The organism is Micromonospora sp. WMMD1120 (assembly GCF_029626235.1).
GTDB lineage: Bacteria > Actinomycetota > Actinomycetes > Mycobacteriales > Micromonosporaceae > Micromonospora.
The window spans coordinates 6,332,670-6,448,012 of the sequence record NZ_JARUBO010000005.1; the positions used below are offsets into that span (position 1 = coordinate 6,332,670).

The 115,343-nt window shown below is 72.4% G+C and carries 46 protein-coding genes and 2 pseudogenes (2 of these 48 cut by a window edge); 18 read left to right on the forward strand and 30 right to left on the reverse strand.

Annotated elements, in window-relative coordinates; translation table 11 throughout:
- From O7634_RS28910 to O7634_RS28920, 3 genes are all read right to left on the reverse strand, one after another.
- Nucleotides 1-4,720 carry the start of a type I polyketide synthase gene (locus tag O7634_RS28910; protein WP_278153294.1) on the reverse strand. The gene continues 16,439 nt to the left of window position 1, outside the view, so 4,720 of the gene's 21,159 nt are visible here — the first part of the coding sequence; it begins with the start codon at nucleotides 4,718-4,720; its stop codon lies beyond the left edge, outside the window.
- Nucleotides 4,721-4,929: 209 nt separating this feature from the next.
- On the reverse strand, nucleotides 4,930-6,183 hold the full coding sequence (locus O7634_RS28915) for a glycosyltransferase (protein WP_278153295.1): 1,254 nt from the start codon (nucleotides 6,181-6,183) through the stop codon (nucleotides 4,930-4,932).
- Nucleotides 6,184-6,350: 167 nt separating this feature from the next.
- On the reverse strand, nucleotides 6,351-7,403 hold the full coding sequence (locus tag O7634_RS28920; RefSeq protein WP_278153296.1) for a hypothetical protein: 1,053 nt from the start codon (nucleotides 7,401-7,403) through the stop codon (nucleotides 6,351-6,353).
- 358 nt (nucleotides 7,404-7,761) lie between these two features.
- On the opposite strand from O7634_RS28920, the gene O7634_RS28925 reads away from it, so the two are divergent.
- Both O7634_RS28925 and O7634_RS28930 read left to right on the forward strand, forming a co-directional pair.
- Entirely contained in the window at nucleotides 7,762-8,763 is a 1,002-nt protein-coding gene (locus O7634_RS28925) for a methyltransferase (RefSeq protein WP_278153297.1), read from the forward strand.
- Nucleotides 8,764-8,867: 104 nt separating this feature from the next.
- Entirely contained in the window at nucleotides 8,868-10,007 is a 1,140-nt protein-coding gene (locus O7634_RS28930; RefSeq protein WP_278153298.1) for a tryptophan 2,3-dioxygenase family protein, read from the forward strand.
- 85 nt (nucleotides 10,008-10,092) lie between these two features.
- Here the strand turns inward: O7634_RS28930 and O7634_RS28935 are convergent, their stop codons facing one another.
- Nucleotides 10,093-10,308, reverse strand: coding sequence for an MbtH family protein (locus tag O7634_RS28935; protein WP_278153299.1), 216 nt, complete (start codon nucleotides 10,306-10,308; stop codon nucleotides 10,093-10,095).
- Between the two features lie 65 nt (nucleotides 10,309-10,373).
- Here O7634_RS28935 and O7634_RS28940 point away from each other — a divergent pair, with 65 nt between their 5' ends.
- Nucleotides 10,374-11,258, forward strand: coding sequence for an alpha/beta fold hydrolase (locus tag O7634_RS28940; protein WP_278153300.1), 885 nt, complete (start codon nucleotides 10,374-10,376; stop codon nucleotides 11,256-11,258).
- A 24-nt stretch (nucleotides 11,259-11,282) separates the two neighbouring features.
- Here O7634_RS28940 and O7634_RS28945 read toward each other — a convergent pair whose 3' ends face one another.
- The 10 genes from O7634_RS28945 to O7634_RS28990 all read right to left on the reverse strand — a co-directional run bounded on the left by O7634_RS28945 (nucleotide 11,283) and on the right by O7634_RS28990 (nucleotide 20,248).
- On the reverse strand, nucleotides 11,283-12,956 hold the full coding sequence (locus O7634_RS28945) for an NAD(P)/FAD-dependent oxidoreductase (RefSeq protein WP_278153301.1): 1,674 nt from the start codon (nucleotides 12,954-12,956) through the stop codon (nucleotides 11,283-11,285).
- Between the two features lie 30 nt (nucleotides 12,957-12,986).
- Complete coding sequence (locus O7634_RS28950) at nucleotides 12,987-13,700, reverse strand: DsbA family protein (protein WP_278153302.1); 714 nt, start codon at nucleotides 13,698-13,700, stop codon at nucleotides 12,987-12,989.
- Between the two features lie 40 nt (nucleotides 13,701-13,740).
- Nucleotides 13,741-14,487 carry a 3-oxoacyl-[acyl-carrier-protein] reductase gene (gene fabG / locus O7634_RS28955; RefSeq protein ID WP_278153303.1) on the reverse strand — a complete coding sequence of 249 codons (747 nt, stop codon included), beginning with the start codon at nucleotides 14,485-14,487 and terminating at the stop codon, nucleotides 13,741-13,743.
- Between the two features lie 47 nt (nucleotides 14,488-14,534).
- Nucleotides 14,535-15,023: a beta-hydroxyacyl-ACP dehydratase gene (locus tag O7634_RS28960; RefSeq protein ID WP_278153304.1), complete on the reverse strand. Its 489-nt coding sequence runs from the start codon at nucleotides 15,021-15,023 to the stop codon at nucleotides 14,535-14,537.
- Nucleotides 15,017-16,135, reverse strand: coding sequence for a beta-ketoacyl synthase N-terminal-like domain-containing protein (locus tag O7634_RS28965; RefSeq protein ID WP_278153305.1), 1,119 nt, complete (start codon nucleotides 16,133-16,135; stop codon nucleotides 15,017-15,019). Before O7634_RS28965 ends, O7634_RS28960 begins: the two co-directional genes overlap by 7 nt.
- A gap of 1 nt (nucleotide 16,136) precedes the next feature.
- A complete protein-coding gene (locus tag O7634_RS28970) occupies nucleotides 16,137-17,177 on the reverse strand; it encodes a thioesterase (RefSeq protein WP_278153306.1) in 1,041 nt (346 codons plus the stop codon).
- Nucleotides 17,174-17,956 carry an alpha/beta hydrolase gene (locus O7634_RS28975; protein ID WP_278153307.1) on the reverse strand — a complete coding sequence of 261 codons (783 nt, stop codon included), beginning with the start codon at nucleotides 17,954-17,956 and terminating at the stop codon, nucleotides 17,174-17,176. Before O7634_RS28975 ends, O7634_RS28970 begins: the two co-directional genes overlap by 4 nt.
- Before the next feature lie 75 nt (nucleotides 17,957-18,031).
- The gene (locus O7634_RS28980; RefSeq protein ID WP_278153308.1) at nucleotides 18,032-19,264 is read right to left on the reverse strand and encodes a beta-ketoacyl-[acyl-carrier-protein] synthase family protein; all 1,233 of its coding nucleotides are present in this window, start codon (nucleotides 19,262-19,264) and stop codon (nucleotides 18,032-18,034) included.
- Nucleotides 19,265-19,338: 74 nt separating this feature from the next.
- A complete protein-coding gene (locus O7634_RS28985) occupies nucleotides 19,339-19,563 on the reverse strand; it encodes an acyl carrier protein (RefSeq protein WP_278154105.1) in 225 nt (74 codons plus the stop codon).
- Nucleotides 19,564-19,783: 220 nt separating this feature from the next.
- Nucleotides 19,784-20,248 (reverse strand): hypothetical protein, encoded by a 465-nt coding sequence (locus O7634_RS28990; protein ID WP_278153309.1) that lies wholly within the window; start codon nucleotides 20,246-20,248, stop codon nucleotides 19,784-19,786.
- Nucleotides 20,249-20,510: 262 nt separating this feature from the next.
- Here O7634_RS28990 and O7634_RS28995 point away from each other — a divergent pair, with 262 nt between their 5' ends.
- A complete protein-coding gene (locus O7634_RS28995; RefSeq protein WP_278153310.1) occupies nucleotides 20,511-22,466 on the forward strand; it encodes an AarF/UbiB family protein in 1,956 nt (651 codons plus the stop codon).
- A gap of 121 nt (nucleotides 22,467-22,587) precedes the next feature.
- Nucleotides 22,588-23,667: a beta-ketoacyl synthase N-terminal-like domain-containing protein gene (locus O7634_RS29000; protein WP_278153311.1), complete on the forward strand. Its 1,080-nt coding sequence runs from the start codon at nucleotides 22,588-22,590 to the stop codon at nucleotides 23,665-23,667.
- A gap of 145 nt (nucleotides 23,668-23,812) precedes the next feature.
- On the opposite strand, the gene O7634_RS29005 is transcribed toward O7634_RS29000, so the two are convergent.
- Entirely contained in the window at nucleotides 23,813-26,341 is a 2,529-nt protein-coding gene (locus O7634_RS29005) for an ABC transporter permease (RefSeq protein ID WP_278153312.1), read from the reverse strand.
- On the reverse strand, nucleotides 26,341-27,132 hold the full coding sequence (locus O7634_RS29010; protein ID WP_278154106.1) for an ABC transporter ATP-binding protein: 792 nt from the start codon (nucleotides 27,130-27,132) through the stop codon (nucleotides 26,341-26,343). Before O7634_RS29010 ends, O7634_RS29005 begins: the two co-directional genes overlap by 1 nt.
- A 264-nt stretch (nucleotides 27,133-27,396) precedes the next feature.
- On the opposite strand from O7634_RS29010, the gene O7634_RS29015 reads away from it, so the two are divergent.
- Complete coding sequence (locus O7634_RS29015; protein ID WP_278153313.1) at nucleotides 27,397-28,464, forward strand: AarF/UbiB family protein; 1,068 nt, start codon at nucleotides 27,397-27,399, stop codon at nucleotides 28,462-28,464.
- A 154-nt stretch (nucleotides 28,465-28,618) separates the two neighbouring features.
- On the opposite strand, the pseudogene O7634_RS29020 reads toward O7634_RS29015, so the two are convergent.
- The 3 genes and pseudogenes from O7634_RS29020 to hppD all read right to left on the reverse strand — a co-directional run bounded on the left by O7634_RS29020 (nucleotide 28,619) and on the right by hppD (nucleotide 32,267).
- Nucleotides 28,619-30,021: pseudogene (locus tag O7634_RS29020) on the reverse strand (PLP-dependent aminotransferase family protein).
- Between the two features lie 51 nt (nucleotides 30,022-30,072).
- Nucleotides 30,073-31,020: pseudogene (locus O7634_RS29025) on the reverse strand (alpha-hydroxy acid oxidase); the annotation flags it as partial.
- 161 nt (nucleotides 31,021-31,181) lie between these two features.
- Nucleotides 31,182-32,267: a 4-hydroxyphenylpyruvate dioxygenase gene (gene hppD / locus O7634_RS29030; RefSeq protein ID WP_278153316.1), complete on the reverse strand. Its 1,086-nt coding sequence runs from the start codon at nucleotides 32,265-32,267 to the stop codon at nucleotides 31,182-31,184.
- Nucleotides 32,268-32,589: 322 nt separating this feature from the next.
- Here hppD and O7634_RS29035 point away from each other — a divergent pair, with 322 nt between their 5' ends.
- The 3 genes from O7634_RS29035 to O7634_RS29045 are packed head-to-tail and all read left to right on the forward strand — an operon-like array spanning nucleotide 32,590 to nucleotide 35,599.
- Nucleotides 32,590-33,777, forward strand: coding sequence for a hypothetical protein (locus O7634_RS29035; RefSeq protein WP_278153317.1), 1,188 nt, complete (start codon nucleotides 32,590-32,592; stop codon nucleotides 33,775-33,777).
- Between the two features lie 20 nt (nucleotides 33,778-33,797).
- Nucleotides 33,798-34,787 (forward strand): ATP-binding cassette domain-containing protein, encoded by a 990-nt coding sequence (locus tag O7634_RS29040; protein ID WP_278153318.1) that lies wholly within the window; start codon nucleotides 33,798-33,800, stop codon nucleotides 34,785-34,787.
- Complete coding sequence (locus tag O7634_RS29045) at nucleotides 34,784-35,599, forward strand: ABC transporter permease (protein WP_278153319.1); 816 nt, start codon at nucleotides 34,784-34,786, stop codon at nucleotides 35,597-35,599. Before O7634_RS29040 ends, O7634_RS29045 begins: the two co-directional genes overlap by 4 nt.
- 67 nt (nucleotides 35,600-35,666) lie before the next feature.
- Here O7634_RS29045 and O7634_RS29050 read toward each other — a convergent pair whose 3' ends face one another.
- From O7634_RS29050 to O7634_RS29065, 4 genes are all read right to left on the reverse strand, one after another.
- A complete protein-coding gene (locus O7634_RS29050; RefSeq protein WP_278153320.1) occupies nucleotides 35,667-36,962 on the reverse strand; it encodes a cytochrome P450 in 1,296 nt (431 codons plus the stop codon).
- A 19-nt stretch (nucleotides 36,963-36,981) separates the two neighbouring features.
- Nucleotides 36,982-58,062 (reverse strand): non-ribosomal peptide synthase/polyketide synthase, encoded by a 21,081-nt coding sequence (locus O7634_RS29055; RefSeq protein ID WP_278153321.1) that lies wholly within the window; start codon nucleotides 58,060-58,062, stop codon nucleotides 36,982-36,984.
- Nucleotides 58,063-58,275: 213 nt separating this feature from the next.
- Complete coding sequence (locus O7634_RS29060) at nucleotides 58,276-73,851, reverse strand: non-ribosomal peptide synthetase (RefSeq protein WP_278153322.1); 15,576 nt, start codon at nucleotides 73,849-73,851, stop codon at nucleotides 58,276-58,278.
- 249 nt (nucleotides 73,852-74,100) lie between these two features.
- Nucleotides 74,101-75,336, reverse strand: coding sequence for a cytochrome P450 (locus O7634_RS29065; RefSeq protein WP_278153323.1), 1,236 nt, complete (start codon nucleotides 75,334-75,336; stop codon nucleotides 74,101-74,103).
- A 322-nt stretch (nucleotides 75,337-75,658) separates the two neighbouring features.
- Here O7634_RS29065 and O7634_RS29070 point away from each other — a divergent pair, with 322 nt between their 5' ends.
- From O7634_RS29070 to O7634_RS29105, 8 genes are read left to right on the forward strand one after another with little or no spacing between them, the layout of a single operon-like run.
- Complete coding sequence (locus O7634_RS29070) at nucleotides 75,659-76,771, forward strand: beta-ketoacyl synthase N-terminal-like domain-containing protein (protein ID WP_278154107.1); 1,113 nt, start codon at nucleotides 75,659-75,661, stop codon at nucleotides 76,769-76,771.
- Nucleotides 76,768-77,748: a beta-ketoacyl synthase N-terminal-like domain-containing protein gene (locus O7634_RS29075; protein ID WP_278153324.1), complete on the forward strand. Its 981-nt coding sequence runs from the start codon at nucleotides 76,768-76,770 to the stop codon at nucleotides 77,746-77,748. Before O7634_RS29070 ends, O7634_RS29075 begins: the two co-directional genes overlap by 4 nt.
- 48 nt (nucleotides 77,749-77,796) lie before the next feature.
- Nucleotides 77,797-78,048, forward strand: coding sequence for an acyl carrier protein (locus O7634_RS29080; protein WP_278153325.1), 252 nt, complete (start codon nucleotides 77,797-77,799; stop codon nucleotides 78,046-78,048).
- Nucleotides 78,045-78,389: a hypothetical protein gene (locus tag O7634_RS29085; RefSeq protein WP_278153326.1), complete on the forward strand. Its 345-nt coding sequence runs from the start codon at nucleotides 78,045-78,047 to the stop codon at nucleotides 78,387-78,389. Before O7634_RS29080 ends, O7634_RS29085 begins: the two co-directional genes overlap by 4 nt.
- A complete protein-coding gene (locus tag O7634_RS29090; RefSeq protein WP_278153327.1) occupies nucleotides 78,389-78,802 on the forward strand; it encodes a hypothetical protein in 414 nt (137 codons plus the stop codon). The genes O7634_RS29085 and O7634_RS29090 overlap by 1 nt, the downstream gene beginning before the upstream one ends.
- A gap of 1 nt (nucleotide 78,803) precedes the next feature.
- On the forward strand, nucleotides 78,804-79,187 hold the full coding sequence (locus O7634_RS29095; RefSeq protein WP_278153328.1) for a hypothetical protein: 384 nt from the start codon (nucleotides 78,804-78,806) through the stop codon (nucleotides 79,185-79,187).
- Nucleotides 79,184-79,591 (forward strand): hypothetical protein, encoded by a 408-nt coding sequence (locus O7634_RS29100; RefSeq protein ID WP_278153329.1) that lies wholly within the window; start codon nucleotides 79,184-79,186, stop codon nucleotides 79,589-79,591. The genes O7634_RS29095 and O7634_RS29100 overlap by 4 nt, the downstream gene beginning before the upstream one ends.
- Complete coding sequence (locus O7634_RS29105; protein WP_278153330.1) at nucleotides 79,588-80,094, forward strand: beta-hydroxyacyl-ACP dehydratase; 507 nt, start codon at nucleotides 79,588-79,590, stop codon at nucleotides 80,092-80,094. Before O7634_RS29100 ends, O7634_RS29105 begins: the two co-directional genes overlap by 4 nt.
- On the opposite strand, the gene O7634_RS29110 is transcribed toward O7634_RS29105, so the two are convergent.
- The 3 genes from O7634_RS29110 to O7634_RS29120 all read right to left on the reverse strand — a co-directional run bounded on the left by O7634_RS29110 (nucleotide 80,078) and on the right by O7634_RS29120 (nucleotide 84,515).
- Entirely contained in the window at nucleotides 80,078-81,295 is a 1,218-nt protein-coding gene (locus O7634_RS29110) for a cytochrome P450 (RefSeq protein WP_278153331.1), read from the reverse strand. The genes O7634_RS29105 and O7634_RS29110 overlap by 17 nt on opposite strands.
- Nucleotides 81,296-81,360: 65 nt before the next feature.
- On the reverse strand, nucleotides 81,361-82,767 hold the full coding sequence (locus O7634_RS29115; protein ID WP_278154108.1) for a 3-deoxy-7-phosphoheptulonate synthase class II: 1,407 nt from the start codon (nucleotides 82,765-82,767) through the stop codon (nucleotides 81,361-81,363).
- A 368-nt stretch (nucleotides 82,768-83,135) separates the two neighbouring features.
- The gene (locus O7634_RS29120) at nucleotides 83,136-84,515 is read right to left on the reverse strand and encodes a phenylacetate--CoA ligase family protein (RefSeq protein ID WP_278153332.1); all 1,380 of its coding nucleotides are present in this window, start codon (nucleotides 84,513-84,515) and stop codon (nucleotides 83,136-83,138) included.
- 61 nt (nucleotides 84,516-84,576) lie between these two features.
- Between O7634_RS29120 and O7634_RS29125 the strand changes: the two genes are divergently transcribed.
- A complete protein-coding gene (locus O7634_RS29125; protein ID WP_278154109.1) occupies nucleotides 84,577-85,365 on the forward strand; it encodes an alpha/beta fold hydrolase in 789 nt (262 codons plus the stop codon).
- Here O7634_RS29125 and O7634_RS29130 read toward each other — a convergent pair.
- The 4 genes in view from O7634_RS29130 to O7634_RS29145 are tightly spaced (each overlapping or abutting the next) and all read right to left on the reverse strand, a layout consistent with a single transcriptional unit that may run on beyond the window.
- Nucleotides 85,334-89,032, reverse strand: coding sequence for a beta-ketoacyl synthase N-terminal-like domain-containing protein (locus tag O7634_RS29130; protein WP_278153333.1), 3,699 nt, complete (start codon nucleotides 89,030-89,032; stop codon nucleotides 85,334-85,336). The genes O7634_RS29125 and O7634_RS29130 overlap by 32 nt on opposite strands.
- A complete protein-coding gene (locus tag O7634_RS29135; RefSeq protein WP_278153334.1) occupies nucleotides 89,022-100,745 on the reverse strand; it encodes an SDR family NAD(P)-dependent oxidoreductase in 11,724 nt (3,907 codons plus the stop codon). The genes O7634_RS29130 and O7634_RS29135 overlap by 11 nt, the downstream gene beginning before the upstream one ends.
- On the reverse strand, nucleotides 100,742-112,084 hold the full coding sequence (locus O7634_RS29140) for an SDR family NAD(P)-dependent oxidoreductase (RefSeq protein WP_278153335.1): 11,343 nt from the start codon (nucleotides 112,082-112,084) through the stop codon (nucleotides 100,742-100,744). The genes O7634_RS29135 and O7634_RS29140 overlap by 4 nt, the downstream gene beginning before the upstream one ends.
- Nucleotides 112,081-115,343: the 3' end of an SDR family NAD(P)-dependent oxidoreductase gene (locus O7634_RS29145; RefSeq protein ID WP_278153336.1), read on the reverse strand. Its footprint extends 9,484 nt past the window's final position; 3,263 of the gene's 12,747 nt are visible here — the last part of the coding sequence; its start codon lies off the right edge, out of view — the gene reads right to left on this strand; it ends in the stop codon at nucleotides 112,081-112,083. The genes O7634_RS29140 and O7634_RS29145 overlap by 4 nt, the downstream gene beginning before the upstream one ends.

Sequence of the window (115,343 nt, forward strand, 5' to 3'; positions counted from 1 at the left end):
CCAACGACAACGCGCCCGCCACGTACGCCGCGGCGATCTCCCCCTGCGAATGCCCCACCACCGCCGACGGCTCGACGCCATAGGACCGCCACAACGCGGCCAGCGACACCATCACCGCGAACAACGCGGGCTGCACCACGTCCACCCGATCCAGCGGCCCCGCCAACACCTCCCGCAACGACCAACCCGTGTACGGCTTCAGCGCCTCCGCACACGCCTCCATCGACGCGGCGAACACCGGCGCGGTATCCCACAACTGAAGGCCCATCCCGGTCCACTGCGAACCCTGACCCGGGAACACGAACACCACCCGGCCGTCACCGGCGCGCTGGATCACGTCCTGGCCGACGACGGCGCGGTAGTCCAGCGCGGTACGGCCGACCGCCAGGGCGTGCGCGACGTCCACCCGCCGTAGTCCGGCGGGCACCGCGCCCAGGTCGTCGATCCGCGCGGCCACCGCCTGCGGGCTCGCGCCGGAGACGATCCACGGCGCGTCGAGATCCGTGGCCGAAGCGGCGTCGTTCGGATCGGTGTCGCCCGGCACGGCGTCGCCCGGCACGGCGTCGCCCGGCACGGTCGGGGCGGCTTCGATGATGACGTGGGCGTTGGTGCCGCTGATGCCGAACGACGACACCCCGGCGCGCCTCGGCCCCTCCCACGGCACCTCGCGGGTCAGCAGCGACACCGCGCCGGCGGTCCAGTCGACGTGCGGGGTGGGAGCGTCGACGTGCAAGGTGCGCGGCAGCACGCCGTGCCGCATCGCGAGCACCATCTTGATCACCCCGGCGACGCCGGCTGCCGCCTGCGTGTGCCCGATGTTCGACTTGAGCGACCCCAGCCACAGCGGCCGGTCCCGCCCCTGCCCGTACGCGGCGATCAGCGCCCGCGCCTCGATCGGGTCGCCCAGGGTGGTGCCGGTGCCGTGCGCCTCCACCGCGTCCACGTCCGACGCGGACAACCCGGCCGCGTCCAGCGCCGCCCGGATCACCCGCTGCTGGGCCGCGCCGTTGGGGGCGCTGAGCCCGTTGGACGCGCCGTCGGAGTTCACCGCCGAGCCCCGCAGCACCGCCAGCACCGGGTGCCCCCGCCGCCGCGCGTCGCTCAACCGCTCCAGCAGCAGCACACCGGCGCCCTCGGACCAGCCGGTCCCGTCGGCCGCCGCCGCGAACGGCTTACACCGACCGTCACCGGCCAGCCCACCCTGGCGGGCGAACTCCACGAACATCCCGGGCGTCGCCATCACCGCCGCGCCACCGGCCAGCGCGCTCGCGCACTCGCCGCGCCGCAGCGACTCGGCCGCCAGGTGCAGCGCCACCAGCGACGACGAGCAGGCGGTGTCCACCGTCAGCGCGGGCCCGTGCAGGCCGAGCGCGTACGCCACCCGGCCGGACGCCACACTGGGCGTGGTGCCGGTCAGCCGGTGCCCCTCGGTGCCCTCGGCCGGCTCGTCGAGCGCCGGCCCGTAACCGAGCGGGCTCAGGCCGAAGAACACCCCGGCGTCGCGGTCCGGGCGTGTCCCGGCGCGTTCGAACACCTCCCAGGACAGTTCGAGGAGCAGGCGTTGCTGCGGGTCCATCGCGACGGCCTCGCGGGGGCTGATGCCGAACAGCTCGGCGTCGAACCCGGCCGCGTCGACGAAGCCGCCCCGGCCCTCCCCCGGCCAGCCCCGGTCGGTGGGAAAGTCCCCGATGGCGTCGACACCGTCGGCGACCAGTCGCCACAGCTCGTCCGGCGCGGTCACCCCGCCCGGATAGCGGCAGGCCATGGCGACGATCGCGATCGGCTCCCCGTGCGCGGCGACCGGAGGCTCGCTCGCGACGGGTGTCGCGGCGGTCCGGGTCGCGTCCTCCGTCGGCGTGGACGGCTGCCCGTTCGCCGTCGACAGGGCGGCCCGCAGATGGTGGGCCAGGCGCTCCGGCGTGCTGTGGTCGAACAGGTCGGCGCTGGTGAGGGTGACTCCGGTCGCACCGGTCAGCCGGGCCGCCAGGTCGACCAGCAGGAGTGAGCCGAGCCCCAGGTCGTGGAAGGAGTCGCGGGCGCCCGGTTCCGGTACGCCCAGGGCGGCGATCTCGGCGCGGACCAGGTCCAGCGGGTCGCCGTCGAATCGCGCCTCGGGCGTCGGCGTGCCCGTGGTGGTGGGCTTCTCCCCGAGCCAGTACCGCTGCCGCTGGAAGGCGTAGGTGGGCAGGGAGACCCGCCGGGGTCGGTACGGCCGGAAGTAGGTGACCCAGTCGACGTCCTGTCCGGCGCAGTGCAGCGTGGCGAGCGCGGTGGTGACCGCCGTGCTGTCGTCGGTGTCGCGGCGCAGCAGCGGTACGACGGTGGCGTCCCGCCCGGCGAGGCACTCCCGGGCCATCGCGCTGAGGACGCCGTCCGGGCCGAGTTCGAGCAGGCGCGTGACGCCCGCGTCGTGCAGGGCGGCGACGCCGTCGGCGAAGCGCACGGTGTGCCGGGCCTGCCGCACCCAGTGGTCGGCGGTGAACGCGGTCACCACGGTGCCGGTGACGTTGGAGACGATCGGGATGACCGGCGGCGTGTAGGACAGCCTCCGCGCCACGTCGGCGAACCGCTCCAGCATCGACTCCAGCAGCGCGGAGTGGAACGCGTGGCTGACCGACAGGTCGCGGGTGCGGCGTCCGCGCTCGCGCAGCCGCGCCGCGACGCGGCCCACAGCAGCCCGGTCACCGGAGATGACGACGGCGCTGGGCCCGTTGACAGCGGCGAGCGCCACCCGACCGTCCTCCGCGCCGAGGAGGGCGGTGACCTCCTCCTCGGTGGCCTGTACGGCGGTCATGACGCCGCCGGTGGGCAGCTCCCCCATCAGCCGGCCGCGCGCCTCGACGAGCGTGGCGGCGTCGTCGAGGGTGAGCACGCCGGCGACGTGAGCGGCGGCGATCTCGCCGACCGAGTGGCCGAGCAGCAGGTCCGGGCGCAGCCCCCAGGACTCGGCGAGGTGGTACAGGGCCACCTCGACGGCGAACAGGGCCGGCTGGGTGACCTCGGTGCGGTCCAGCCGGGACGCCTCAGGCGCGGCGAAGATCTCGTCGCGCAGCGACCCGCCGGTGCGCGCGTCGAAGCGGGCGCAGACGTCGTCGAGGGCTGCGGCGTACACCGGGAACTCGTCGTACAGGCCGGCGGTCATGCCCGGTCGTTGCGCACCCTGCCCGGTGAAGAGGAAGGCCAGGTCTCCGCCGGAGGCGGTGCCGCGCCACACGCCGGGCGCCGTCGTACCGTCGGCCAGCGCGGTGAGCCCGGCGGTCATGGTGGGCCGGTCGGACCCGACGACGGCGGCCCGCTCCGGGAATGCCGTCCGGGTCACGGCGAGGCCGTGCCCCACGTCGGCGAGCCTCGCCTCCGGGTCCCGCTCCAGCCGGGACAGCAGGGACCGCGCCTGGTCCCGCAACGCCCCCGGGGTACGCGCGGAGAGCAGCCACGGCGCGATGCTCATGGACGGCAGGGCGTCGTCCGGCTCGGCGGTCGTCGACGGACCGGGCCCGACGAGCACGTGGCAGTTCGTGCCGCCGATGCCGAACGAGCTGACGCCGGCCAGGAACGGCCGCTGCCAGCCGGTGCGCTCGGTGACCACCCGCAGGTTGCGTGCGGCCAGCGGGGCGTCCGGCCTTTCGGCGGTGAAGTGGAGGCTGGGTGGCAGCTCGTCGTGCCGTATCGACAGCACCACCTTGAGCAGGCCGGCGATGCCGGCGGCGGCCTCCAGGTGACCGACGTTCGTCTTGACCGAGCCGACCAGCAGCGGCGACCCGGTGGACCGGCCGGCGGCGACGGCGGCCAACGCGGCCGCCTCGACCGGATCGCCCCGGCGGGTGCCGGTGCCGTGCAGCTCGACGTAGCCCAGCTCGGTCGGCTCGACTCCCGCCTGGGCGCAGGCGAGGCGGATGACCTCCTCCTGGGCCCGCGCCTCGGGGACGGTGAGCCCCGGCCCGCCGCCGTCGTTGTTGACAGCGCTGCCCCGGATGACGGCGCTCACCACGTCGCCGTCGGCGAGGGCGGCGGCGAGCGGCTTGAGCACCACCATCGCCCCGCCCTCGGCCCGGACGAAGCCGTTGGCGTCGGCGTCGAAGGCGCGGGAACGGCCGTCCGGCGACAGCGCGCCGGTGCGGGCCACGATGAGCGCGTTCTCGACGGTCACTGTCAGGTTGACACCGCCGGCCACCGCGACTGTCGACTCGCCCCGGCGCAGGCTCTCGCAGGCGAGGTGGACGGCGACGAGCGACGACGACTGTCCGGTGTCGACGACCATGCTGGGCCCGCGCAGTCCCAGGGCGTACGAGAGGCGATTGGCGATCATCGCGCGCTGCTGGCCGGTGAACGAGTGCGCGGTGATCGCGCCCCGGCCCTGGCGGTCGAGCAGCAGGGCGTAGTCGTTGCCGGTCGCGCCGAGGAAGACGCCGGTGTGCCCGGCTTCCAGGCGGGTGGGCACCAGGCCGGCGTCCTCCAGCGCCTCCCAGCCCAGCTCCAGGGCCAGCCGCTGCTGCGGGTCCATCGCCGTGGCCTCGTGCGCCGAGATGCCGAAGAACGCCGGGTCGAAGTGGTCGACCCGGTCCAGGAAGCCGCCGAAGCCGACCCCCCAGCCGTGCTCCGTCCAGCGGTCGGCCGGGGTGCGGTCGACAGCGCTGCGCCCGGCGGTGAGCAGACGCCACAGGGAATCGGGATCGGGCGCCTGCGGCAATCGGCAGGACGCCCCGATCACGGCGATTTCCATTGCGGAATTCATAGCGCGCGCTCAACTCTCCCGGCTCCGGGGTCGCGTCGATGTCACGCACCGTCGACCGACCTGGAGACGCATTGTCGCGAGTCTTTCGCGACCGGGAGAACCGAGTTCGAAAAATTACTCGCCTGGAGCGCCGCTGGTCAATTCATTTGTGTCCCTACCAATCCTGCGGGCCGCCCGCAAGCGCGCATCGAGAACCTCTATGCGCCATCCTGCGTTCCGGTGAGCCGTTCCAGCACCCGCAGCACACCGAGCGCGCCGTCCTCCCGCGCCAGGTGTCCGGCCACGTCGGCCGCGCGGCGGCGGTAGTCCGGCTTCGCGGTCGCCTCGGTGAGCGCCGCGGCCAGCCGGCCCGCGTCGAGCTTGCGGAACGGGATCGCCGTCGGCGCGACGCCCAGCCGTTCGAGCCGCTGCGCCCAGAACGGCTGGTCCACCATGAACGGCACCGGGACCGTGGGCACCCCGGCGCGCAGCCCGGCGCCGGCGGTCCCCGCTCCGGCGTGGTGCACCACCGCGGCCATCCGCGGGAACAGCCAGTCGTGCGGCACCTCGGAGACGGTGAAGATGTCGTCGCCGGCCGCCCGCAGACCGGCCCAACCGCTGTTCACCACCGCCCGCAGCCGGCTGGTCCGCAGCGCCTCGACGATCATCGCGGAGAGCGCGTCGGAGTCCTCGGCGGGCATGCTGCCGAATCCGATGTAGACCGGTGCGGGGCCGGCCGCGATGAAGTCGACAAGCTCGGCGTCGGGCTTGGCGTCCGGGTCGGGCGCCGGCCACCAGTAGCCCACGGTGTGGTTCCACTCCGGCCAGTCGGCGGGCTGTGGGACGACCACCGGGCTGTAGCCGTAACAGATCGGCCAGCGGTTCGCGTCGAGCTGGGCGAGCCAGGCGTCCGGCTTGAGCACCGGCAGGTCCAGTTCGGTGCGCAACCTGTCGACGACCGCGCGGAACGGCTTCTGCCCCACGCTGCGCAGCGACGCCGCCGCCTTGCGGTTGCCCCAACCGCCGAGCGAACGGGTGGTGACCGTCGGCGGCGGGAACTCCCGGGTCGGGGTCATCGGTTGCAGGTAGACCCCCATGCTCGGCAGACGGAGCCCCTCGGCGACGTGACCGCCGATCCACCCGGCCGGCGAGAGGAGCACGACGTCGGCCTGCCGCGCCGCCGCGAGCATCGCGTCCGCCATCGGGCGGGCATGCTCGGCCACCACCTTGTTGATCGCGAGCGTCACCTGGAGCGGACTGCTGGTGCCGCTCGCCACCAGCCGGGACGTCATCTCCTCCTGGGTGTCCAGCGGCAGCGCGTGGAATCCGAGCCCACGGCTGCGCACCAGCTTCTCGAAGAGCACGTGGGTCGCGATGGTGACCTCGTGGCCGGCCTCCCGCAGTCGCACGGCCAGGCCGGTGTACGGCGCGACGTCGCCGCGACTGCCGACTGCCATGATCACTATGCGCATCGGTCACTCCCAACGTTCTTCCCGCCGAAACAGGAACAGGAATTGCCTGAAACGTGCGAGACGGACCTTACCGCTTGCGAAAGGCATCGACCGCCCGGGCAAGCCCGGATCGCATTAGCGTCAGTTCCAACAAATTGCAGTCGACTTGCCGGACGACATCGGCCGCGCTAGACCCTCTCCTTTGGTGCGACCGGGCAGGGCGCAAAGACAGCCGGAACCGGCCGGGTACGCAACTGGTAGGAGATCGCGGCGATCACCAACGCCACACCGTAACCCGCGAACGAGATGGGCTGCGCAAACCCGACCAGCCCCAGGTCACCGTCGCCGTCCCCCCAGGACACCAGGCCGGACGCGAGCAGCAGCACGAAGACGGCGCTGCCCAGCCCGTACAGCACGAAGGTCGGGGCGATCAGCCACACGGGCACGATCGGCAGGAAGCGCGGCACGCGTCTGCCGGCCAAGGGCGGCGCCCACCAGGGAAAGACCTGACCCCATGGACTGACCAGGCCGAGCAGGAGGAAGATCGCCAGACCGATGGCGGCCCAGAAGGCTACCGCCGCGATGAGCTGCGGCTCGTACCCACCGGGCTCGATGCCCTGCACACCGAGCGCCCCGAGGGTGTGCAGACCCCCGTAGGGCAGCCAGGCGAGGCACCCCAGGTACGCGATCAGTTGCACCCGCCGCGACGCCGGGCGCGGATCCGGTGGCTCGGTGGCCACCGTCACCACCGCGTGCACGTGCCCGCAGCGGGCGCACAGCGTGGTCCGCCGCCAGGCGAGCGCCGTCGCCACGAAGAGCGCCCCGACGGCCGTCAGCGCGAGTCGCTCCCCGAACTGCAACCAGCCGGAATTGCCGTCGCGGTCGGTGATGGTGCCCTCCACGACGAGCTGGCTGAGGTCGAGAAGCAACCAACAACTGCCGGCCAGGCACAGCCCGGCGACGGTCCACACCACGACGGAGACGAGGCGGTGCGGTAGCCGCAGGCCCCACGGGCGGACGGTCGCGACAGCGAAGACGGCACCCACCAGCAGCACGACCGCGCCGGGGATCGCGACGCCGGGCAACCCGGCGAGAGCGTGCTGCCCGGCGAGGGCGCCGATCGCGACGGCGCCAGCGAGCGTTCCGGACACCGCTGTCGCGGCGAACGGGGCCCACCGGGGCCATTGCTGACGCGGGCTGAGCGGCGTCGCATCGCTCCGGGGCAACACATCTTCCACCATAGATCCGATCCTGCCGACGCGGGCTGTGAGCGAGCTGAGAAGCGGCATGGATGAGAGTTTTCTCATCAGGACGGTGTCGTACGCGACAAGAAGCGCGCCCTCGTCCAGAATGCCGCCCGCTTGTGGTCGGTCGCGACGCGCGTGAGCCGCACGATCGAAAGATTTGATCTCGGAGGCCCGGACAACTCGCCCAATGCGAGGCTCCTGCTGCCAGCGACCAGCACGCAATGGCGACACACGCGTTGCCCGCGGGCGACCGCAATGAACCCAGCGAATTCCGAGCAGGCCGGTGATGGTGCTCGTTCTACGCGGAATTCGCCGCCGTCGCCGACCCGGCACGAATTGACGGAGGTTGTCGATGAGCGATTCGGTACTCGATTCCGCGGTCTACGGACTCTTCGCGACGCAGGTCCTGCACCTCGCCGACAAGCACGGCGTCCTCGACGCGCTCTCGGCCGAGCAACCCCGCTCCGCGGCGGCCGTGGCCACGGCCGCGGGCGTGGACGCCGAGACCGTCGACCGGTTGCTCACCGTTCTCGCCGCGGTCGGCGTGCTCACCCGCGAGTCGGCCGGCTACCGGATGGTCGCGGCGTACACGCCGTATCTGCAGAGCGGCAGCCCGCAGCACCTGGGAACCTTCCTGAGCTATTTGGTGACGAGCACCGCCGAGAAGATCGGCAAGCTCGACGGGTACCTCGCGAAGGGCAAGGCGGCAGTGGACGCCGACGCCCCCGCGCCGTTCGAGACGATCTACCGGGACGAGGCGTCGACGGCGCACTTCCTGAGCGCGATGTGGCAGCTGACCTACAGCGTCTCGGAGGAGCTGGTGCGGCTCGCCGACCTCTCCGACACGCGACACCTGGTGGACGTCGGCGGCGCGAGCGGCGCCTTCGCCGTACAGGCCCTGGGTGCCAACCCCGGCCTCGCGGTGACCGTGTTCGACCTGCCCGAGGTCGGACCACACCTGCTCCGCACCCGGGACCGACACGGCCTGGGAGATCGGTTGCGGTTCGCCGCCGGTGACTTCTTCCGCGACCCCCTGCCGACGGGCGACTGCCTGCACTTCGGCTACATCCTCTCGGACTGGGACGACGACACCTGCGTGGCGCTGCTGCGCAAGGCGTACGAGGCGTGCGGCGACGGCGGACGGGTGTTGATCTCGGATCGGCTCTTCGACGCCGAGCGCGTCGGACCACTGTCCACGGCCGTGATGAACCTGTCCATGCACATCGAGACCGAGGGACGTCACCGCAGCGCTGACGAGTTCGGCGCACTGCTCACGGCGGCTGGGTTCACGCCCCGTGGCATCCGCCGCACCCGGCAGGACAAGCACCTGATCGTGGGCGAGCGCACGAGCTGAGGCCCGTCCTCGGCGTCGCCAGATCCGCACTCCGACGTTCCGCCTCGCCCCTGGCCCTGCGGCGGCCCGCTGCCGCCCGGCTCTGACCTGCCCGGGAGAAGACGATGGTCCTCAACGATCGCGTACGGCTGTCCGACAGGTGCGCCGAACTGGTGGCAGCACAGCACAAGGCCGGCCGTCTGGCGCTGACCGCCAGCCAGCGCCGCGAATTCGCGGCGCTGCACCGGACCGCGCTGGCCGACCCCGGTGGGTCGGAGGGCGAGGTGCTGTGGCTGCTCACCCGCTCGTTCGACGCCGACGACGAAATTCCCGAGTACTACCGTTACACCGATCTGCACGTCTACGGCTGGTTCCTGGAGGCGTACCCGAAGGACCGGCTGCACGGGGTTCTGCTGTCGCTGCACGCGACAGTGACCCGGTTGCTCGACATCGAGAGGGCCGGCGGTGTCGCGGGCGAGGAGCGTGAGGCGCGCCTGCTCGCCCTCATCGACACGATCGGTGACCTGCCCGTCGACGAGAACGGCCTGGTGCGCGGGGCCGAGGTCGTGGCGACGGCCACACAGGACCCGGAGGCGCGCCGGCGGATGTTCCTCCTCGTGGAGTGCTCCGGTTTCCCGATGTCCGACGATCACCACGAGCACATCTTCCTGCGGGCCGTGCACGCCTGCGAGGTCGCCTTCTTCGCCGTCCGGTGGATCGCCTGTCAGGCGATGACCGCTGTCGAACGCGAACCTCTGGGCGCCGTGCGCTGGGTCGAACTACTCGGTCGCTACGCGCAACTGATCAACCAGATCTTCCACGCCCTGCGCACGCTCACACCCGAGATGTTCCTGACGTTCCGTGACGCGACCGGGGCGGCCAGCGCCGTACAGTCGCTGAACTACCACCTGATGGAACTCGTGCTCTACGGCTACGACTCCCGCAAGGCCGAGGTCTACGAGCGTTTTCCGCACCTGGCCCGACTGCTCAGCACCGAGTCCCGTGAGCAGCGGTGCCTACGGGAGGCGGTACGCGACTCCGGTCTACGCCGGCTACAGGAGACCTACGCGCGCACCGACGCCACCCTGCTCACCTGGCGGGGACGGCACTACGGCTTCGGACGTCGCCACCTCGCGGACATCAAGGGGTCCGGTGGCACCGAGGGAGCGGGCTACCTGAAGCGTTTCGTCCACAAGGATGGTCCCGGCGTCGCGGGCGGGCCGACACCGCCGGCCGGGACCATGTTGGACTTCGTCTACCGCTGAGTGCCGCGGGAGCCGGTCCGGACACGAAGCGACCCCCTCCGGTGCACCTGGAGGGGGTCGCCGCACGATCGGTCGCCCACCGACGTCAGGACGCGGCCTCCATCGCGGCGACGAGGCTCTTGGGGCGCATGTCCGTCCAGTTCTGCTCGACGTACTCGAGACTCACCTGGCGCTTCGCGGGGCCGAACACCTGGTTCCAGCCCGCCGGCACCTCGGCGAACACCGGCCACAGCGAGTGCTGACCCTCATCGTTGACGAGAACAAGGTAGTCGGCCTCGTCGTCCTCGAACGGATTACTCACGCTTACCCTCCTCGGCCGTTCACCGCAGCCGCGGCGAACAGTTATGGCTGACCACGACTCGCCTGATGCTAAGCGGGCCGCACATCCGTCCGCCGCACCGTTTAGAAGAACCGAATAGGTCTCCCCGGCGCGCCGGCGGATGCGGCAGATTCGAACACTCCAGCGATCTTCCCGCGCAATACGAAGGGGTCGAGGTGTACGAAGGAAAACCGGCGTTGGTCTATCCGCGGCGGCGCCCGGAAGCGTCCCGGGTGTTCGTTTGTCTGAGCTTCTGCGGGGGCGGCACCTCGCCCATGCACGCGTGGAGCCGGGCCGTGCCCGACGACGTCGAGGTGGTGCTGGTGTGCTACCCCGGGCGGGAGTCCCGCTACGGGGAGCCGTACGCCGCGGACTGGGAGGAGCTCGCCAGCGAGGTGACCGAGGCGCTGGTGTCCTTCGTGCGCCGCCCGTACGTGCTCGTCGGTCACAGCATGGGCGGTTGGCTCGCCTTCGACGTGGCCGCACGGTTGCAGCGGTCCACCCGCCCGGGGCCGTACGGGCTCGTGGTGTCGGCGTCCGAGCCGCCGTCGGGCTGGGCCGACCAGCAGACCCGCCCCCCGTTCGTCACCGACACCGACGAGCAGCTGTTGGCCTGGATGCGCGACAGCGGTCAACTCTCCCCGGTGGTGCTCGCCGAACCGGACCTGCGCGACATGGCGGTGAGTCTGCTGCGGGCGGACCTGCGGGTGTCCGACAGCTACCGCTACGCGCCCGGCACCGTCCTCGACCTCGACATCAACGTACTCTTCGGGGCGGAGGACCCGGTGGCCGACCGGACGGCCGCGCACGGGTGGCGCGACCTGACACGCGGCCGGTGCCGGGTCACCGAACTGCCGGGCGGCCACTTCTACACGCCGGATGTCTGGGCCACGCTGCCCCGGTACATGACCGTCCCGTCGAGCCCCCGGTGACCCGGGCGGAGGCCGCCGCGACGGTCAGCCGATACCGGCGAGCCCTCGGGCGCTGTGCCGACCCCTGCCGCGCGAGACCAGCAGCGGATCCCACACCGCCGGCCGGTCCGGCAGCCGTGCGGGGTCGCCGAGCACGGTGCCGGCATGCACCTCGGGCAGCAGACGCCGCTCGAGGATCTGGCCCGCGCAGCTGATCCCACTGACCGCCACCCCGGTGATCCCGCTGCCGTAGCGGGTGTTGGCACCCACGACGAAGAGCCCGTCGACTGTCGTCCGGGTGTCGGGGCGCCCCGAGCCACCACCCCACTGCGCCATGCCGAACGGCGTGCCGGCGGTGGACAGCGTGTACCGCTCGTGCGTCAGCGGGGTGCCGAGTTCGACGTGTGCCAGGTCGTCCCGGAACGGTCCCAGGACGCGTTCGGCACTGTCGAGCATCTGCTCGGTCATCCGCTTCTTGCTCTCGAGGTAGGTGGGGTTGCGACGGTAGCGCGTGCCATGCGTCGGCCCCTCCTCGACACCCCAGGGGGCGTAGTCCGAGGGGCAGAGCGTCATCGCCTGGAAGTTGGTGTGGCCGGGTGGGCAGACCGCTGTGGAGTCCGGGTCCTTGTGCGACGCGAAGGACAGGAAGAGGAACGGGACGTCGTCCGGGCCCTCGGCCGCGAGCTGCTTGTAGTAGTCGTCGACGTCGACGTCGTACCACCAGACGTTGGCGTTGCGCCGCTGCGGCAGAGGGCGCTTGAGCCCCAGGTAGAGCGTCACGAACGGCATGCCCATGGTGGCCGCGCGGGTGCGCTTGACCACACCGGCGGGAAAGTGCTCCGGACCGACCAGTTCCAGCACGGTGCGACGGTAGTCCGCGTTGGATACCACGAGCGGGGCGCTGATGTGCTCCCGCTCGCCACGGATCCGGACGCCGGTGACCCTGCCACCCTCCACGACGATCTGCTCCACCCGGCACCGGGTACGCAGCTCGCCGCCGTTCGCCTCGATGACCTCCACCAGCGAAGCGGCGAGAACCTGACCGCCACCCTCCGGGTAGTAGGCGCCACGCAGGTAGTGGTCGGTCACCATGGCGTGGGTGCCGACGGTGGCCTGGGCCGGGCCCATTCCGTAATTCGGGGACTGAGCCGCGAGGATCGACCGGGCCGCCGCGGAGAGCGCGCAGTGGTCGAACAGCTCCGCCAACGAGCGGCGGGACCAGGCCACCGTGGCCGGGGTGGCGGCGATCAGCTCCTGGATGGCCATCTCGACCGGGGAGAGCAGGGTCTCGCGCATCTCGGCGCCCACGGCGGAGCAGATGTCCACGAAGGTGTTCAGTCCCGCGGCCTCCTCCGGCAGCGTGGCCACCAACCGCTCGCGGTACGCCTGCCACCCCGCTGGCATGTCCATCGTCAGGCCCGGCAGCTCGATCCGGTCGAAGCCGTCCTGGTCCATCTCCAGGAACCGCACCCGACCGCCGAGGCCGACCCCGGCGAGGATGGCTGGCAGCACCCCATCCGGCCCACAGTCGCCCAGGTAGTGCACACCCACGTCGAACTCGTAGGCGCGTCGACGCCGGAAGACGTGGCTGTTGCCACCCGCCACGTCGTGCTGCTCGGTGACGAGCACACGGCGGCCGTCGGCGGCCAGGTACGCGGCGCACACCAGGCCGCCGAGCCCCGCGCCGACGACGACGGCGTCCCACTGCTGTGCCGACATGTCACCCTCCTCCGGCGCCACGGACGCCACTCAGGCACACCCGCCGGCCGGGCCACCGTCGGCGCCGGGGGCGGAGAACGACGGCGCCGCCTCGTAGTCCCACCAGGGCGCGCCGACCTCGGTCAGCTCGACACCCCGTACGGCGGCCACCCAGGTGCGGAGACGGTCCAGGCCGAAGAACTTGTCCCGGCCGTACGCGAAGAAGGGCACCCCGAAGAGCCCGTCCTTCCAGGAGGCGCGCAGGCACTCCACGCCACGCTCGCGCAGCTGCGGATCGTCGCAGGCGGCAGCGAGCCGGTCACCGTCGAGACCCAACTCGTCGCCGATCTCGGCCACCGTCGTCCGCAGCGAGACGTCGCGACCCTCCTGCCAGCGCGCCCGGTACACCAGGTCGACGAAGTCGCGTCCCCTGCCGGCGTCGTCGGCGAGCAGATAGGCGAGGTGGGGAATCTCCCAGACCGGGTCCTTGTCGATCGGCCACGTGACGTCCCAACCCCGGGCCCTGGTCAACCGGCGTACGTCCTGCAGGATGTAGAAGTTCTTCGCCCTCGACATCGCCACGATCGGCAGTTCGATCTTCGCCGCGGTCAGCAGCGCGGTCGTCGTCTCGTCGGGCTCCCAGAACGGGACCCACTCGGCCGCGTCGGCCACGTCCGGGAAGTGTTCGGTCAGGTCCCGGTACGCCAGCCACGAGTACGGGCTGCGCAGCGAGAAGAAGAACCTCGGCCGCTTCTGGGTCTTCATTGTCGTCCTCTTCTGGTCGCGGGCTCTGCGGGGTGGCGCGTCACAGGGCGATACCGCCGTCGACGTGCAGGACGGCGCCGGTGACGTAGGAGGCACGGTCGGAGGCGAGGTAGGACACCAGGCCGGCGACGTCCTCGGCGGAGCCCATCCGGCCCAACGCGATGGACTGGCGGGCGCGTTCCTTGACCTTCTCGGCCAGGTCGGCGGTCATGTCGGTCTCGATGTATCCGGGCGCGACGGCGTTGACCCGGATGTTGTAGCGGCCGACCTCCTTGGCCAGCGCCTTGCTGAAGCCGATGATCCCCGCCTTGGCGGCGGCGTAGTTCGTCTGTGAGGCGTTGCCGTACACGCCCGCGACCGAGGACATCGTGACGATGCAGCCCGAGCGACGCTTCATCATGTCGAACGCCACGGCCCGGCAGACGTTGAAGACGCCGTTGAGGTTGACGTCGATCACCTCGCGCCACTGCTCGTCGCTCATCAGCGCCAACGCCCGGTCGCGGGTGATGCCCGCCGAGGTCACCGCCGCGGAGATGGGTCCCAGTTCGTCGTCGGTCTCGGCCACGAACGCCTTCACCGCCGCGGCGTCGGACACGTCGACCCGCCGGGACAACGTCCGGTGGCCCCGCTCCGACAGGAGCTTCTCCAACTCGCGCGCCGCCTCGTCGTCGCTGCGGTAGCAGAAGGCGACGGCGAAGCCGTCGGCGGCGAGAGCCTCCACCACCGCCCGGCCGATTCCCCGGGTGCCGCCGGTGACCAGGGCCACCCGGGACGCGTTCTCTGACATTGCGCTCCTCCGTTGTCGTTGCGGCGCGTCTCACCACGCTCCGTGGTTCACTCCGGCACGCGTAGTTGGTCCGCCGACCGGTAGGCCAGGACGCAGCGGCCGACGGTGACGACGACGTCGTCCCCCACCGAACTGCTGCCCTCGAAGAGCAGGGTCTCGCCGACGGCGCGGGACAGCACCACCTCGTGCCGGACCAGGTCACCCGGGTAGACCCGACTGTGGAACTCGACGCCGCTGAGCGAGCCGGCCAGCATCACCTGGTCGTCGCCGGCGCGCACCGCCTCGGCGCCGGAACCCGCCAGCAACCCCGCGGACTGCATCCAGGACTCGACGAGCAACGTCGCGGGGTACGCCAGTTCCGCCTCGCCGGCCCCGGCGTCGAGCCCCGCGTAGCAGGGCTCGTTACAGGTGACCGCCTTCGTCGCCACCAACCGACGTCCGGGCTCCACCTCCAGCACCCGGTCGACCAGCAGGATCGGGTACCGGTGCGGAAGCAGACGGCGGATCGCGACAGCGTCCAGCCCGGAACTCAGCACAGCTGCACCACCGCGCAACCGGCCGACCCGTCACTGTCCAGCGCGGTGATCACCGCGTGCCGTCCCTGTACGCCGGAGGTCCAGGTCGCCTCGGCCAGCACGGCCGCGAGCTGGAATCCGGCGCACGCGGCCCCGGTGTCGCCGACCGCTGCCAGGCAGTCGACACGGTACGGCTGGTGGCCGGCGAAGAGCTTGTCCAGGACCTCCCACTCGGTGGTGTCCGGACCCTGGGTCGAGGTGCCCGCCGCGATGGCCCACACGTCTTCCCCGAGGATTCCCGCGCGGTCCAGCGCCCGCCGTACACACAGCTCGACGGCCTGCGCGGGGGACCTGCCGTCGTGCGTGGCGAACTCGACGGCAACGAGCCGGGCCAGCTCGGCGCGGACCGGCGCGGCCGGATCGCCGCTGGCGCCGTCCGCGACCGCCCCGCCGGACCCCGCGTCCAACCGGAGCAACACGCAGCCCTCCCCCAGCGGCGGCGCGCCGTTGGTCAACGAACCCGCGCGCCACTCCCACCAGGCGCGGGCGGACGAGAACTCCTCGGCCGCGCCGCAGAGCACCGTGCGCGCGCGGTCCGCGGCGAGCAGTCGCCGCGCGTACATGAGCGCGGACAACGTCGACGTACGGCCGGCAGCCACCGTCGCGTTCGGGCCCCGCAGGCCGTAGCGCATCGCGCACTGGCCGGCCGAGGAGTTCATGATGGCGTTGGGAATGTGCGCGGTCTCGATGTAGAAGGGCTTCTCGTGGATCAGCGTGTCCCGCGTGATGTCCGACATGCTCTGCTGGCTGCCCGTGGTCGTGCCGAGCACCACCGCCACGCGCTCCCCCGGTGGGAGATCGCCGGCTCCGACCAGATGACCGGCCGCGACCACGGCCAGTCCGGTCAGCCGGTCCATTCCCCGGGTGCCGCGGCGGCCGAGCACGTCACGCTGGACGAAGTCCGGCACCATCCCCACGCTCTGCCCCGGCGGCACACCGTCGACGTCCCCCGGCGCGCTCAGCACCGGGCGGCCGGAGCGCAGCCCCGCCGCGAAGTCGCCGACGCCGATCCCGAAGGGCGACACGGCCGCCCACGCCGAGATGACCGGAGCGGGCACGGAAACTCTGCTCATCTCACTCCGTGCCCGTCCGGCTGCCTTCGAGCGCGCGCAGGACCCGGTCGTCGAAGTTCACCAACCGGCCCTCACGGCCGTTCTCGACCACGCCGTACGCGTGGGTGATCGTCCCGGTGGCGGTGTGCAGGAGGCGACCCTCGCGCAGCACGTAGCAGTCCATGGTGGAGGTGTAGAGAAGGTCCTTGAAGATCGATTCGACGGTGTAGACGGTGTAGAGCTCCTCCTCCATGACCGTCTCGTCGAGAATCCGCACGTGCGAGCGGGTCACGGCGGGAATCCAGTTCCGCTCGTCGAGCATCGGCTTGATCGACAGGCCGCGCGCCGCGAGGAAGCGGTCCACGACCTCCTCCATCTGCCGCAGGTAGCCCGACATCTGCACACGCTCGAAGAAGTGGCAGTAGAAGTAGGGCATCCGCCACTTCCAGCCGAACGCGTTGCGGCCCTCGGTCAGTCGGGCGATCACCGGGTCGTCGCTCACGCCCCGGTCCGTGCTGAGCTCCTGAGCCGTGGCGTGACCGACCGCCGGAGCGGCGTCGAACGACTCGGCCACCTGGTTGCCGATGTGGTCGGTGACGAACCGGCCGAGCTCCTCGGGGATCGGGTCCGGGTCGGTGACCCGGTCGTCGCGGCGCAGCACGGCGCGCGCCGTGGAGGTGACCGCCTTCTTCTCGGCGTCGTCCCGGACGACCCGGATCTGCACCTTGAACACGAACTCGGTGCTGTCGGACGGCGTGTGCGGCACGACCTCGACCGCCGCGATGTCGTCGACCAGCAGTGCGGTCTGCAGGCGGGTGTCCAGCTCCAGCAGGTCGAAGCCCAGGCCGTGCTCGTCGTAGAGCCGCCCGACCGGCGCGCCCGCCGCCCGAAAGTGCTCGATGATGCCCTGCTCGATGAGGTAGTTGACGTGCTTGAACCCGATGATCGTGCCGATGTTGGCACCCTCGTAACCAGGTCGGAGTTCGCTTGTGGTCGACGTTTCCAGCAGGTTCTTGACGACGCTGTCGGGCAGTTCCGCCACGGGTGGGGCCTCTCTCGTCATGCCGCGCCGGTCGGGCACGGGCTGGCTAGTACGACTGACATCAGGTGGCTGCGCAGAACGCCCGCGAACCAGTCCACGTCTTCGAGCATCGGGAAGTGACCGCAGCGCGCGCTGACGGCGAGCGAGCCCGAAGGCAGCGCGCCGGCGAGCCGCTCGGATTCCGGGGCTGAGTGATCCCGACCGCCCGCCACCACCAGCACGGGCATCCCCAACCCGTCGAGTCGCAACCAGGGGGTACGCAGGTAGGTGTCGGACACCCGCAGCCAGCCGTACGGTCCGACCTGGTCGCAGACCCGCTCCGCCATGGCGTGCACCATGTCGGGCGCGGTGCCGGGACGGGCCTGAACGGCGATGCCCTCGCGCATGACCCGCACGAAGTCGTCGTAGAGCGCCGGCACCGTGTCGCCACGGAACTCGGCGGGCGCTCCCCGGTAGAAGGGGGCGACCAGCACCAGTCCGCGGATCTGCTCCCGCAGGTCGCGACCGGCGTCCTCGGTCAACAACCGGAGCACCACGTTCGAGGTGAAGGAATGCGCCACCACGACGTCGAAGCCGCCGGGCACCGCGGTGAGGGCCTCTCGAACCGGCGACAGCAGATCGAGACTGTGCCCCCAGTCCGGTGGTCCGTCCGATCGCCACGGCAGGTCGGCGGTCCAGATCTCGCCGAGCAGTCCACGGTCCTGCGCCACCAGCCGGGACCAGACGCCGGAGTTGTTGGCCAGACCGTGCAGCAGCAGCATCCGGCCGTCGCGCCCCTCGTCGACACGGCCGTGCCGCACCACGACGGAGGGACGTCCCGGACCCGCGTGGGGCTTGTTCCCGACGACCATGGCTCCTCGCTCAGTCGGTGGGTCTCAGGAGCCCGGCTGGTGCTTGCCGAGCACCACCACGGCGTTGTTACCGCCGAACGCGAGACCGTTGTTCTGTACGACCCGCAGGTCCGCCCGCACCGCCTCGTTCGGCACGCAGTCGATCGGGCACTGCGGGTCCGTCTCGACGTGGTTGATGGTGGGCGGGATGAACCCCTGGTCGATGGCGAGGGCACAGCCGATCGCGCTCAGCGCGCTGGCGGCGCCCATGGTGTGGCCCAGCATCGACTTCATCGAGATCGTCCGCGGGGCCTCGGCACCGAAGACCCGACGGATCGCCTGGGATTCCGTGACGTCGTTGGCCTTGGTGCCGGTGCCGTGCGCGGAGATCAGGTCGACCTGCCCCGGCTTGACGCCGGCGTTCTCCAGTGCCAGCGCCATGCACCGCGCGACGCTCTCCTCGTTGGGCGCCACCTGGTGGTACGCGTCGCAGTTGAGCCCGTACCCCAGCACCTCGGCATAGATCCGGGCGCCGCGCGCCCGCGCCGACGAGAGACGCTCCAGCATGAGCATGCCGGAGCCCTCGCCGGTGAGGATGCCCTTGCGTCCCTTGTCGAAGGGCTGGCACATCTCCGGCGCGATGGTGCCGAGTCGGTAGAACCCCGCGAAGGTCTTCCGGCTCATCGCGTCCGCACCCCCGCAGAGGGCGAAATCCACCTCTCCGGTCCGAACCGCGTCATAGCCGTACCCGATGGCGTAGTTACCGGCCGCGCACGCCGTCGACAACGTCACTGCCTCGACGTCGACAAGCCGCAACTCCTGAGCCACCGACGCCGACAGCCGTCCCGCCCGGATGCGCCGGGCGTGCCGCGGGTCGATGCCGGCGTCCCCACCGTCGAGCTGGTTCTGCACCAGTCGCTCCAGGTCGAACGACTCGCCGTCGGTGGTGCCCACCGAGATCAGGCCGCGGGCGTCGCGCAGCTCGTCCAGCGGGAGACCGGCGTCCTGCACGGCCATGCGCGCCGCGGCGGTGGAGAACTGGCTCGCCCGGCCGAGCTGCTCGACCGGCAGGTTGTGCACCCATTCGGCGGGGTCGAAACCGACGACCTCGCAGCCGATGGAGTGCGCGAAGCCCGTCGTGTCGAACGCCGAGATCGGACGGGCGCCGGAGCGGCCCTGACGCAGGCCGTCGGCGAAGTCGACAGCGCCGACACCGATGCTGGAGATGACCCCGAAGCCGGTCAGCACCACCCGATGCGACTCGTTCTGCGTTTCCATGCCGCGCGACCCGGCGAAGGACATGATGGGCTCCCCGTCGAAATGGTGTTGGTATCCCGATCAGCGGATCCGGATTACCAGCCGGCGGCCTCACCCACGACTTCGCGAACACCCTTGAGATTGACCATCCGCGCCATTTCCGACTGGTCGATCACCACGCCGAATTCCTTCTCCAGCGAGGCCAGGATCTCGATCGCCCGAAGCGAGTCGGCACCGTGGTCCTCGTTGAACAGGCTGGTCTCGGTCACCTCGTCCTCGTCGAGCTCAAGAATCTCACAAACGATTTCCTTGAGCTTCATGTCGCGCTGCTCGTCGATCGTGGACACGTTGAACTCCTCTCGCCGCACCACCTTGGCGCCGGCTAGCTCACGGGGGACGGCACGCGCGGCATTCTGCGCCACCTTCGACGGCGCGGAAAGCTTGTGCCCACTCCTGGTGTTTCCTCGACAATTGACCGGCCAGGACCCAGCCGATCTATTGTCAGCGAGCCTAGGAGGTATTCAGATACCAGCCAGGCCCCTATCGAACACTTCTATCCGCACGTGCCGCGCCGGACGTTTCCGAATGGGCGCGATAGCGGAGACGTACCTGCGCGACGGTCGCGCGTGGGCCCCGCACCTGGCTCGCACAGGTCCAGAAACCGTCGGACCGGCGCCAGCGCATGGTGATCTCAAGATCGTCGCCGGGATGCACCGCTCCGGAGAACCGGACCGACTCCATGGCCATCAGTTCGAGTCGCCAGCCCTGCGGGGCGGTCGCGGCGGCACCGCGGTGCACACACTCCACCACGCAGACGCCGGGAAAGATCGGAAAATTCGGGTAGTGGCCCGCGAAGACGGGCTCACTCGGGTCGATGGTCACGGCCACAACCGAAGTGAGGCCCTCCTCGGGCGCCGCATCCTCCGCCCCGGCGGCTCGCACCACCCGCACCGCCCCGACCACAGGTCCGGCCTGGACCGGGTGGACGTGCTGGCCTGTCGCCATGGCGGAACTCCTCGAAGGGCGGCGTGGAAGATTCCGGTCCATCCGCGACAGTCCGGAACAGACGGTGAGCGTACGGAGCCCGCCGGGGGCGAACCACCGCAGCTCAGAAAGTTCGATGCGAGGGCGCTCGGGGGGCCGCCCGGCTCCTCAACAGCAGCACGGGGGCTCATGATGGAGCCATGGGAGTGCACACAGCGGGCCGACGTCCATCGCGCTCCGAGCAGTGGTCGGGTGACGGGATCGGCCACGGCGTGGGGGAACGATGACACTCGTCGGCCAGATCGGCCTGTTCGTGCTCGGCGACATCGCCTTCGTGTTGCTCTACACCGCGCTGGCTGTCGGCGCGCGCCGACTGCTCGGGTTGCGGGTGCGGACCCTGCGCACCGTGGTGGCCGCTACCGTCGGTTGGCTGAGCAGCGTCATGTTCGTCCAACTGGTCAGCCCTTCGGGGCTGCGCGGCGCAATGATCACCATCGTGCTCGGGCTGTCCCTGTTCACCACCATGATCTTTCTGGTGATCGCCGAAGTCCTGTTGCCCAACGGTCTGCGACCTCTGACCTGGAGCCGTGACCTGCGGGGCCGCCTCGCCCGGATCCGCCGCTACCAGCAGGTCGGCGCGATCATCATGCGTCACCGCCTGAGCCGGCTCTTCATGTCGATGCGCACCGGGGATCAGTTGACCACCGCCCAGCGGCAGGAGCGGGCCGCGTCGCTACGCGCGGCGCTGGAGGAGTGCGGCGTCACGTCGGTGAAGCTGGGTCAGACGCTGTCCGCCCGTCATGACCTGCTTCCGAACGAGTACATCGTGGAACTGAGCAAACTGCACGACAACGTTCCACCAAGCGACTGGGAGGACGTACGCGCGATCCTCACCGAGGACCTCGGCGCCCCGCCGGAGGACATCTTCGCCGAGTTCGACACCACACCCATCGCGGCAGCCTCCATCGCCCAGGTGCACCGGGCCACGCTCCAGTGCGGGACCAGGGTCGCTGTCAAGGTTCGTCGTCCCGGGATCGAGATCGCGGCCGAGAACGACCTGAGCATCGTCCGCCGTCTCGCGAAGACACTCGAGGCCCGTACCGACTGGGGCCGGCGGGTGGGCGCGATGGCACTGGCCGAGGGGTTCAGCACGGCGCTCCGGGAGGAGCTGGACTTCCGCACCGAGGCCCGCAACATCACCACCATCGCGGCGGCGATCCGGGCTCGACACCGACGCCCTCGGGTCCGGCCGCCATCGGTCGTGGAGCCGTACTGCACCACCCGCGTGCTCGTGATGGAGTACCTCGACGGGGTGCCCGTCGGCTCGGCCACCGGCATCCTGTCCGACCCCACCGTCGACCGGCGGGCGCTCGCCACCGATCTGATGACCTCGGTGCTGGAGCAGATCCTGCTGGACGGCACATTCCACTGCGACCCGCACCCCGGCAACGTTCTCGTGTTACCGGACGGCGGGCTCGGGCTGCTCGACTACGGCGTCGTGGGTCGACTCGACCCGATGATGCAGGACTCGGTGCAGCAACTGCTCCTCGCCATCGACCGCAACGACCGTGCCGGCGCCACCGACGCGCTACTGGAAATCCTCACCCAGACCGGCGACATCGACAAACAGCGCCTGGAGCGGGCCGTCGGCCAGTTCATCACCCGCCACGTCGCCCTCGGCAACGCCGGGCTCGACATGATCACCGAGCTGATGCGCCTGGTCACCGGCTACGGGTTGAGCGTGCCGCCGGAGGCCGCCGCGATGTTCCGCACGCTCGCCACGCTCCAGGGGACGCTGAACCGTCTCGACCCGTCGTTCGACCTCTTCGAGGAGTCCCGAGCCTTCGCCAGCCGCCAGCACATCCGGTTCCGGGCGGTCGCGGACGCCGCGCAGGGCGTCGGTGAGGACATGATGGCGATCCTGCCACTGCTGCGCCGGCTCCCCCGGCGGTTGGACCGGATCACCACCGCCCTGGAGCAGGGTCAGTTCCGCATGTCGGTCAGTCTCTTCGCGCACGAACGCGACCGTCGGCACATCACCAGTCTGGTGCACCAGACACTGCTCGCCTTTCTCGCCGCGGCGACCGGCGTCATCGCCGCGATGCTGTTGGGCAACAGCGGTGGCCCGCAGGTCACGACGGACATCAGTCTGTTCTCGGTCTTCGGCTACAACCTGCTGATCGTGAGCGTGGTGCTGATGCTGCGCACGCTCGTCAAGATCTTCCGCCGGGAGTCCTGAGTTTCACGGATTCGATCGGTCCTTGGTACAACCCACCGGACCACCGAAACTCGCGGGTGACGCGGGTCTTCTCGGCATGGCCTGTGATCCCATCGCATCCCCTTCGGGAGGACGTTCAGCCATGGTCGCAGCGCCAGCCGCTCCCCGCGCCACCATCCGGTCCTGGTCGGCGGTGTCACCCTTCGGGTACGGACGGGACACCTTCGTCGACGGGCTGCGGACCGCCCGGGACACGGCAGTCGCTCCCGACCCGCTGCACTGGGACGTCCCGGACACCAGGGCCCATCTGGTGCCCGACTTCGACGCCCGCACGGTCCTGGGAAAGAAGGGCACCCGTTCGATGGACCGGGCCACCGCCCTCGCCGTCACCGCCGTCCGTCAACTGATCGATTCCGACGCTGGCGCCGAACAGCCCGACGCCGACGAGACCGCGCTCGTTCTCGGCACCACGGGCGGCAGTTCGCACAGCATCGCCACGTTCGCTCGCGACGGGCTGACGGCGGCGAAGCCATACCTGGTCGACCCGGCCCGGTTTCCCAACGCGGTGATGAACTGCGCTGCCGGCACCACGGCGATCTGGCACGCGTTGCGCGGGCCGAACACGACGATCGCCGCCGGCCGGGTGTCCGGCCTGCACGCGCTCTCCTACTCGCTGCGCCTTCTCGGCGTCAGCCGGGCCGCCGCCGTGTTGTGCGGGGCGGTCGAGGAGTACTCACCGACGCGGTCCTGGATCGAGGGCGCCGACCCGGACGACGGCACTGTCCTCGGCGAGGGTTGCGCCATGCTAAGCATCCACCCGGCCAGCGCCGACGGTGACGGCGCGGCGGGTCTGGCCGACGTGCTGACCGTCGACTTCGGCGTCTTCGACGACGATCCGGCAACCGTCCTGGCCGCGTGCCTGCGCCGGGCGGTGACGCGTGCGGGTGTCAGCGCGGCGGACATCTGGGCCCTGTCCCCCGGTGCGCCGGGGGGCGACCTCGCCGGGGCGGAGGACCGCGCCCTCGCGGCGGTCTTCGGCGATGCCACTGCCGTACGCGTTCCGGCCCTGTTCGGTGACACCGGCGCCGCCGCGGTGCCGTTCCAGATCGTCACCGCCCTCGCCCTCGCCCAGGACCGGCCGGAGGCGTCCGGCAGAGTCGCCGTCGTCACCGCCCTCGACGTGGACGGTCAGGCCGGCTGCGCGCTACTGCGGCTTCGCTGAACACGCCCTGCGCCCGTACACCGCAGAGAAGCCGGCCGTGGCAGACGGCCGGCTTCTTTCGGCGCGCGGACCCGCCGGAGGCTCCCGCCGACGGCCGCGGGTGATCCCGGCGCCCGCACGGCGCGGGACCACCCGCGGTGATCGCCTACTCGTAGCTGATCGCGTCGAGCACCTTGAGCTTGGCGGCACGGCCGCCCGGACCGAGGGCGGCCAGCCAACCCACCACCAGGGCAGCCACCAGGTACACCACCAGCAGGGTCCACGGCACCGACAGCGCGGTGATGCCCTGGCCCCGCAGCCCCTTCACCACCGCGATGCCCAGAAGCGTGCCGAGCAGCACACCGGTGAGTGCGCCGAACAGCGAGATCAGGATCGACTCGGTGGTCACCATCCTGCGGACCTGGCCGCGGAACATCCCGATGGCGCGCAGCATGCCGAGCTCGCGGGTGCGCTCCAGCACGGAGAGCACGAGGATGTTCACCACACCGAGGATGGCGATGATCATCGCCACCGCGAGTAGTAGCTGAACCACCAGGATGATCGTCCCGATGCCGTTACCGACGGTCTCGACCAGCTCCTTCTTCGTCTGGATCTCCACCTCGGGGCTGTCCGCCAGCAGCGACTCCACGGCCGGCTTCGCCCGATCGGCGGAGACGCCGTCACGCAGGTCGATGTACGCCTGGCTCGGCTGGTCGGTGCGGAAGCCGGCCTGGGCCGTCGACCACGGCACCGTCAGCATGTCGGCGACCGTGGTGTTCTCGTAGACACCGGCCACCGGCAAGGTCACCGCGTCACCACGGGCCAGCTGGACCGTGATCTGGTCGCCCACCTTCAGCTTGAGCCGTTCGGCGGTCGACTCGTTCATCATGGCGCCGGTCGCGCTGGGCGAACCCTCGATGAATCTCATGCCGACGATCGCCGCGGCGGCCGCCTGGTCGTCCCAGGAGAGCAGATACTGCCTCTTGCCGTCGACCTCACCGTACTCGGCAGCGTAGCCGGCCACCGAGGCCACGTCGGGCAACGCGCGGATCTGCCGCAACGCCTCCGGACTGACAGTGGGCGGGACGCTACCGCTGCTCAGGCTGACGACCGAGAGATCCGCGCTGATCTTGTCGTTCACGGCGGTGGTGGCGCTGTCCTGCAGCGACCTCATGACGGTGCTCATCCCGGCGACCAACGCGACGCCGATCATGAGAGAAGCCGCCGTGGCGGCCGTGCGCCGCGGGTGACGTACGGCGTTCAGCCAGCCGAGGCGGGCCGTCGTGGACCGGGCCACCGGTTTCGCGAGCAGGTCGACCACCGGCCGGGTGAAGGCAGGGATGAGGATCGCGATCGCCACGAACGCGAACAGGACACCGGCGAAGAGCGCCGGAAGCGCCTCGCCCGCGATGCCCAGCGCCAGCAGGGCCACGCCGATGACCAGCAGCACCAGCCCGGCGATGGTCTGCTTACGGCCGGGGCGCTCGTCCGCCACGGCCGCCGCCTCCCGCATGGCGGCGACGGGCGGAACCCGGGAGGCGCGCACGGCGGGCAGCATGGCGGCCAACGTGGTCACACCGACGCCGAGAAGGAACGAGACCACCAGGGCCAGCACCGGAACGGAGAAGCCGTCGACCGACAGGCCGCTGTCCTCGCCGGCCACGGCACCCGCGACCACCCGCCCGAGCAGCAGCCCCAGCGCCGCACCCAGAATCCAGGCCACCAGGCCCAGCAGGCTCGCCTCCAGCAGGACCGAGCGGCGGACCTGCCTGCGCGAGGCGCCGATGGCCCGCAGCAGAGCGAGCTCGCGGGTTCGCTGCGCCACGACGACGGAGAACGCGTTGACGATCAGGAAGACACCGACGAGCACGGCCACCGCGGCGAAGCCGATCAGGAGTGAGGTGATCGTGGTCAGCAGGCCCTTGCTCGAACCTGCCTGGTCCTCGGCGAGCTCCTTGCCGGTACGCACCTCGAAGCCGTCACCGAGAGCAGCGCTCACGTCCTTCTTGAGCGCTGCGGCGTCCGTACCCGGGGCGGGGCTCACGTTCACGGCGCTGTAACCGCCCGCCGTGCCGAGCATCAACTCCTGGGCGACCGGCTCGGTGAAGGACACGGTCTGTTCGCCGGCGACGAAGTCGCGACGGCCGTCGTACGTGGCGACGCCGACGACTGTGAACTCCCGACGCGGCTGGAGGGTCAGGACACCGGCCCTGTCGCCGGGTCGCAGGCCGGTCTTGTCGGCCAGCGCCGCGTTGATGACGATCTCGTCGGGATTCTGTGGCGCGTGGCCCGACTGGAGTTCGGGCGCTCCCCACGCGTCGTTCCAGGCCTGGCCGAAGCGCTGCGACGAACCGCTGGGGACCTTGCCGTCCTTGCCGATCAGCCGGGCGCCCGGCACGCGTACCACGCCCGTGGCGTCGCCGACACCCGCGATGCCCTTCACCCGGGCGACAGTGGCCGCGTCGAGAGGCTTCGGAGCGGCCGTGTCGACCGTGTCGGCGAGCGGCGCCTTCGCGGTCACCTGTAGGCCGACGTCGCCGTAGGCGGTGTCGTAGGCCGACGAGAACGCCTTGCTCAGGGTGGAGTTGAGCGTCAACGCCCCGGAGACGAAGGCCACGCCGAGCACGATGGCCAGCGCGGACAGCACCAGCCGTAGCTTCCTGGCGAGCAGGCTCTTGAGGGTCGCACGGAACATCAGAGCCTCGCCGACGTCGCGGAGTCGGGACGGTCGAGGTCCTTGAGCGTGTCGAGGACCGTGTCGGCGGTGGGCTTCTCCAGCTCGCTGACGATGCGACCGTCGGCGAGAAAGACGACGCGGTGCGCGTAGGTGGCGGCCACCGGGTCGTGGGTGACCATCACGATGGACTGACCGAGGTCGTCCACCGACGTGCGCAGGAACTGGAGGACCTCGGCCCCCGCGCGGGAGTCCAGGTTACCGGTGGGCTCGTCCGCGAAGACGATCTCCGGCTTGGAGAGGAGCGCGCGAGCGCACGCCACGCGCTGCTGCTGGCCGCCGGAGAGCTGGGACGGACGGTGGTTCAGGCGCTCGTTCAGACCGACCGCGTCGACCACCCGATCGAACCAGGCCGGATCGGGCTGACGGCCGGCGATGGCCAGCGGCAGTTCGATGTTGTCCTTCGCGCTCAACGTCGGAAGGAGGTTGAACTGCTGGAAGATAAAACCGATCTTGTCACGGCGCAGGGCGGTCAACTGCTTGTCGTTCATGCCGGTGATCGACGTGTCACCGATGAAGACGTCGCCATCGGTGACCGAGTCGAGGCCGGCAAGACAGTGCATGAGGGTGCTCTTGCCGGAACCGGACGGGCCCATGATGGCGGTGAACTTCCCGGCCGCGATCTCGAGGTCCACACCACGAAGCGCGGCTACCTCCGTCTCCCCGCCGCCATATGTCTTGCGCACTCCTACGGCACGGGCAGCCGTAGCCGCCGGTGACACCGCCTCTGAGACCACAGTAGATCCTTCCATCGTTGCCATCGACATCAGGCATACCGGACGCTGCTCCACAGAAGCCCTGGTGATTCGAAATCCTTTATCCGGTCTCGGTCCCGGCGGCCGGTCGGTCGGACGCGACCGGCGCGTACCGACATTTTCGATTCTTCGTTGCGCGCTGTTCCCGCGGCGGCGGCACGGCTTACCTGGAGCGCAGACCCGGCCAGGTCCGTGCCCGAGCGGCACGTCGCGTCGCGGAGAGGGACGGTCCGATTGCGCCAGCGCACGCCAACTCCGCGGGTGACCCCTGGACGGGCGCTGCCCACGCCCGCTCTCCACCGCCTGCTGGTCGCCGAGACCGAGCATCCCGCCTGGGCTGGCCCCGCCTGGTCCACGCCCGGATCCGTCTCGGAACCACCGGTCGCCGTCGGGCCCCAGGCACAGGTCCACCGTGCCGTCTGGTCGGACGGGCGGGACGTCGCGGTCAAGATCCAACATCCCGGCGCCCGGGCCCGGGTCGGTGAGAACCGCGCCCGGATGAGCCGGATGGCCGTCCTGCTGCGGATGATGAGCCCGCACACGAGCGCCGAGGCACTGATGGACGAGCTCCAGCAGGCGGCGCTCGCCGAACTCGACTTCCGGCAGGAGGCGGCGAACCAGCAGGCGTTCTCCGTGGCGTACCGCGACGACCCGGAGATCTTCGTACCCGAGGTGGTCTACGCGAGCGATCGGCTGCTGGTCACCTCCTGGGTCGCCGGTGTTCCGCTCGCCGAGGTCATCGACCACGGACCGCGGTCGCTGCGCGACCGCACCGGCAGGATTCTGACCAGCCTGCAGCTCGACGCGCCCGCGCGGGTCGGTCTGCTGCACGCCGACCCGGCGCGGGACAACCTACGGCTGCTGAACGACGGGCGGCTGGCGGTCCTCGACTTCGGCGCGGTCGCGCGGTTACCAGCGGGCCTGCCGCCCGAGTTCGGGGAGCTGCTGCGGGCGGCCGTCGACCGCGACGGTCACCGGCTTCGAACGATCCTGGGACGCCTCGGCGTCGTCGCGGACGGACCAGGCCCCGATCCGCAGACCCTGCTCACCCTCGCCGAGGCGACGGTGCTGCCCGCCCTGCAACCCGGTTTCCGGTTCGACAGCGGGTGGCTGCGCCGGCGCGTCGTCGCGCTGATGTTCAACAGACGCAACGTGTCCGTCGTTCGCCACCTACGCATGCCTCCCGGTCATCTCCTGCTGTCGAGAGCGATCGTGGGGACGGTGGACACCCTCTGCGCGTTGGAGGCGAGCACCGACTACCGCGCGGCCCTGACCCGGTGGCTTCCCGGCTTCGCGCCCACCGATCCCCGGACCGAGAGGACCGGCTGAGCCGGGCCGCCGGGACGGCGCACCCCGCCCCGGAGGGCCGGCTGGTCGCGGCACGCCGAATTGGGCAGGACGCGAAGAGGGTCGCATCGAACGTTTCGATGCGACCCGAGGGCACGCCGGACGCGGTCCGTGGGCCCCGCCCGGCGTGGCCGGCTCAGCGGGCGTTGACCGCTGTGGCCTCCGCAGCCCGGGTGGGGGACGCCCCACCGACCTGCTCGGCGATCATCGCGACGAGGCGGTCCAGACCGGTCTCGATCGACTCGGGAGTCAGCGCACTGATCGACAACCGCAGCTCGTTCGTCGGTTCGGGCGACTCGTAGAAGTGCGCCATCGGCGTCCAGATCACCTGGTGCCTCCGCGCCGAGTGCTCCAGCAACTCGTTACCCACCGGCACCGGCAGGCTCACCACCAGGAAGAAGCCGCCGGACGGGGCGTTGACCCGCACCAGGCCGTCGAGGCCGGCCCGCGCCAGACGGTCGGTCAGGCCCGAGCGCACGCCGGCAAGGTTGCGGCGGTAGAGGTCACGCTCACGCCGGTTCGCCTCGGCGAGACTGAATCCGCTCTCCAACAGGGCGCCGGCGATCAACGCCTGGGTGAAGGGCGCGGTGTTCACAGTCACCATGCTCTTCACCTTCGCCAACTCGTCGGCGAGCAGACCGGACGAGCCGTCCTCGGCGGCGACCCGTTGGTCGGCGACCACGTAACCCACCCGGGCGCCCGGGAAGACCGTCTTGGCGAACGAGCCGAGGTAGATGACCTGCCGGTCGTGGTCGAGGGCCTTGAGGGTCGGCGGCCGCGGGCCGCCGTCGTTGAACAGGCCGTACGGGTTGTCCTCGAGCAACAGGATGTCCTCGGACGCCGCGAGGTCGAGGAGCCGCCGGCGGGCCGGCACGTCGATGGTGAGTCCGGACGGGTTGGCGAAATCCGGCATGACGTAGCAGAGCCTCGGCCGCATTCCCTGCTGCCGTGCCCGCCGGATCGCGGTGGCAAGCGCGTCCAGCTCGATGCCCTCCGGGCCGCCGGCCACCGGGACCACCGGCATGTCGACCAGTCGGGCCGCGCCGGTGAAGCCGACGTAGGTCGGACTCACGGCGAGGGCGACGTCGCGCTCGTCACGCCGGAACGCGCGCAGCACCAGCAGCATCGCCTCCTGGCACCCGACGGTGACGACCACCGACTCCGGGTCGACGGCGATGCCCTCGTCGGCGCTCAGATGGGCGGCGATCAGCGGGTTGATCAGACCCTTCGTGTTGCCGTACTGGAACAGCGCCCGCGCCACCTGCGCGGGCGTCATCGAGCGCTCCTCCCGCAGGTAGGTGTGGTAGCGCTGCAGGTACCGGGAGACCGACCCGACGTCGAAGTAGGACTCGGTGGGCCGCCCGGCGGCGAAGGAGACCGCCTCCGGGTAGCGACCGGCGATCTCGTTGAGGAAGTTCATCGACTCCAGGACCGGGTCGGCGAGTCCCGCGAAGAGATCCGCGACCCGCAGGTCCGCCTCGACCGTCACCGCCCACCTCCCGGTCTCGCCGCGGCCGCCAGCGTCCGCAGCTGTCGAATCGACGACGGGTCGGCACAACCGGCCAGCGCCATCGCGTTGTCGAACTCGTCGCGCAGCAGGCTCAGCACGTGCGTGACACCGGACTCCCCACCCAGGGCCAGGCCCCAGCACACCGGACGGCCGAGCAGCACGCCGTGCGCGCCCAGCGCCAGAGCCTTGAGGACGTCGTTGCCCGATCGGATGCCGCCGTCGATCAGCACCTGGGCGCTGTCGTCGAGCGCGTCCACGATAGCGGGTAACACCTCGATACTGGCGGGAGCGCCATCGAGCTGACGCCCGCCGTGGTTGGACACCACGATCGCGGCGGCGCCCACGTGCGCGGCCTGCCGGGCGTCCTGCACGTCGAGCACGCCCTTCACCACCAGTGGCAGGCGGGTGCTCCCCGCCAGCCGGGCGAGGTCGGCCCAGGAGAATGACGGGTCGAACGCGGCGGCGGTGTGCGCGGAGATCGACGACGCGCCGGCGGTCAGGTTGGTGGGCGCCTGCTGATCGAAGTGCGCGGCGCGGACGCCGGCCGGCAGGGTGAACCCCCGACGCAGGTCCCGCACGCGTCGACCCATCGCCGGCATGTCCACGCTGACCACCAGGGCTTCACAACCCACGGCCTCGGCCCGGCGCAGCAGGTCCGTCATCCGGTCGCGGTCCTTGAGCCAGTACAGCTGCAACCAGAGGGAGCCTCCGCAGGCCGCCAGGTCCTCCAGCGGCGTGCTGCTGAGCAGGCTGACCACGTAGGGCACGCCGGCGACCGCCGCCGCGCGGGCCACGGCCAGCTCGCCGTGCGGATGGAAGAGCTTCTGGTACGCGATCGGCGCCACGGCCACCGGCATCCGGGCGTCCGCGTCCACCAGCCGGCAGTCCAACGAGCGCTCGCGCACGCCGGCAAGCACGCGTGGCACGACGGCGAGCGCGTCGAGGGCCGTCCGATTGGCCCTCAGGGTCACCTCCTGGCCGCTGCCACCGGCCAGGTAGTCCCAGACGTCGGCCGGCGTCCGGAGCATCGCCTCCGCCTCGGCCTGCGCCACCGACACGATCGAGCTGAGATCCGCCGGCCCGGCAGTGCGACCCCCGCGGTCCGTCGGCTCGTCCGGTTGACCCACCGAGCGGGGACCGGCACCGCCGGATGCGGCGGTGCCGGGCTCCGGGATCGGGTAGAGCTTCGTCACTGGTGCTCCTGCTTGCTCCGCTGCAACTCGACAGCCTCGTAGAGCGCCTTGATGTTGCCACTGCCGAAGGTGCGCGCCCCGGCCCGCTCGATGATCTCCATGAAGAAGGTGTTCTTCGGGTGGGTCGAACGGGCGAAGATCTGGTAGAGCTGGCCGTCGTGGTCCTCGTCGACCAACAGGTTCAGCTCGCGCAACTCCCCCACCTCGTGACGGGTCAGCTCGAGGCGCTGCGCCAGCAGGTCGTAGTACGTGCCCGGAGTCACGAGGAACTCGACCCCCCGCTCCGCGAGGGTCCCCACCGATCGCACGATGTCGTCGGTGGTGAGCGCGACATGCTGCACCCCGGCGCCACCGTGGTTCTTGATGAACTGGTCGATCTGACCGGGGTCGCAGGTGACGTCGGGCTCGATCAGGGTCAGGGTGACCGCGCCGGAGCGGCTCTGCACGACCTTGGAGAGCATCGCCTGGCTCCCCACCACGATGCGCTCCTCGAAGATGTTCGCGAAGTCCAGCACCGAGACGTAGAAGTCCACGGTCGGTTCGAGCTGGCCCGACTCCAGGCAGACCGCGAAGTGGTCGATCTCGCGCAACCCGACGCTGGCCTGTTCGGTCACCCGTGCGGACGCCTCGAAGCCCGGCGGAAGACTCGCGGAGCCGTCACGGTACTCGACGAAGGTGTGCACCACGTCACCGAAGCCGGCGATCGCCGCCGTCACCCGGCCGTCGTGTTCGGTCGGACCGCTGATCGGGCGGGCGCCGCGACGCACCGCCTCGGCGAACGCGGCGGCGGCGTCACCGGTGCGCAGCGCGATGTCGGCCACGCCGTCCCCGTGCTGTTCCAGGTAGGCCGCGCCAGGGTGGTCACGGATCAGCGGCTCGGTGAAGACCATCCGGATCCCGTTGGAGATCAGCGCGATCGACGTCGCGTCACCCGTGCCGCCGGGCTGCTCCCCCGTGCGCACGAGATCCAACCCGTACCGCTGCCCGAAGTCGGCGGCCGTAGCCGCCACGTCACGCACGTAGAACCGGATGTGGTCCACGCTCAGCTGGTCGAACGTCGATTCCTGTCGTCCGGCAGTCACATTCCTTGCCTTTCTCCTGTCGATACGTCGTACGCCAGAACTGGGGCCGCCGACGCTGGGAAAAGAACTGGCAATTGCGGAGACGGTGGCTGATTGGTCCGGCGAGGAGGACGGACTCGAATCGCTGGAAGGCGAGTGCTGAGGCGAACGGGCGGTCACCTTCACCTCCGCCAGCGGCAGCCTAGGGAGATGCGGGTACGGGCAGCTCACCAGATCGAAAATTTCGAGCCGACACACCCCTGGTTGGGACCGGCGACGAGCATTACGGCGAAATGACATCCGCGATCCGGCGCGACCGGGTGGCGCACGATCGAGGAGCGATATGCGCAGGCGAAAAACGCCGACGCGCGGCGCCGGAATCATCCCCGGCCCGTTGGACTGGCGGCGACGGTGGCCCGACTGGGCCGGCTACGCGGCGAGCGGTTGGGCCGTGGCACACGGCGGTGCCGTGCTGGCCGGGATCGGCCGGGGTAACCGTTACCGGGGCGTCCCCGGCGGTAGGTGGGTGGCGGGCGGCGTGTTGGCGGCCTCGGCGGTCGCGGCCGCCGCGTCGGTGCGACCGTGGGGTCGCAGGATGCCGTCCCCGGCGGTCTCGACCGGCATGTGGGGCTCCACCGCCGTCACCGGGGCGGGCAGCGCCTTCCTGCTGCTCTACCTGCTCGAACTGGCGGTCAAGGGCACCGTGACCGACCGCGACCGCAACACCGACTGGCCGGGATTCGCCGACCGGCTCAGCTGGACGGCCGGGGCCGCGCTCTTCACCGGGGCGTCGATCGCGTGGCGCCGGCGCACCCGGGACGTGTGTGTCTACTGCGGCAAGGACCACCCCGACGGCGACGTCGCCGGGGTGGAGTATCCGACACCCGAGCCGCCCAAGCCCTGGGTGCGCTACCTCGCCTACGCCGGCTGCGCCGGACTGACGCCGTACGCCGTGATGCACCTGCTGGTGGCGAACGGCCGACAGCCGTTCGGCCTGAAACGCGAGGACATCATCGAGGGTGGGGCGGGCGGGGCCTGGTTGGAGATGCACGGCATCCCGTGGGTGGACATCGCGGCGGGACTGGGCGGATTCCTCCTGCTCGGGCTCACCCACCCCTGGGGCGAGCGCTTCCCGGGCTGGACGATGCCGCTGGCCGGGCACCGCGTGCCGCGCTTCCTCCCACTGATCCCCGCCTGGGTGACCGGACCGACGTTGGCCATCTACGGCATCGTCGGCGGCAGCTTCACCGCGCTGGCGGCGGCCGGCCTGGCCCGCGGTGACTGGGAGGCCGACCGGCTCCGCCTGGCCGGTGTGGCGATGACGGCGTTCGGCACGTTCGGAACGGCGCTGACCGTCGCCGCCTGGTCGTACCAGCAGCGCACCCGCCCGCACTGCGTCCTGGCCCCGGCCGTGGTCGATCAGGTCACGGCGCCACCGGTCAGGGTCGAACGCTTTCGATTCTTGAACGTAGGAGTCAGGACCCTCCGGGCCCTGCTCAAAATGGCCGCGACGAGACATCGGGCCAGGTGACGACAACAGAGGTGGTGGGCGTGGATTACGCGTTGGAGGTGAACAGCCTGCGGCGGGACTTCGGTACCACACAGGCCCTCACCGGAATCGATTTCTCGGCCCGACGCGGTAGCGTCCTGGGTCTGCTCGGCCCGAACGGATCGGGCAAGACAACCACCGTCCGCATTCTGTCCACGCTGCTCCGGCCGACCGCGGGGAGCGCCCGGGTCTGCGGCTTCGACGCGGTCAAGGACGCCGCCCGGGTCCGGGAGGTCATCGGGCTCACCGGTCAGTACGCCGCCGTTGACGAGGACCTCAGCGGACGCCTGAACCTGGAGCTGATCGCCCGCCTGCTGGGCTTTCCGGCACGGCAGGCCCGGGTCCGCGCCGACGAGTTGCTGGAGTCGTTCGATCTGGTCGACGCCGCGAAGCGGCCGGCCAAGACGTACTCCGGGGGTATGCGCCGCCGGCTCGACCTGGCGGCCAGCCTGATCGGCACGCCCCAGGTGCTGTTCCTCGACGAGCCGACGACCGGACTCGACCCACGCAGCCGCGCCTCGGTGTGGGACGTCATCCGGCGCCTGCGGGGCGACGGCACGACAGTGCTGCTCACCACCCAGTACCTGGAGGAGGCCGACCGGCTCGCCGACGAGCTGGTCGTCCTCAACCACGGCGCGGTGATCGCCGCGGGCAGCCCGACCAAGCTGAAGCACCAGGTCGGTGGGCAGACCCTGGAGGCCCGCCCGGACGACCCCGCGCACCTCGACGAGGTCGCCGAGGTGCTGGGCGCCATCACCGGCGGCAAGGCGAGTGTGGACGCGGACGCGGGAGTTGTCGCCGCGCCCGCCGCCGACCCGGCGATCCTCGCCGCCGCCGTCGACCGGCTCGGTGCCGCGGGCATCACCATCGCCGCACTCGGGTTGCGTCAGCCGAGCCTGGACGAGGTCTTCTTCAGCCTCACCGACGGCACGACGCAGCAGCCCGCGGTGGAGCACGTTCCCGCGTACGCGAAGAAGGAGACCCTGGTATGACCGCGACCGCGACCGCAGCCGAACGACGTCCGGCGCCGACGCGCTCGACGTCGCTGCTGCCGGCCGTCCAGCACAGTTGGACGATGGCCTGGCGGCACCTGGTCAAGCTGCGGCTGTCGCCGCAGATCATCGCGCTGTCCGCCATCCAGCAGGTGGTCATGCTGCTGGTGTTCATGCTGATCTTCGGCGGCGCGGTGTCCGGCAACCGCGGCGAGTATCTGGAGTTCCTCCTGCCCGGCATCCTCGCGCAGAACCTCGCGTTCGCGATCTCGGCGTCGGCGTCGGCGATCCAGAACGACATCCGCAAGGGCATCTTCGACCGCTTCCGGAGCCTGCCGATCGCCCGGTCCGCCCCGCTGGTCGGCCACATCGTCGGTGACCTGCCGCGTCTGGCGCTCGCCACAATGGTCGTGGTGCTGGTCGCGATCGCCTGCGGCTTCCGGATCCGGACCGGTCCGCTGGAGTTGCTGCTCGCCCTGGCCCTGATCCTGCTGATGGCGATCGCCTTCAGCTGGGTGGCGGCGACCGTCGGCCTGCTCGCCAAGCGTCCGGAGAGCGTGAGCATGATGAGCCTGCTGATCATGCTGCCACTCGCCTTCGGCAGCAACGCCCTGGTGCCGACCACGAGCCTCCCGGGCTGGTTCCAGAGCTGGGTCCGGATCAACCCGCTGACCCACCTCTCCGACGCGCTGCGGTCGCTGCTGACCGGGCCGGTCGAGACGCGGCCGATGGTGCTCACGGTGATCTCGGCGGCCGTGGTCATCCTCGTCTTCGCGCCGTTGGCCATCCGCGCGTACGCCCGACGCCTCTAGCGGGCACCAGCACGAATCGAGGGGCCGCCGGTCATCCGACCGGCGGCCCCTCGGGTCTCTGCGACGCTCAGCTCGTTGCCGAACGCTCCCGCACCAGTACGGCGGGCAGCTCGATCAGTGTGCGCGACAGCGGGCCGGGCACGTGCCGCAACTCCCGCACCGGCACCGCGAGGTGCGCCTGCGGGAAGCGCTCGAGGAAGCGTCCGATGCAGACCTCACCGACCATGCGGGCCAGCGCGGCGCCGAGGCAGTGGTGGATGCCGTGCCCGAACGCCAGGTGGCCGCTGGTGTTGCGGTGGATGTCGAACTGGTCGCCGTTGTCGAACTTCTCCGGGTCGTGGTTGCCGACCCCGAGCGGGAGCACGACGACAGTTCCCTTCCGCACCTCGGCCACACCGATCTTCGTGTCCGCCACCGCGAAGCGCGGGTTCGTGACGAACTGGGCGCCGTCGAACCGCAACGCCTCCTCGATGGCCGGACCGAGCAACGACGGGTCGTCGCGCACCTCGTCCCGCTGCTCCGGGTGGCTCAACAACGCCGCCAGGCCGTTGCCGATCAGGTCGACGGTCGGCTCGTGACCACTGACCAGCAGGCTGAGGCTGATCGAGATCAGCTCGTGCTCGCTGAGCCGGCCATCCTCGGCGTCCTGCACCTGGATCAGTTCGCTGAGCAGGTCGTCCTTGGGGTCGGCCCGCTTCTCGTCGATCAGCTGCTGGAGGTTGACGACGATCTGCTCGGCCAGGTCGTCGAACCCCATCTGACCGCCCTTGTGTACCCGGGTGCGCTCCTCCCAGGCATCGAACGGGCCGAGGTGCTCGTCCGGCACGCCGAGCAGCTCACAGATCAGCCTGATCGGCAGACTCCAGGCGTACGCCATCAGGTCGACCGTCGAGCCGTCGGCGCCCTTGGTCTCCAGCAGCCCCAGTTGCGTCTCGGTCAGCGCCTCCAGGGTCGGCCGCAACTTCTCGATCCGGCGCATCGTGAACGCCTTGGCGAACAGCTTGCGCCGGCGGGTGTGCACCGGCGGATCGGCCGTCTGCATCTGGGCGTCGTACCGGCGCCAGACGCTCTTGTCGTTCGGGTTGCGGGTCTCGTGCTCCGCAGCCGGGCTGGCGTGCAGGTCCGGGTTCAGATGGGCGTCCCGGATGTCCTGGTAGCGCATCGGCACCAGCCAGTGCTTCGGCACGTCCAGCTGCGGCCCGGACGGCAGCTCCACCCACCAGAACGGCGACTGGCTCTGCAGCGAACGGAAGAAGGCCGGCTTGTCCCGGATCATCTCCGGGTCCATCATCTGGAACACCGGCCAGTCCTGGCCGGGCACCGCGCCTTCCGGCTTCGCTGCGGATGGGTCGTTCGCGGACATGCCGCCTCCTCGATCGATCTCAGGGGTTCAACTTGCCGGACAGGATCGCGCCGACCTCGGCCAACGGCCCGGGACGCATCAGTTCGTCGTGCGCGCACGCGAGGGTGTGGGTCACCACCCGCCCGGTCACGTAGGGGGCCCACGACTCGGGACCGGGGGCGTCGCCGCCCTTGTCGGCGGTGGCCCGGCAGAGCAGCACGTCCCCCTGGAACGGCCGGAGGGTGAACTCCCTGCTGATCCGGCCCATGTTGGTGCCGACCGCCGCCATCGCGGCGACCTGCCTCCGGTCGAGTCCGGCCGCGGCACTCCCGCCCGAGCCGAGCACCGCCATGGCGGTGTCGTAGTCCAGCGTCGCGCCCGGCGGCAGCGGGTGCTCGGTGCCGAGGAACATCAGCAACTGCTCGAGGATCATCTCCTCGGTCACCTCGGTGGCCTCGCCGGCGGCCCGGATCGGGTACGCGTCCAGCAGGGCCAGCAGCTCGACCTGCTCCCCCATCTCCTGGAGCAGGCTCGCCATCCGGTGGGCGATCAGCCCACCGAGCGACCAACCGGCCAAGCGGTACGGGCCGGATGGTCGCACCGTCCGGATCTGCCGCACGTAGTCCCGGGCCATGTCGTCCAGGTCGGCCGGAAGCTGCTCGAACCGTCCGTCCGCCGACTCCGTCAGCCCGCGCGCCTGTAGCGCGTAGACCGGCTGGTCGCCGTCGAGGTGGCGGAGCAGACCGGCGTACGCCCAGCCGACACCTCCGAAGGGGTGCACGCAGAACAGCGGGTTGCGGCCGCCGTGCTCACGCAGGGGAAGCAACGTCGCGAGGGGGTCGCCGCCCGCCGCTCCACCCAGCCGGTCGGCGAGCGCGGCCACCGTCGACGCCTCGTACAGATCGCGCACGCCGACCCGGGTGCCGGATAGTTCGGTGACCCGGGCGGCGAGCGTGGCCGCCGCGAGCGAATCACCGCCCAGCTCGAAGAAGTTGTCCTCGACGCCCACCAGACCCAGGCCGAGCACGTCGCCGAACACCTCGCAGAGCAGTTCCTCCCACGGCGTCCGCGGCCCCCGGCCGCGCGACTCACCAGGGCCCGCGGGATGGGGTAGCGCTGCTCGATCGACCTTGCCGTTCGGCGTGAGCGGTACGGCGTCCAACCGCACGACGGCGGACGGGACCAGGTGCTCGGGCAGGGCTTCGGCGACGTACGCCCGCAGCATCCGTTCGTCGATGCTCGCGCCGTCGGCGGGTACGACGTACGCCACCAGCCGCCGTGTGCCGCCGTTGGGACCGGACCGGGCGAGGACCAGAGCCGACGCGACGTCCGGGTGGGCGGTGAGCCGGGCCTCGATCTCGCGGGGCTCGATCCGGAAGCCGCGCAGCTTGATCTGGTCGTCGGTGCGGCCGAGATACTCCAGCTCGCCGTCCGCCGTCCACCGCACCAGGTCGCCGGTGCGGTACATGACCTCGCCGGTGACGCCGAACGGGTTGGCCACGAAGCGCTCGGCGGTGGTGGCCGGCCGGTTCAGGTAGCCGCGGGCGAGGCCGACGCCCGCCACGTACGCCTCGCCGGCAACACCGGGTGGCACCGGCCGCAGCCGCGCGTCGAGCACGTACACCCGGGTGTTCCAGATCGGCGCGCCGATCGGTGGCGCGCTGTCGCCGGCGAGCGGCTGGCTCATCGACGCGCAGACGGTGGTCTCCGTCGGCCCGTACGCGTTGATCATGCGGCGGCCGGGACTGAACCGGGCGACCAGGTCGCCCGAGGTCGCCTCGCCCGCCACCACGAGCGTCATGCCGGCGGGCAGGTCGTCCGCCGCCAGCACCGCGAGCGCCGCCGGCGGGATCGTGGCGTGGGTGATCCGCTGGTCGGCGAGCAGGTCGACGAGCGGCCGGCCGGCCTGGAGCCGGTCGGCGGGCGCGAGCACCAGGCACGCTCCACTCAGCAGCGCCATGCACAGCTCGGAGACCGCGGCGTCGAAGCTCGTCGAGGCGAACTGCAGGACCCGGCTGTCCGGTCGCACACCGAACCGCTCGATCTGCGCGCCGGCCAGGTTGGCCAGACCCCGGTGCGAGACGACGACCCCCTTGGGCCGACCGGTGGACCCCGACGTGTAGATCAGGTAGGCGGCGTTCGCCACCGCCGGCGTGGGTAGCGGGCCGGTCGTCGTCACCGGTGCGCTCTCCGCCTCCTCGAGCACCGTCACCGGCACGGCCGTCGCGGGCAGGCCCGCCGCCGTCGCCCGGTCGCTGAGCACGAGCGCGGGGGACGAGTCCGCCAGCAGGAAGCTGATCCGGTCGACCGGGTACGCCGGGTCCACGGGCACGAATGCCGCGCCGGCCTTCGCCACCGCGAGCATCGCCACGACCAGCTCGATGCCGCGCGGCAGGGCGAGCGCGACGAATCGCTCCGGGGCGGCGCCCCGCGAGGCGAGCACCCGCGCCAGCCGCTCGGCGCGCTCGTCGAGCTGCGCGTACGTCAGCGACTCGCGTCCGAAGGCGACGGCTGTGGCATCCGGGGTGCGCGCCGCCTGGCGCTCGAACAGTCCGGACAGGGTGCCGGGCGTCAGCTCCCGCGCGGTGTCGTTCCACCGCGTCAGCACCAGCTCCCGGTCGCGGGCGCCGAGCAGGTCGAACCGGCCGTGCGGCACGTCCGGGTCGGTGACGAGCGTCCGCAGCCAGGTCTCCAGTTGGTCGGCCAGCCGCCGTACGGTCTCCCCGTCGAAGAGACCGGGACGGTAGTCGAGACGGAAGCGCAGCGAGCCCGCCCGCGCCGACGCGATCATCGCCAGCGCGAAGTGGCTACCGTCCTTGACCTGCCGGTCCACGACGGTGGCGTCGGCCCGCCCAGCGGGCTCGGACAGGTCCTCCGGCGGGGTCGGGTAGTTCTCGAACACCATGCCGGTGTCGAAGAGCGTTCCCAGGCCGGCCGCGCGGATCACCTCGCTGAGTCGGACGTGGTGCACCGACATCAGGGAACTCTGTTCCTGCTGCAGGTCGCGCAGCAGTTCCCGGGCCGACCGGGTCGGGTCGAGCCGGACCCGCACGGGCACGGTGTTGATGAACAGACCGATCATGTTCTCCGAGTTGGGCACCTCCGGTGGGCGGCCGGAGACCGTCGCACCCAGTACGACGTCGTCGCGGCCGGTGAGGCGGCCCAGCAGCGCGCCCCAGGCGCCCTGCATCACGGTGTTGACGGTGAGTCCTTCGCTGCGCGCCCACGTCGCCACCGCGGCACTGAGGTCCTCGTCGAGGACGCGCTCGACCCGCTCCGGGATGAACGGCCGCCCGGGGTCGGCGGGCGCGACGAGGGTCGGCTCGTCGAGCCCGGCCAGGGCCGAGCGCCAGGTGCGCAGCGCCTCCTCGGGGTCCTGCTCGGTCAGCCAGCGCAGGTAGTCCCGGTAGTCGGGCGCGGGTGGCAGGCCGGAGTCGTCGCCGCCTCGGCGGTAGAGCTCGACCAACTCGCCCATCAGCAACGGGTCGGACCAACCGTCGAGCAGGACGTGGTGGCTGGTGAGCACCAGCACGTACCGGTCGCCGCCGAGGACGAGCAGGGTGAAGCGCAGCATCGGCGGGCGCAGCATGTCGAAGCGCTCCGCCCGGTCGTCGTCGAGGATGCGGGCGCGCCGCACCTCCTGCTCCTGCTGCGACAAACCGGTCAGATCGTGCTCCCGCCAGGGCAGCGTCACCTCGGCCGGAATCACCTGGACCGGCTGGTCCAGGTCGCCCTGCCAGAATCCGGCCCGCAGGTTCGGGTGCCGGCGCAGCACCGCGCCGACGGCGGCGCGCAACGCCGGGAGGTCCATCGCGCCGGAGAGTTCCCACGCGGTCTGCACGACGTACGGGTCGGGTCCGTCGAGGTCCAGTCCGGCGTGGTACAGGAGTCCGGCCTGCAGGGAGGCACACGGGAGCACGTCCTGCACCCGCGGCCACTGCGCCTCGATCCGGTCCACCTGCGCCTGACTGAGGGCGACCAACGGGAAGTCGGACGGCGTGTGACCAGCGGCACCGGGGCGCAGCCCCTCCTCGGCGAGCCGGTCGAGCACGCGCCCCCAGGTCTCGGCCAACTCGCGCACCTCGCCGGTGGTGAACTGCCCGGCCGGCCAGCTGAACGCGGCGCTCAACGACGGCCCCGCGGCCAGCTCGTCCACCGTCGCGTTGATCTCCAGAACGTGGGCGAAGGGTCGTCCGGCGTCGGGATCGTCGGACCGGGCGGCGTCCGCCGGGAACGTCAGGAACTCGGTCTCGGCACCGCTCGGCGTCGACGGGTCCCGGTCGTCGGTCGGCACCCGTCCGAGGTAGTTGACGGACAGTTGCGGCCTGCCCGCCTCGGCCAGGCGGGCGGTGGTCTCCTCGTTGAGATAGCGCAGCAGGCCGTAGCCCACGCCCTTGTCGGGAATCGCGCGGAGCTGCTCCTTGACCCGCTTGAGCCCGAGGGCGGCGTCGCCCGTGCCGGGATCGAGCCGTACCGGATAGTTGCTGGTGAACCAGCCGACGGTACGCGACAGGTCGAGGCCGTCGACGAGGTCCTCGCGGCCGTGGCCCTCCAGGTTCAACAGCACCGACGGGTCGTCGCCCCGGCCCAGCCCTCGCCGCCACTCGGCGACAGCCAGCGACAGCGTGGTGAGCAGCACCTCCTGGGCGCTCGCGTGGAACGCCGTGGGCAGGTCGTTGACGATCGGGGCGGTGCGCCGCACCGAGAACCGGACGCCCGCCAGCTCGGCGGTCGCCATCAGGTCCCGGGCCGGGTCGAGCGGACGGGCACCGAGTTGCCGGTCGGTGCCACGCAGCGTCGTGAGCCAGGTGTCCAGCTCGTCGGTGCGGGCGACCGCGACCTCGGTGAGCGACTCCGCCCAGCGGCGGAACGACGTGGGCACCGGATCGAGGTTCGGCTCGTTCCCCGCCCGCGTGTCGCGCAGGGCGGAGTCGAAGTCGGCGACCAGGATCCGCCAGGAGACCGCGTCCACGGCCAGGTGGTGCACCACGATCAGCAGGTGCCCCGGTTGGTCGTCGAGATCGAACCAGACCGCGCGCAGCATCGCGCCGTCCCGCGGCGACAGCTCGGCCACCGCTCGCCGTTTCTCGACGGTGAACACCTCCTGGAGGTCCGCGCCAGCGGGCGGGCGGACCCGGCGCAGGACGCCCTCCAGGTCGCCGCTGGTCGGCTCGGGCACGACCAGCTTCCCGTCGCCGTCCGCCTCGGACAGCCGGGCGCGCAGCATGTCGTGGGTTCCGGTCAGCGCCGCCAGGGCCGCACGGAGGTGGGCGCTCGTGGTCCCGTCCGGCAGCGGGAGCAGTCGGTGTTGGTGGAACCCGTCACTCGACCCGCCCAGTTCCCGCAGCCACCGCATGATCGGCGTCAGCGGGACGTCGCCCACGCCGACGTCCACGGCGACCGGCCGGGTCTGGCCACCGGCCATGGCCGCGAGGGCCGCTACGGTCCTCTGCGCGAAGACGTCCCGAGGGCTGAAGACCACGCCCGCCTTGCGGGCCCGTGCCACCAACTGGATCGACGTGATGCTGTCTCCGCCGAGGTCGAAGAAGCTGTCGTCGATGCCGACCTCGGGGCGGCCGACCAGGTCGGCGAAGATCCGGCACAGCTCGGCCTCACGCTCGTCCCGGGGCGCCCGGCTGACCGACGTGGCCAGCTGCGGCTTGGGCAGCGCCCGCCGGTCGAGTTTGCCGTTGGGCAGGAGTGGCAGCGCGTCGAGAAGAACGAACGTCGACGGCACCATGTAGCCCGGCAGCGCGCCCGCCGCGTGTTCCTTCAGCTCATCCTCACCGGGCGTCCCGGCGTTGGGGACGAGATACGCCACGAGCACCGCGGCGGCGCCGAGATCGTTGCGGACCACCACGGCGGCCTGCGCGACCGACGGATGCCGCAACAGCACCGACTCGATCTCGCCCGGTTCGATCCGGAAGCCGCGCAGCTTGATCTGACCGTCGGTGCGCCCCTGGAAGACCAGCTCGCCCTCGGCCTCCCAGCGCACCCGGTCGCCGGTGCGGTACATCCGCTCCCCCGGCGGACCGAACGGGTCCGGCACGAACCGCGCTGCCGTCTCCGCCGAACGTCCCCAGTAGCCACGGGCCACGCCCGGTCCGGCGAGGTACAGCTCACCGGGGATGCCGGCCGGCACCGGACGGAGACCGCCGTCGAGCACGTAGACACGGGTGTCGCCGAGGGCCGTACCGATCGGGGCGACGCCACGGCCGCTCAGCGGTCGGCTCATGGTGGCCGCCACCGTACCCTCGGTCGGGCCGTAAACGTTCGTCATCCGCAGGCTCGGCGCCCACCGCTCGACGATCTCGGCGGAGAGGGCTTCGCCGCCGCTGTTGATCGCCTCGAGGTCGGGCAGCGGGTCTGGTGGCAGCGTGCCGATCAGCGTGGCCGCCAACTGCACGTGGGTGATCCGCTCCGCGCGGAGGATCGCGTGCAGTTCCTCGCCGGTGGGCACCCGCTGGTCGCTGACCGGCAGCACCAGGGTCGCGCCGACCGTCAACGCGATCACCACGTCGGCGATCGACGGGTCGAAGTTGGTCGCGGTCACCTGGAGCAGCCGCTTGCCGGGTGCCAGACCCAACCGTTCGGCATGGGAGTGACCGAGGCTGGCGAGGCCGGCGTGTGTGACCACCACACCCTTGGGCGTACCCGTCGAACCGGACGTGAAGATGACGTACGCGGCGTGCCACGGGCTCAACGCGGACGACCGGTCGGCGTCGGTCGGGGTCCGGTCGGGGCGCTCCGCCAGCGCGGTCTCGTCGACGCTGAGCAGCGGGGCCGAATCCGGCAGTTGTGCCCGCAGCCGCGGCGTGGTGACCGTCAGGACCGGCCGCACGGTGTCGAAGAGCACCCGCAGCCGCGCCGGCGGCTGGCCGGTGTCGACGGGCAGGTACACGCCGCCCGCCTTCCCGATCGCCAGCAGCGTGGTCAGCCAGTCGATCGACCGTGGCAGGCCGACGGCGACCACCCGCTCCGGGCCCACCCCGTGCGCGACGAGCTGGTGGGCGAGTCGGTTGGCCCGTCGGTCCAGTTCCGCGAAGGTGAGCGCGACGGTTCCGTGGGTGACCGCGACCCCGTCGGGCGTCCGACGCACCTGGGCCTCGAAGAGCTCCGGCAGGGTCCGTGGCCGCAGGCCGGGGCCGGCGCCGAGGCCACGCCGCAGCTGGTCGTCCTGCTCCTCCCGCCCGGCGAGCGGGAGTTGCTCGATGGGCGTCTCGGGCGCCACCGCCGCGGCGGACAACAACGTCGTCAGCCGCCGGCCCAGGACCGCCGCCGTCGCCCGTTCGAAGAGGTCGACGCTGTACTCCACCCGACACAGCAGACCGTCCGACGCCCCGTCCTCGCCCTGCCGCTCGACGAAGTCGAATGTCAGGTCCACCTTGGCCGCGCCGGAGCCGGCCTGCTCGCCGGTCATGGCCAGATCCGCCAGTTGGGCGGTCTGCGACGGCAGGTTCGGCAGATTGACAGCGACCTGGAAGAGCGGGTGCCGCGACAGCGAACGCTCCGGGTTGACGGCCTCGACGACCCGCTCGAACGGCACGTCCTGGTGGGCGTGGGCGGCCAGACCGGTCTCCCGGGAGCGGGCGACCAGCTCGGCGAAGGACGGGTTGCCAGAGGTGTCGGTGCGCAGCACCAGCGTGTTGACGAAGAAGCCGATCAGGTCGTCGAGCGCGTCGTCCGTGCGGCCCGCCACCGCACAGCCGATCGGGATGTCGGTGCCGGCGCCGGTCCGGGTCAGTAGCACGGCGACCGCCGCCTGCAACACCATGTAGAGGCTCGCCCGGCTCTCCCGGGCCAGGGAGACCAACGCCCGGTGCGTCTCGGCCGGCACCTCGACCTGTACCGCGTCACCGCGATACGTGGGCTCGGCCGGTCGCGGACGATCCCGGGGCAGCGACAGCTCGTCGGGGATGTCGGCCAACTGCGCGCGCCAGTAGCCGAGCTGCCGGGCCAACTCGCTGTCCGGGTCGGCCTCGTCGCCGAGGGTCTCGCGCTGCCAGAGGGCGTAGTCGGCGTACTGGACGGCCAGGGGCGACCAGTCGGGGGCCGCACCGGCACGCCGCGCCTCGTACGCGGCGGCGAGATCGCGCGACAACGGACCCATCGACCAGCCGTCGGAGGCGATGTGGTGCAGCACGACCAGGAGTACGTGCTCGGTGGGACCGAGCACGAACAGGCAGCCGCGGAGCGGCGGATCCACGGCGAGGTCCCAGGATCGGGTGCTCGCCTCGGCGATGAGTCCGGACAGGTTGTCCTCGGTCGCCTCGATCAGCGGCAGACCGGGGTCGACCGCCACGGGGTCGAGCACCTCCTGGCGGGGAAGACCATCGGCGTCGGGGTAGATGGTCCGCAGGATCTCGTGACGGGCGACAACGTCGCGCAGCGCGGCACGCAGCGCGGTGCGGTCCAGCTCGCCGGTGAGACGTACCGCGATGGGGATGTTGTAGGTCGAGCTGAGGTCACGCTCGAAACGGTTGACGAACCAGAGACGCCGCTGCGCGAAGGACAGTGGCAGTGTGTCGGGCCGCGCCATCCGACGGACCCCGGCCCGCGCTCCCCGGGCGGTGTTCAGCCGCCCGGCCAGCTCGGCGACCGTCGGCGCCTCGAAGACCGTGCGGATCGGCACCTCCAGCTCCAGCGCCGTCCGTACCCGGCTGACCAGGCGGGTGGCGAGCAGGGAGTGGCCGCCGAGTTCGAAGAAGTTGTCGAGGACGCCCACCGACGGCAGACCCAGCACATCGGCGAAGAGACCACACAGGATCTCCTCGACCGGCGTGCGCGCGGCCCGCTGGGCCCTGTTCGCCGCGAACACCGGCGCGGGCAGGGCCGCCCGGTCCAGCTTGCCGTTCGCGGTGAGCGGCAGGGTGTCGAGCGCCATGAACGCCGCCGGCACCAGGTAGTCGGGCAGTTCGGCGGCGAGCCGCGCCCGTACCCGCTCGGTCGTCACACCGGGCGCGAGGACGAGGTACGCGACCAGCCGCTTGTCGCCACCGTCGGTGGCCAGCGCGACGACCGCGGCCTGGAGCACACCGTCGATGCGACCGAGGGCATGCTCGATCTCACCGGGCTCGACCCGGTAACCGCGGATCTTGAGCTGGTCGTCGGTGCGGCCGGTGAAGACCAGTGCGCCGTCCGTCGTCCACCGCACCACGTCACCGGTGCGGTACATCCGGGCGCCGGGCGGACCGAACGGGTCGGCCACGAAGCGCTCCGAGGTCAGGGCGCGCCGGTCGACGTAACCGGCGGCCAGGCCGGCCCCGGCCAGGTACAGCTCGCCGAGCACTCCGGGCGGGACCGGCTGGAGTCGGGAGTCCAGCACGTAGGCCCGGGTGCCGGCCAGCGGACGGCCGATCGGCAGCAGCCCCGGAACCTGGTCGGCCGCGGTGACCAGCTCCCCGGTGGCGAACGTGGTCAGCTCGGTCGGGCCGTAGGTGTGTCGGAACCGCAGGTTCGGAAAGCGCTCCAGCAGGGCGCGCACCGGTGCGGCGGGGACCACGTCACCGCCGGCCAACAGCTCCTCGACACCCGTCAGACAGTCGGGGTCCTCCTCCGCGATGACCCGGAACAGGCCGGCGGTCAGGTGCAGGCCGGTGATCTGGTGACGACGGACCAGATCCCGCAGGGCGCTCGCGTTGACCTCGACGGGCGGCGCGACGACGATCCGGCCGCCGAGCGCGAGTGGCACCCAGATCTCGTAGTTCGAGGCGTCGAAGGCGTGCGGCGCGTGGAACAGCACCCGACGGTGGGCGGCGGTGGCACGGAACATCGGGTCGGCGGCGAACGCCGCGAGGCCCGCGTGCGTGACAGCCACCCCCTTCGGGCGGCCGGTCGAGCCGGAGGTGTACATGACGTAGGCGATCTGCTCCGGGTGCAGCGGCACATCCGGCGTGGTGTCCGGACCAGCGAGGTCCGCGACGTCGACGAGGATCTCGGTGCCGGACGACGGACCGGTCCACAGGTCGTGGCCGGACGCGTCGGTGAGCAGCACCCGCGCGCCGGTCTCGGCGACGATCAGCTCCCACCGCGACCGCGGGGCGCGCGGGTCCAACGGGATGTAGGCCGCGCCGCTCTTGAGCACCGCGAGCATCGACACGAGCAGGTCGAGCGAACGGGCCTGGAGCAACGCCACAGCGTCTCCGGGACGGACGCCGGCGGTGACCAGTCGGGCCGCCAGGCGGTTGGCGAGGCTGTCGAACTCCGCGTAACTGACCTCGCGGTCGCCCACCACGACGGCGGTGCGCCCGGGGTCCGTGGCGACCCGCTCACGCAACTGGTCGAGCACCGATCGGGGCATCGGCTCGCCGGCGGCGCCCAGCCACTCACCGAACAGACGCTCCCGCTCGGCGGGCAGCACGACGTCGAGCGCGCCGACGCGGCGATGCGGGTCGGCGGACGCCTGGTCGAGCAGCGCGACGAGTCGGTCCACCAGGGAGTCGGCCGTCGACTCGTCGAAGAGGTCGGCGCGGTAGCTGAGCACGCAGATCGCACCGGCCGGCGTCGCGTCGTCGCCGAACGTCTCGGCGACCGTGACGGTGAGGTCGAACTTCTCCGGCTCCGGCCCGAGGTCGACGTTGTCCACCTCCACGCCGGGCAGCGCGGGTCGCCAGTTGGTCTGTGCGGTGTTCTGCAGATTCAGCGCCACCTGGAAGAGCGGGTGGCGGGCCAGCGAACGCTCGGGGTTGAGCAGTTCGACGAGCCGTTCGAAGGGCAGGTCCTGGTGGGCGTACGCGGCCAGGTCGACGGCGCGGGCCCGCTCCACCAGCTCGGCGAATGTCGGGTCGCCGGACGTGTCGGTCCGCAGCACCAGCGAGTTGACGAAGAAGCCGACGACGTCGTCCAGCGCCTCGTCGGTGCGGCCCGCGACCGGGCTGCCGATCGGCACGTCGGTCCCGGCGCCGAGGCGGGTCAGCAGCGCGGCCAGGGCGGCCTGCACCACCATGTACATGCTGGCGTGGTTGCCCCGGGCGAGAGCGGTCAGCGCGCCGTGCACACGGGCGTCGATCCACCGCCGGACCTGGCCACCACGACTGTCCGCGACCGGCGGGCGGGGACGGTCGGTGGGCAGGTCCAACTCCGCCGGCAGGCCGTGCAGGGCGCTCGTCCAGAAGCGGATCTGCTGGGCGATCGGGCTGTCCGGGTCGGTGTCGGAGCCAAGCACCTCCTGCTGCCACAGCGCCACGTCGGCCGGCTGGACCGGCAGTGGCTGCCATCGCGGCGACGTCCCGCCCACCCGACTGGTGTACGCCGCGGCGATGTCGGTGAGCAGCGGCCGCATCGACCAGCCGTCGGCGGCGATGTGGTGCAGGACCATGAGCAGCGCGTACTCCCCCGGCGCGAGGGTGACCAGGCTGGCGCGCAGGGGCAGTTCGGTGGCGAGGTCGAAGTCGCGGGCCGACTCGGTCTCCAACACCTCCAGCAGGTCCTCCGCGTTGGCGGAGAGCTCCGCGAGGTAGGGCTTGGCCTCGTCCACCGGCACGATGACCTGTCGCGGCACACCGTCGATCTCGGGGAAGATCGTGCGAAGGCTCTCGTGCCGCTCGGTCACGTCGGTCAGAGCGAGCAGCAGGGCGTTCTGGTCGAGGTCGCCGGAGAGACGCAGGGCGAAACGCATGTTGTAGGCGGCCGGCTCCCCCTCGGCGAACCGGTTCAGGAACCACAGGCGGCGCTGGGCGAACGACAGCGGAATGATCTCCGGCCGCTCCATCCGGACCAGCGCGCGGCGGGCCCGACCGGCGGCCGCGATCTGTTCCACGAGCTGACGGACCGTCGGAGCCTCGAAGACCGCGCGGATCGGCAGCTCGACCTGGAACACCGAGCGGACCCGGCTGATCAGGCGGGTGGCCAGCAGCGAGTGACCGCCCAGGTGGAAGAAGCCGTCGTCCACGCCGACCCGGGCCAGGCCGAGGGTGTCGGCGAAGAGGTCGGCCAGGATCCGCTGCTCGGGCGTACGTGGCTCGCCCGCGAGGGCGTCCACGGCGACCTCCGGCGCCGGCAGGAGTCGGCGGTCCAGTTTGCCGTTGCTGGTCAGCGGCAGCTCGGGCAGCACCACCACGGCAGCGGGCACCATGTACTCCGGCAGCTCGCGGGCCAGCAGCGCCCGCAGCTTCTCGGGTGTGGTCGACGCGCCGTCGGTCACGACATATCCGGTCAGGCGTTGGTCACCCGGTCGGTCCTCGCGCACCAGCACCGCGGCCTCGGCCACACCGGGGCAGCGCCGCAGGGCGGTCTCGATCTCGGCCAGCTCGATCCGGAAGCCGCGCACCTTCACCTGGTTGTCGCTGCGCCCCAGATAGACAAGGTTGCCGTCGGCGGTCCAGCGGGCGATGTCGCCGGAGCGGTACATGACCTCGCCCGGAGCCCCGAAGGGACACGGCACGAAACGTTCCGCGGTCAGACCGGGACGCCGCCAGTAGCCGCGGGCCAGACCGGCGCCGGCCAGATAGAGTTCGCCCGGCACGCCCGGTGGCAGCGGACGCAGATGCGGGTCGAGGACGTACAGGCGGGCGTTGGCCTGCGGCCGGCCGATCGGGACCGGCCCGTCGGGCAGCGCGGCGCCCGGGTCGATCCGATACTCGGCGCAGTTCACCGTCGCCTCGGTCGGGCCGTAGACGTTGTAGACCGGGACGCCCGGGTGAGCCTCGCGCCAACGGGTCAGGGCGCTGCCGAACAGCGCCTCACCGCCGAGCAGCAAGGCGCCGGACGGCGAGTACTCCGCCGCGGCGGCCTCCAGCAGCGGCAGGTGACTCGGCGTGGCCTTGAGGAAGGTGCACGGGTTGGCGCGCAGTCGCGCCAGGCCCGCCGGGTCCTCGTCGCCGATCGGCGACAGGTGGACGCAGCCACCGGTCACCAGCGGGGTGAGCAGGGCGGTGACGGTCAGGTCGAAGGCGATCGGCGAGTGCAGCACCGCGGTGCCGCTCGCCGCCGGGTAGGCCCGGCTGGTGAAGGCCAGGTAGTCCGCGACGGATCGGTGCTCGACCACGACGCCCTTCGGCCGCCCCGTCGAGCCCGAGGTGTAGATCATGTATGCCGGATGACGTAGGTTCAGCGGCGCACGACGGTCCTCGTCGCGCGGCGGATGGGCCGGTCGCCGGCGCACCCGCGCGCGGGTCTCCTCGGCGTCCACCACCAGCGGACGGACCCGGCTGGGCACGAGCGTGCCGGCGAGTGTCGACTCGTCCACCAGCACCAGGTCGATCCCCGCGTCGTCGAGGACGTACTCGATGCGCTCCGCCGGGTGCGCCGGGTCGAGCGGCACGTACGCGGCGCCGGACTTGCTGACCGCCAGCAGCGCCACCACCGCCTCGGGCGACGGCTCCATCAGCAGACCGACGAAGGTCTCCGGCCCGACACCCTCTCCGATCAGGTGGTGGGCCAGCCGGTTCGACCGCTCGTCCAACTCCCGGTAGGAGAGCAGACCGCCGCTCCAGCTCAACGCCGCGGCGTCCGGTGTACGCGATGCCTGCGCCCGCACCAGTTCGGGCAGCGCGACCGCCGGCTGTGTGGCGGCGGTGTCGTTCCACGTGTCCAGGATCAGCGCCCGCTCGTCCCGGCCGAGCAGGTCGAAGTCCCACACCCGGGTCTCCGCGTCGCCGGCCGCCTGCTCGAGCACCCGGATCAGTCGCGCGATCATGACGTCGACCGTGCCCCTGTCGAACAGGTCGAAGCTGAACCGGAGGTCGGCCGGCATGCCCGCCGGTTGGCCGTCGCCGTCGAACTCCTCGGCGAAGCCGAAGGCGAGGTCGAACCGGGCCGATCCGAGGTCGAACGGATAGGGGGTGACCTCGGTACCGGGGATCACCGAGACGTAGTCGGGCAGGTTCGCCACGTTCAGCAGGACCTGGAACAGCGGGTGCCGGGCGAGTGAGCGGGTCGGGTTGACCGCCTCGACCAACCGCTCGAACGAGACGTCCTGGTTGGCGTAGGCGTCCAGGTCGGTCGCCCGGACCCGGCGCACCAGCTCGGAGAAGGTGGGATTGCCGGAGATGTCGGTACGGAAGACGACGGTGTTGGTGAAGAAGCCCACCACCTCGTCCATCGCCTCGTCCTTGCGGTTGGCGATCAGGCTGCCGACCGAGATGTCGTCGCCGCCGCCGAGCCGGCTCAGCAACGTGACGAGCGCGGCCTGCAACACCATGTAGACGCTCGCCTGCTCGCGGACCGACAGCTCGCGTAGTTTCGCGTGCAGGGCGGCGTCCAGGCGGTAGGTGAGCGTGCCTCCGCGCCCGCTGCCCGCCGCCGGACGTGGACGGTCGGTGGGCAGGGCCAGCTCGTCCGGGATGCCGGCCAGCTGCGCGCGCCAGTACGCCAGTTGCCGGGAGATCGGGCTCTCCGGGTCGTCCTCGCTGCCGAGGACCTCGCGCTGCCAGAGGGCGACGTCGGCGCACTGCACCGGCAACGGCTCGAACGTCGGCGCCCGACCGGCGGCGCGGGCCGCGTAGGCGGCGGCCATGTCGCGGGCCATCGGACCCATCGACCAGCCGTCGGCCGCGATGTGGTGCAGAACGACCAGCTGTACGTGGTCGTCCGGACCCAGCTCGTAGAGGTGGATCCGCAACGGCAGCTCGGTCGTGAGGTCGATGCCCGTGCGGACCGCCACCTGGAGCGCCTCGTCGACGTCCGCCGGGTCGATCCGCTCGACGGTGAACGGGACGCGGGCCGTCTCGGCCGGCAGGATGTTCTGCCACGGGACGCCGTCCACGTCGGGATAGACGGTACGCAGGCCCTCGTGCCGGGCGACCACGTCGTTCATCGCCGCCTCGAGCGCGGCGACGTTGAGCGGCCCGGCCACCCGCAGCGCGAACGGCATGTTGTAGGTGGCCCGCTGACCGTCGTCGAGCTGGTTGATGAACCACATGCGGTGCTGGGCGTACGACAGGGGGATGCGACCGTGCCGGGGCATCGGGCGCAGACCGGCCCGCGCGCCGTCGGCCGCGTCGACCACCGCGCAGAGCGCGGCGACGGTCGGCGCGTCGAACACGGCGGGGATCGGGATCTCCACCCGGAACGTGCTGCGGATCCGGCTCACCAACCGGGTGGCCAGGATGGAATGGCCGCCGAGCTGGAAGAAGTCGTCGTCGATCGTCACCTCGGGCACGCCGAGCAGATCACGGAAGAGGGCACACATCTGCTCCTCGACCCTGTTCCGCGGTGCCCGGCCGACGGCGACGGCGGTGAAGCTCGGCGCCGGCAGTGCCCTGCGGTCCACCTTGGCGTTGTCGGTCAGCGGAAGCCGGTCGAGCACCACGAAGGCCGACGGCACCATGTACTCGGGCAGGGACTGGGACAGTCGGACGCGGAGCGCGTCCACCTGGAGGTCCTCGTCCCCGACCAGGTACGCCACGAGCCGCTTGTCGCCGGGCTGGTCCTCGCGGGCGAGGACGGCCACGTCGGCGACGCCGGACTGGCGGGCCACCGCGGCCTCGACCTCGCCCAGCTCGACCCGGAAACCGCGGATCTTGACCTGGTCGTCGGCGCGACCGACGAACAGGAGCGCGCCGTCGCCGGTCCAGCGGGCCAGGTCGCCCACCCGGTACATCCGGGACCCGGGCGGGCCGAACGGGTCCGCCACGAACCGGTCGGCGGTGAGGCCCGGCCGCAGGAAGTATCCCCGGGCCAGTCCGGTGCCGGCGATGTACAGCTCGCCCACCACGCCCGGCGGCACCGGGTGCAACCCGTCGTCGAGCACGTACGCGCGCATGTCGTCCATCGGCCGACCGATGGGCACGATGTCCGGGACGTCGCCCGCCTCGGCCATCCGGTGGAAGGTGGCGAACGTGGTCGCCTCGGTGGGCCCGTAGGTGTCCTTGACGACCAGGCCGGGGAAACGTTCCAGCACGGCCCGTACCGCCGACGCGGGCACCACGTCACCGCCGGCGAGCAGTTCGCGGACCCCGACCAGACAGTCCGGGTCCTCCTCGACCACCACCCGGAACAGGCCAGCCGTCAGGTGCAGACCGGTGATTCCGTGGTCGGCCACCAGACGACGCAGCGCGGCGACGTCCAGGTCCCCGGGCGGAGCGATCACGACCTCGCCGCCGGTGAGCAGGGGCATCCAGAGTTCGTAGTTGGAGGCGTCGAAGGCGTACGGCGCGTGCGCCAGGACCCGCCGGTGGGCGGCCGGACGGAAGCAGTCGTCCAGGCAGTAGCCGACCAGGTCACGATGGGTGATCGCGACACCCTTGGGGCGGCCGGTCGAGCCCGAGGTGTACATCACGTAGGCCAGTTGCTCGGGGTGCGGACGGACACCCGGGTCGCTCGCCGCCTCCTCGGCCAGCAGAGGGTCGGCGTCGACGACGATCTCGACCGAGCCGCGGCGGAACTCCGGGTCGCGCGACGCGCTGTCGGTCAGCAGGACCGCGACGCCGGTCTCCTCGCAGAGGGTGGTCCACCGTGCACGTGGCGCCCGGACGTCCAGCGGCACGTACGCGCCACCGGACTTGAGGACGCCGAGCAACGAGACGAGCAGGTCGACGCCGCGGCGCTGGAGCACGGCGACCCGCGACTCCGGCCCGACGCCCAGGGCGGTCAGCCGGTGCGCCAGCCGGTTGGCCCGCTCGTCCAGCTCGCGATAGCTGAGAACAGTGCCGCCGGAGCGCACGGCGACGGCGTCCGGGCTCCGGCGCACGACAGTGGCGAACGCCTCCGGCACCGACATGTCCACCGCGGCGGCCTCGCGCGTGGGCCCGATGCCGGGCGCCAGGAGCAGGCGGGTCTGCTGCGCGTCGTCGACGGTGAGCCGCACGAGCGAGCGGTCGGGTTCGGCGAGCGCCGCGGACAGCAGGCGGTGCCACCTGATGGCCAGCGCCGCGGCGGTGTCCTCGTCGAAGAGGTGGGTGCTGTAGGCGAGTTCGCCGACGAGCCCGTCACCGTCGGGGGCCTCGGCCAGTTCCAGGCCGAGGTCCAGCCGGTCGAGCCTGCTGTCGAACGGCTCGGCGCGGACGGTCAGGCCAGCCGCCTCGACCCCGGCGACAGTCTGTGGACGCAGATACACAGCCACCTGGTAGATCGGGTGTCGGACGGTGGTCAACTCGGGCGCCAGCAGTTCGACCAGCCGCTCGAACGGCAGGCCCCGGTGGGCCTCGGCGTCGCGGGCGGCAGCGGCGACCCGACGCACCAGGTCCCGCAGGCTCGGTCCGCCGGCGGTGTCCACCCGCACCACCAGGGAGCCGCTACTCGGCACGGCGCCGTCGCGCAGGCCGTGGACGGTGGCGCCGATCGGCAGATCGGTGCCGGCGCCCATACCGCTGAGCGTCGCGGCGAAGGCGGCGCGCAGGACGTCCTCCGGTGTCGCGTCCGCGACCTCGGCCACCTCGCGCACCGCCGCGACCGTCCCCGCGTCCACCCGCACGGGTATCCGTGCGCTGGAGTAGGTCAGCACCGAGGGTCGGGGACGGTCCACGGGCAGGGCGATCTCGTCCGCGATCCCGGCCAGCGTCCGCACCCAGAACTCGCGATCGGCCGCGTCGTCGTCGTACGGCGTCGCCTCCGCGTCCCACAGCGGCTCGCGACCCTGACGGCGACTCTCGTACGCGGTGAGCAGGTCACCCGTCAGCGCACCCTGCGCCCATCCCGCCCCGGCGACCGGATGGACGACGACGAACAGCACGTGCTCGTCGGTCGACATCCGTCGCAGGCTGAAGCGCACCGGCAGCGCCGTGGTGAGGTCGAAGCCGTCCGGGTCCGCGGCTGTCAGCCCGTGGGCGCCCACGTCGCTCACCGCGATCTCGGCGGTGACCGCCCCGGCGGGACGGACCAGCCCGTACGGTTCCCCGTCCCGGTCTGGAAAGATCGTGCGCAGCGTCTCGTGGCGCGTCAGGACGTCGGTCGCCGCGGCGCGCAGCGCCGCGAGGTCGAGAGCGCCGGAGAGACGTACCGCGAAGGTGACGTTGTGCGTCGGGCTGGCGCCCTTCTCGAAGCGGGAGATGAACCAGAGCCGCCGCCGGTACTCGTCGACGGTCCGCTCCTCACCCTCCGGCGCCGCCACCGGATGGTGCTCGCCGACCTCCTGCTCCACCCGCTCGGCGAGCGCCGCGACGGTGCGGGCGGTGAAGGCGACCTGCATGGGCAGGTCCACGCCGAACGCGGTCCGGATCCGGTTCATCAGACGGATGACCTTGAGCGAGTCCCCGCCGAGGACGAAGAAGTCGTCGTCGATCGTCACGGCGCCCCCGCCGAGCAGGTCGGCGAAGAACCCGCAGAGCTGCTCCTCGACCCCGGTACGGGGGGCCCGGCCCGTCCCGGACTCGACGCGCGGAGCGGGCAACGCCTTGCGGTCGAGCTTGCCGTTGGGCGTCCGTGGCAGCTCGGTCAGCTCCACCATCACCTGGGGCACCATGTAGTCGGGCAGGAGCGCCGCCACGTGTGCGCGCAGTGCGCTCTCGTCGACCGGGCCGCCGGCCGGCACGACGTAACCGACCAGACGCTGGTCACCGGGCTGGTCCTCGCGCACGATCACGGCGGTGGCGGCGACGTCGGCGTGACGGGCCAGCACCGCCTCGATCTCGCCCAGCTCGATCCGGTAACCGTGGAGCTTGACCTGGTGGTCCACCCGGCCCAGGAAGTCGATGGTGCCGTCGTCGGACCACCGGACCAGGTCGCCGGTGCGATACATCCGGGCGCCGGCCGGTCCGAACGGGCTCGCGGTGAAGCGTTCGGCGGTCAGACCGGAGCGGTTGAGATAGCCGCGGGCCAGGCCCGCTCCCCCGAGATACAGCTCACCGGCCACGCCGGCCGGCACCGGGCGCAGCGCGCCGTCCAGCACGTACGCCTGCGTGTTGTCGATCGGCGCGCCGATGCCGGGCAGCGCCCCGTTGCCGTGCTGGCGGGCGGTGGTGGACCAGATCGTGGTCTCGGTGGGGCCGTACATGTTCGTCACCTCGGCGGCGGCCCCGACCAGGCCGTCGGCGACCGGCACCGGCAGCGCCTCGCCGCCGACCAGCACCCTCAGGCCGCTGAGCACCTCGGGTTGGTGGTCCAGCAGCAGGCGGTAGAGAGATGGCGTCGCCTGCATCAACGACACACGCTCGGTCCTGATCAACTCGGCCAGCGCGTCCGGCTCGGTCACCTGGTGGCGGTACGCCAGCACGACCGCGGCACCGGAGACGAGGGGCAGGTACAGCTCGAGACCCGCGATGTCGAAGGCGATCGTGGTGACCGCCAGCACCCGGTCCTGCGCGTCGAGCGGAAACGACAGCGCCATCGAGGCGATGAAGTTCGCCAGCCCCTCGGTGGTGACGACGACGCCCTTGGGGCGACCGGTCGAGCCCGAGGTGTAGATGACGTAGCACGGTGTGCAGGCTCCGACGGGGCCCAGCCGGTCCGCGGCGGTCGGGTTCCGGTCGGGCCGGGCGGCGAGTTCCGCGCGCGTCGCGACGTCGTCGAGAACCAGCCGCGCCGGATCGTGGTCCGGGAAGAGCCCACCGGTGGCAGTGTCGGTCAGCACCAGCGACGGACGGGCGTCCTCGATCATGAAGGCGATCCGGTCGGCCGGGTACGCGGGATCCACCGGCAGGTAGGCGCCGCCGCTCTTGAGAACCGCGAGCAACGCCACCAGCAGCTGCGGCGAGCGCTGGATGCCGACGGCCACGAACGCCTCGGGGCCGATTCCCCGCGCGATCAGGTGATGGGCCAGACGGTTCGCCTCGGCGTTGAGGGCGCCGTAGGTCAGGGAGTCGCCGCCGCACCGCAGCGCGACGGCGGTCGGTTCCGCCGCGGCACGAGCCTCGAACTGCTCCGCGATGGTGCGGCCGGACAGCGGACGGGCGGTGTCGTTCCAGGTCTCCAGGACGCGTCGGCGCTCCTCGGCGGCGATCAGGTCGAGCCGCCCCAGAACCGCCCTCGGCGTCGTAGCGACGGTCTCCAGCAGCCGCACCAGCCTCGCCAGCAGAGCGTCCACCGTGGACTGGTCGAACAGCCCCGCCTGGTAGGCGATCCGCAGGTGCAGACGCCGGCCGGGCACCGCGACCAGCTCCATCGGATAGTGGCTGTAGTCGGTGCTGTCCACGGCTCGGGCCTCGAGACCGGCCTCGTCCAGGGCCGACGCGCGCCCGTCCATAGGGACGTTCTCGAACACGCTGATCACGTCGAACAGCTCGCCCTCGCCGGCCAGCCGCTGAATGGTGCTGAGGCCGAGGTGCTGATGCGGACGGAGCTGGTTCTGCTCACGCTGCACCCGCTTGACCACGTCGATCAGGCGCTCCGCGGGGTTGGTGCGGACCCGCATCGGCAGCGTGTTGAGGAAGAGACCGACCATCGTCTCCACACCGGGCAGTTCGGCCGGCCGACCGGACACGGTGACCCCGAAGATCACATCCTGGCTGCCGGTGAGGCCACCGAGGGCGATGCCCCACATGGTCTGCACGACGGTGCCGACCGTCACCCGCTCGTCGGCGGCGAGCCGGGCGAGTCGCTCGGTGAGCGCCTCGGGCAGGTCGACCATGCGGCGGCTGGGCAGCGCCGGCTCGGCTACCCTCCCGGCCGGGACCAGCCGGGTCGGGCCCTCGATGCCGTCCAGCGCCGTGCGCCACGCCGCCTGGGCCGCCGCGGTGTCCTGAGCCGCGAGCCAGGCGAGATAGTTACGGTACGGAGTGACGGGCCGGAGCCCGCTCGTCTCGCCGTCGCGCGCGTAGAGGGTGAAGATCTCGTCGAGCACCAGCGGCATCGACCAGCCGTCGAGCAGCATGTGGTGGTTGGTGAACATGAACCGGTGCAGATCCGGCGCGACACGGACGAGTGTGCAGCGGATCAGGGGCGCGGTGCCGAGGTCGAAGCGGGCGTAGCGGTCCTGCTCGACCAGCCGATCCAGTTCCGCGCCGGTCTCCTCGGCGCTCAGGCCGTCGAGATCCAGCTCGGTCCACGGAACGTCGACCTCGGACAGGATCGCCTGCACCGGCTGCGCGGTGTCGAGGTGGCGGATGCAGGCGCGCAGGTTGGCGTGTCGCCGCAGCAGCGTGCGTACCGCCGCGCGCAGCCGCGCGGGCTCCAGTGGACCGGCGAGATCGACGCTGAACTGCTGGGTGTACAGGTCCGGGCCGTCGTCGGAGTAGCGCGCCTGGAACAGCATCCCCTCCTGCAGAGGGGAGAGCGGCAGCACAGCCTCAAGCGTGGATTCGATCATCCTGACTTCCCACTCGCCCTTCGGTACGGAGTCGCCGCGCCGGACGGAACCCGTGTGACGGTCGCCGTTCGCCGGCACGCCGCGTCAGCGAATCGAGCCGCTCCCGCGGCGATGGCGCTGATCGACATCTGACCTCACGGTAGGTATGGGGCCGGTGCTGGGCACGCGCAGATAGAAGATCTGCAAGGCTGCCCAGCACCGGCCCCGGTGGGCCTACCGCAACCCCAGGCTGCCCTTCAGCGACGCGAGATCGGAGTCCGACAGGGACAGCAGCGAGGTGTCGATGCCGCCCTCCGGCACCGGCGGGGCCGACGGCACGGTCTCCTCGTCGGTGACCGGTCGCGCCACCGCGGCCAACGCCTCCACCGTCTGCAACTCGAAGATCTCCTGCGGGGTGACCACCAGCCCGGCCCTGCGGGCACGCGCGACCAACTGCACCGACACGATGCTGTCGCCACCGAGCTGGAAGAAGTTGCCCTCCACACCCACCTCGGGCACCGCGAGAAGCTCGCTGAAGAGACCCACGAAGAGCCGCTCGGCGTCGGTGGCCGGCTCCCGGCCGGTGTCCTCCGCCGTGAGGACCGGCGCCGGCAGCGACCTGCGGTCCAGCTTGCCGTTGTCGGTGTACGGCAGCGCGTCCAGCGTGACGAACACCGACGGGACCATGTAGTCCGGCAGGGTCTCGGCCAGGTGCCGGCGCAGGGACGCCACGTCCGGCGCGTCGTCGCCAGCGCCCACCACGTACCCGACGAGCAGTTTGTCGCCCGCGGCTTCGCGGTCGTGGACGGCCACCGCGGCCGCAGCCACCTCCGGGTGCCGCACCAGCGCCGTCTCGATCTCGCCCAACTCGATCCGGAAGCCGCGCAGCTTGACCTGCTGGTCGGAGCGGCCGTGGAAGTCGAGGCGACCGTCGCGGAGCCACCGGACCACGTCACCCGTCCGGTACATCCGCTCCCCCGCGTCGAACGGGGACGCGACGAACCGTTCCGCCGTCAGGCCGGGCCGGTTGAGGTAGCCCCGGGCCAGACCCTCGCCGGCGATGTACAGCTCACCGCGGGCGCCCGGCGGTACCGGGCGTAGCTTCTCGTCGAGCACGTACACCCGGGTGTTCCAGATCGGACGCCCGATGCCGTTGTGCTCTCCGGTCACCGTCGCGGCCGTCGACCAAACCGTCGTCTCGGTGGGGCCGTAGAGGTTGGTCACCTCGCTGCCCACCGCGCACATCGCCGTGGCCAACGCCGGGGGCAGCGCCTCGCCGCCGACGAGCAGACGCAGGCCGCGGGCCGCCTCGGCGTCGCCGCCGAGCAACACCTGGTAGAAGGAGGGCGTGCCCTGCATGACGGTGGCGCCGCTGCTGCGGATCAGCTCCGCCAGCGCCTCCGGGTCCAGGAGGTGTTCCCGGGTGGAGAGCACCGTCGCCGCACCCCGGACGAGGGGGAGGTACAACTCCAGCCCGGCGATGTCGAAGGCGATGGTGGTGAGGGCCAGGACCCGGTCGCCGGCACTCATCGGGAAACGGTCGGCCATCGCCTGGACGAAGTTCGTCAGGGCACCGTGCGGCACCACGACGCCCTTGGGTTGCCCGGTGGAACCGGACGTGTAGATCACGTACGCCGGGTTCGCGGGCGACGGACGGACCGCCACCTGCCCGGAGTCGCCGGCCGGCGGCGCGTCGGGCTTGTCGATCACCAGCCGGACCAGGTCCGCCCGCTCGGGCAGGTTCCGCTCCACCTCGGTGTTGGTGATCATCAGCTCGGGGCGGGCGTCACCCAGCACGAAGGCCACGCGCTCCGGCGGGTAGGTCAGGTCGATCGGCAGGTACGCCGCACCCGCCCGAGCCACCGCCAGCAGCCCGACGAGCAGGTCCGCCGAACGCGGCAACGCCACCGCCACCAGCTTCTCCGGGCCGGCGCCGAGGGCGACCAGGTGGCTGGCCGTCTCGGCGACCCGGGAGTTCAGCTCCGCGTACGTGAGCCGGATACCGTCGGACTCCACCGCCACCGCGTCCGGCGTGCGCAGCGCCTGCGCCTGGAAGAGGTCGATGACCGTCGTCGGCACGAACGGATGGTCGGTGTCGTTCCAGTCCTCGACGACCTGCTCCCGCTCGCCCGGGGAGAAGATGTCCACCTCGTCCAGGCGTGTGTCGGGATCGGCGACCATGGCCCGCATGATCAGGAACAACCGCTCCAGCATGGCCTGCGCGGTGGCCCGGTCGTAGAGGTCGGTGGCGAACGCGAAGGCGGCGTCCATGCCGGCAGGAGTTCCGTCCGCGGCGTACAGCTCGTTGAAGCCCAACTCCAGGTCGAACTGGGCGACCGCTGTGGGGTTGTACCTGTGGTGCACAGTGAGCCCGGGAGCCCGCAGCACCGGCGTGGCGCCGTTCTGCAGGTTGAGCATGACCTGGAAAAGCGGATGCCGGGCGGTCGACCGCTCCGGCTTGAGCTCGTCCACCAACCGCTCGAACGGCACCTCCTGGTGGGCGTACGCGCCCAGGTCCGTCGTACGGACCCGGTCCAGCAGGTCCCGGAAGGTGGGTTCGCCGGAGACGTCCGTTCGCAGCACCAGGGTGTTGACGAACATGCCGACCAGGTCGTTGAGCGCCTCGTCGGAGCGACCCGCCACCGGGCTGCCGATCGGGATGTCGTGGCCCGCGCCGAGTCGCGCCAGCAGCCCTGCCAGCGCCGCCTGCAACACCATGAACAGGGTCGTGCCGGTGCCCCGCGCCAGTTCGAGCAGGCCCCGGTGCAGGTCCGCGTCCACGTGGAACGAGATGTCGTCGCCGTCGTAGCTGGCCCGCGCCGGCCGTGGCCGGTCGGTCGGCAACGCCAACTCGGTCGGCAGCCCGGCCAGCGTCTCCTTCCAGTACGCCATCTCCCGGTGGGCCGACCCGGCCGGGTCGGCCTCGTCGAGGTGCTCGAGAAGCCACAGGGTGTAGTCCGCGTACTGCACCGGCAGTGGTTTCCACTGCGGCGCCTGGCCCTGCAGCCGGGCCCGGTAGGCGTCGGTGAGGTCGCCGACCAGCGGACCCAGCGACCAGCCGTCGCTCGCCACGTGGTGCATGACGAGCAGCAGCACGTGCTCGTCCGCGGCGACCCGGAACAGGTGCGTGCGCAGCGGTGGCTCCACCGACAGGTCGAAGCCCTCGCGGTTGGCGGCGAGCAGGGCGGCCGGCAGGTCGTCCCGCTCGACCTCACGGGTCAGCAGCTCCCCGACACCGTCGCCCGGCTCCAACACCTGCTGCCAGGCGACACCGTCGTCCTCAGGGAAGATCGTCCGCAGCGGTTCGTGCCGGGCCACGACGTCCTGCAGCGCCGCGCGCAGAGCGGTGTGCTCCAACGCGCCCTGGATCTGCAGGGCCAGCGGCATGTTGTAGGTCGCCGACCGACCCTCGAACCGGTTGATGAACCACAACCGGCGTTGGGCCGGGGACAGCGGGATGCGGTCGGGTCGCGGTACGGGAACGAGGGCGGAGCGCCCCTGCCCCTGCTGGCTCAACCGCTCCACCACGCCGAGGACGGTCGGCCCCTCGAAGAGCGCACGAACCGGGAAGTCGACGCCGAAGGTCGTCCGGATCCGGCCGATCAACCGGGTGGCCAGCAGGGAGTGGCCCCCGAGTTCGAGGAAGCTCTGGTCGATGCCGACCCGGGTGAGGCCGAGAACGTCGGCGAAGAGACCCGCGACGATCTCCTCGGTGGGCGTCCGCGGGGCGAGGAAGCTCTGCGCCGCCAACGCGCCGCGCTCGGCCTCGGCGAGCGCCTTCGCGTCCAGCTTGCCGTTGGCCGTGACCGGCAGGCCGTCGAGGAGGACGAAGAGCGAGGGGACCATGTACTCGGGCAGGATGCCGCTGAGCGCGTCCCGCAGCGAGGCCGGGTCGACGGTGGCGCCCGACGCCGCCACCACGAAGGCGACCAGGCGGGGGTCGCCCCCGTCCTCGGCGCTCAGGCGTACGGCGGCCTGACCGATGCCGGGCGAGCGCAGGATGGCGGTCTGGACCTCGCCCAGCTCCACCCGGAACCCGCGCACCTTGACCTGGTCGTCGACGCGGCGGCGGAACTGCAACTCGCCGTCAGCGGTCCACTGCACCTCGTCGCCCGTGCGGTACATCCGTTCGCCCGGTTCACCGAACGGGCAGGCGACGAAGCGCTCCGCGGACAGTCCGAAGCGGTTGTTGTAGCCGCGTGCCAGACCGGAACCCGCGATGTACAACTCGCCGGGCACGCCGACCGGGACGGGACGCAGCGCGCCGTCCAGGACGTACAGCCGCGCCCCGGCGATGGGCCGCCCGATGGGAGGCGTTCCCCCGCCGACCGCGAGCGCTCCGCTCATCGTCGCGCACACTGTCGTCTCGGTCGGGCCGTACGCGTTGACCATCAGCCGGTCCCCCGCCCAGCGGTCCACGATCTCCGCCGGGCACGCCTCGCTCGCCACGACCAGCGTCCGGACGCCGGTGAGCGAGCCGGGCGGCATGGCCGACAGTGGCGTGGGTGGGATCGTCAGGTGCGTCACGCCGTGCTCGTCGGCGAGGGCCGCAAGCGCCGGGCCCGGGAGCAGGCTGTCCGAGTCGGCGACCACCAGGCAGGCACCGGAGAGCACCGACATGCACAGGTCCCAGAACGCGGCGTCGAAGCTCGGCGAGGCGAACTGGAGCACCCTGCTGCCCGGCCCTGTCGCCAGCCGCCCGACATGGGTCGTGACCAGGTTGAGGATGCCCTGGTGGGTGACGATGACGCCCTTCGGACGGCCCGTCGACCCGGACGTGTAGATCATGTACGCCGGGTTGGCGAGCGCCGGCCGCACCCCGTCGAGGTCCTCCCCGGACAGTTCGGCCAGCTGGTCGTGGAAGCCCGGCTCGTCGAGGAGCAGGACCGGCGCTCCGCCGAGCCGGACCCGACCGGCGGTGACAGTGTCCGAGATGGTCAGCACCGGCGCCGCGTCGCCGAGCATGTACGCGATCCGCTCCGCCGGATAGTCCGGGTCCACCGGCACGTACGCCGCGCCCGCCTTGGCGATGGCCAGTACCGAGGTGATCAGGTCGGCGGAGCGGCGTTGCAGAACCGCCACGAACCGCTCCGGTCCGACCCCGCGTTCGACCAGGTGCCGCGCGAGCCGGTTGGCGCGGGCGTTGAGGTCGGCGAACGAGATCTCGCCGTCCGCGGTCCGCAGCGCCGGAGCCTGCGGTGCGCGCGCGACCTGCGCCTCGAACTGCTCGGCGAAGGTCAGCGGAGCGACGTCGGGTTGGGCCGCCGCGCCGTAGCGGAGGATCCGCGCCCGTTCGTCGTCGAGCAGGACGGCGACCTCGGCCACCGGTCGGGAGACGCTGTCGGCGAACTGCCGCAGCACCTGTTCCAGCCGGCCGAGCAGAATCTCCCCGCCCTCGGGCGTCAGCAGATCGGTGTGGTAGGTCAGGCGCAGCTCCATGCGCTCGCCAGGGAACGCGTGGAAGACGAATGGAAAGTGGCCGGAGTCGACACTGTCGCCGCCGAGGATCGTGAGGCCGAAACGGCCCAGGTCCGGCAAGGCGCGCTGGAGCGGGAAGTTCTGGAACGACACCACGGTGTCGAACAGGTTGCGGTGACCCGACACCCGTTGGATCTCCCCGAGCCCCACGTGGTGGGCGTCGGTGAGGGTGGCCTGCCGGCGCTGAAGCTCGGTGAGCAGCTGCGCCACCGGTTGATCGGGGCCCACGGCCACCCGGACCGGCACCGTGTTGATGAACATGCCGATCATCTGTTCGATGCCCGGCACCTCGGACGGGCGACCGGAAACGGTGGCGCCGAACACCACCTCGTCCCGGCCGGTGAGCGCGCCCAGCAGCAGGCCGAGCGCACCCTGCACCACAGTGTTGAGGGTCAGTCCGTGCGCCCGCGCCACCCGCCGCAGGCCCGCCGTGGTCTCCTCGGGCAGGAAGGAGATGAGGCGGCGCTCCTCGGCCACGGCGTGCGCCCGGTAGCTGCCCGCGAGCAGACTGGGCTCGTCGAACCCCGCGAGCGCCCGCCGCCAACTCTCCTCGGCCACGGCCGTGTCCTGCCGGCCCAACCAGCCGAGGTAGTCGCGGTAGGACGGGCGGGCCGGCAGACCGGCATCGTCGCCCCCGCGACCGTAGAGCTCGAACAACTCCTCGACCAGGGCCGGCGTGGACCAACCGTCCATCAGCAGATGGTGGTAGGTGAAGAGGATGCTCCAGCGCTGCTCCTCGGTGCGGACCACGGTGAACCGCAGCAGCGGCGCCTCGGCCGGGTCGAAGCGCCAGCTCCGCTCCCCGTGGACGATCCGCTCCAGTTCCGGAGCGCGTTGCTCGGGCGGCAACTCGGTGAGGTCGACGACCGTCCAGGGCACGTCGAGGTCGTCCCGGATCACCTGGACCGGCTGACGGACCTCCTCCTCGTGGAACTCGGCGCGCAGGTTGGGATACCGGACGAGCAGGGTACGGGCCGCGGCGTGCAGCGCGTCCAGGTCCAGGGAGCCCTGCACGTCGAGTCGCAGCGGGCGGGTGTAGACGTCCTGGGTGTCCTCGTCGAAGAGGGTGTCGAAGAGCAGACCCTGCTGCAGCGGGTTGAGCGGCCAGACGTCGCTCAGGTCGGGCGCCATGCCCTCCAGCCGCTCCACCTCGGCCTGCGACAGGTCGACCAGCGGCAGGTCCGACGGGGTCCGACCGCCGACACCCGGGTCGGCGGCGTGCACGCACAGGGTTTCGAGCAGCGCGAGCCAGGATTCGCCGAGCCGCCGTACCCGCTCCTCGGAGAGGTGACGGGAAGCCCAGGTCCAGGTGGTGACCAACTGCGCCCCACCGGCGCCCTCCTCGATCAGCACGTCCACCTCGGCCAGGTGGGTCAGCGGCAGACCGGGGTCGGCGAGACCCGCCGGACCGTCGGCGTCCGCCGCGGCCCAGGCCGACCCGTCCCGCACCGGGCTGAACCGGCCGAGGTAGTTGAAGCCGATCTGCGCGCGGCGACCGTCCGCCAGCTGGGCGGCCGTGTCGGGGTTCAGGTACCGCAGCAGCCCGTAGCCGATGCCGTGGTCCGGCACCGCGCGCAGTTGTTCCTTGACGAGCTTGACCGCACGGCCGAGCGCCAGGGCGTCGGCCCGGTCGCCCGCGCCCACGTCGAGACGTACGGGGTAGACGCTGGTGAACCAGCCGACCGTACGCGACAGGTCGGCATCCTCGACCAGGTGCTGTTCCCGGCCGTGTCCCTCGACGTCGACGAGCAGCGCGGACCGTCCGACGGAGCCCTGCTCCCGGCGCCACTGGCGGGCGGCCACGGCGAGCATGGCCAGCAACACGTGGTCCATCCCGCTGTGCAGCGCGGTGGCCGCGGCGGTGCGCAGGGCCTCGGTGGCCGGCGCGGGCAGCCGCAGCTCCAGACGACCGGCGGTGGCCGCGAGGTCGAGGGTCGGGTCGAGCACCACACCGTCGACCAACGGCGCGGGCTCGCTCGTGGCGCGTTGCCAGAACGCGGCCTCGGCGACCCGTGCCGGCTCGGAGGCGATGGTTTCGAGCCGACCCGCCCAGGTGCGGAAGGCGGTGGGCACGCCGGGCAGTCGGGCCCCGTCGCTGACGCCCGCCCAGGCCGAGGCCACGTCGTCGGCGAGGATGCCCCAGGAGACGCCGTCGACGACCAGGTGGTGAGCCACCAGCAGCAGGCGTCCGGCCAGCTCGGGGCCGGCGTCGAACCACACCGGCACGAGTACGACACCCGCCCGCGGGTCCAGCTCACGATGCGCGTTCGCCCGCTCGCTGGCGACCAGGGCGCGCAGCGCCTCCGGCTCCGCGAGCGTGTCGGCGGCGACCACGACGCGCCGTACGGCGACACCCGGACGGTCACCGTCCGGCTCCGCCACCGTCGCCTTCCAACCGTCGGCGGTGTCGAGACGCAGACGCAGCATGTCGTGTCGGGTGATGAGCGCCCCGACGACCTCGGCGACCTGGCCGTGACTGGCGCCGGCGGGGACGGGCAGCAGCATCGACTGTCCGAAGGTGTCCATCGTGCCGCCGCGTTCCCGCAGCCAGTGCATGATCGGGGTGAGCGGCACCTGGCCGCTGCCGGCCTCGTCCGCGTCCTCTCCGGTCAGCGACTCGGCGGCATTGGCGAGTGCCGCCACGGTACGCAGCTCGAACACCTGCCGCGGCGAGATCGCCAGGCCGGCGGCACGGGCCCGCGCGCTGAGCTGGATCGAGATGATGCTGTCGCCGCCCAGCTCGAAGAAGCTGTCGTGTACGCCGACCCGGGACGCGCCGAGCACCTCCGCGAAGAGCGCCTGGAGCAGTTCCTCCCGCGAGTTCCGTGGCGCCTGGTCCCCGGCGCCGGTCCCGAAGTCGGGTGCCGGCAGCGCCCGACGGTCGAGTTTGCCGTTCGGGCTCAGCGGCAGCTCGGCCACCGTCGTGAAGACGGCCGGCACCATGTACTCCGGCAGCTCGGTGGCGGCGAAGGCCCGCAGGCTCGCGGAGTCCACCTCGCCGTCGGGCGCCGGGACGACGTACCCGACGAGCCGGACGTCACCGGTCCGGACCTGCCACGGCACCACCGCCACCTGGGCGACCGCCGGATGGCGGGCGATTACCGACTCCACCTCCCCGCGTTCCACGCGGTGACCACGGATCTTGATCTGCTCGTCGACCCGGCCCAGGTACTCCAGCTGCGCGTCGATGCCCCACCGCACCAGGTCGCCCGTGCGGTACATGCGGTCGCCGGGGTCACCGAACGGGTTGGCCACGAACCGCTCGGCGGTCAGCCCCGCCCGCCGGAAGTAGCCCCGGGCCAGTCCCGCGCCGGCCACGTAGAGCTCACCCGCCGTGCCGTCGGGAACCAGGCGCAACGCGGAGTCCAACACGTAGACCTGGGTGTTCCAGGTGGGGCGGCCGATCGGCACGTCACCGTCCGCGACGACGTCACCCGGACGTACCCGGTACTCGACGCAGCCGACCGTGGCTTCGGTGGGTCCGTACTCGTTGCTCACCGTCGCGCCCGGGTGGCGGTCACGCCACTGCCGCAGGGTGGCGCCGGAGAGCGCCTCACCGCCGATGATCAGATCCCCGCTGGGGGAGAACTCGTCGCCGAGCAGGTCCAGCAGGGCCAGGTGGCTGGGCGTGGCCTTGAGCATGGAGTTGTCGCGTCCGGCCTCCCGCAGCGCGATTCCGGCCGCCTGGTCGAGGTCGGCGATCTGCACGCAACCGCCCGAGATCAGCGGCAGGTAGAGCGTGGTGACGGTGAGGTCGAAGGCGGTCGGCGAGTGCAGCAGCGCCGTACCCGCGGCGCTGGGGAAGGCGTCGGCGGCCCAGCACAGGTAGTCGATGAGCGAGCGGTGCTCGACCACCACACCCTTGGGACGGCCGGTGGAGCCCGAGGTGTAGATCAGGTACGCCGGTGACGACGGCCGCAGCGCCGACACCCGGTCGGCATCCGCGACGTCGACGTCGGACCCGTCCACGTCACCCGGGACGAGGGTGGGGGCGAGCGCGTCGAGGCTCAGCCGCGGCGCCACCGTCTCACTGGTGAGGACCAGTTCCGGCTCGGCGTCGGCGACCATGAAACGGATCCGCTCCGCCGGATAGTCGACGTCCACCGGCACGTACGCGGCGCCCGCCTTGAGCGTGCCGAGCAGCGCGACCATCAGTTCGGCAGAGCGCGGCAACGCGACGACGACCCGTTGCTCGGGGCCGATCCCCCGGCCGATCAACTCCCGCGCCAGCCCGTTGGCACGCCGGTTCAGCTCGGCGTACGACAGGACGACCGGGCCGTCCACCACGGCGGGGGCGTCCGGGGTACGGGCCACCTGGGCCTGGAACGCCTCGACGACGTCGCGTGCCGGAATGTCGTGACCGGTGGCGTTGCGGACCCCGACGAGGGTCTCGCGTTCGGCGGGCGTCACCAGCTCGATCCGGCCGATCGGCGCCTCGGGTACCCGCACGACGGTGGCCAGCAGCGCCTGGAAACGCGTCAGGATCTGCTGGGCGCGCTCCCGGTCGATCACCGAGGGCTGGTGCGCGAGCCGCAGCCGCAGCCGGTCGCCGGGGATCGCGGTGAGCACCAGCGGATAGTTGGTGGTGTCCCGGCCGTCGGCCGACGCCACCCGGACCTCGCCGTCAGGCGTGTGCATCGTCGCGAGGTCGCGGGGATAGTTCTCGAACACCATGAGCGTGTCGAACAGCTCACCGCCGACCGCACGCTGCACCTGCCGAAGGCTGACGTGCTGCTGGTCCAGCAGACCGCTCTGGAAGCCGTTGATCTCGCCGAGCAGCGCGGCGAAGGTGGTGGCCGGGTGCAGCCGCGCCCGTACCGGCATGGTGTTGATGAAGAGGCCGACCAGGCCGTCGGCATCCGGCAGCTCGGCGGGACGACCCGAGACCGTACTGCCGAAGACCACGTCGTCGCGACCGGTGAGCGCGCCCAGCACCACAGCCCAGGCGCCCTGGAGCACCGTGTTCAAAGTCAGGCCGTTGGCCCGGGCCACCGCGGCGAGCGATGCCGTCAGCGCCGCGTCGAGCGACACGCTCAGCTGCGCGGGCACCTCGGCGGAACGGGTCGCTCCGGCCGGGGCCACGAGCGTGGGGCCGGGAACGTCGGCGAGCGCGGCGCGCCACGCCTGTGCCGCCACCTCCCGGTCCCGGCCGGCGATCCAGCGCTGGTAGCCCTGGTAGTCGGCGGCCGGGGCCAGGTCGTCGGCGGGACCGTACAGGTCGAGCAGATCCTTGACGAGTACGGCGGTCGACCAGCCGTCGAGGAGCAGGTGGTGATTCGTCAGCACCAGGCGGTGATCGTCGTCCGCGTAGCGGACCACCGTGAACCGCAACAGCGGTGCCGCCGTGACGTCGAAGCGGCGCTGTCGGTCCGCGCCGAGCACCTCCTCGAGTGCGGCGGGACGCTCGTCCGGCGGGACGTGGGAGAGGTCGGTCTCGGTCCACGGCAGGGTGACCTCGCTCGGGATCACCTGGACCGGCGCGGCGATGCCCTCGTGCAGGAACGCCGCCCTGAGCTGCGGGTGACGGACGAGTAGGTGATCGGCGGCCGTACGCAGACGTGCCGCGTCGAGCCGTCCCCGCAGCTCCAGGACGAACTGGACCGTGTAGACATCCGGGGCCTGCTGGTCGTAGAGGGCGTGGAAGAGCAGGCCCTCCTGCAGCGGAGTCAACGGCAACACGTCGGTCAGGTTCGGGACGCGTCGCTCCACCAGCTCGATGTCGTCCTGGCCGAGCCCGGCCAGGGGCAGGTCGGACGGCGTCCGTCCACCGTCGGTCGCCAACGCCGCGACGAGCTCGGACAGGTTCCTGGACCACGAATCGGCGAGGTTCCGGACGTCCTCGTCGCCGAGCAGGCCGGACGCCCAGGACCACCGGGCGACCAGCCGGGGTCCGTCGGGGCCGTCCGCGGCGAAGGCATCGAGCGCGAGGGCGTGGGCCAGCGGCAGGTCGTCCGCGTCTCCACCGCCGAAGGCCGCCGGACCGCCGACGGGCTGCCAGAGACCTCCGTCCAGCGGCAACCGGCCGAGGTAGTTGAACGCCACCTCCGGCCGGGGCAGCGCCGCGAGGGCCGCCGCGGTGTCCTGGTTGAGCTGGCGAAGCACACCGAAACCGTTCCCGCGGCCGGGCACGGCCCGCAACTGTTCCTTGACCCGCTTCGCCGCCGCGACGAGCCCGTCGGACCCGGGATCGAGGCGGACCGGGAAGATGCTGGTGAACCAGCCGACGGTACGGGACAGGTCGGTGTGGTCCCCGGAGTCGCGCCCGTGGCCCTCGAGGTCCAGCAGGACGCTGTCGTGGCCACCGCCGCGCCCGTGCCGCCACTGGGCCACGGCCACGGCGAAAGCCGCGAGGAGTACGTCCTCCACGGTGCCGTGGATGGCGGCCGGGGCCCGCGACAGCAGCGCCTCGGTGACGTCCGGGCCGATCTCGGTCTCGATGCCGCGGGCGGTGGCCACGGTGTCGGCCGCCGACAGCGCCCGGCCGAGCATGGCGCCCGGCGCGCCGTCGAGCGTGGACGTCCACGCCGGAAGCTGGGCGACCAGTTCCCGGTCGGCGGCGCGGGCGTGAAGGTCGAGAGCCCACCCGCGGTACGACGCGGACACCGGTGGCAACTGCGGCGACCGCCCGTCGCGCACGGCGTCCGCCGCCTGCGCCAGATCCGTCATCAGCACACGCCAGGAGACACCGTCGACCACGAGGTGGTGGAGCACCAGCAGCAGGTGACCGTCGGCGTCCGCCCCGCCGTCGAGCCAGCACGCCGCGCCAAGGAAGTCACCGGTGGCGGAGAGATGACGCAGCGCCACGGCCTTCGCGTCGGCGATCGCGGCGGTCAACCCCGCCGCGCTCAGCCCGGTGGCGTCGACGCGCCGCAGGTGGTCGCGCATCCGCACGGCGCCGGGATCGGACACGTGCAGCAGTGGCGCGTTCCCGGCCGGTCGGACGAGGCGCGCCCGCAGCATGTCGTGGTGATCGACCACGTGCTGCAGCACGTCGGCCAGCTGGTCCTCGCTCAGTCCGCGCGGCGTCCGCAGCACCACCGACTGGTGCGAACCGTCGATGGCGTCACCCCGTTCCAGCAGCCAGGAGGCGATCGGTGGCAACGGCACCTCGCCGATGCCGTCCGCGACCCTCGCGGCGACGGCCGGCGCCTGCTCCCTGGCGACGTCGGCGAGCGCGGTCACGCTGCGGCACTGGAAGACGTTCTGGGTGGTGATGACCAGCCCGTGCTGACGTGCGCGGGCGACCAACTGCAACGCGAGGATGCTGTCGCCGCCGAGGTGGAAGAAGTTGTCGTCGGCGCCGACGGCGGGCACGTGCAGGATCTCGCCGAAGAGGCCGGCCAGGGTGCGCTCGGCGGCGGTCGTCGGCTCACGTCGGGAGACCGTCGCGCCGAGGTCGGGCTCGGGCAGCGCCCGCCGCTCCAGCTTGCCGTTGGCGGTCAACGGCAGCGCGTCGAGGACGACGAACGCGGACGGGACCATGTAGTCGGCGAGCAGACCCTCGACATGCTTGCGCAGCATCATGACGTCCAGCTCGACGTCGGTGGAGGCCGGCACCACGTACGCGACCATCCGCCGATCGCCGGTGCCGCGGGTGGCCGCGGTCTCCCGCATGACCACGGCGACCTGGTCCACATCCGGGTGGTTGGCCAGGACCGACTCCACCTCACCCAGCTCGATGCGGAACCCGCGGATCTTGACCTGCTGGTCGCTGCGGCCCAGGTACTCCAGCGCGCCGGGCTCACCCGGCAGCCACCGGGCGAGGTCGCCGGTGCGGTACATACGCGCCCCGGGGGGACCGAACGGGTCCGCCGGGAAGCGCTCGGAGGTCAGTCCGGGACGGCGCAGGTAGCCCTGGGTCACACCGGCGCCGCCGACGTACAGCTCGCCCACGACACCGGCCGGAACCGGGCGCATGGCCGGGTCGAGGAGGTAGAGGCGCAGGTCGTCGAGCCCGCTGCCGATCCGGCTGCCGGGTACGGCCACGTCCGCGTCGGTGAGGTCGAGCCGGGTGACGTGGACGGTGGTCTCGGTGATGCCGTACATGTTGACCAGCACCGGACTGTCGGCTCGGTGCCTCGTGTACCAATCGGCGAGGCGACTGGGCTCCAGCGCCTCACCGCCGAAGACGACGTAGCGCAGCGCGAGGCGCTGACCGAGATCCGGATGGTCGCGCTCGGCCGCCATCAGCTGGTAGAACGCCGACGGCGTCTGGTTGAGCACGGTGACCTCGTGCGTGACGAGCCACCGCAGGAACTCCTCGGGGGTACGACTCACCTCGAACGGCACCACGACAAGCTTGCCGCCGAACAACAGCGCGCCCCAGATCTCCCAGACGGAGAAGTCGAAGGCGTACGAGTGGAACAGGGTCCACACGTCCTCCGGCCCGAATCCGAAGCCAGTGGCGGTCGCCGTGAAGAGGCGCGCCACGTTGGCGTGGTCCACCACGACACCCTTGGGACGCCCGGTGGATCCGGAGGTGTAGATGACGTACGCCGGGTGGTGCGGACGCAGCGGCGACGTGCGGTCGAGGTCGGTGACGGGCGCGTCCGACAGGCTGCGGATCCGCTCGTCCACCCGAGCGTCGTCGAGCGCGATCACCGGCACCCCACCGACCGCCGGAAGGTCCACGTCGCCGCTGGTCAGGACCATGGCCGGTTGGGCGTCGCCGACCATGTACGCGAGCCGGTCCGCCGGGTACGCCGAGTCGAGCGGCACGTAGGCGAGGCCCGCCTTGAGGACGGCGAGCAGTGCGACGACGAGCTGCGGCGAGCGCGGCAGCGCGAGCGCGACGAACTGGCCGGTCCGCGCGCCGTTGGCCAGCAACAGTCGGGCCAACTGGTTGGTGCGCCGATCCAGGTCGTCATAGGTCAGCGACACGTTCGCGCCCACCAGCGCCACCCGCCGCGCGTGTTGACGCGCCTGCTCGCCGAACAGGTCCGGGATGACCGGGTGTGTCTCGCCGGTGGCGCCCCGGCCGGTCTGCCCGGCGAGCAGGGCCGCCCGCTCCTCGACCGGCACCACGTCGATGCGGCCGACCGGCAGGTCGGCGTCCCGGGTCAGCTCGGTGATCAGCGCGACCAGCCGGTCGTGGTGGCGGTTTGCCTCCTCGGCGTCGTAGAGCAGGGTGCTGGCGGTCAGGTCGATCCGGTAGCCACCGTCGGCCTCGGCGTAGACGACCAGGGAGAGGTCGTCGTCGTGACCGCTGGTGAGCGGACGCAGCGTTGTGGCGCACCCGCCGAAGGCGAGGTCACCGGGGAAGAGCGAGAGGTTGACCCGCGGGCCGAGCAGACGCCGCTCGTCGGCTACCAGCCGCAGGTCACGGCGTAGCTCCTCGTAGCGGTACCGCTGGTGCCGGGTGGCCTGGCGCAGCTCGGCGGCGACCTGCCCGAGCAACTCCCGGACGGACTGGTCGGGGCGGGCGTCGAGCCGCAGGCCGACCATGTTCGACGTCATGCCGGGTACGTCACGACCGGGCCCGTTGCCCCGGGCCCCGACCGACAGCGACAGCACCACCTCGGGGGTGGCGGCGAGCCGCTGGTTGTAGACCGCGAGGGCGGCGAGCACCACTGTGGGCCACGAGGTGCCGGCGTCGGCGGCGACGTCACGCAGCGCGGCACCGCCCGCCGGGTCCAGCCGCCGGGTGCTGCGGATCAAGCGATCGGGCAGGCCGGTGGGCAGGCCGCCGATGCCACGGACGTCGGGCAGGTCGGCGAAGCGCTCGGTCCAGTACGCCCGATCGTTCTCGTGGTCGGTGGAGGCGCGGTACGCGACGTCGTCCTCGACGAGCAGCGACAACGGCGCGAGCGCGTCCCCGGTGGGATCGCTGCCGCTCACCAGCGCGCTGTAGACCTCGGCCAGCCGGCTCGCCACCAACTGGGCGCCCTTACCGTCCATCACGAGGTGGTGGTACCGGTAGTAGTGCAGGAAGCGGTCGGGGGCCAGCCGCAGGAGCGCGAGCCGGAAGAGGGGCCCGGTCATCGGGTCGACGGCGCGGTCCATGTCGTCCCACATCCACGCGTCGGCAGCGCTCGCGGGATCGTCGGCGGCGCTCAGGTCGACGACGTCGATGGGCCAGTCGTCACGCTCCGCGAAGGGCACGACGACCTGGCGCGGGCCGGAAGGGCTGTCGATCAGGCGTACCCGCAACGCCTCGGCCTCGTCGACCACCTGCCGCATGGCACTGAGGAACAGGTCTGCCTCCACCTCGCCCGTGATCTCCAGGCAGGCGCCGGCGTGAAAGGTGGCGTTCGGACCGCTCAGCTGGTGTGCGTACCAGATTCCCGCCTGTCCGGCAGTCAGCGGCAGAACGGCGAGCTGGTCTTCAACCATCGGCTTCCGCCCTCTTCTGTGGCCGGCCTGATTCCTCGCGGCCGGTAGGTTCGAATTTCCGCGCGACAAAAAGCACTGTCCGGCGACCCTATGAGGCGGCCCGGGGAGGCTGCCGCCCGGTTTCCAAGACTTGAATGACACCGCCGCAAAGGCGGAAACGCACTATTACCGCGCCTCGTGCCGACGGGCGCGGTAATAATGCGAATTCGGCTGCCGCGAGCGGCGTACGTCAGGGTTTGGACAGCTCGCTTACCAGGCGACCATGAGTTCGGTGACGCCATAGATGTCGGAATCGAATTTGAAATGCTCGGGCGCCGGTCGTGCCGCCAGGCGCAGGGTGGGCACGCGGGCGAACAACGCCAGGAACGTCTCCTCCAGCTCGATCCGGGCCACGTGCTGTCCGATGCACTGGTGGATGCCGAACCCGAAGGCCAGGTGGCGCTGGTCGCCTCGGAGGATGTCGAGGTCGGCGGGGCAGGAGTAGACCTGGTCGTCCCAGTTCGCCGCGCCGATGGAGACGATCACGCCATCGTCCTTGCGGATCAGTTGACCGCCGATCTCCATGTCCTCGGTGGCCACCCGCACCATCGCGACGTCCACGACGGCGAAGTACCGAAGCAGCTCGTCGACTGCCTTACTGGTCAGGCTCGGGTCGGTGCGGAGCAGTTCCAACTGGTCGGGGTGGTCCAGCAGACCGACGGTGCCGAGCGCGATCATGCTGGCTGTCGTCTCGTGTCCGGCCGCGAGCAGGAGCGCGACGAGACCTACGAGGCCGTCGTGGTCGAACACCGGCTCGGCCAGGTCGCGGTTGCGCTCGATGAGACGTCCGAGCAGGTCGTCGCTCGGCGACTTCTCCTTCTTGCTGATCAGGTCGCTGACATATCCGTAGAGCTCGACCAGGTTGGCGTTGCGCACCATCGGCGGTGTCCGCTTGTCGGCGTGGACCTTGGTCTTCTCCTGGAAGAACGCCCGGTCCTCCGGCGGCACGCCGAGCATCTCGCAGATGGTCAGCGCGGCGACCGGCAGGGCCAGCTTGTCCAGCAGGTCGGCCGGCGAGCCACTGGCCAGCATGTCGTCGATACCGTCATGGACGATCTTGCGGATGACCGGGCGCAACGCCTCGATCCGCCGCATGGTGAACTCACGCACCAGCATCTTGCGCTGCCGGCCGTGCACCGGTGGGTCCTCGCCGATCAGCGCCTGCTTGCGGGGCGACTGGTGCACGACCTCGTCCCGGTCCACCACCCTGACCAGCGGCATCTGGGGGTGTAGACGGTCCGAGCTGATTCGCGGGTCGGTGAGGAACTGACGGGCCAGGTCGTAGCTGGTGATCACCCAGGCTGGCCGGCCATCGGTCAGCCGGACCGACATGACCGGGCTCTCGGCGCGCATCGTCTGGTAGCCGCCGGGCATGCGCAGCGGATCCTCCCGCCGTATCGGAAAGACCGGGCACTTCGCCGCGTTCACGCGAGAAGCGGTGTCCATTGAGTCTCCTCGGTTTCTCTGCGACGGCGCGGACGGGCCGAGCCATTCTTGGCGCGCACCATATTTGTCGGGCATGCTGCCCGATGTCCGCAGTGGCCGGTAGGGACGGTTCGAACATTTCGATAAGCGTCCCGATGCGGCATAGTAGGCGGGCCGCCGGGGCCGGGCGCAGCACCACGTCCGACCGATCCGGATAACCGATCGAAAAAATCGATGAAGCCTGTGAAAGGCGCGAGACCGACCGGAGAATCGGGCCGGCACCGGCTACCGGATGCCCCACAGACGGGGGTTGAGCATGGTTGAACGATGGCCGATCGTCGGCATGGGAGCAATGTGCAGCCTCGGCTCTACGGCTCAGGAGATGTTCGACGCCCTGTGCGCCGGCCGTAGCGGCCTCGCCCCGATCCGTGGCTTCACCACTGAGTGGTACACGAGCGACGCGCTGTTCGAGGTCGACGACCGGGACGGGTCCGCGGACCGCCCCGGGCGGGCGACCGGCTTCCTTCTCCAGGCGATCGCCGAGGCGCTGGCCGACGCCGGGCTCCCCGAGGATCTGGGCGACGTCCCGGTGTTGGTGGGCACCGGCCTGCGGGAACTGCGCTCGATCGAGCTGTGGCGCGAATCCGGCGCTCCGGTGACTCCACCGGAGCTGCACTTCGGCGCGGCGGTACGTGAACGGTTCGGCGCCTGGGACACGCACACCTTCTCCAACGCCTGTTCCGCCTCGCTCTACGCGCTCTCGCTGGCGACCGACCTGCTCGCCGCCGGCGAGGCGGACACGGTAGTGGTGGCGGGCACGGACTCGGTCACCGAGAGCATGTTCGGCATGGCCGACCGGGTCCAGTCGATCCCGCCCGACGCGGTGCGGCCCTTCGACCGGGAGCGTCGGGGCACCATCCTCGGTGAGGGCGCCGCCGCCGTGGTGCTGCGCCGCGAGCCCGTCGAGGACGACAGACCGCGGGGCTGGGTGCGCGGCGTCGCGGTGAACTGCGACGCGAACCACCCCACCGCCCCCGACGCCGAGAACATCGCCAGGGCCATGCGGACGGCCCACCGACGCGCGGGCGTCACACCGGCCGACATCGACCTGGTCATGCTGCACGGAACCGGCACGATCGCCAACGATCTCGGCGAGGCGGTGGCGATGCGGGAGGTGTACGGTCCGGACCTCGGTCGGCCGCTGTGCACCGCCATGAAGTCGATGACCGGCCACACCTCTGGCGCGTCCGGTCTGCACAGCCTGATCACCGCCGTGCAGAGCATGGACGCCGGTCGGGTGGTGCCGGTGCCGACGCTGGAGAAGCCCATCGACGAGTTGAACGGCGTCCGGGTGGTCCGCTCCGATGCGATGGCCACCACGGCCCGCATCGCCCAGATCAACGCCTTCGGTTTCGGAGGAATCAACGCCGTGGCCATGGTGGAGGGCATCCGATGAACGAGCGACTGTTCGTCACCGGCATCGGCGTGGCCGTGCCGGGGGCCGCCGACCGCGACGGCGTGCTGAGTCCGGGCGTTCCAGAGCCGGTGGACCCGGCCGACCGCATCGGCCGCAAGGGGCTGCGGTACAAGGACCGGGCGACGCAACTGGCGCTCGTCGCGGCGTACGAGGCGTTGCGCGACGCCGACCTCCTGGCCGATCCGGACGACGCCAAGTCGCACGTCGCTGTCGACGCCGCCTCGGTCGCGGTGGTCGCAGCGTCCAACTACGGCAGTCTCGACTCGGTCACCGCGACCGTCGACACCATCCAGCGGGACAACAGCACCCGCCTGGTCAGCCCGATCACGACACCGAACCTGTCCAGCAACGTGATCGCGTCCGAGGTGGCGATCCGATACGGCCTGCGCGGGCCCAACCTGACCGTCTGCAACGGCGCCACCGGCGGACTCGACGCGCTGCGCTGGGCGGGCTCGCTGCTCCGCGCCGGCCGTGCCGAGCGCGTCCTGGTGGTGGCGGCCGAGCCGGACAACGAGATCGTCCGGTCCTTCGCCGGCGTCGCGCGCGTGCTCGACGGCGCGGTGGCCGTGGTGCTGGAGCCGGCCGACGAGGACGCTGACAGCCCTCGCTCACCGCACGCCGTACTGGCCGGTGCGCGCCGCGCCGCCACCGTCGACGACCTCGTGGACCGACTCGGCGTCGAGCCCGCCGCACTGGCCGGTTGGTACGAGCCCGAGGCGGCCGTACAGCAGCACCCGTTCGGCGTGGCCGAACCATTCGTCCTGGGTGGCGACTGGGGCACCTCGTCCAGCGTCCTCGGTCTGTTGCAGTGCGTGGACGCGGCCGCCCGTTTCCACGCCGGCGGCACCGGGACCGTGCTCGCGGTCTGCGGAGACCAGGCCGACGGCGCCTACTGTGGCGTCCTCGTCGAGGCGCCGCGCCCGCCACACGCCGAACACGCCAGCAGCGCGGGTTGACATCGCGCACCCACCACCTGACCGAAGACCGAACAGAAGGAGCATGACGTGGCCGTCGCACTGGATCGCCAGGAACTGGTTGCCCTGATCGCGGACGTACTCGACCTCAACCCCGACGTGATCACGGACGACGCGCACTTCATCACCGACCTGGGCGTGGACTCCCTCCTGGCCCTCGAACTGGCGGTGGCACTGGAGCGCCGGTACCAGATCAAAATCGAATCGACCGAGATCGTGGATGTCGAGTCGCTGCGCGACGTGATCGCGCTGTTGGAGCAGAAGCTGACGATCGCGGTATGAGCGTCACCGCGGCGGCCGGCCCAGCCTCGGAGTACCTCCTGCTGGAGACCCGGCAGGACGACACCGCCGAGCTGTTCGTCCGGGACGCCCTGACGCTGGTGCGCGCGGGCCACCGGGTCCGGCTACTACTCGTCGGGGACGGCGTCGGAGTGGCCGCCGGCCGCGCACGGCGGACGCTCACCGAATTCCTCGCCGACGGCGGAGAGGTGTGGGTCGACGACTTCACGCTGGTGCAGCGCGCCATCCCGCCGAGGTCGCTGGTCGCCGGTGTCTGCGTGGTGAGCATGGCGCAGGTCGCCCGCCTGCTCGGCGAGGAGCACGTGCGGGCGGTGTGGCACTGATGGCAGCCCCCGCCGACCGTCGCATGTGGGACCTGCTGCTGGTCCTCACCGCCCCGCCACACGTCGACGACTCGCTCACGACGGTGCTGCGGTTGGCTCGGGCCACGCTCGACCTGGGGCGCACCGTACGGGTCTGGGCCTGTGGCTACAACACCATGCTCACCCAGGAGACGCTCGGCCCCGCCAAGCCGGTCAACCTGCTCGACCGCGAGAACCGCTACCCCTCCGCCGCCGGGGTGATCGGTGACATGGTCGACACCCATCAGGGCAGATTCGGCTGGATCGTCTGCACCGCGTGCAGCGCCGAACGGGGCGCGGGCCGGCACATCGACCAGGTACGGCTGCGCTCGGACGCCCGACTGGCGGCCACCATCGGCGCCGCGCGCCGAACCCTCTACGTCGGAGGCGCTTGACGTGGCCTACCTGGCAATCGTCGACAGGGGTTACCGGGGCAGTGTCGAGGCCCAGTTCTTCGACGCGCTCTACGGCGTACGAATGTTCGCCTCCCAGCTCGGCGGGATCGACCTGCTGCTGCGGGGTACGTCGGTGACCGCCGCGCTCCAGCCGACCGGTGACATTCCGCGTATCGTGCTGGGCAGCGAGCCGGTCGCGGTGTCGGCCGACCCGCGGGCGGCGATCACCGGCCTCGTCGGGACGGGCACCACCGTGTACGTGGACGCGGCGAGCCTCGCGGGTCTGGGCTTGGACGACGAGCCGGTTCTCCCCGGCTGCGCCGTTCTGGACAGCACGGAGTTGGCCGTGCGGTGGGCAGCGTACGAACAGGTGTGGTTCCTGTGACGGCCGCCCGGTACGCCAGGCCGCTGGATGCCGTGGACGAGCTCTCCGCGACCCGTTCGGCGACGGGCTGGACGCTGACGATCTCCAAGACGGTCCGGCGTACCGACGCCTACATGTCAGGACATTTTCCGGGGCTCATCCTCTACCCTGCCGTGTTCCTGCTGGAGACCGTGCGGCAGTCGGTCACCAGGACCGTCGAGACCGGACCGGACGGGTGGTGGGAGATCGACACGATCCGCCGCCTACGGCTACGCCGGCCGATGCACGAGGGGCACCGCCTCGAGTTGGAGGTGACCCTCACCCCGACCGGGCAGGGCGGCAGCCTGGCGGCGTCGGTGGCCGTACGCCACGGCGCGGAGCCCGTCGCCGACCTCTCGCTCACCCTCGCGCCTGGAGAGACATGACGCCCGACTATCGCTGGATCCTCGACCTCATCCCGGTCCGTCACCCCATCGTGCTGGTGGACAGGGTCGAGCACCTGGAGCCCGACTCGCACATCGTCACCGCGAAGGCGATCAGCGGCGGCGACATGTGTTACCAGGGCCTCGCGGAGGGCCTGCCGGCCGAGCGGTACGCCTTTCCCCGTTCGCTCGTGGTGGAGTCCTTCGGCCAGTCGGCCGCCCTGCTCTGGCTGGGCAGCACCGCCCTGCGCGCCGGCGCGGGGCACCCGGTGGCGCCTGGTGAGCTGAACTGGGTTCCGCTGGCCGGAAGTCTGCGGCAGTGCGAGTTCGTCGGCAGCGCGTACCCGGGTGAGGTGATCCGCCACACGGTGCGCCTGCACGAGGTGATCGACGACGCCACCGCCTTCATGTCGGGAGAGACCACCGCGGACGGGAGGCCGCTGTTCCGGGTCGGTCAGCTGACCGCGGTACGGCGGCCGCGCGCGTCCATCACGGCTGGTGACTGACAGTCGTCCTGGTCCACCGCACCGGTAGCGACTCGAAGCCCCAGATGAGGTTGGACCGCATCCGCCGCGTCTCGCCGACGATCTCGATTTCGGCGGTGTGCCGCAGGATCTCCTCGAAGAGCACCGACAGCTCGGTGTTGGCCAGGGCCGCGCCCAGGCAGAAGTGGGTGCCGGCGGCGAAGGTCAGGTGACGGTTCGGCTTCCGCCCGACGTCGAACCGGTCACCGTCGGCGAACACGCTCTCGTCCCGGTTGGCCGACGGCAGCCAGACCGCGACCGCGTCGCCGGTGGCGATGCGGTCGTCACCGAGCTCGACGTCGGCCACGGCGGTACGCAGCACGTGCAGAGCCGGGCTGGTCCAGCGCAGGATCTCGGCGACGGCGGTGGGCAGCAGGTCCGGGTCCTCGCGCAACCGCCGGAGCTCGCCGGGGTTGCCGACCAGGGCGAGCAGACCACCGACCGAGGCGTGCCGGGTGGTCTCGTTCCCGCCCGAGATGAGGCCGTCGCAGTTGAGGAAGATCTCCTCGTCGCTGAGACGCGCTCCGTCCACCTCGGCGTGCACCAGCGCGCTGACGATGTCGTCCTGCGGATCACGGCGACGACGGCGCATCAGGTCGTCGTAGTAGAGAAGGATCTCCGTGTGCGCCTCGGCCGGACCCGACGTGTCCCCGTCCGGCGGCACGGCGCCGAACGCCGTCATGGTCAGCCGCAGCATGTAATCCCAGTCCGCCTGCGGGACGCCCAGCATGTCGCAGATGACCGAGACCGGGAGGCGCGCCGCCACCTCGGTGAAGTCGAACGGCTCACCGTCGGGCGAGTCGGCCAGCAACCGGGTGACGGTGGTCCGCATGTTGTCCTGCAACCGACGCACCATGCGCGGGGTGAACGCGGAATTCATGACGCCACGGATCTTCCCGTGCCGCGGTGGGTCGGTCACGATGAGCATCTTCCCGGCGGAACTCGCGGTGGCGGCCGGGTCGTCGTCCAGGCGCATCCCCTTCGTGGAGGTGAAGTCCCGGTTGTTCCGCAGCACCTGCTCGGCGTGGCCGTGCCGCAGCACCGACCAGAAGCCTCGCGCGCCAGCGCGCTCGGTGTAGAAGACCGGGGAGTCGGCCCGTAGCCGCGCCCACAGATGCTCTGTCTCCCCGGTCCGATAGAGATCCGGATCGGACAGGTCCGGGACCGTCCGGAGGTCAGTCATGCGTCTCCACCCTCTTCACAGCGCGACAGAAACTTCCCAATGCGGTCCGGCAGGCGCGGCGCGGATCAGCCGCGCAGCATCTCCGCGACGAGGAACGCGAGTTCGAGGCTCTGCTGCGTGTTCAGTCGCGGGTCGCACGCCGTCTCGTACCGGTCGGGCAGGTGCAGGTCCTCGATGCCCTGCGCACCGCCCACGCACTCGGTGACGTCCTCGCCGGTCAGCTCGATGTGGATCCCGCCCGGGTGGGTGCCCAGCGACCGGTGCACCTCGAAGTACCCGAGGACCTCGTCGACGATCCGGTCGAAGTGCCGGGTCTTGTAGCCGTTCGACGACTCGTGCGTGTTGCCGTGCATCGGGTCGCACTGCCAGACGACCTTCGCGCCGGTGGCGTGCACCTTCTCCACGATCGGCGGCAGCGCCTCGCGCACCCGGCCGTTGCCCATCCGGCTGATCAGGGTCAGCCGGCCCGGGACGTTGTCCGGGTTGAGCTTCTCGCAGAGCTGGATCGCGGTCTCCGGCGACGCGTCGGGCCCCAGCTTCACCCCGATCGGGTTGGCGATGCGGCTCAGGTAGTCGATGTGCGCGTGGTCCAGTTGCCGGGTCCGCTCACCGGCCCAGAGGAAGTGGGCGCTCAGACCGTACGCACGCCCGCCGGAGACCCGGGTCTGCGCCCGGTCGTACTCGAGCGCGAGCGCCTCGTGCGAGCAGTACAGGTTGACGGTGCGGAACTCGTCGCCGTCGGTCATGCCGCAGGCGCGGATGAATTCCAACGTGCGGTCGATCTCGCGGGCGATCGCCTCGTAGCGCTTCCCGGCCTTGGACGCCTTCACGAAGTCCTGGTTCCAGCTGTGCAGCCCGTGCAGGTCGGCGAGTCCACCGCCCAGGTGGGCGCGGAGCATGTTCATCGAGGCCGCCGAGTTCGCGTGCGCCCGGATCATGCGCTGCGGATCCGCGGCCCGCGCGACCTCGGTCGGCTCCAACGAATTGATCATGTCGCCGCGGTAGGCCGGCAGACCCAGCGAGTCGGTCAGCGAGGACCGGGGCTTGGTGTACTGACCCGCCACCCGCGCGATCTTCACCACCGGCATGGACGCGCCGTACGTCAGCACCACGGCCATCTGCAGCAACGTGCGGACGTTCGCGAGCAGGTGACTCTCGGTGTTGCCGGCGAACGTCTCGGCGCAGTCACCGCCCTGGAGCAGGAACGCGCGACCGTCACAAACCTCGGCGAGCCGGGCGCTCAGTTGGTCGACCTCGTAGGGGACGACGATCGACGGCGCGTTGTCGAGGACGGCGCACGCCGCGGCGACCTCGTCCGGATCCGGCCACGGCGGCGTCTGTGCCCGTGGCAACGACCGCCACACGTCGAGGCCGAGGGCCTCGTCCTCGGCCGAGTCGGTGGACGGGCGGGATGTCTGCAGGATCGGGTCGCCCAGTCCGGGATGGCTGAGCTGGTGCCATCCGCGGCGGATGTCGGCTCGGGTCTGGACGGTCATGGCTTCCCTTCGGATGTCGCTGCTGCCGGAGATGTGGGTGCCGCGAGATGCCCGCCAGCCCGGCCAACCGATGCGCCGAGGCGAACCGCGGGCCCCCGGCCGTTCGAGACACCGCCGACGATCGTGCCGCCGTCTGCCTCCAGGTTCGCGGTCTGAGCGCCGCCCACCGCGACCACGTCGGTCGCGACGAACACTGCCTCCGACCTCCCCAGCGGATGCCGCACACCGGACGCGGAGGAGTGTCTCCGCGTCCGGTTCAGCGTCCGGGACGGGTGCGTGACGACAAATACCGGATCAAATTGTCGAATGATCGGGACGCGACGCTGCCCGCCACCCCGCGGGAGTCAGCGGGACACCGTGGAGAACACGGTGCGCAGCTTGCCACCCGCGGTGCGCTGCGGCGCCTCGGCGTCGCGCTCGACCCGCACGTCGGTGAGCCCGTGACTGTCGAGCAGGCCGCGCAACGCCCGCTGGACCTGCTCCCAGACCTGGCCGGCGTCGGCGGCGTCCTCGATGACCAGCCGCACCGCGAGGCGACGCGGGTCGGTCTGCACGATCTGGAACATGCGGACCCCGGCGGTGGTGTCGACGAGGGTGCCGAGCGCGAGCGGCGGCAGCTCGACCGTCCGGCCGTCCGGCGCCGGGAAGGCGATCACCTCGGAGGCGCGACCCTGCACCCGCACCGCCGGCAGCGGATTGCCGCACGGGCACGGGTCCGGCCGCATGGTGACGCTGTCGCCGAGGTCGTACCGGATGATGGGCTGCACCCGGTTGGCCAGGTTGGTGAGCAGCACCGTGTGCGACGGCTGACCGGGCGGCACCGGGCGGAACTCCTCGTCGACCGGCTCCAGGATCGCCCAGTCGGCGTTGACGTGCAGCCAGTCGTGCTCGCAGCCGTGCGCCAGACCCATGAACTCGGAGCAGGCGTACTGGTCGCGGACCTTGGCCTGGAAGGTTTCCCGGATGCGGGCGCGCTCCTCCGGCGGCAGGCTCTCCGCCGAGGTGATCACCAGGACCGGGCGGAGGTCGAGGCGGCCGGCGCGCTGCTCGCGGGCCAGCAGCGAGATGGCGCTGGCGTACCCGTTGAGGATCGTCGGGTTGAAGTCGCCGACGCCGCGCACCAGCTCGTCCAGCGGGGAGTGCACGGAGAAGATCCGGATGCTGCGCTTGCGGATCGGGCGTTCCCGGATCAGGCGCTGGGCGGTGGAGTAGCCGGCGAAGTGGCCGCCGACCGCCCAGATGGCGGCCACCTTGTTACCCCTGAGCAGCATCGTCAGGTAGTCGCGCCCGCCGAGCCACGAGCCGCTGGCCCGCGCCACGGTGATCCCGGACAGCACGGCGTACGTCCGGTCGTCCTGCACGAAGACGCCCCGTAGGCCGCTGGTGCCCGAGGTGGTGACGACCTGGTAGCGGTCCCGGTAGAGGGTGCCGATCCGGTCGGTGTCGGCGACGAACGCGCGCACCTCGTCCAACGAGACGGCGCGGTCGGTGGCCCAGTCGTCGTACCGGCCCATCAGCTCGGCCTTGGTGGTCACCGGCAGCGACGTCAGGTCGTCGACCCGGTCGGGCAGGTCGCGGTACAGCTCCCGGTAGTACGGCGAGCCGGCGCGGGTCCGTGTGAGCAGGTCGGCGAGGCGGGTGCGCTGCCGTTCGGCGACGAGTTCCGGCCCGCCGCGCCGGACCCGGCGGAGATCCCAGACGACGGACATCAGGCTCTCGGCCATGATCGCTCCTCACTTCGTTTCATGCACGGTCGTGGATGCTACGCTCCGGCGGGTGACCCCGATGCGGCCGAGTCGATGGTTCCTGCGATTGAACCCCCAACCGGACCCGCTGTTCCGGCTGGTCATGTTCCCCAACGCCGGCGCCGGCGCGGGGGTGTTCCGGTCGTGGTCGACGGCGTTCGATCCGCGCGCCGAGGTGTGCGTGGTGCGGCCACCCGGGCGTGACAACCGCAGCGACGAGCCGCTCTGCGCCGACCTGGAGGAGTTCGCGGCCGGCGCGGTGGACGCGCTGGCCCCGCTCGGGCCTGCGCCACTGGCCCTGTTCGGGCACAGCATGGGTGGTCTGGCCGCGTACGTGGCCGCCGTCGAGTGGCGACGGCGCACCGGCGCGCCACCCGTCTGGCTCGGTGTCGCGGCCCGGCGCGCGCCGCAGTTCCGCCGCCGTCCGGACGCGTTGCTGGAGCTGCCCGACTTCGAACTCGCGATGGTCCTCAACGGCCGGTACGGCGGCATTCCCGCCGAGGTGGCCGCCGACCCGGACCTGCTGGCGCACTACGCGCGGATCCTGCGCGCCGACATCGCGGCGATGGACGGCTACACGCACCGGCCCGGCGACCCGCTGGACTGCCCGGTCGAGGTCTTCGGCGGGCGACGCGACCCGGACGCGACCGAGCCGGAGCTGACCGGGTGGCAGGAGGTGACCAGCCGTCCGCTGCGGCGACACATGTTCGACGGCGGGCACTTCTTCCTGCACGATCACCGCGAGGCGGTGGCGACCGCCGCCAACCGGGGCATCCTGGCCGCGCTGGACACCGGCCTCACCGGCCCAGCTCCCGCGCGATGGTCGTGACGACCTGGTCCTCGGCCTGGTCGCCGTGCAGGAAGAAGTGGTCGCCCGGCACCACCTCCAGGGTGAACGGGCCGGTGGTCAGCTTGCCCCAGGCCCGCATCTCCTCCTCGGTGACGAAGGTGTCCCGGTCACCGTGGAAGGCGGTCACCGGAATCGTCAGCGGCGGCTCGTCCGGGTCGTGCCGGTAGGTGTGCACGAGCCGGAAGTCGGCCAGCCCCACCGGCTTCACCGCGGCGCGCACCTCGGCGTCGACGTCGATGCCGAACTCCGTGCGGATGAACGCCTCGTAGCGCTCGTGGTCCCGCGCGGACGCACCGGCCAACTCCTCCAGCGCCGGCACGTCGTCGAAGCCGAACACCTTGAAGGTCTCCATCACCCGGCGGTACACCGGGTTCGGCTGCTCGCTGGGCGCGGTGTACGCGCCGACGAAGAGGTGACTGACCCGGCCGGTGCCACTGAGCCGGCGGGCGACCCGGTAGGCGACCAGCGCGCCGACGCTGTGCCCGTACAACGCGACGGGCCGGTCGAGCCGGGTGGTGAGCACCCGTTCGAGGGCGTCCACCGCCTCGGTGAGGTCGGCGATCGGACGTTCCCGTATCCGCTGCTCCTTGCCGGGGAACTGGATCGGGCAGACGTCGACGTGCCCGGGTAACCGCTTCGCCCAGCGGGCGTAGAGCGAGGCGCCCTTGACCCCGTACGGCACGCAGAACAGCCGCACGTCCGCGTCGGCCCGGTCGCTGCCGTGCACCAGCCACGACTCGGGACGCAGGTCGTAGTCGCGGGCGTACGCGCCGCCGGGGTCGCCGCCGTCACCGGAGCCGGTCAGCAGGGCGGCGAGGTCCCGGATCGACGGACCCTGGAGCAGGTACTCGACCGGGACGTCGTGCCCCAGGTCGGCGGTGATGCGGCGGCGCAGTTCGAGCACGGCGAGGGAGTCCATCCCGTACTCGGCAAGCGGCCGGTCCACCTCCGGGTTCTCCCCGGCGAGCAGACCGCGGACCGTGTCGGTCAGGTAGCCCACGACGTCCGTGTCGGCGTCGCCGTCGTACCGGTAGGTGGTCGCCTCCCGCGCCAGCTCCTCCCGCCGCCGGTTGTCGATCCGGGTGATCTGCACGCCGGTGGCGCGCGCGACCAGCTCGCCGGAGTCGGCGAAGACCAGGAGGTCGCCGCGCAGCCCCTCCTGGACGACGGCGTGCGCCCACAGCGGCCCGGCGACCGGCCGGTCCACCACGAGCAGTTCGGCGATGCGGCGGGTGATGAACGCGTCCCCGTCCAACTGCTCCCGGCCGGCGGCGGCGAAGAGCTGCACGGCCGCGTCCAGCACGCCGGGATGCACCGCCAGCCCGCAGGTGTTCTCGTCCGACCCGGCGGGCCGGAACCGGGCCAGAGACTCGCCGTCACCCACACTGATCCGGTCGATCCAGGTCACCGCGGGGCCCATGGTGAAGCCGCGCTCGCGCAGGTCGGCGTGGAAGTCGTCGGGGGACACCGGACGTGGGCACCGGTTCGCCAGCTCGGCGCGCTCCGCCGCCGTGGTCAGCATCCGCGTGGTGGTCGGCTCCGGGAACAACGTCGCCCGCAGGTGCACGCTCCACGCGCCGCCGCCGGTCGGCCTGCTGTGCACGGCGCACTGCCGTTCCGCGCCGTCGGCGGCGGGCTCCACAGTCACCTGCACGGTCCGCTCGGTCTCGTCGGGGAGGTGCAGCGCCTCGACGAACTCCAGGCCGCGCAGCAGGTAGCTGCGGGACCCGGAGAGGTCGCGGACGGCGGCGGCGACCATCGCGTGGTAGTAGCCGATGTGCAGCACCCCGTTGTTGTCCCGCAGCTCCGGCAGCGTGCCGCGGCCGACCCGGGCCTCGTACTGCGCGGTGGGCAGCGGCGACGACACCCGGCGGCCGGGCAGCGGCGGCACGGCGGACACCGTCGGCGCGGCCGGAGGCGTGGCGGCGACCGGGCCGCCGTGCCTGATCCGCTGGAACGGGCGTACCGGAAGGGGCACCGCACGCCCCGGAGCGGTCGGCGGCAGGTCGCCGCCGGTCCGGTCGGGCGCGCCGGCCGCCACGCCGCGTAGCCACGTCAGAAGGTCGTCGTGGCTGGTCACGCTCGCGTCGGCGCGGTGCGCGAAGACCGTCCGCCGGGTGGCCAGCGTGTGGCACACGTCCGCGAGGTCGAGACCGGGCTCGCCCTCCAGGTAGGCCGCCAGGTCCGCCGCGTGCCGGCGCAACAGCTCCGGGGTACGCGCGGACAGCACAGCGGTGTGCGGCCCCGGGCGGCGCTCGGCCGCCGCTGCCGGTGCCGCCTCGGCGAGCACGACGTGGGCGTTGGTGCCGCTGAACCCGAACGAGCTGACCCCGGCCACCCGGCGCTCGCCGGAGGTGTCCCAAGGCGTCAGCGCGGTCGGGAACCGCGCCGGGATACGCTCCGGCGCCAGGCGCGGGTTGAGCCGGTCGAGGTGCAGGTTGGGCGGTATCTCGCCGTGCTGGAGCACCAGCACCGTCTTGATCAGCCCGGCGATGCCGGCCGCCGCCTCCAGGTGCCCGATGGCCGGCTTCACCGCGCCGATCCACAACGGCCTCTCGGGCGTACGGCCGGGGCCGAGCGCCTCGGTGAGCGCGTGCATCTCGATCGGGTCGCCGAGCGGCGTGCCGGTGCCGTGCGCCTCCAGGTAGCCGACCTCGCCCGGGGCCACCCCGGCCTGCCGTACCGCCTGCCGTACCACCGCCTGCTGGGCCGAGCCGTTGGGAACGGTGAGGCCGCTGCTGCGCCCGTCCTGGTTGACGGCGCTGCCGTGGATCACCGCCAGCACCGGATCACCGTCCCGCCGCGCGTCGGCCAGCCGGCGCAGCACCACCATCCCGCAGCCCTCACCGCGCACGTAGCCGTCGGCCGCCGCGTCGAACGTCTTGCACCGGCCGTCGCGGGCCAGCGCCCGCATCTTGCTCAGCACGATGAAGTTGCCCGGCGACATCAGCGCGTTGACCCCACCGGCGAGCGCGCTGTCGCACTCGCCCCGGCGCAGGCTCTCCACCGCCAGGTGCACGGCCACCAGCGACGACGAGCACGCGGTGTCCACCGCCAGGGCGGGACCGCGCAGGCTCAGCGCGTGCGCGATGCGCCCGGCGGCGATGCTGACCGTCGCGCCGGTGGCCGTGTACGGGCCGATCCCGGCGGCCGGGCGCGGCAGCATGGCGTACTCCGAGCCGGAGATCCCGACGAACACGCCGGTGCGCTCGCCGTCCGGGCCGCCCGGCACGACTCCCGCCGACTCCAGCGCCGCCCAGCTCACCTCCAGCAGCAGGCGGTGCTGCGGGTCCATCTCGGCCGCCTCGCCGGCCGGTACGCCGAACAGGTCCGCGTCGAACTCCAGGATGTCCTCGCGCAGGAAGCCGCCCCGGTCGGTGTAGGTGGCGCCGGGCGCGTCGGGGTCCGGGTCGAGGTGGTCGCCGGCCCACCGGCCGGGCGGCACCGGCACCACCGCGTCGTGCCCGTCGGCCAGCAGCCGCCAGAACGCCGCCGGGCTGTCCGCGCCGCCCGGGAATCGGCAGCCCATCCCGGTGACGGCGATCGGCCCGCCGGCCCGGTCGTCGGCGGCTGCGCGCTGGTCCAGTTCGCGGCGCAGCTCCCGGATGGCGTGCAGGGAGCGTCGCAGCAGCAGCTCATGAGACATCGATGGGGTCCCCTCCGGTCAGCTCGCCGAGCAACCGCTCCAACTCCTCGGCCACGTCGGTCAGCGGCATCGCCGCGATGTCGGCGGCCAGCTCGTCGTCGCCGACGTCGGCCGGCAGCACCGGGAGCAGCCGCTCGAATTTGCTCCGTTCGACCTGGACCACGCCGGCCTCGGCGTACCCGCTGGTCAGCGCCGCGTCGAAGGCGGCGAGGCCGGTCGCGGTGTCGAGCTGGGCGAGGCCGAGGCGGCGGCGGACGAGCCGGGCGGTCTCCTCGTCCACCCCCATGCCGCCGGCCCGCCAGAACGGCCACACCACCGCCACCGAACGTCCACGTCGGCGGCCGGCCCGGCGCTCGTGCTCCCGGGCGTCGGCGAAGGCGTTGAGGAACCGGTTGGCTATCGCGTAGTCGGCCTGCCCGGCGTTGCCCGCCAGCGCGGCCAGCGACGAGAACACCACGAAGAAGTCGAGGTCGTCGCCGGCGGTGGCCCGGTCCAGGTGCAGCGCGCCGGACACCTTCGGCGCGAGCACCTCGCGGACCTCCTCGTCGGTCTTGTTGACCAGCAGGCTGTCGCGCAGCGTGCCGGCCGCGTGCAGCACGCCGTCGAGGCGGCCGAAGCGGCGGCGCACCTCGGTCACCACCCGCTCGACGTCACCGGCGTCGGTGACGTCGCCGCGCAGGTGACACACCCGCTCGCCCAGGTCGGCCAGCTCCGCACGGCGGGACGCGTCGAGCGGCGACCGGGACACCAGCACGACGGTGGCCCGGTACGCGGCGCAGAGGTGCCGGGCGAAGATCAGGCCCAGGCCGCCAGCGCCGCCGCTGATCAGGTAGACGCCGTCGGGGCGTACCGGTGGGGCGTCGGTGGGCACGGGCGACAGTTCGCGGAGCCGGCGGAGCCAGCGCCGGCCGTCGGCGTACCGGGCCTCCCGCTCGTCGTGGTCGGTGACGGTGAACTCCGCGGCGCAGCGCGCGAGCACGCCGGCGGGATCGTCCACCGGCATGCCGACCGAGGCGCACCGCAGCCGTGGGCTCTCGTGCCCGACGCTGCGGACCAGGCCGCCGGTGGACTCGGCCGCCGGGTCGGGCCGGTCCCCGTGGTACGGGTAGACGTGCAGCAACCGCAGCTCCGCGTCGGGCGCGGCGCGCAGCACCGCGCGGACGGCGGTCAGCACCGCCAGTGGACCGTCGCGCAGCGCGGTGTCGGCCCGCGCGCCCCGGGACCACAGGTGCACCACCCGCTCCGGCAGGCCGGCCGGCGACCGGCGCAGCTCGGTCACCAGCCGCTCGTGGTCGGCGGCGGAGTCCGGGCGTACCGCGAACCGGTCGTCGGCCAGCCGCGTGAAGCCGTCGCCGGGGAGGACCAGCACCGATCCGGCCGGCGCGGCGGCGTGCACCGTCGCGTCGACGTCGAAGAGCAGCAGCCGGTCGGTGGCAGCCGTCGCGGGCAGCGGGTCGACCGGCTCCCAGCCGACGCGGTAGCGCACCGTCTCGACGCCCTCCCCGGTCGTCCCGGTCGTCTGGTCGGGCAGCACGCTGGACAGGTACGCGGCCAGCTCGGTCACCGTGGGGTGGTCGAACAGGACGCTCGGGTACAGCTCGACGCCCAGCTCCTCCTCCAGGTGGTTGGTCAGCCGGGTGGCCAGCACCGAGTCCAGGCCGAGGTCGAAGAAGCCGGTACGGACGTCGGGCGGCGCGTCGGGGGCGAACCCGAGCAGCGCGCCCACCAGGTTCCGCACCCGATCCTCCAGCCCTCCCGAGGCGGGAGCGACAGCCGGCGCGGCCGGCGCGGCCGATGCGACAGCAGGCGCGGCCGGGACAGCCGGCGCGGGCGGCGCGGTTCGCTGGCGATCGACGATCCAGTACCGCTCCCGGGCGAACCGGTAGGTGGGCAGCGGAATCCGGCGCGCGGCGGGCCGGGTCCACTCCACCGCGCCGCCGGCCACCCACGCCTGCGCCTCGGGCGCCCCGGGAAGGGGCCCGTCACCACCCACCTGACCACGGACGAGCCCGGGAGCGGGGGTGCCGGCGCTCAGCGCGTCGAGCATCCGTGCGGCGCTGTCCGGGTCCGCCGCCACGAACGCGGCCCGCTCGGTCAGCTCCTCCCGCCCGGTCCGCAGGGTGTACGCGACGTCGGACAGCCGGGGCCTGGTCTCCCGGAGGTACGCGGCGAGCACGGCGGCGTACTCGCGCAGGCTGGCCTCGGTCCGCGCGGACAGGCACAGCAGCTCCGGCCCCGGCTCGTCGGCGGGCCGTTCCGGTGGCGCGGGCGGCTCCTCGACCACGAGGTGCACGTTGACCCCGCCCACCCCGAACGAGCTGATCCCGGCGCGGCGCGGCACCGTTCGCCCGCCCACCACCGGTCGTCGCCACGGGGCCAGCGTGTCCTGCAGGACGAACGGCGTCGCGGCGAAGTCGATCTCGGGGTTGACCCGGTCGGACCGGGTCGGCGCGGGCGCCAGGTGGCCGTGCCGCAACTGGAGGATCACCTTGGTCAGCGCGGCGATGCCGGCGGCGGCCTCGGCGTGCCCGATGACGGACTTCGCCGAGCCGATCGCGCAGAAGCCGGTCCGCTCGGCCCCGAACGCCTCGGTCAACCCCCGCACCTCGATCGGGTCGCCGAGGCTGGTGCCGGTGCCGTGCGCCTCGACGTAGCTGATCGTCGACGCCGGCACCCCGGCCCGGTCGAGCGCGGTTCGGACGAGGGCGGCCTGCGCTCTCGGGTTCGGCACGCTGAAGCCGAAGGTGCGTCCGTCGTGGTTGACCGCCGAGCCGCGGATGACGGCCTCGATCCGGTCACCGTCGGCGAGCGCCGCCGACAGCGGCTTGAGCAGCACCGCGCCCACCCCCTCGGCGGGCACGTAGCCGTCGCCGCCGGCCCCGAACGAGTGGCAGCGACCGTCGCCGGCGGTGAACTGTCCCTCGGTGAGGGTCACGTACTTGCTGGGGTGCAGCGACAGGTTGACGCCCCCGGCGACAGCGGCCGCGCACTCGCCCCGGCGGATGCTCTCCACCGCCAGGTGCACCGCGTACAGCGAGGAGGAGCAGGCGGTGTCCAGCACCATGCTGGGGCCGCCCAGGTCGAACAGGTACGACACCCGGTTGGCGATGCCGAACGACTGCGAGTTGACCGGTGTCCACTCCTGGCCCGACTCGGCCGCGTACAGCTGGTAGTTGTTGTAGGTCACGCCCGCGAACACGCCGATCGGCGCTCCCGTGCCGGCGCCTGCGCCACGACGGCGACGCGGGTAGCCGGCGTCCTCGAAGCACTCCCACACCGCCTGGATGAAGAGCCGCTCCTGCGGGTCCAGGTAGCGCGCCTCCAGCGGCGAGATCGCGAACAGCTGCGGGTCGAACGCGTCCACGTCGTCCAGGAAGCCGCCCCACCGGCAGTAGGGCTTGCCACCGGCGAGCGCGGCGAAGCGCGCGTGGTCCCAGCGGTCGGCGGGGATCTCGGTGACGCAGTCCCGGCCCTCGGCCAGGTTGCGCCAGTAGGCGTCCAGGTCGGGCGAGCCGGGATAGCGACCGCTGACCCCGACGATCGCGATCGGCTCCACCCCGACCGGCGACGCGGCGGCGTCCGGTGGGGCATCGCCCGGCCGGTCGGTGACGGCGGGCGCGGCGGCCGGTACGCCGACGGTGTCCCGCGCGGCGAGGTGCCGGGCCAGGCCGCGCAGGTCACGTTCGGCGAACATCGCCGTCGCCGACAGCCCGGGGAACCGCTCCCGCAGCCGGGCGGTGAGTTCGCGGGCCAGCAACGAGTCGAGACCGTACTCGTCGAAGCCGGTGTCCAGGTCGATCTCCTCCGGCCGCCAGCCGAGCGCGGCGGCGAAGACCCGCACCAGGTACGCGGTGGTGTCGTCAGCCGGGTCCGACCGCTCCGGCTCGTCAGCGGGGCGGTCGGGCCGGACGTCGACCCAGCAGCGGCGGCGCTCGAACGGATAGGTCGGCAGTGACATCCGGGTCGGCGGGGACGGATGCAGTTGCCGCCAGTCGACGCCGCCACCGGCCACCCACAGCTCGGCCAGTTTGGGCAGGCGGCCGGCTGTCGCGAGGTCCCGGACGAACCGCTCCCCCTCGGCGCCGTCGAGCATCGAGGCGAGCACCCTGCCGGTGTGCTGGGCCCCGCCGACGCGTACCCCGTCGGGGTCCTCGCCGGCCAGGTGGGCGGCGAGTTTCTCGCGCAGCTCGGGCACGCTGGAGGCGATCACGGCGAGGCGGTCGTTCATCGGCTCGCGACCGACCTGGAGGGTGTGGGCGAGCCGACCCAGGTCCACGTCGGCCGGGGCGGGTGCCGGGGTCTGCCCGGTGGTGGCGTCGAGGACGCGGTCCGCCAGGGCGGTGATGCTGCCGTCGACGGGGGCGAGCGTCGTGCCGTAGCGCTGGTTGAGCCGTCCGGTCAGCCGCGCGAGGGTGACCAGGTCGACGCCGTACTCGGACAGGTTCTCGTCGACGCCGAGGTCGGCGGCGGACACGCCGGTGACCTCGGCGGTGAGCGTGCGTACCTCCTCGACGACGGGTGTCGCGGACGGTCGGTCGGCACGGTCGGGCTCGCCGCCGAGGAAGGCCAGCAACCGCTCGGCCTGTGCGGTGAGGCGGTCGGGGGTCTTCGCGGACAGGGTGATCACCTGCGGCCCGCTGGGCGTCGTCGCCTCGACGGGTGCCACGTGCTCCTCCAACACGAGGTGGGCGTTGACCCCGCCGTAGCCGAACCCGGAAATGCCCGCCCGACGCGGAACCCCACCGCTGTCCCAGTCCCGGGTGTGGTCCAACACCGCGAACGGAGTCTCGTCCAACCGGATGTACGGATTCAGCGAGTTCACGTGCAGATTCCCCGGCAACCGCCGGTGCCGCATCCCCAACAGCACCTTCGTCAACCCCGCCATCCCGGCGGCCGTCTCCAGATGCCCCACATTGCTCTTCACCGACCCCAACGCACAGTGCGGACTCGTCGCCGGCGCGTGACCCCACCGCTCATACAGCGTCGCGAACGCCCGCGTCAGCGCGGTCGTCTCGATCGGATCACCCAACGCCGTACCCGTGCCGTGCGTCTCCACGAACGAACACGACGCCGGATCCAGACCCGAGCGCTCCCACGCCCGCACGACCAACCGCGCCTGCGCCGCCGTGTTCGGCGCCGTCAACGACGCCGCCCGACCACCATGATTCACCGCGCTACCCCGGATCACCGCATACACGTGATCCCCGTCGGCCACCGCCCGATGGAGAGGCTTGAGCAACACCGCCCCACAACCCTCACCCCGCACGTAACCATCAGCCGCGGCGTCGAACACCTTGCACCGACCGTCCGACGCCAACATCCCGGCGCGACCGAACGACAGTGTGGTCAGCGGACTGAGGATCACGTTGACGCCACCGGCGATGGCCGCGTCACACTCGCCGCGCTGGATGCTGGCCACCGCCCGGTGCACCGCCACCAACGACGCCGAACACGCGGTGTCCACCGGCTCACTCGGCCCGTGCAGGTCCAACAGGAACGACACCCGGTTCGCGAGCATGGCGTGCGCCATCCCGGTCGAGCTGTGCGCCTGGATGTCGCCGGGCGCGCTCCGCAGCAGGTCGGCGTAGTCCATGCCGCTGACGCCGACGAACAGCCCGGTGTCGGTGCCGGCCAGGTCCGAGGCCCGGTAACCGGCGTCCTCGATCGCCCGCCACACCGTCTCCAGGAACACCCGCTGCTGCGGGTCCATCAGATTGGCTTCCGCTGCCGAGATGCCGAAGAAGCGCGGGTCGAAGCGGTCCACGTCGGACAGGAACGATCCCCAGCGCAGGCCCCTGCCGGCCGGGTCGGTCTCCCACCGTCGCCAGTCCCACCGGTCGCCGGGGACCTCGCCCACCAGATCGCGGCCGGCGACCAGGTCGGCGAAGAAGCCCTCGGCGTCGTCCGAGCCGGGGAACGCCCCGGCCAGGCCCACGATCGCGACGGCGTCCGCGAGCGTGGGCGTCCCGGCGGGCGCGGCCACCGGCGGCCGACGCGGGACGGACGCGGACGTCACGGCCGGCGCGGGCGTCACGGCCGGCGCGGCGGACTCCGGCGTCACGACGGGCGTCGGCGACCGGGACCCGGCGTCCTCCTGCGTCCTGGCCGGTGTCGGCGGCCGGCGCTCGGTCACCGTGCGAGGCGGCGCGGGCTGCGGCGGCTCGTGGCCGTAGTGGGCGGCGAGCCGATCGGTGTCACCGGCGACGATCGTCTCGGCGAGCGCGGCCAACGTCGGGTGTTCGAAGAACACCGACGGCAGCAGGCTCAGGCCGAGCATGTCGTTCAGGGCGGTGGCCAGCTCGGTGAAGGTCACCGAGTCGAAGCCGAAGTCACTGAGATCCGCCTCGATCTCCAGGTCGCCGGCGCGCATCCCGAGCACCGTGGCGGCGGCGCGGGCCACGTCCCGGCGTACCGAGGCGAGCACGTCGGCAGTGACGTCGCCGGCGGCCGGCGGCGCGACCTCCGGCGGCGGCCCGCCGGTCAGCCAGTCAGCCAGCCGATCCGGGTCGCCGCACAGCTCGATCACTCGCGGTTCGTCGCCGGCCATCGCCCGGCGCAGGATGTCCAGGCCGGTAGCTGTCGGCAGCGGGACCAGACCGGTGGCGCGTTCCATGGCACGCAGGGCGTTCTCGTCGGCGCGCATGCCGCCGTCCGCCCAGTACGGCCAGACCACCGACACGCCGCGCCCGGCCCGCCGCCGCAGGAACTCGTCGAGGAACCGGTTGGCGTACGCGTAGTCGCCCTGACCGGGGTTGCCCGCCAGCCCGGCGACCGAGGAGAACCCGACGAAGACCTTCAGGTCGTCGGCGGCGGTGGCCTCGTCCAACCACACCGCGCCGGACACCTTCGGCGCCAGCACGGCCTGGACGTCCGCCCAGGACTTGTCCCGTACCCAGCCGTCCCGCAGGACCCCGGCGGCGTGCACGACAGCGTCCACCCGGCCGAAGCGCTCCCGCACCTCGGCCACCGCGGCGAGGACGTCCGCGCGCACCGACACATCCGCCCGTACCAGCGTCACCGCGTCACCGAAGCCAGCCAGCCACTGCCGGCTCGCCGCGTCCGGGTCCGACCGGCTCAGCACGCCCACCCGCGCGCCGTGCCGCTCGACGAGGAACCGCACCACGAGCCGGCCCAGGCCGCCCAGGCCGCCGGACACCACGTACACGTCGCCCGGCGACATCGACGCGGCGCCGCCGAGCGGGGCGCCCCGCCGGTAGGTCAACACCTGGCGTACGACACCGTCCGTGCGGACCTCGACGGTCGTGTCGTCGCCACTGATCTCCGGCCACAGCGCCGCGAAGAGGTCGGACCCGCGCAGGTCCCCGACGTCCACGGTCCGCATCCGCAGCCAGCCGCACTCCATCGCGACCGAGCGGGCGAGGCCGCCGAGCGCGACGCCCTCGACGGTTCCCGGGTGCGCCACCACGATCCGTACCACGGCGTCGACCCGGGTCCGCGCCACGGCCCGCACCAGGGCGAACACCCGCTGGACCCACTCCTCGGCGCAACCCTCGGTCCGGTCTGCGGCGTAGACGACGGTGTCCGGCGTGCCCCGGGCGCAGAGCCGCTCCCAGAGCCGCGCCATGTCGTCGCCGTCGCCGACCCGGACGTCGCCGTCGGGCCGCTCGGTGCGGGCCGCGCCCACCGTCACCCGGGTGACGCGGGCCGCGTCCCAGCCGGGCAGGTCGTCCGGGACGCTCCGGTCGGAGAGGACCACCACGTGCCCGACCGGGCGGCGCCCGGCCGTCGGCGCGGGCGTCCACTCCGGCACGAACCGGACGGTCGGCGCGACGTCGGTGTCCGCCGCCACCGCCGGCTGCGCGTCAGCGGACGGCGTCAGGTTGCGCAGCGTCAGGCCGCGTACCACGACGAGCGGACGGCCCGTTCTGTCGACGACGGTGATGTCGAAGGCGGCCGTGCCGTCGTCCGGGCGGCGTCCGTCGGACCAGGTGGCCACCGCGAGGCAGTGGGTCGGCAGCGGGGCGAACACCTCGACCCGCCGAACCGCGAAGGGTACGTAGAGGGGCGCCGCACCGCCCGGCGACGCCTCGGGAAGCAGACCGACGATGCTCTGGAAGGCGGAGTCGAGCAGGCCGGGATGCAGCACCCAGCGGTCGGCGACCAGGTCGGGCGGCAGGCGCAGCTCGGCGACGGCCTCGGCATCGCCACTGTGCAGCCGCTCGACGGCCTGGTACAGCGGCCCGTACCGCAGGCCGGCCGCCGCGAACGCCCGGTACGCGGACCCGCCGTCACGCTGCCGGTCGCAGCGGGCGAGGACGGCCGCCACGTCCACCGGAGCGGGGTCCGGCAAGTCCCCGTACAGCACGCGGCCCTGGCTGAACCTCATACCGTCGCCGTCGGCCACCACGAACCCGGCGCTGTCCGCGCCGGTGGTCAACTCCACGGTGATCCGCTGCGTCGCGCCCGCGGCGGGGCGCAGCCACACCACGTCGGCGAGCCCGGTGACCGGTCCGGCGGCGGCGCCGGCCGCGCGGGCGAATTCGAGCTGCGCGGCGCCGGGCAGCACCGGCACGTCCCGCACGACATGGTCGGCCAGGACGGCGTCCTCCGGGCCCAGCCGCACGGTGAAGGGCCGGCTGTCCGACGGCGGGGTGTGCGTGTAGTCCTCCGGGACCCAGTAGCGGTCCGGGCTGAACGGGTAGGCGGGCAGCTCGGTCAGCGGCGGGTGCGCGGCGGGCCAGGCCGCCGTCCAGTCGGCGTCGGCGCCGGCCGTCCACTCCCGCGCCCACTGCTCCCAGGTCTGCCGGTCGGCGCCCGGACGCGTGGCGACCCGCGCCGGTCGCGTCCCGGTGGGCACCCGGCCGGTCCAGGGCGGCGCGCCGAGTGCCTCGATGGCCTCGTCGAGGGTGTCGGCCCAGATCGCGGCGCGGTGCTCGAACGCCTCCCGGCCGGCCTGCAACGTCCACGCCACGTCGGCCAGGTGCGGCCGGTTCGCGCGCAACGCCTCGGCCAGCCGTCCGCAGTGCGCCGTCAACCGCTCGGCGGTCCGCGCCGACACGACAAGCAACTGCCCACCCTCCGGCCGCCGCGGAACGGGCGTACGCGGCGGCTCCTCGATCACCACGTGCGTGTTGCTGCCGGACATCCCGAACGAGCTGATGCCCGCGCGGCGCACCACCCCGTCGGTGGCCGGCCACGGCACCGTCGCGCTGTTGATGACGAACGGCGAGCCGTCCAGGTCGAGGAAGGGGTTCGGCTCCTTCCAGCCGGCCATCGCCGGGATCTTCTCGTGACGCAGCGACAGGATGGCCCGCATCACCCCGGCGACACCGGCCGCCGCCTCCAGGTGCCCGAGATTCGCCTTCACCGACCCGAGCACGCAGCCACCCGGCCGACCCTCGTCACCGAACGCGGCGCGCAGCGCCCGCACCTCGATCGGGTCACCCAACAGCGTGCCGGTACCGTGCGCCTCCAGCAGACCCAGCTCGCCCGGTGACACCCCGGCATCGGCCCACGCCTCGGTCAGCACCCGCGCCTGCAACTCCGGCCGCGGCGCGGTCGGGCTGTTCGACCGACCCACATGGTTGGTCGCCGACCCGCGCACGACAGCGAGGACCCGATCACCGTCGGCAAGCGCCTGCTCCAGGGGGCGCAGCACCAGCACGGCGACGCCCTCACCCGGCACGTAACCGTCCGCGCCCGCGTCGAACGGCCGGCACCGCCCGGTGGGCGACAGCGCCTGCGCCTTCGCGGTGTAGACGTAGTGCAGGGGGCTCAGCAGCAGGTTCGAGCCGGCGACCACGGCCCTGTCGCACTCGCCCGCGCGCAGCGCGCGTACCGCCAGGTGCAACGCGGTCAGCGACGACGCGCAGGCGTTGTCCACCGGCACGCTCGGGCCCTGTAGGTCGAAGACGTAGGAGAGCCGTCCGGCCAGCGCCGACGGTACGGCGGTGACCGCCTGGTAGTCCTGGATGGGTACGCGCGCACGGACGATCTCGTCCCAGTACTCGTGGAACGACACCCCGAGGTAGACGCCGGTGCGGGTGCCCCTGATCCGCCCCGCGCACCCCGCATCCTCGAACGCCTCGTACGCCACCTCCAACAACAACCGCACCTGCGGATCAAGCCACACCGCCTCCCGCGGCGACACACCAAAAAACTCCGCATCAAACCTGTCCACCCCCGACAGGAAACTCCCCCACCGCCCATACGACCGATCCGCCACCGACCGATCCACGTCAAACCACAACCGCCAATCCCACCGACCCCCCGGCACCTCCCTCACCACATCCACACCCGACACCAAATTCCCCCACAACCCACCCACATCCGACGCACCCGCGAACCGCCCCGCCATCCCCACCACCGCCACCGCACCCGACAGACCAGACGGACGCGATGCAGCCGAAGGCCCAGACACGGCCGCACGAACCGGAGCCGGCTGCGGCACGGCCGCACGGACCGAAGCCGGCTCCAGCGGGACCGACCCGGACGAAGCCGACCCGGACGAAGCCGGCTCCGGCGGGGCCGACACCGGCAACCGCTCCCCCACCACCGACGCGTGCTCCGCGACGAAGTACGCCGACAACTCCGCCAGACACTGCTGCTCGAAGAACAACGTCGGATACAACTCCACACCGAGGTCGTCCTCAATGCGGCGGGTGAGGTCGATCAGCTCGCCGGACTGCACGCCCAGCTCCATGAAGTTCGCCGTCCGGTCCAGCGTCCCCGGATCGACGTCGAGGTGCCCGGCGACCAGCCCGGCCAGGTACGCCTCGACTCGACCGGCCAGGTCGTCCCCGCTCCCCGCCGGCACCCCGAGGGAGGCCGCCGGCACCCCGAGGAAAGCCGTCGGCACCTCCGACGCGGCGGCGGTGAACAACTGGGTGTCGCGGACGTGGCGGAAGGTGAAGCCGTCGACGGCGAGCAGCGGCCGGCCCGACTCGTCGGTCAGCACCAGGTCCATGGTGAGGGCGTGGGCGTCGGCCCGGCGTACGCGGGCGTGGCAGTGGCAGACCTCGGGTAGCGGCCCGGACCCGTGCACGGCGGAGATCGCCACCGGCACCCACATGCCCGGGGACCCCGGTGGCAGCAGGATCGCCTCGTCCACCGCGGCGGCGCCGGTCACGAACCCGCCGTCGAGCAGGACCGGGTGCACGGCGAGCCCGGACAGGGCGTCCCGCGCCTCGGCGGAGAGGCGCAGCACGCCGAGGCTCTCGCCGTCGCCGACCCACACCTGCTCGACGCAGCGCAGCGCGGGCTCCCGGGCCAGCAGGGGGTTGGCGGCGAGTTGACCGGCGTCGCGGCCGGTGCCCGCCCGCAGCCCGTCGAGGTCCAGTGTGGGCAGGTCCGCGAGCCGGTCGCCGTCGCGCAGCTCCGCCGTGACGCTCAGTCGGGACTCCGCGCCGGTCCGGTAGCGGCTCTCGACCACCCGTCGCCCCTCGCGCTCCACGACGGCGACGCTCACCTCGGTGGCGGTTCCCGCATCGAGCACCACCGGTTCGTGGAAGGTCAGACCGCGCAGGTGCCGGGGGCCGTCCTCGGCGCGGGTCAGCTCCACCGCGAGCGCGCAGTGCGTCACCCCGAGCAGCACCTGCCGCCCGAAGACCTGGTGGGCGCGGAGGTACGGCTCGTCGTGCCGGAAGTGCCGGGTGAGGGTGGTCGGTGTCGGGGCGAGGAGCGCCTTCGCCTCGTCCCGGGAGAGTCGGCCGGCCCGGAACTCGGCGAGTACGGCACGGATGTCGGTGGTCATGCCCGCTCCTTGCTCAGCCGGACGACGGTGGCCGCCGCGTGGTCCAGGTCGACGTGCCCGTCCTCGATCAGGTCGAGGAGGTCGTCGAGGGTGTCTGGCGCAGTCGTGACGGGTTCGTCGAGCCGGTAGCGGCGGCGGTCGAAGCGCGGCGGAGGCAGCGCCGACCGGTTGCCCGCCGGGCCCTGGTACTGCTCGACGACCACGTGCGCGTTGGTGCCGCCGAACCCGAACGCGGACACCCCGGCCCGGCGCGGCGACCCGTCGGCCGCCGACCAGGGCTGGGTCGACGTCACCGGGAAGAACGGCGACTCGGCGAACCGGAACCGGGGATGCGGGCGTACGCAGTGCAGCGTCGCCGGCAACACCCCCGTCTGGACGGCGAGCACCGCCTTGACGAAGCCCACCACACCGGCGGCGCGCATCAGGTGGCCCACGTTGGACTTGACCGACCCGATCCCGCACCGGCCATCGAACACCCGTGTCGCCGCCCGTACCTCGATCGGGTCGCCCAGCAACGTCCCCGTGCCGTGCGCCTCCAGGTAGCCGACGGACCCGGCGGGCACGTCCGCGTCGGCCAGGGCGGCGCGCAGCACCGCCTCCTGGCCGTCGACGCTGGGCACGGTCAGGCCCATGGTGCGGCCGTCGTTGTTCACCGCGCCGCCGCGCACCACCGCCGCGATCCGGTCGCCGTCGGCGACCGCATCCGGCAACCGGCGCAGCAGCACCAGACCGCCGCCCTCACCGAGCACCAGCCCGCTCGCGCTCTCGTCGAAGACCGCGCACACCCCGTCGGGGGCCAACGCGCCCGCCTCGCTGAACCCGACGTGCAGGTCCGACCCGATGATCAGCTCCACCCCGCCGGCGATGGCGATGTCGCACTCCCCGGACCGCAGGGCGCGGCAGGCCGCGTGGATGGCGACCAGCGCGGACGAGCACGCGGTGTCGATGGTCTGCGCCGGCCCGCGCAGGTCGAAGAAGTCGGACACCCGGGCGGCCATCATGTTCGGGATGGCGCCCACCAGGGCGTTGCGGCGACTCTGTTGCGGCAGGTCGGCGATGCGTCCGCGCAGGTACGGGCTCTCGCCGCCGCCGATGAACACGCCGGTCCGGGAACCCGCCACCTCGTCCGGCCGGTACCCGGCGTCGGCGAACAGCTCCGCTGCCAACTCCAGGACCAGCCGGTGGTGCGGGTCCATGACCAGGGCGTCCGCCTCGGCGACGCGGAAGTAGCCGGCGTCGAAGTCGAACGCGCCGTCGGTGAACCCGCCCCACTTCGAGTACGACGAGTTCGGCCGTTCCCGGGTCGGATCGAACACCGTCGCCACGTCCCACCGGTCGGCGGGCACCTCGGACACCAGACACCGCCCGGCCACCAGGTTGTCCCACAACGCCGGGACCGAGGCGGAGCCGGGGAAGCGCCCCGCCATCCCGACCACCGCCACCGCGTGCTCCGGGCCCGCGGTTGGAGACACGGCCGCGACCGGGGACGCGTCGACGGACGGCCCCGCAGTGCTCGGCCCGGTCGGGGACGCGGACGGCACGGTCCGGGCCAGGTACGCCGCCAGGGCGGCGATCGTCGGGTGCTCGCTGACGGCGCTGGGCTCGACCACTGTGTCGAAGCGCGTCTCCAGACGGTTCAGCAGCGTCATCAGCAGGATCGAGTCCAGTCCGTACGCGGACAGGTCCTCGTCCGGGTCCAACTCGGCCACGTCCACCTTCAACACGTCGGCGCAGACCCGCGTCACGTCGACGCGCAGCGCGCCGCCGTCGGCAGTCGGTGCCGCCGCGACCCGGACCGGCTCGGCGGCCCGAGCGGTGGGAGCCGACTCCGGGGCGGCGGCCAGGCCGAGACCGACGCGCAGGCGGGCCGTGTCGCCGTACAGGAAACGCACCTGGGGGTCGACGGACGCCCCGGTCAGCACGGCGTCCAGGACGGCCAGGCCGGCGGCGGGCGGCAGTGGTCGGGTGCCGGCGGTCTCCCACAGGCGCTGGCGCAGGGCCGCGTCGACGGTCATGCCGCCGCCGTCCCACAGCGGCCAGCCGACCGACACCGTCACGCCGGGACGCCGGGTCGATCGCCACGCCGCGAACTCGTCGAGGAACCGGTTCGCGTACGCGTAGTCGGCCTGCCCCACGTTGCCGAGGGCGCCCGCCAGCGACGAGAAGAGCACGAAGCGTTCCACGCCGAGATCCGCCGTGGCCTCGTCGAGCCAGCGCGCGCCGGCTACCTTCGGACCGCACACCGCGGCCAGGTCGGCGGGCGACTTGCCGGCGACCAGGCCGTCGCGCAGCACCCCGGCGGCGTGCACGACGACGTCCACCCGGCCGAAGCGCTCCCGGGCCGCCGCCACCACGGCGAACGCGTCCGCCCGCACCGACACGTCGCCGCGCACGAACGTCACCGACGGCCCCAGGCCCGCGAGCCAGTCCCGGTCCGGCGTCGACCGGCCCACGGCCACCACCCGCGCGCCGCCGGCCACCAGGTGCTCGACCACCAGCCGGCCCAGGCCACCCTGACCGCCGGTCACCAGACACACCGTCCCGGCCGGTGCCGCGTCCCCGACCGGGGCGGCCGTCTCGCGCCAGCGCCACACCGCCCGCTGTACGCCGAGGTAGCGGACCTCGACCTCAGCGCCCTCACCGCCGAGCCGGCGCGGCAGCAGCGGGTCGGTCGCCGCGTCGTCGTCGAGGCGCACAGTGGTGAACGCCAGGTGCGGCTGCTCCTGCCGGACGGTACGGGCGAACCCGGCCACCGCGGCGGCCTCCGGCGCTGCGGTGGGGTGGGCGTACACCAGTGGGATCGGTGTGCGCGACCGCGCCCACGCCCGGGTCAGCGGCAGCAGTGACCCGAGCGGGTCGTCGTCCGCCCCGGCGGTCAGGGACCACAGGTGCAGCACCGCCACGGGTTCGTCGCCCCGGGCGGACAGCGCCTCGCGCACCCGGCGGTGGTCGTCCACCGAGCGCGGGTCCACCTCGTACTCCGCTCCCGCCACCACCTCCCGGTACCGGTCACCGGGCCGGACCAGCACGGTGCCGGGCGCGACCCGGCGCCGGTCGTGGTCGAGCAGCAGGACCGGTCCGGCGGCCGGTTCGGGCGCGGACGCCGCGACCCAGTCCCCGGCGAAGAACAGCGGACCGTCGCCGACGGGTACGGCGCGCAGCGCCAGGCCGCGCAGCTCGACCCGCACGTCGCCGTGCTCGTCGGTGACGCGGACGTCGTAGCGGCGTTCGGTGCGCGTCTCGGCGCGGGCGACCACGTGGGCGTACCCGGCCCGCGGCGTGGGACCGGCCACCACCACCTCGGCGACGGCGAACGGCACGTAGACCGGCGCGGCGTCGCCCGGTGGCGCGTCCCACGCCCCGGCGACCGCCTGGAGCGCGCCGTCCAGGAACGACGGGTGCAGCTCGTACCCGGTGTCGGCGCGCCGTGGCTCGGGCAACTCCAGGCGGGCCAGCACCTCGCCCGGCCCGCACCGCAGCTCCCGCAGCGACCGGAACGACGGCCCGTAGCGCAGCCCGGCCGCGTCGAACGCCGCGTAGTAGGGAGCGCTGTCGCGGCGGTCGGCGCAGCGGGCGCGGACCTCGTCCAGGTCGACGCGTCCGGGGTCGGGCGCGGGGCCGGTCTCGGCGTGCAGGCGACCGCAGGGCCTCCCGTCGGCCTCCCACTCGACCCGCAGCCCGCCGTCGACCGCGCGCACCGTGCTCCGCACCGACACCGGCGCGCCGTCGATCTGGACCGGGCGGGCGAGGACGACGTCCCGGAGCCGCCGGACCGGCCCGTCGCCGGTGGCCTCGGCGGCCCGGCGGGCGATCTCCAGCAGCGCCACCGCGGGCAGCGTGGGCCGCCCCGCCACGACGTGGTCGGTGAGCACGAACTCGCGCCCGGTCAACTCGGTGCGTGTGCCGGTGTCCGCGCCGGCATCGATGTCGGTGTCCGCGTCGGTCTCCTCGAACCAGCACCGGGCCTCGGCGAACGGATAGGTCGGAAGGCTGATCAGGGCTCCCGTGCCGGTCGGCCAGTCGACGTCCTGCCCGGCCACCCAGGCGCGGGCCAGCCGCCCCGGCTCGTCGCCCGGCGCGGCGGGGTCGCCGCCGCCACGGATGACCCCGGAGTCGTCGCCGGCGGCGAACCCGGCCAGCGCCTCGACGAGCGCGGCCGGGTCGTCGGCGACGACGGCGAGGCGTTCGGCCATCGCCTCCCGGCCGGTGCGCAGGGTGTACGCGACGTCGGCGAGCCGGATCGCCGGCGCGCCACCGCCGGACAGGCGACCGGTCACCGCACCGACGGTGTCGGTGGGGCGCACCGCGCCCGTCCAGCCGTACCGACCGCGCAGTCGCCCGGTGATCTCCGCGACCGTCACCGGGTCGGCCCCGAGCTCGTCGAGCGGCTCGTCGTCGGGCAGCTCGTCCACCGCGAGACCCAGTACGGCCGCCGCGACGGCGCGTACCTCGTCCACGGGCACCGGCGGGGCGGCGTCGCGCAGGTGGTCGGCGAGCCGACCGGCGTACGCCCGCAGCCGCTCCTCGGTGCGCGCGGAGAGCACCACGACCTCCGGTCCGGGCGTCGGTGCCGGCGCGGTCGGCGCCGGAGCCCACTCCTCGACGACGACGTGCGCGTTGGCCCCACCCGCGCCGAACGAGGAGACGCCGGCTCGGCGGGGGACGTCCGGCGGCGTCGTCCACGGGGCGAGCGAGCGTTGCAGGGCGAACGGCGTGCCGGCCAGGTCGAAGCCCGGGTTCGGCGGGTCGCAGTGCAGCGTCGGCGCGAGACGCCGGTGTCGCATCTGGAGGATCACCTTGGTCAGTCCGGCGATCCCGGCGGCGGCCTCGAGGTGCCCGATCAGCGACTTCGCGGAGCCGAGAGCGCAGTAGCCCCGGGCGTCGGTCGTACGACGGAACGCGTTGGTCAGGCCGGCCACCTCCAGCGGGTCGCCCAGCTCGGTGCCGGTGCCGTGCGCCTCGACGAAGGTGACGGTCGCGGGGTCGACGTCGGCCTCGCGCAGCGCGGCGTGGATCACGTCGGCCTGCGCGTTCGGGTCGGGCACCGTGAAGCCCCGGGTGGCCCCGGCGTGGTTGACGGCGCTGCCGCGAATGACGGCGTGTATCCGGTCGCCGTCGCGCAGGGCGGCGGAGAGCGGTTTGAGCAGCACCGCCCCGACGCCCTCGCCGGGCACGAACCCGTCGGCGCCGGCGCCGAAGCTGCGGCACCGTTGCGTGGGCGAGAGCATCCGGGCCTGGCTGAGGGTGCTGAACCGGCTGGGATGCAGGTACAGGTTGACGCCGCCGGCCAGGGCCATCTCGCACTCGCCGCGCCGGATGCTGGCGCAGGCCAGGTGCACGGCGGTCAGCGAGGACGAGCACGCGGTGTCGACGGGCATGCTGGGGCCGTGCAGCCCGAGCACGTACGACACCCGGTTGGCGATCGACCACGGCGCTGTCTGCGGGTGCACGGCGACGCCGCTGGCCCACCGCTCCGGTCCCCACAGCAGGTACGTGTAGGTGGTGGCGCCGGCGAACACGCCGACGCGTCCACCCCGTTCGCGCAGCCGCTGCCGGGGGTAGCCGGCGTCCTCGAAGGTGGCCCAGGCGGTCTGGAGGAAGAGCCGCTCCTGCGGGTCGATGGTCTCCGCCTCGCGCGGGGAGATGCCGAAGAAGAGCGGGTCGAACCGGTCGACCCCGTCGAGGAACGCCCCGGAGCGGCAGTAGGTCTTCCCGTCGACGGCCCGCAGCGGGTCCGGGTCGTAGTACCTGTCGACGTCCCAGCGGTCGGCCGGCACCTCGGTGACGCAGTCGCGGCCCTCGGCCAGGTTGCGCCAGAACTCGTCCAGGTCGGCGGCCTGCGGGTACCGGCCACCGAGTCCGATGACGGCGATCGGCTCCGCCACCGGCGGCGGCACCGCGACCGGGGCGGTCGTCGCCGGCCCCGCGGTTCGTGCGCCGTGGGTGGTCTCCAGGTGGGCGGCCAGCGCGGCCGGCGTGCGGTGCTCGTACAGCAGGGTGGTGGGCACCGTGCCGAGCCGGCGGGTCAGCTCGTCGCTGAACCGGCGGACCAGGAGCGAGTCGATGCCCAGGTCGTTGAGGTCGGCGTCGACGGCGAGGTCGGCCGGGTCGACGCGGAGCAGCCCGGCGAGCACCTCCCGCACCACCGCCAGCATCCGGCCCACCGGTGCCGCCGGCTCGCCCGCCGGCACCGGCTCGCCCGGCGCGGCCGACCCGTTCGACGGTACGGCCGTTGCGTCGAGCCGCTGGACGGCGACGGCCGCGCCGGGGCTGTCGTACATCAGCTCGGCGTGCCAGCGCAGCGGCCGGGTGCCGTACAGCACCACCGCCTCGGGGTGCCCACCCGCCAGCACCTCGTCCCACAGGCGCAGGCCCTCGGCGGTGGGTAGCGGGTGGCTGCCGAACCGTTCCCGGGCCCGTCGGGCCGCCTCCCCCGGAGCCGACATGCCGCCGGACTCCCAGAGCGGCCAGTGCAGCGTCACCCCTCGTCCGGGGCCCTGCCGGTCCGCCACGTACGCGGCCTGGTACGCGTTCGCGTACGCGTAGTCGGTCTGCCCGGCGTTGCCGAGCACACCGGCCAGCGAGGAGAACACCGCGAAGAAGTCCAGCGGCTGGTCGGTGGTGACCCGGTCCAGCACTGCGGTGCCGTACACCTTGGCGGCCGTCACCGCGCGGATCCCGGCGTCGTCGGTGTCGCCGAGCAGGCGGTCCCGGTTGACCCCGGCGGCGTGCACGACGCCGCGTAGCGGGCCGAACCGCTCGCGGGCGGTCGCGACGGCCCCGCGCAGGTCGGCCTCGTCGGTGACGTCGGCCCGCAGGTACGCCGCGTCGGGTCGGGCGTCCAGCCACCCGCGCAGTTCCGCGCCGACGGCGGAGCGGCCGAGCAGCACCACCCGGGCGGCCTGGGACAGCAGGTGGTCGGCGATGATCCGGCCGAGTCCGCCGGCGCCGCCGGTGACGAGGTACGCGGCTGCGGCGCGCACCGGCAGGGCGGGCGCGGAGCCGGCCGTGGCGGGTACCAGCCGCCGGCGGTGCCGGACGCCGTCGGCGTACCGGACCTCCACGGTGTCCGGCGCGGCGAACTCGTCCCGGCACCTGGCGGCCAGCCGGCCGTCGACACCGGCGACGTCGAGTCGCCGGCCGGTGAACCGGCTGTCCTCCTGGGCGAGACCGCGCAGCACCGCCGCGACCGCGGTGTCGGCGGGCGCGGCGGGGCCGGCGTGCACGTACAGCAGGCGGAGCCGTTCCAGCGCGTCGCGGCCCAGCAGGGCGCGGAGCAGCCCGACCAGCGGCAGCAGCACCTCGTCGACCACCCGCTCGGGGGCCGGCCTCGCCCGGGAGAGGTGGATCACGTCGAGCCGGCCGCCCAGCTCGCTGAGGAGCCGGTCGAGGTGCGCGGGGTCGCGCGGGTCGGCGGTGACGCGCCGACCGGCGCGCCGGTACGCGGCGCCGGGCGTCACGACCACCGCGGACGGGTCGGCGGCCAGATAGTCCTCGGCCAACCGCCCGTCGTCGGCGAGCACCACTGTGGCGTGGGCGGGCTCGGTGGGGGCGGGGCGGGCGGTGGCCGGTTCCCAGACCTGGCGCAGCAACGTCGGCGCGGGCGGTTCCCTGTCGGTCGGGCCGGTCGCCCGGGGCACCGGCAGGTCGGCGCCCCAGTACCGGTCCCCGGCGAACGGGTAGGTGGGCAGCGAGATCCGCCGTCCCGGGGGCGTCCCGGCCGGGTCGTCACCGTGCGCCCAGGCGATGGCGACCGCCGCGGCGTGGTCGTCCGGCGAGTGGCCGTTCGCCGTGGCGAGGCCCGGTTCGGGCGGCACGGTGACCACGACGTGGCCGTTGACCCGGGCGTCGACGCCACGCCCGACGCCGTGGTCGGCGGCGTGGCCGTTCGCGGACGGGGGCACGGCACGGCTGCGGAAGACGCCGGGAACGGCCGGCTCGCCGTCGACGAACGCGTCCAGCGCCGCCCGCGCCTCGTCGACGTCCCGGGCCACCACCGCGAGCCGCTCGGCCATGGGCTCCCGACCGACCCGCAGGGTGTACGCCACGTCCTCCAGCGCCGGGCGCGCGTTGTCGAGGTGCGCGGCGAGCCGCTGCGCGACGGCGGTGAGGCGGTCGGGGGTCCTGGCGGACAGGGTGATCACCTGCGGCCCGCTGGGCGTCGTCGCCTCGACGGGTGCCACGTGCTCCTCCAACACGAGGTGGGCGTTCACCCCGCCGTAGCCGAACCCGGAAATGCCCGCCCGACGCGGAACCCCACCGCTGTCCCAGTCCCGGGTGTGGTCCAACACCGCGAACGGCGTCCCGTCCAACCGGATGTACGGATTCAGCGAGTTCACGTGCAGATTCCCCGGCAACCGCCGGTGCCGCATCCCCAACAGCACCTTCGTCAACCCCGCCATCCCGGCGGCCGTCTCCAGATGCCCCACATTGCTCTTCACCGACCCCAACGCACAGTGCGGACTCGTCGCCGGCGCGTGACCCCACCGCTCATACAGCGTCGCGAACGCCCGCGTCAGCGCGGTCGTCTCGATCGGATCACCCAACGCCGTACCCGTGCCGTGCGTCTCCACGAACGAACACGACGCCGGATCCAGACCCGAGCGCTCCCACGCCCGCACGACCAACCGCGCCTGCGCCGCCGTGTTCGGCGCCGTCAACGACGCCGCCCGACCACCATGATTCACCGCGCTACCCCGGACCACCGCATACACGTGATCACCATCAGCCACCGCCCGATGGAGAGGCTTGAGCAACACCGCCCCACAACCCTCACCCCGCACGTAACCATCAGCCGCGGCGTCGAACACCTTGCACCGACCGTCCGACGCCAACATCCCGGCCTGGGTGAACGCGATGTGCGCGGTGGGGGTGGCCATGACGTTGACACCACCGGCGATGGCCGCGCCGCACTCGCCACGCTGGATGCTGGCCACCGCCCGGTGCACCGCCACCAACGACGCCGAACACGCGGTGTCCACCGGCTCACTCGGCCCGTGCAGGTCCAACAGGAACGACACCCGGTTGGCCAGCACGGAGTGCGCGATGCCGGTGGGCGTGTGCGGTTGCAGGCCCCGCCCGCCGGCCAGCATCAACTCCAGGTAGTCCATCCCGCCCACGCCGACGAACAGCCCGGTGTCGGTGCCGGCCAGGTCCGAGGCCCGGTAACCGGCGTCCTCGATCACCCGCCACACCGTCTCCAGGAACACCCGCTGCTGCGGGTCCATCAGATCGGCCTCGACCGCCGAGATGCCGAAGAAGCGCGGGTCGAAACGGTCCACGTCGGACAGGAAGGCGCCCCACCGCACCGGGGTACGGTCGCCACCGGTCCACGGGTCGCCGTACCAGCGCCGCCAGTCCCAGCGGTTCGCGGGCACCTCGCCGACCAGGTCCCGGCCGGCGGCCAGGTCGGCGAAGAAGCCCTCCGCCTCGTTCCCGCCGGGAAAGACCCCGGCCAGACCCACGATGGCCACCGCGTCGCCGGGCGTCGCCACCGGCGGTGCAGGCTCGCGGTCGGCCGCCACGACGGGCGCCGGAGCGGACGGCGGGGCGGGCGCCGACACCGGGGCGGGCGGCGGCGCGGCGCCGTAGTGGTCGCGGAGCTGGTCGGCGTGCTCGCGGAGCAGATGGTCGGCGAACGCCGCGAGCGTCGGGTACTCGAAGAAGACCGACGGCAACAGGTCCAGCCCCAGCTGCTCGTTCAGCACGTTCGCCAGCTCGGTGAAGGAGATCGAGTCGAAGCCGAACTCGCTGAGGTGTGCGTCGAGGTCAACGTCGGCGGGATCGACGTCCAGGACGGTGTGGATCGCCGCGAGCAGGTCCGCGCGGACCCGCTCGAGCAGCCGGCCGGACGCGTCGGCGTCGGTGTCCGTACCGGTCGGGTCGGCGCTGGCCGGCGCGCGTACGCCGGCGGTCGCCGCGAAGGTCCGCAGGATGCGGTCCTCGTCCCCGTGCAGCTCGACGAAGAGCGCCTCGTCGGCCGCGAGCGCGCGCCAGAACATCGCGACGCCCTCGGCGGCGTGGATCGGCCGGATGCCGGCGACACCGCGCATCAGCCGTTGGGTGGCCTCGTCGATCCGCATTCCACCGTCGGCCCAGTAGGGCCACGCCACCGACACGCTGCGCCCCGGCCGCCGGCCGGTCCGCCAGCGCGCGAACTCGTCCAGGAACCGGTTGCCGTACGCGTAGTCGCACTGGCCGGCGTTGCCCACCAGCCCCGCCACCGAGGAGAACCCGACGAAGACCTTCAGGTCGTCGGCGGCGGTGGCCTCGTCCAGCCACACCGCCCCCCACACCTTCGCCGCCAGCACCGACCGGAACGCGGCGACCGACTTGTCCCGCAACCACCCGTCGGCGTTCACGCCGGCGGAGTGCACCACGCCGTCGACCCGGCCGAACCGCTCCCGCACCGACCCGACAGCGGCGATCACGTCCGCGCGGACCGACACGTCGGTACGCACGAACAGCACCGACCCGCCCTGCTCGGCCAGCCACCGGCGGGCCGCCGCGTCCGGCTCGGAGCGACCGAGCACGGCGACCCGCGCGCCGGAGCCGACCAGCGCCTCGACCACCGGGCGGCCCAGCCCACCCAGCCCACCGGAGACCACGTACACGTCGCCGGTCGACACGACGGCCGGACCCGCGTTCCCGACCGGCGCCCGCCGGTATCCCAGCGCCTCCCGGCCCGCGACGCCGAACCGCACCTCGACGGCCGGGTCCGCAGCGACCAGTTCCGGCCACAGCGCCGCGGCGAGCGCGTCACCGCGCAGCGCGCCGACGTCGACGACCCGGGGGCGCAGCCAACCACACTCCCGGGCGGCGGAGCGCGCCAAGCCGCCCACGGCGGCACCGACCACCGACCCCGGGTGCGCGACGACGACCGGGACCGGACGGTCCGACGGCGTCCGCGCTGCCGCGCGCAGCAGGCAGAGCAGCGGCGTGACGTCGCTGTCGACCTGCTCCGGGCGTGGCGGGTGGTCGCCGGACGTGTCCAGGGCACCGACGTGGACCACGGCGTCGGGGACACCGTGGGCGCACAGGTCCGTCCAGTGCCGATCCGCCTCGTCCTCGTCGGTGGTGGCCTCGACGACGGACAGCCGGTCGACCGGCCACGCCCCAGCGGCCACCCGCGGCGCTCCGCCGCCGAGCAGGACCACGTGCTTGAGACGACGGCCCGGGGTCGCCACCACCGGCGCCGGCTCCCAGACCTGCCGGAGCCGGACCAGGTCGTCGGTGCCGGCGGCCAACCTCCGGAGCAGCGGCAGCGCCTGCTCCGGGGTCAGCTCGCCGGCGCGTACGCGGTGCAGCACCTCGTCCACAGTCTGCGGCTCAGCGTTCACGACAACGTCTCCCACTCCCGCTTGACCTCGTGCACCTCGGCCTGGCCGGCGTGCAACCGCCGCAGCATCTCGGTGAGGCGTTCCTCGTCCGGCACCCTCGGTGGCGGTTCCGCCACGGGTTTCCGGCCGACCGGCCGCAGCACCACGTCGCCGAGCGTCACCAGCGGCGTACCGCTGTCGTCGAGCAGCGTGACGACGAAGCGGGACCGTTCGGCGACCGGCGTGACGTGGGCGTAGCGGACGTGCGCGGTGTCGGCGTGCGCCTCGACCCGGCCGATGGTGAACGGAATCCGCGGACCGGCCGTCCACGCCGCCGCGGCCGGGAACAGGCCCGAGATGGCCTGCATGCCCCCGTCGAGCAGGCAGGGGTGTAGGCGGAGCCCGGTGGTGGGGGTCCCGTCCGGCAGCGCCAGCTCGGCCAACACCTCGTCGTCGGCGCAGTGCAGCGCGCGGATGGTCTGGAAGGTGTGGCCGTAGCGGATGCCGGCGTCGGCGAAGCTGCGGTAGAGGTCGGCGCCGTCGACGCGCCGGGCGCAGCGCCCCCGGACGGCGTGGAGGTCGACCGCTTCGGGCCGTGCTCCGGCCTCGTCGGGGGCGACGACGACCTGCCCGGTCGCGTACGGGCCGGAGCCGTCCGCCTCCTCCGGGTCCCGGATCGCGACGTCCAGCACGCCGGGGCGCGCGGTCGGCGTCACACCGACGTGCAGGACGCGTGGTCGGTCCACGGTGACGGCGCGGGTCCAGGTGATCCGGCGAAGCCCCACCACCGGCGCGCCGGCCGCCATCTCCCCGGCGACGCGGGCCAGTTCGAGCACGGCGGCCCCGGGTAGCGTCGGTGTGCCGGCCACGACGTGGTCCCGGACGTAGAACTCGGCGCCGGTCAGGTCCACTGTGACCGGTCGTCCGGTCGGATCGGCGAGCGCGGAGATCATCGGGTGCACGCCGTCGTCGGCGCGGGACGCCGCGTGCCCCGCGCTGTCGTCGACGCCCGACCGGGTGACGGCCGGGTCGAGCCCGTACCGCTGGCCGGCGAACGGGTAGGTCGGCAGCGGCAGTCGACGGCACCGCTCCGCCGCGAACAGCCGTCGCCACGACGGGTCGGCGCCGGCCCGGTAGCCGGCGGCCAGCGCGGTGAGCGCGTCCGTGAGGTCCGGGTCGGACGCGTCGCACATCCGCCGCGCGGTCTCGGCCGGCAGCGGGCGCGCCGGCTGCCCGTCCGGGTCACCGGCCAGCCAGGAGCGCAGGCCGTCGACGAGCCCGCCGGTGTCGGTGACCACCCAGGCCGCCCGACGCCGGTGGTGTGCCCGCCCGACCAGCGTGGTGAAGGCAACGTCGCGGATCTCCGGCCTGGTGGGCCGGGACTCCAGCCACCGCAGCAGGTCGCCCACGCGGTCCCGCAGCGCCCGGTCGGTGTGACCGGAGAGGCCGACGAGGTACGCCGGCCGGGCCGACGGCTCGGCCGGCGCGGCGGCCTCGACCGCCTCCCGGACGACGACGTGCGCGTTCGTGCCGCTGAAGCCGAAGGCGCTCACCGCGCCGTAGCGGGGGCCGTCCGGCTCGTGCCACGGCTGCGCCCGGGTGGGGACGTAGAACGGGGTGTCCGGCAGGCCGATGAGGTCGTTGCCCTCGCGGAAGTTCAGCGACGGCACGTGCATCCCCTCCCGGACGCAGAGGATGAGCTTGATCAGGCCGGCCATGCCGGCGGTCGCGAGGGTGTGCCCGATGTTGGTCTTGACCGACCCGATCGCGCAGAACCCGGTGCGGTCGGTGTGCCGGCGGAACGCCTCGGTCAGCGCGGCCACCTCGATCGGGTCACCGAGCCGGGTGCCCGTCCCGTGCGCCTCCACGTAGCCGATCCGATCCGGGCGTACGCCGAACCGGTCGTACACCTCGGTCTCCAACGCCGTCTGCGCCGCGCCGTTCGGCGCGGTGATGCCGTTGGTCTGCCCGTCCTGGTTGAGCCCGGAGCCGACGACGACGGCGTGCACGTGGTCCCTGTCACGCAGCGCGGCGTCCAGCCGCTTGAGGACGACGACGCCGACGCCCTCGCCCGGCACGAAGCCGTCCGCCGCGGCGTCGAAGGTGTGGCAGGCCCCGGTCGGCGAGAGCATCTGCGCCCGGCTGGCGAGGTGGTAGAAGAGTGGCGTGTTCATCACCATGACCCCGGCCACGACGGCGGTGTCCACCTCGCCCGAGCGCAGCGCCTCGGCGGCCAGGTGCAGGGCGGTCAACGACGACGAGCAGGCGGTGTTGACGGTGATGCACGGACCTCGCAGGTCCCACAGGTAGGACAGGCGGGCGGCGAGGATGGCCTCGCTGTTGCCGAGGAAGGCGTGCGCGCTCAGCGGCTCGGTCGCCTCCACCGTCCGCAGGTAGTCGTTGCCGTTGTAGCCGACGTACACGCCGCAGCGGCTGCCGGCCAGGTCCTCGCGTGCGTAACCGGCGTCCTCCACCGCCCGCCAGGTCTCCTCCAGCAGCAGCCGCTGCTGCGGGTCCATCCGTTCGGCTTCCTTCGGCGAGATGGCGAAGAACAGCGGGTCGAACCGGTCCACGTCGTCGAGCAGCGCTCCCCACCGGCTGTAGCTGCGGTCGGTCCGGCGCGGGTCGGGGTCGTAGAACTGCTCGGCCGGCCAGCGGGTCACCTCCCGTACCGCGCTGCGTCCGTCGACCAGGTTGCGCCAGAACCGGTCCAGGTTCGGGGCGTCCGGGAAGCGGGCCGACATGCCGATCACGGCGATCTCGGGCCGGTCCGCCGTGGGGCCGGGGGTCGCCGCCGCCGGGGCGGGATCGGCCACGGCGGGAGCGGGGCTGGTCACCGGCGGCGGCGCGGGCGCGGGGGTGCCCGCCGCCGGCGTACCCACCGGCGGGGTTTTGGGCGGCGGGCGCAGGGCCGCGCCGTGGCGCGCGGTGACGTGCGCGGTGAGCGCGGTGATCGTCGGGTGGCTGAACATGTCGGTGGGGTGCAGGGCGACGCCGAGATCGTGGTTGAGCCGGTTCACCACCTGGATGGCGACGACCGAGTCCACGCCGAGGTCGGTGTGCGCCACCTCCCGGTCGAGCGTGTCCGGGTCCAGGCCGAGCACGTCGGCGAAGACGGCGGCCACCCGGTCGCCCACCCCGTCCGGTCGGGCCGCCGGTGCGGCGGCCACATCCGCCGGTGTCGGTGCGGCGGGCACGTCCGCCGGGGTCGTCGGTGCCGGCCGGTCCACCCCCAGAGGTACGAACCCGTCGCTCCGGGCCGCGAGGACGCTCTGGTGGA

Bases quoted from the DNA above. Each gene is read 5' to 3' on its own strand.
- fabG (WP_278153303.1), bottom strand. From the start codon at position 14,487: ATGTCAGAGAACGCGTCCCGGGTGGCCCTGGTCACCGGCGGCACCCGG.
- O7634_RS28950 (WP_278153302.1), bottom strand. From the start codon at position 13,700: ATGAAGACCCAGAAGCGGCCGAGGTTCTTCTTCTCGCTGCGCAGCCCG.
- O7634_RS29065 (WP_278153323.1), bottom strand. From the start codon at position 75,336: ATGGACACCGCTTCTCGCGTGAACGCGGCGAAGTGCCCGGTCTTTCCG.
- O7634_RS28925 (WP_278153297.1), top strand. From the start codon at position 7,762: ATGAGCGATTCGGTACTCGATTCCGCGGTCTACGGACTCTTCGCGACG.
- O7634_RS28990 (WP_278153309.1), bottom strand. From the start codon at position 20,248: ATGGCGACAGGCCAGCACGTCCACCCGGTCCAGGCCGGACCTGTGGTC.
- O7634_RS29050 (WP_278153320.1), bottom strand. From the start codon at position 36,962: ATGTCCGCGAACGACCCATCCGCAGCGAAGCCGGAAGGCGCGGTGCCC.
- O7634_RS28970 (WP_278153306.1), bottom strand. From the start codon at position 17,177: ATGACGAGAGAGGCCCCACCCGTGGCGGAACTGCCCGACAGCGTCGTC.
- O7634_RS29075 (WP_278153324.1), top strand. From the start codon at position 76,768: ATGAACGAGCGACTGTTCGTCACCGGCATCGGCGTGGCCGTGCCGGGG.
- O7634_RS28985 (WP_278154105.1), bottom strand. From the start codon at position 19,563: ATGAAGCTCAAGGAAATCGTTTGTGAGATTCTTGAGCTCGACGAGGAC.
- O7634_RS29070 (WP_278154107.1), top strand. From the start codon at position 75,659: ATGGGAGCAATGTGCAGCCTCGGCTCTACGGCTCAGGAGATGTTCGAC.
- O7634_RS28965 (WP_278153305.1), bottom strand. From the start codon at position 16,135: ATGAGCAGAGTTTCCGTGCCCGCTCCGGTCATCTCGGCGTGGGCGGCC.
- O7634_RS29085 (WP_278153326.1), top strand. From the start codon at position 78,045: ATGAGCGTCACCGCGGCGGCCGGCCCAGCCTCGGAGTACCTCCTGCTG.
- O7634_RS29105 (WP_278153330.1), top strand. From the start codon at position 79,588: ATGACGCCCGACTATCGCTGGATCCTCGACCTCATCCCGGTCCGTCAC.
- O7634_RS29110 (WP_278153331.1), bottom strand. From the start codon at position 81,295: ATGACTGACCTCCGGACGGTCCCGGACCTGTCCGATCCGGATCTCTAT.
- O7634_RS29055 (WP_278153321.1), bottom strand. From the start codon at position 58,062: ATGATCGAATCCACGCTTGAGGCTGTGCTGCCGCTCTCCCCTCTGCAG.
- O7634_RS29120 (WP_278153332.1), bottom strand. From the start codon at position 84,515: ATGGCCGAGAGCCTGATGTCCGTCGTCTGGGATCTCCGCCGGGTCCGG.
- O7634_RS28940 (WP_278153300.1), top strand. From the start codon at position 10,374: ATGCTAAGCGGGCCGCACATCCGTCCGCCGCACCGTTTAGAAGAACCG.
- O7634_RS28980 (WP_278153308.1), bottom strand. From the start codon at position 19,264: ATGGAAACGCAGAACGAGTCGCATCGGGTGGTGCTGACCGGCTTCGGG.
- O7634_RS29090 (WP_278153327.1), top strand. From the start codon at position 78,389: ATGGCAGCCCCCGCCGACCGTCGCATGTGGGACCTGCTGCTGGTCCTC.
- O7634_RS29060 (WP_278153322.1), bottom strand. From the start codon at position 73,851: ATGGTTGAAGACCAGCTCGCCGTTCTGCCGCTGACTGCCGGACAGGCG.
- O7634_RS29135 (WP_278153334.1), bottom strand. From the start codon at position 100,745: ATGACCACCGACATCCGTGCCGTACTCGCCGAGTTCCGGGCCGGCCGA.
- O7634_RS29005 (WP_278153312.1), bottom strand. From the start codon at position 26,341: ATGTTCCGTGCGACCCTCAAGAGCCTGCTCGCCAGGAAGCTACGGCTG.
- O7634_RS28920 (WP_278153296.1), bottom strand. From the start codon at position 7,403: ATGGTGGAAGATGTGTTGCCCCGGAGCGATGCGACGCCGCTCAGCCCG.
- O7634_RS28945 (WP_278153301.1), bottom strand. From the start codon at position 12,956: ATGTCGGCACAGCAGTGGGACGCCGTCGTCGTCGGCGCGGGGCTCGGC.
- O7634_RS28930 (WP_278153298.1), top strand. From the start codon at position 8,868: ATGGTCCTCAACGATCGCGTACGGCTGTCCGACAGGTGCGCCGAACTG.
- O7634_RS29035 (WP_278153317.1), top strand. From the start codon at position 32,590: ATGCGCAGGCGAAAAACGCCGACGCGCGGCGCCGGAATCATCCCCGGC.
- O7634_RS29045 (WP_278153319.1), top strand. From the start codon at position 34,784: ATGACCGCGACCGCGACCGCAGCCGAACGACGTCCGGCGCCGACGCGC.
- O7634_RS29125 (WP_278154109.1), top strand. From the start codon at position 84,577: ATGCGGCCGAGTCGATGGTTCCTGCGATTGAACCCCCAACCGGACCCG.
- O7634_RS29000 (WP_278153311.1), top strand. From the start codon at position 22,588: ATGGTCGCAGCGCCAGCCGCTCCCCGCGCCACCATCCGGTCCTGGTCG.
- O7634_RS28995 (WP_278153310.1), top strand. From the start codon at position 20,511: ATGACACTCGTCGGCCAGATCGGCCTGTTCGTGCTCGGCGACATCGCC.
- O7634_RS29010 (WP_278154106.1), bottom strand. From the start codon at position 27,132: ATGGAAGGATCTACTGTGGTCTCAGAGGCGGTGTCACCGGCGGCTACG.
- O7634_RS29130 (WP_278153333.1), bottom strand. From the start codon at position 89,032: ATGTCTCATGAGCTGCTGCTGCGACGCTCCCTGCACGCCATCCGGGAG.
- O7634_RS28915 (WP_278153295.1), bottom strand. From the start codon at position 6,183: ATGCGCATAGTGATCATGGCAGTCGGCAGTCGCGGCGACGTCGCGCCG.